Genomic DNA, 115,343 nt, shown 5'->3' with positions numbered 1-115,343 from the left:
TGGCGCACTGATTCTCGGGTCATACTCGGACCGCTATGGCCGCAAGCGCGGTCTTACGCTGAGCATAGCGTTGATGGCGGTCGGCACATTGCTGATTGCCGTCACGCCTTCATATGCGTCCATCGGCATCGCCGCGCCAATGATCGTCGTGGCCGGACGGCTGATTCAGGGTATCTCCGCGGGCGGCGAGTTCGGCGCCTCAACGAGCTTCCTGGTCGAACATTCGCCGCGTCACCAGCGCGGTTTTTATGCAAGCTTCCAAATGGCCGCACAAGGCGGTACGGCGGTGCTCGCATCGCTCTTCGGCACGCTGCTCTCGCACTACCTGTCGCCCGAGCAGATGCTGGATTGGGGATGGCGCGTGCCATTTTTCTTCGGCTTATTGATCATTCCGATCGCGTACGTGATCCGTCGTCATGTCGATGAAACGCCAGTCTTCTCGAAAGACGCCCGTGCGACCAGCCCGGTGCGCGTCACATTTCAGGACAACAAGGTCCGACTCGCGCTGGCAATCGGCATCTACGTGCTGGTGACGTCATCCTCGTATGTGATCGTGCTGTACATGCCGACTTTCGCAACGCGTGAGCTCGGCATCGATTCATCGCTCGCTTTCGCCGGCACGCTATTGATGGGCGCGCTGCAAATGGTCGCGTGTCCGATTGCCGGCGCGATCGCCGATCGAAAAGGACGCAAGACCACACTGCTCGTCGCGGCGGCGCTGATCGGTCTGGTGGCGGTGCCGCTTTTCGCCTGGCTGATTGCAAGCCCGACACCGTTCGCGTTCATCGTCATTTGTGCCGTGCTCGGCGTTGCGATCAGTGGCTATCAGGGTCCGATGCCCGCCGTGCTTAGTGAACTCTTCCCGAGCCGCGTGCGCACCACAGGACTCGCGCTCACGCACAACCTGGCGGTTGCGCTCTTCGGCGGCTTTGCCCCGCTGATCCTGACATGGGGTATTAGCGCGACCCATAGCCGATTGGTGCCAGCCGTGTATATCGCAGTCGCCGCGGTCATCAGCGTGATTTCCCTGCTGATTTGCCTCCGAAACTTCGGCGACCATCAACCTGCCGACTGAACCGTCGGCATCGAGTTACATCATGAGCACTTCACCGAATATTGTATTGATCGTCGCCGACAACCTGGGTTGGGGCGAACTGGGCTGCTACGGCGGCGGCGAAATGATGCGGGGCGCCGCAACGCCCCGCATCGACGCGCTCGCGGCAAGCGGCATGCGTCTTCTGAATTACAACGTCGAAAGCGACTGCGTACCGACCCGCAGCGCACTCATGACGGGCCGTCATCCGATTCGGACCGGCGCGTTCCAGTCGGTACCGCCGGGGCTGCCACAAGGACTCCAACGCAAGGAATGGACGCTCGCACAGATGGCTTCGGCTGCGGGCTACGCGACAGCGCATTACGGCAAGTGGCATCTCGGAGATATCGACGGCCGCTATCCGTCGGATCGCGGTTTCGACGAGTGGTATGGCATTCCCCGCACCACCGACGAGACACAGTTCACAAGCTCGATCGGCTTCGATCCAAGCGTTGCTGAACTGCCGTACATCATGGAAGGCAAAAAGGGGGAGCCGTCCCACAACGTCAAGATCTATGATCTGGAAACGCGCCGGACGATCGACGAGGAACTGGTCGAACGGTCTAAGGCGTTCATCGAGCGCAACGTGCGGGCAGCCAGGCCCTTTTTCCTCTATCTGCCGCTCGTACATCTGCATTTTCCGACGTTGCCTCACAAGGATTTCGAGGGCAAGACAGGCATGGGCGAATTCGCGGACTCGCTCGCAGAAATGGACTTCCGCGTGGGCCAGATCGTCGACCAGATGGATGCGCTCGGCATTGCCGACGACACGTTATTGATATTTTGCAGCGACAACGGCCCGGAGTTCCGCGCGCCCTATCGCGGCACGGCAGGCCCTTGGACGGGCACTTACCATACGGCAATGGAGGGCAGTCTGCGCGTGCCGTTCATCGCGCGCTGGCCGGGCAAGATTCCTGTGGACGTCAACAATCAAATCGTCCACGTGGTCGATCTGTTACCCACCTTCGCAGAATTGATCGGTGGCGGCATGCCCGACGACGGACGCCCCATTGACGGCGTGAGTCAGCTCGACTTTCTTCTGGGGAAGAAAATCGCTTCCAACCGGGAAGGTTTTCTCTTCTACATCAAAGACGAACTGCGTGCGGTGAAATGGCGCGACTGGAAGCTCCATTTCGTATGGGAGCCGTACGTGAACGCCGGCGCAAATAAACTCGAGTCGCCTTACCTATTCCATCTCATTCAGGATCCCAAGGAAGAGACCGATATTCTCGTGCGCAACACATGGGTGCTCGGTCCGATGCTCAAGATGGTGAGATCGTTCAAGGACAGCGTAGCGGCTTATCCGAATACCGCGCCCGGAGCCCCCGACTGATCCGTCGCCCTATCCTCCGATATTCCCCCATACGCCGACGCGTTCGCTTCCCAGTGTATTCAAGCAGTTTCGTGGAGCCCCTCGGCGACGGCGGAAATCCTTTGTACCTGAGCATCTCTCAGTTTTGTTGCGTTTTGTTGCTGAAACGCGCAATGCGGCTATGCGCTTTCAAAATCGGGCGTCGATCGATACCATGGGACCCAATTTCGATCACGACTGTCTTTTATCCGTGCCAGCAGTGTCTACTTGGGCTAAATTGCCCGTCGTTGTGTGGGTGCGACGTCAATTCGCACCGAACACCTTGCAAGTCACGTTGCTGCTTGCCGGCATCGTCGGTCTGCTGGGGGCGTTGGCTACCGTGGCGTTTCGGGAAGCCCTGTCGGGGCTGCAGTTTCTGCTCGCAGGTCACCGAAGCGGCATGGTCGAGCTGGCGCAGGACCTCAACTGGTGGCAGCGCCTGCTCCTGCCGACCGCAGGCGGCCTGATCGCCGGACTGATTCTGCAGTACGCCACGTTGTGGGTGCCCAAGAAGGGCTCCGACGACTACATGGAGGCCATTGCGATCGGCACCGGCGTGCTGAGCCTGCGCCAGACACTCGTCAAGAGCTTGTCGTCGCTTTGCTCGGTGGCCTCGGGCGCGTCGATCGGCCGGGAAGGGCCGATGGTGCAACTCGCCGCGATGTTCGCGTCGCTCGTCGGCCGCATGCTGGCGTTCCCGCCGGAGCGTCTGCGCCTGCTCGTCGCCTGCGGAGCGACCGCGGGTATCACGTCCGCCTACAACGCCCCGATCGCGGGCGCGCTGTTCATCTCCGAGATTGTCTACGGTTCGATTTCGACGGCAACGCTCGGCCCGCTGGTCGTCGCCTCCGTCATCGCGAACATCGTCATCCGGCAGTTCCTCGGCTACGCAGCGGTCTACCAGATGCCGCGCTTCGACTTCGTTTCCGGCTGGGAAGTCTTTTTCTACGTCGGCCTCGGCATTCTCGCCGGCGTGCTCGCGCCGCTCTTCCTGCGCCTGCTCGACACCGCGAAGCAGCGTTTCAGCGCGTTGCCCGTGCCGCTGTTCCTGCGTCTGACGCTCGGCGGGCTGGTGGTGGGCGTGCTGTCGCTCAAGGTGCCGCACGTCTGGGGGAACGGATACAGCGTCGTCAATTCGATCCTGCACACGCATTGGGCCTGGCAGGCGCTTGCGATGGTGCTGGTGTTCAAAGTGCTGGCGACCGCGTCGTCGGCAGGTTCCGGTGCCGTGGGCGGCGTGTTCACGCCGACGCTCTTCGTTGGCGCTGCGCTCGGCAGCCTCTACGGCATCGCGATGAACGCGCTCGCGCCCGCTGCCGCCTCGGTGGCGAGCAGCTACGCCGTGGTCGGCATGGGGGCGTTCCTTGCGGCAACGACGTATGCGCCGCTGATGTCGATTCTGATGATCTTCGAGATGACGCTGAGTTATCAGGTCGTCCTGCCGCTGATGCTGGCGTGCGTGACGGCTTATATCACGGCGCACACGTTGCGCGCGGACTCCGTGTACGCAAAGTCGCTGCGCCGCAATCAGGTCGCTGGCCGGTGGTTGTCGATGAGCGGCGAGGGCAGCGACATGCGTCTGTCGTCGCTGGCGGTGGACAACGACGCGGTGGTCAGCGTTGACGATACCCTGGAAGCGCTGGGCGAGCGCTTCATCGCAACGGGCTATCGCAACCTCGTGGTACGCGCAGACGACGGACATCTCATCGGCACGCTCGATGCCGCGAACTGGTGGCAGCGGCAGGCGACCGGCAAACCTGAACGGTGGACGGAGGCGATCACGCCGTGCAAGGCGCTCGATGGCGAGATGACGCTGGTCAGCGCACTGCGGGCGCTCGGCAAGATGCACGCCGACTGGATCCCGGTGACGGGCGCCGACGGGCAGTGGCTGGGCGTTGTGTCGCTGCCGGACCTCATCGAAATCGTGACCGAGGAACGAGGGGTCGAATGAGGCGTCGCCCAAGCGCCGCCCCCATCAAGCCGGCTGAACCGGCAACTTCGGCGGACGGCACGCCCTATTCGGCGGCGTTCGACGACGTCTATCACACTGCCGACGGTGCACTCGGTCAGGCGCGGCACGTCTTTCTGGCGGGCAACGATCTCCCCGACCGCTGGCGCAGCCGCGCGCTGTTCGTGATTATCGAGACCGGCTTCGGCCTCGGCTTGAATTTTCTCGCGACGTGGGCCGCATGGCGCGACGATCCGCAACGACCCGCGCGGTTGCACTTCGTGTCGGTGGAGAAATTTCCGTTCCGGGCAGCGGACCTTCGACGCATGCTCGAGTCCATGCTCGTGCTCCCTGGCATGACTGAACTCGCTCCGCTGGTGCAGCGCCTGTGCGATGCCTGGCCGACGCCGGTCGCGGGCTGGCACCGGCTGGAGCTGGCGCCGGGGGTGGTCCTGGATGTCGGGTTCGGCGACTTCTTCGACCTGATGCCCTCGCTGCGCGCGGGTGCGGACGCGTTCTTTCTCGATGGCTTCGCTCCCGCCAAGAACCCCGACATGTGGTCGCCCGCCGTGTTCAAGACGCTCGGTCGCCTGGCGCGCGACGGCGCAACGTTGGCCACCTATACCGCCGCCGGACAGGTCCGACGCGATCTCATTGCCGCCGGTTTCCAGACCGAGCGGCGTGCCGGATTCGGTCGCAAACGAGACATGCTCGCAAGCGTTTATGCGCCGCCCTATCGGATGCGGCGCTACGATCCACCCACCATTCCCGGACCGCGAGCGCGTGAGGCGATCGTCGTCGGTGCGGGGATGGCGGGTTCTGCGATGGTGCGCCGGCTCGTCGCGCGCGGCTGGCGCGTGCGCCTCTTCGAGCGCGCGCAGGCGCCTGGGACCGCCGCGTCGGGCAATCCGGCGGGTGTCTTCCATCCGCAACTCTCGGCAGACGACAACGTATTGTCGCGTCTGACGCGCGCCGGCTTTCTGTACGCACTCGCGCAATGGCGAACCCTGCCGGGCGGGCTGCCCGGGCGCGCCGACGGCTTGCTCCAGGTCGCCACGGACGACGCGCAAGCGCAAGCCATGCAGCAGCTCCTGACGGCCCACGAGTATCCGCAGACGTATGCGAAATGGGTCGACGCGACGCAGGCGTCGGCGCTCGCGGGCGAAACGCTGACGCACGGCGGCGTCTGGTACCCGGAAGGCGGCTGGCTGGCGCCTGCGATGCTGTGCCGCGCCGAACTGGTTGCCGCCGGGCCGTCGCTCGACGCCCGCTACGGCGTGAACGTCGAGCGGCTCGAATGTCGCGAAGGTCGCTGGGTAGCGGTCGACGAGGCGGGTCGAGTGCTGGCCGAGGCAGACGTTGCGATCGTGACGGCCGCCGACGCCTCGCAGCGGCTGCTCGCCCCCTACCTCGCGGCTGAGTTCGTGCCGGTCAAGCGGGTGCGCGGTCAATTGACCTTCCTGCCGCCCGGCACGTTGCCCAACCTGCGCGTGCCGGTCTGCGGCGATGGCTATGTGGCGCCGTCTCCGGTGGGAGGGGCCGGACCGATCACAGGTGCCACGTACGGCTTCGACGATCCTGCCGAGGAAGTGCGCGTTACCGACCATCAGGCCAATCTGCGACGTCTTGCCGTGCTACTGCCAGATCGCGCACAAGCGTTTGGCGATGCAGGACTGGCGAGTGCACATGCCGCCGCCGAGTTGGGCGGACGCACGGCGTTTCGCTCGCTGACACCCGATCGACTGCCGATGGCGGGACAATTGCCGGATCTGGCCGCGATTGATGTGAATCGGCAACGACTCTGCGGCGGACATCTGCGCGATCTGCCGCGCCTGAATGGCCTGCATGCCAGTTTCGCGTTCGGCTCCCGGGGGCTGGTCTTCGCGTCGCTGTGCGCAGAGTTGGTCGCCAGCCAGATCGAAGGCGAGCCGTGGCCGATCGGCAGCGACCTGGCGGACGCCCTCGACCCTGCCCGCTACCTGATGCAGGCATTGCGCAAGGGGAAACGGGACTGACGGCTTCCGCGTTGCCGTACCGACTCACGCCATCCGGCATACCGGGTTCGTCGCCCCCCAGTCCGTCTACGCCGTTACCCGCGCCCCCTGAACACCCGCGAAGCACGCTCGTACACCGCGCTTCTCCGAAAGCGCGGGCGAATTCAATAAATCGAATCTGACCCTATTTGGGTTGAAAGTCCCCCCGTGCGGGGGCGACGCACCTTCGGCGCTTGCCCCCGGACATTCCTGCCGAAGCCCGCCGACCCAGCGCCCTAACGCCCTAACGCCCCCCAGGCACCGCCGCGATCGTTCGGCAGGGTGTCACCACGACGATTGCGTCCGGCACCCGCCTGCAATGGGTCGACTGGCTTCGTGACGCCCGTTTGAAAGTGTCGGAAACCGAGTGTGGCAAAATGAGCCCAACCCTTCGGGTTCGTCGCGCATTTGTCTTTTATCTGCAACCCCGCGCGCGACTTTCTTTCCTTTTCACCACTTGATGCGCCGTCAAGCGGCGCAAAGCGAGCATTAATGACGTCGGAACTGTCCCTTTTTCCGGGCTGGCCGCCGGCGCCCGATCCCGTTTTCTTCGCCGGGCTGGCATTGGTTTTTGCCGGACTCGCCGGGGAGATTTGTTTCCGGAGACTGCGCCTGCCGCGCATCACCGGTTATGCGGTGGTCGGGCTGGTCGGTGGCACCCTGGGTCTTTCATCGATGCTGGACGCGCAGACGAGCGCGGCCATCCGGCTGCTGATCGACCTGGCGCTCGGCCTGCTGTTGTTCGAACTGGGCAGCCGCCTCAACCTGAAATGGATGCGGGCCAACCCCTGGATCATCGTCACCAGCGCACTGGAAGCGTTGCTCACCTTTGTGGCGGTCTATGCCGTGTTGCGAGTCTTCAGCGTGACGCCGCTGACTGCCGTACTGATCGCCTCGATCAGCATGGCGACCTCGCCGGCCGTGGTCATCCAGCTCAAGAACGAGTTGCGGGCCGAAGGTCAGGTAACGGAGCGTCTGCTGGCCCTCGCGGCGCTCAACAGCGTGTACGCGGTCGTGGCGGTGAAGCTTGTCTACGGCTGGATGCATCAGGCGTACCACTCCAGCTTCTGGGTCGTACTCTTTCACCCGTTGTACCTGCTCATCGGCTCGATCGTGCTGGCGGTCGTGCTGGCGAAGGCCTGCAACATTGTCTTCCGCAAGTTCGGCAGTCAGGATCAGCACGCGTTCGTGATCCTCATCGGCCTCATCATGCTGATGGTGGCCCTGGTGCACATGCTCAAGTTGCCCAACTCGCTCACGCTGCTCCTGGCGGGGATCATTTTCCGGAATCTGGATGAACGTCCACAGCTATGGCCTGCGTACTTCGGCACGGCCGGCTGGCTGCTCGCCGTGGTGCTCTTCGTGCTGACGTCGCTGACGTTCCAGTGGGAATACGTCCTGGTCGGCGGGCTGGCCGCTGCGGCGATCATCGTCGTGCGCGCGATCGCCAAGGTGGTGGGCACGGTGGCGGTCGCGCATCAGGCCGGTATCAGTTACAGGCAGGCGGTCGCGCTAGGGATGTCGTTGTGCCCGATGGCCAGTCTCGCGTTCGTACTCGTTGCCGACACGTACGACATCTACCCGCAGTTCGACCCGATGCTCAAGGCCGTGGTGATGTGCGCCATAGCGCTGCTGCAACTGGTTGCGCCGCTTGTGGTCTATTGGGCGTTGGCCCTTGTCGGTGAACGGAAGGATTAAGCCATGTCATTAGAAGAATTCATTCCCTCGAAGCCGTGCACGTTCGGGGTTGAGCTGGAGATGCAGATCGTCAATCGGCACGATTACGACCTGACAAAAGCGGCTGCGGACCTGATGCGGCTCGTTGCCAAGGAGACGCATCCGGGCGAGATCAAGCCGGAAATGACAGAGAGCATGATCGAGCTGTCCACGGATATCTGTCATCGCCACAGCGATGCCGTCGCGCAGCTAGGGCGGGTTCGCGACGTGTTGGTGGCCGCGAGCGAGCAGCTCAACGTCGGCCTGTGCGGCGGCGGCACACATGCCTTTCAGCGATGGAGCGAGCGCACGATCTACGACTCGCCGCGTTTTCACTTTCTCTCGGAACTGTACGGTTACCTCGCCAAGCAATTCACGGTGTTCGGTCAGCACGTTCACATCGGCTGCCCGGACCCGGACAGCGCGCTGTATCTGCTGCACGCCATGTCCCGTTATATCCCCCATTTCATTGCGCTCTCGGCCTCGTCGCCTTATGTGCAGGGGGTGGACACGGGCTTTCACTCGGCGCGCCTGAACTCGGTGTTCGCGTTCCCGCTCTCGGGCCGGGCCCCATTCGTTCTGAAGTGGGACGACTTCGAGACGTACTTCGACAAGATGGTGAAAACCGGCGTTGTCGAAAGCATGAAGGATTTCTACTGGGATATCCGTCCCAAACCCGGCTTTGGGACGATCGAGGTGCGAGTGATGGATACCCCCTTGTCGGTCAGTCGCGCGGCCGCTATCGCTTGTTATATCCAGTCTCTGGCCCGTTATCTGCTCGAGGAGCGTCCGTTTGTTCTGAGCGAGGACGATTATCTCGTCTATACGTTCAATCGCTTCGAAGCCTGCCGATTTGGCCTGGAAGGCGCTTACGTGAATCCTCAGACGGGGGAGCGCACGTCGCTCGGACAGCATGTGGCTCAAACGCTGGAGGTCATCAAGCCGCATGCCGCCGCGCTCGAGGCTGAAGTCGCGTGCGACGAGATCCGCCAGCTTGTCGCTTCGGGTAAGAACGACGCCGTCTGGTTGCGCGAGGTGCATGCCGACGCGAAGTCGCTCAATGAAATGGTTCGCCAGCAGTGCTTGCGATGGGCAGCATGACTTGAGGCCGCGTTACGCGGTCCGGTGTTGGAGTCGTTGGAATCGGCACCGCGTGCGTTTGGCAGCGCCTGTCGCGATGCGATCGGTGTGACGGAACCCCGCCTTGGCGGGGTTTTTTATTTCACGATGACTCCAACCCGACATTTCGCTGGACTGCGCTGTAGCCCGATACAGCAGGTTTATCAATAACTTACGCGCGTCCATCATATGCCGGTGCTTTCTGAAACCTGACCCGGCTTCCCCCCGCGCCGCTCCTATGTGGCTCTTGGAATCGGGTCGTTCCAAGGAGTCATCATGGCAAAGATCAAGCTCACCAAGACCGCCGTAGAGGCGGCACAACCCCAGGCCACGGCTATCGAACTGCGGGATACCGTGGTGCCCGGCTTCCTCTGTAAGATCACCCCGGCGGGCCGTCGGGTGTTCATGCTTCAGTACCGCACAAACGCTGGGGAACGCCGCAAGCCCGCCTTGGGCTTGTTCGGGGAACTGACGGTTGAACAGGCCCGCGTCATGGCGCAGGACTGGCTGGCCGAGGTTCGCCGGGGCGGCGACCCCGGCGGCGCCAAGGCCGAGGCGCGCAAAGCGCCCACGATGGCTGAGTTGTGCACGAAGTTCATGGAGGACTATTCCAAGAAGCGCAACAAGCCCAGCACGCAGGAAGGCTATCAGGGCGTCATCGACCGCTGCATCATCCCGCTGCTAGGCCGCAAGAAGGTACAGGACGTGAAGCGCCCCGACATTGCCGGGTTGATGGAAAAGCTCTCGTACAAGCCCACTGAGGCAAACAAGGCATTCGGCGTGCTGCGCAAGATGTTCAATCTGGCCGAAGTGTGGGGCTACCGCCCGGACGGCACCAACCCGTGCCGCCATGTCCCGATGTTTCCGCCGGGCAAGGAAACCCGGCTCATTGTGGACGGCGAACTGACGCTGATCTACCGCCATCTGGACAAGCTGGAGGCCGAAGGGCTGGAGAACTACGTCATCCCGCTGGCGATCCGGCTGCAATTCGAGTTTGCCGCCCGGCGCTCCGAAATCTGCCCACTCGAATGGGCTTGGCTGGACTTCGAGAACCGCCGTGTGGTCTGGCCCGACAGCAAGACCGGCGGCATGTCCAAACCCATGAGCGCGGAAGCCTATCGGCTGCTTTCGACGGCGCCGCGCCGGGAAGGCTGCCCGTATGTCCTGCCGTCGCCCAACGACCCGGACAAGCACCTGACCTTTGGCGAGCACTACGGCGGCTGGTGCCGGGCGCTCAAGGCCGCCGGCGTGCCGCACGTCGGCACGCATGGCATTCGCCACCGCTCGACCACCGACATTGCCAATTCGGGCGTGCCGACCAAGGTAGGCATGAAGCTGACGGGCCACAAGACCGTGGCGATGTTCATGCACTACGTCCACACCGAGGACAAGCCGGTGCGCGACGCGGCCGAGTTGGTGGCCAGCCGCCGCCAGGCCATTACCGGTGCGCGGCAACAGCAGCCCCAGGAGGCCACGGCATGAGCGCCCGGACACCCAAGGAAAAAGGCGCGGCCCTGCCTGCCGGCTACGCCGGCATCCACAGCGGCATTGTGGAGCTGCTTGGCGCTGCGCGCCAGGCGGCGGCACGCAGCGTCAATGCGCTGATGACGGCAAGCTATTGGGAGATTGGCCGCCGCATCGTGGAGGCCGAGCAACAGGGCAAGCGGCGCGCAGGGTACGGCGAACAGTTGATTGCCCGACTGTCCGCCGACCTCACCGCGCGCTTCGGGCGCGGGTTCAGCCCGGACAACCTGGAGAACATGCGGCGGTTCTTCGCCGCCTATCCCCGGCCGGTGATTTCCGAGGCATTGTCTCGGAAATCGGGGGACGGGCTGCCCGCCGAGAAATCCGAGACAGCGTCTCGGAAATTGGCCTTGGGCGAGCTGGCGCAGGTGTTCACGCTGCCGTGGTCGGCCTACGTGCGGCTGCTGTCGGTGAAGGATGAACACGCCCGCCGCTTCTACGAGGCCGAGGCGCTGCGCGGCGGCTGGAGCGTGCGCCAGCTTGACCGGCAGATTGGCAGCCAGTTCTACGAGCGCACGGCGCTGTCGAAGAACAAGGCGGCGATGCTGGTCAAGGGCGCGGTGCCCATGCCCGAGGATGTCGTCACCCCCAACGACACCATCAAAGACCCGTATGTGCTGGAGTTCCTCGACCTCAAGGACGAGTATTCGGAATCCGATCTTGAAACCGCCCTGATCCGGCGGCTGGAGGACTTCCTGCTGGAGCTGGGTGAAGGCTTCACCTTCATCGGTCGGCAGCGCCGGTTGCGCATCAACCAGACCTGGTATCGGGTCGATTTGCTGCTGTTCCATCGGCGCTTACGCTGCCTGGTCATCATCGACTTGAAACTGGGCAGCCTGACCCATGCGGACGTAGGCCAGATGCACATGTATTGCAACTATGCCAAGGAGCATTGGGCCTATCCCGATGAGAACCCGCCCGTGGGCCTGATCCTGTGCGCCGACAAGGGCCATGCACTGGCGCGGTATGCCTTGGAAGGTTTGGGCGTTGTTGCATAAATCCAGTTTGAGGCGAGTTACCCCCAACCCCAGCCGTGGCTATGCCACGGCTGCCGTCTGAGGACGGCCCAGCTCAGTGAATCGGTTCAGTATGGCTGCTCGAATATGCAGCTCGTTCACTTGTCGCTCAAAGGTTCGAGACATCACACGCTCGCCCAGTCGCTTGATGCAGTGCATCTTGGTTTCCACCAAACTTCGCCGGTGATAGCCAATCCAGCGCTTCCAGATACTACGCCCTAGCCGCCTGCATGCAGTAATGGCTGCATTGCGGTACTCAAAGACACTTCCCCTACGAATTCGAGCATTCTTGCGTGGAGGAATGATTGGGATAGCACCACGCCTGATGACAGCTTCGTAGGCTGGCTGTGTGTCGTATGCACCATCCCCCGTCAGACTCTCTAGCGTTTCATCCGCAGGCAACTGCTGTAGCAAATCAGGAATCACTGCAGCGTCACTGACGTTGTTCGAGGTCACACAGATGGCTCGAATCTGCAGTGTCTTGGCGTCAATGCCGATGTGCAGCTTGCGCCACTGACGGCGGCGCTCAGGGCCATGCTTTTTGCATTTCCATTCGCCTTCACCCAGGAATTTGATTCCTGTTGAATCGACTAGTAGGTGTAAGCCAACTTTACTGCGGGTATACGGAATCTGGACATTCAAATCGAGTTGCCGCCTGCACAGCGTACTGAAGTCCGGTACTGGCCAAGCAAGCCCATACAAGTGCAGTACCGACTCGACTAGCCCGGTGGTTTGCCTGAGTGCCAGGCAAAACAAGTTCTTGAGCGTTAAACAAAATTGAATAGCGGCATCAGAGAACTTCGGACTGCGTCCGCGTTTGCCGCTTGCAGCGGCAAACCAGCACATGCGCTTGTCCAGCCACACCGTCAAAGAGCCCCGAGCTTTAAGGGTTGCGCTGTACTGTTTCCAGTTGGTGGTTCGGTAGCGGGGCTTACGGGGCTGGCTCATGCAGCAAGCCTACAGCTTGCTGAGCAACGATTTGTGCAACAACGCCCCGGCAAAGCCGGGCCGCGCTGCTCCAGGTTCGCTGCCCGCTCATCCCTGCGGGACTGTCTATCGCCAGCCTTCCAAATCGCTGACGCCTCCGGCCCTTCTGGGCCTGCGCGCTGCGCTTGCCAGCATCGAATGTGTGCATTGGACGGGCCTGGCTGTTCCCTTCACCGTATCACGACGTTCTCGCCGTCAAGGGCGGCGCGCGCGGGTGCGCGCTTGCGTCCTGGTGGCCGTCTGCGACCCCTGACTGCTTGCGCTGCGCCGTGCTGGCGACGGTTCCGGGCAATTCCGCCCGAGCAACCGGAGCACGATCATGTCGCAACTGACCTTTTCCTCGTTCGACGCCTCGTTGATGGTGCGCGACGCGCAGGGCCACTACCTCTTGGCGACGGCCGAGCAGGTGCTGGAGGCCGCGCGCCAGGTCATCGAGCACAAGATGCAGCGCGGTGCCTCGTTCACTTCACCGGCGGCCGTCAAGGAGTACCTGTGTGCCAAGTTGGCGGGCTACGAGCACGAAGTCTTCGCGGTGCTGTTTCTGGATACGAAGCATCGCCTGATCGAATACGTCGAGATGTTCCACGGCACCATCGACAGTGCATCGGTGCATCCGCGCGAGGTGGTCAAGGAGGCGCTGCGGCTCAATGCGGCGGCGGTCATTGTTTCGCACAATCACCCGAGCGGAAATCCCGAACCGAGCGGCGCCGACAGGTCACTGACTCAGCGGCTCAAGGAGGCGCTGGCGCTGGTGGATGTTGTCACGCTGGATCATGTCGTCGCGGGCAACAGCGCCGCGTCATTTGCCGAACGTGGCCTGATTTGACCGAGGGGGCTTCGGCCCCCTTTTTGCTGCGTCTGGTGGCGCAACTCCGGCCCATGCGGGCCTGCGCGCTTCGCTTGCGGAAAACCGAGGAGCATGGAGGTGTGAGGGAGGCGGTCTTGCTGTTCCCTTCATCGTGCCACGGCGTGCTCGCCGTCAATGACTGCGCGCCGGAGGCGCTTGCGGCCTGGCGGCCGTCTTCGATCTTTGACTGCTTGCGCTGCGCCGTGCCCTGGAAGGGCTGGGCAATTCCGCCCGGCAACCTTTCAGGAGTTCACCATGAACAACGCACTCATCACTGACGAGCAGCGCATTGTGCTGCTGGCCAACGGCCGCGAATCCTTGGAGAACCCGGACTTCGATCCGGCACCCGTGGTCAAGCTGTTCACGCCGGACGCCGGCGCGACCTGGCTGCTGACCGAGATTGATCCTGATGACCACGACCACGCCTTCGGTCTTTGCGACCTGGGGCTGGGTGAGCCGGAAATCGGCTGGGTCAGCCTGGGTGAGCTGGCGACGGTGCGCGGCGGGTTGGGCCTGCCGATTGAGCGCGACCTGTCGTTTCGGGCCGAGAAGCGGTTGAGCGCCTATGCGCGCGATGCGCGGATGGCTGGGCGGATCGTTGTCTGATCCGGGCCTGGGGCGTCGAGGGACGCCCTTCGCATCGCGCCCATGCGGCGCGATGCCTGCGCACCTTCGGCTTGCCCTCCAGGGGAAAGCCCTGCGGGCTATCCCCGCCGCGCAGGCGTGGCGCCCCTGAACACCGCCGACCCGGCTGCGCCGGATCGGCCAGACCGCATTCGCAGCAGATTCACGATGCCTTGCGTGGACTCGTCCTGATCTTGCGTTGAAGGCTGGGCGTCCCCGGCCACCTGGGGGATGGCCGGTCGCGCTGTCGTGCTGCGCATCGAACCCCCTGCGGGGTTTCGCCCCTGTCGGGCTTCCATCGTTCCCTCGCTCCGCTCGGCTGACGCCTCGGCCCGGCTTCCAGCTTCGGGCCTGCGCGCTTCGCTTGCGTGCGGTTCAGCACACAGGGATGGCCGTTGCCTTGTCCAGCCGTCTCCCCTGACTTCATCACCTTGTCCGCGACTGTAGCCCGCGCCCGTGCGCCGTCAAGGCGCGCAGGGCCGTGTCCTCGGCTGCGCCTGCGGGCCGCACCAACCCTGCGCTTGTTTCCTTGACGGCGCCCGTTCGCGCGCTCCTGACCGTCGCGGGCGATGAACTCAGGAAAGACGGTGGCAACAGGGCCAACCGGGTTCCTCGTGCCGACCGCACCGAACAGCCGAAAGGCTGGGCTCCGAATCTAGGAATCCGGTTTGCGGTGTGAACAGCAAACCTCTTTTTGTCAGGAGAAAGACCATGCAACTCGCATCCCGTTTCGCTTCCCGTTCCCCTTCGCTGCGCAGCGACTACCCGCTGTCCGATGACCAGATTCGCAGCGTGGCCCCGTCCATCTTCGCGGACGCCCCGCATGAGAGCCGTTCCGAACGGTACAGCTACATCCCGACCGCTGCCGTCCTGACCGAGCTTCGCAAAGAAGGCTTCCAGCCTTTCATGGTGACGCAAACCCGCGTGCGCGATGAAGGCAAGCGCGAGCACACCAAACACATGCTGCGCCTGCGCCATGCCAACCAGATCAACGGCGCGGAGGCTAACGAAATCGTGCTGCTGAACTCGCATGACGGCACGAGCAGCTATCAAATGTTGGCGGGGATGTTCCGCTTCGTTTGCAGCAATGGCCTTGTCTGCGGCGACACCGTGGCGGACGTGCGCGTACCCCACAAAGGCGACGTGGCCGGTTCCGTCATCGAAGGCGCTTTCGAGGTATTGAGCGGCTTCGAGCGGGTGAAGGAATCCCGCGATGCCATGCGCGCGATCAAGCTGGACGAAGGCGAAGCCGAAGTGTTCGCCCGTTCCGCGCTGGCCCTCAAGTACGACCCCACCGACAACAAGCCCGCGCCCATCACCGAATCGCAAATCCTGATGCCGCGCCGGTTCGATGACCGCCGCCCCGACCTGTGGAGCGTGTTCAACCGCACGCAGGAGAACTTGACCAAGGGCGGATTGCATGGCCGCAGCGCCAACGGACGCCGCCAGCAGACCCGCCCGGTGCAGGGCATTGATTCCGATGTGCGCCTCAATCGCGCCCTCTGGATGCTGGCCGATGGCCTGCGCCAGTTGAAAGCCTGAACCGTCCCCCCGTCGGAGGGGCGGTTTCCCCTCCATTCCCTTGTTTCACTCGATTGGAGATACACCATGAACGCCGTTACCCAAACCGAAGCCCGCGCCGTCAATACCGCCGCAGCTATCCCGCTGGAAGCTGCCGACCCGACCAAGAACCTGATTTTGGTTCCACTGTCGCGGCTGGTGCTGCGCCCCACGGGCCGCAACGTGCGCAAGACCCCGCGCATGTCCATCCCTGAACTGGCCGCAAGCATCCAGCGCGTGGGCCTGCTGCAAAACCTCATCGTGATTGCATCTGCCGATGGCGAGCATTACGAAGTCGTGGCCGGTGGCCGTCGCCTCGCCGCGTTGAAGCTGCTGGCGAAGAAACACCGCATCGCCAAGGATTGGGAGGTGCCTTGCTTGCAGGTGGCCGATGGCACGGCCCGCACCGCCAGTCTGACCGAGAACGTGCAGCGCGAAGCCATGCACCCGGCAGACCAGTTCGAGGCTTTCGCCGCGCTGGTGGCCGAAGGCCGTCCCATCGAGGACATTGCAGCGGATTTCAGCGTCACGCCGCTGGTGGTGCAGCGCCGTTTGAAGCTCGCCAACGTGTCGCCGCGCTTGATGGCCGACTACCGAGCCGATGCCGTGAGCCTTGACCAGTTGATGGCACTTGCCATCACCGACGACCACGCCGCGCAGGAAAGCGCGTTCTACGATGCGCCGCAGTGGCAGCGCCATCCCTCGCACTTGCGCGAACGCCTCACCGAAAGGGAAATCGACGCCTACCGGCATCCGCTGGTGCGCTTCGTCGGACTGGACAGCTACGAAGCCGCAGGCGGCGGCATCCGCCGTGACCTGTTCGCGGAAGGCGATGCGGGCGTGTACCTCAACGACGCCGCGCTGCTGGAACGGCTGGCGCAAGACAAGCTGGCAGGCATTGCCGCCACTGTCCGCGCCGAGGGTTGGGCGTGGGTGGACGCCACGCCGGGCGTAACTTATGCCGACCTGCACGCCTTCCAGCGTGCGCCGAGGGAACGGCGCGAGCCAAACAAGCGCGAAGCGCAACGCATCGAAAAGCTGCAAGAGAAAATGCGGGCCATCGGTGAAGCCGTGGACGCCGCGATGGATGCCGACGACGAGGAAAAGGCCGACGCCTTGCAGGAGGAAGGTGAAGCCGTGGGCGAGCAGTTGCAGGCGCTGGAAGATGGCTTGCAGGACTACGGCGCGAATGTGAAGGCCGCAGCCGGTGCCATCGTCACCATCGACCGCAACGGCGAGGCCGTCATTCATCGCGGCCTGATGCGTGAGGCCGAGGCCAAGGCGCTGCGCACGCTTGAAAAGCTGCGCCAAGGTTTCAGCGACCCGGACGCCGAGAACGACGACGAAGGCGAGGACGACGAGCAACCCAAGAGCGTCGCCATGTCCGACCGGCTGGCGCAACGCTTGAGCGCTCACCGCACCGCCGCGCTGCAAATCGAAGTCGCACGTCATCCGCAAGCTGCGCTGGCTGCCGTGGTGCATGGCATGGTGCAGACCGTCTTGCAGGAAAGGCGCTACGGCCTCAACCGTGATTCTCTGCCGCTGGGCGTGGGCCTCAAACTGCAAGACCGGCTGGAAGGCATGGCCCCGGATTGGCCGGAATCGCCTGCCGCCGTGGCGCTGCGCAAACTGCAACAGGTGGCCGGGGAAGCCTTGCCGGAAGACAGCGCCGAACTGTTCGCCGTGCTGCTGACGAAGCCGCAAGACGAACTGGTGCGGTTGCTGGCCGTGTGCGTGGCTTCCACGGTGGACGTGGTGATGCCCCGCGCCACGGCGCAGCAACCCGGCGAGGAACTGGCGCAGGCCGTGGGCCTCGACATGGCCGCATGGTGGCAGCCGACCGCCGAGGGGTATTTCAAGCACGTTCCGAAAGCGGCAGTTCTGCAAGCCGTGGGCGAATACGCGCCCAATCAGGTTTCCCGGCTGGCGAAGTTGAAGAAGGCCGACATTGCCAGCGAGGCCGAGCGGCTGGCCGATGGCACGGGCTGGATGCCTGCCATCTTCAAGGCCGAAGGCCCGGAGCAGGACGCCCCGGAAGATGCCGAAGCAATGGCGGATGAAACCGCCGAGGCGCTGGCCGCTTGACCCGCGCCGAAGGCAAGCGCCCCGGCCTCGACCGGGGCGCTTCGCCGGAAGGAGAAGCCCCCATGACCCGCATCACCAGCAGCCGCCCGCGCATGGCGGCAAGCTACGCCCCCGGCACGGTGCGCGCTCGCCGCTGGCACGGCGATGGCGACGTGCGCGGCCACCTCCCGCCCTCGGGCTGGTCGGCCCGCGCCGACCTCACCGACATTCATCCCATCACGGGCCGCGCCTTGGCGCGCGCCGTGTGGTGGATCATCGAGACGAAGGAATAACCGTCGTCAGCACCGCGCCCAGGCCGTTCCGTCCTGGGCGCGGTGAACTTCAAAAATCCGGGCGCGGCGGTGGCCGCGCCCGGTGTTCAAGGCCAACAGCCCATCAGAACGTCGCCGCCTTCGCGCTGGCTCAGGCGGCGGCGTTGAAGGCATCGCTGTATTGCGCGACGCCTTCGGGCACTGGCCCGTGGAAGGCCAGTGCCACGAAATAGCCGGGCGGCCCGGCAGTTGCAGGCCCGGATGCGCTTGGAAGCCAAAGCGCGCGTAGTACGCGGGTTCGGCCAGCGCCTGTTGCATCAGACGCGAGCCGATGCCTTGTCCTTGCCTTGCAGGTATGACGGAGATCAGCCCCAGACCGTACCAATCTTTGACCTTGTGGCAGTGACTGTCGGTGATGATGACGGAGGATCCCTACTGTCTATCGCGGATCTGGTGGCCTATTGCAGAGGGCAGCAGGCTTAGACCATACGTCTTTGCGGACCACACAGATAGCCGGCCAGCATTTCGACGATGGCCTGCTCGACTTGCTGGGCGGGGCAAGGGGCGCCAGGCGGAGTGACCGCCGCATGGATCAGTGATTCCATGGTTCGCAGTACAACCCATGTCGCCAGTTCCAGGTCCTGCAGCACGACCTCGCTTTGGTGGTCTTCCAGCAACTGGCGAATGCGGTGCTGAATGCTTTGGTCAGCCGTGCTTTGCTCCGGCGGAGCATCGAAGAAAGGAAATTCCTTTTCCAGTACGCGATGCAACTCAGGGGCGACCTGGTGTGCCGCCAGCCACGCACGCACGATGGCCGCCAGTTTCCCTCTCAGGTCCAGTGGATGCGCGCTTGCCAGCACGGTCTCCATGGCTGCGTGCATTTCCACCGCATGCCGCTCATGGAGCGCCGTGATGAGCGAATCCTTGTTCGGGAAATACTGATAGACCGAACCCACGCTCACGCCAGCGCGCTCGGCCACCAGATTGGTGTTGGCTCCGGCATAGCCGCGCTCGGTCAAAACGCGAGCCGTTGCTTCAAGTATGGCGTCCACCAAGGCCCGAGAACGGCTCTGGCGGGGGACGCGGCGTGGCTGAGGCAAGGGTGGCATGGGGATCATCCGAACGCGAGTTTTCAACGTGAGCAATGACTCATATTATTCCATATGTCGAGCAAATGCTCATGTTTGGAGTTGTTGATGTCTTCTCGTTCTCACACGGGGGCGACCAAGGTGGCAAATCCGCCACCTGTCGCCAACGTCTTTCTCAAGTTGCTGCCGATCACACTGGCGGTGTTCGTCAGCTTTCTCACCATCGGCTTGCCGCTGCCGGTGCTTCCCCTGCATGTGTCCAGCACATTGGGCATGAGCACGCTGGTGGTGGGTGTGGTCATTGGCGCGCAGTTCGCCGCGGCCCTGCTCTCTCGCGCCTGGGCAGGCAACCTCTCCGACACGCGTGGGGCCAAACGGTCCGTGGTCACGGGCTTTCTGGTGGCGTCGGCGTCAGGTGTGGCCTACCTTGCGTCGCTGGCCTTCGTCTCGTCACCTGCCGCCTCGGTTGGGGTTCTGCTGTTGGGGCGGGTGCTGCTCGGCTGCGGCGAAAGCCTGATCGTCACCGGCTCCTTGAGTTGGGGGATCGGACTCGTGGGCCCGCAAAACGCAGGCAAGGTCATGGCATGGAATGGCATGGCGATGTACGGCGCCTACGCGGTGGGTGCGCCCATGGGTATCGCCATTCAAGGTGGATATGGCTTCGCCGGCATTTCAGTGGCTGCCGTCGTTCTTCCCCTGTTGGCATTGGCACTGATTGCCAACGTTCGGGCGACTGCCCCGACGGCTGTCCGCCGCACGCCTTTCTACAAGGTGCTGGGGATGGTGTGGCACCCGGGCTTGGGGCTGGCCTTGTGCAGCGTGGGCTTTGGGGTCATCACGGCGTTCATTGCCCTGTTGTTCGCTTCCCGAGACTGGGGCAACGCCTCACTGGCATTCACCGCCTTCGGCCTGGCGTTCATTGCCGCGCGCATCTTTTTCGGCCACTTGTCCGACAAGCTCGGCGGCGCCAGCGTGGCGCTGGTTTGTGTGCTGATCGAAGCCGTTGGGCAGTTGCTGATCTGGGGCGCCCAGAGCCCTACCGTTGCCTACGCCGGCGCTGCGCTGACGGGATTCGGTTACTCGCTGGCCTTTCCGGGATTTGGCGTGGAAGCCGTGCGCCGGGCGCCTCCACAAAGTCGGGGCTTGGCCATGGGGGCTTATGTGGCGTTTCTCGACATTGCCCTGGGCATCACCGGCCCGGTGCTGGGGGCCGTGGCAGGCGCATGGCACATTGAGGCCGTCTACCTTGCGGGCGCCGTTGCGGTCGCCCTGTCGGCTCTCGTTGCTTTGCAACTGCTGATTTCCGCACCCAAGGGAGGCCACCATGCCTGAAGTCATGCCAAGGCCTCGTACCGAAAGAGCAGTCGGAACCGTGCAGGCGGTTCGTTCGGTGACGCCCCATATGCAACGGATCACACTTGGAGGCTCTGAGGTTGCCGAATTTCTCAAAGTCGCGGGAGCCAACGAACCGGCAGCGTGGGTGAAAGTTTTTCTTCCCTCGGGTGACGGCCGGGCCTACACCATACAAAACATTGATTTCAATGCAGGAACACTGGATCTGGATTTCGTCCTGCACGGTGCAGGCGGCGACTCTGGCCCCGCAGTGGCGGCTTTCTGCTTCCCAGTGATGCGCGCTGGGTCATGTTCGCGGGGGATGCCACGGCGTTGCCTGGCATCCAGAGCATTGCACGCCGTTTGCCTTCTGGTATCAACGCCAAGGCGTATGTCGAGGTGCCGTCAGGGGATGACCGGCAGCCGATCGACAGCCCTGCCCGATTGCGGGTTCAGTGGATGAACGCCCAATCGGAACCCGGACTGACGCTATGTCAGTCGCTGTTGCACCGTCCTTTACCGACCGGTCCAGGCTACATCTGGATGGCAGGTGAATCCGCAGCCATAAAAAAGCTGAAACTTCACTACCTTCAAGACAGGGAGCTCCCGAGACACAGTGTTAGCGCCAAGGGATATTGGAAGGCTGGAGAGTCCGATCATCGTGATTCGTGAAGAATAAGGTGATACCGATAAAATTTCGCCACTTTCCCTGTTTCCCTGTCGTCGCAGAAGAGTTGTACTTCGCCCGTGCGACCGAAAGGTTGCACATCCAGCTTCAATCCCTCACGCCTGCGCGCCAGCGGCGCTGCGCTTACCTCTAGGGGATCGGCACAAGGCCCATCCCTGCCGCGCGAGCTTGGCACCCCTCGATACCGCCGGATCGGCCAGGCCAGCGCTCCGCTGCAATGGACAGGGCTGGCAAACACGCTGGTGCTTGCTGCGGCAGGTTGTGCGAATGCGTGCCGTCCTCAACGCTGGCGGTTCTCGCCCATCACGTCACGAAGGACGGTTCACGGACATCCCGCCCGGCATCGCTATGGAGCTTCCACGCCACGCCTCAAGACCGGCGCCGCAAGGTGCGGCCGGGGCGTTCTCGCTTGTCGTCGGATGGTTGACCTGGCCCGCGTCAGTGGGCGAGCCGGTGCAGCCTTCGTGCGGGGATGCCGAGCCAGCCCTGTCTCCTTTCGGAGCGGTTCGGCCCAATGCGTCCTTGTCTCGTTGTGAATCCTGGCGGGGGCGCGGCTGCGCCTCGGGCTTCATTGCTGCAACCGTCCAGCGAAAACAATTTCCCCTGCGCTGCGCGCATTCCTCGCGGGACAAATTCTTTTCGCCTCCCGGCTCTCCACTGCGTTGCGACCGCAAGCGGTGCAGCCAGCCCGTCCCCCGCCGGCCGGATCACAACAAGGACGCGATGGGCGCGAACCTTGTTCAACCGAACGGAGAAAACATCATGGCCAACATCGGCACCTTCACCGCAGACAAAGACGGCTTCGCCGGCACGCTTCGCACCCTGACGCTCAACGTCAAGGTCAAGTTGGTTCCCAACGACAAGGGGGACAACGAGAAGGCCCCGGACTTCCGCCTGCAGGCCGCCAGTCACGACATCGGCGCGGCGTGGAAGAAGACCAGCGAGGCCGGGCGGGAGTACATCTCCGTGACCCTCGACGATCCTTCGTTCCCGGCCACGGTCTACGCCCGCCTGATCGAAGGCGAGAACGGCACGCACGACCTGATCTGGTCGCGCAGCAAGCCCTAGGCGGCGTGACCGCCGCAGCGCCCCGCCCACGTGGCGGGGCGCAGTGCTGCTTGGATCGGCATACAGGAAGGCTTGGCTTTCCCAGCTTCGTGATGGTGGTGGCCGGGCAGCATCACAATGACCTCGGGTTGCCAAGGCGGATATAGGGCGATTCGGCGCACTGCGCCGACCGGGCTTTGCGGGCTGCGCCCCATGCCGACTTCGCCGTCATGGCCATTCGGCTTCAATCCCTATCGCAGCTTCGCGCCGGTGGCGCTGCGCGCTGCGCTTGCCTCCAGGGGAAAGCCCTGCGGCCTATCCCCGCCGCGCGATGCTCGGCGCCCCTGAAGTCCCCGAACCGGCTGCGCCGGATCGGTGGCCCAGCGCCTACGGCTGGGCCGCTGCTGCGAGCTGGCTCTCAGCCTCGCTCATCAGCACTGCCGTGCTGCATTCGAGCGCACTGGCGATCTTGAAGATGATCGCCAGCGTGGGCATGTGTTCGCCGCGCTCAACCTTACCCATGTGCGAACGCTCAATGCCGGCGAGGTTCGCCAGCGATTCCTGCGCGATGCCACGCTCCGTCCGCAGCGCACGCACCGCCGCGCCGAAGGCTTGCGCCAACTCGGCATCGTAGGTGGTGGTGCCGGCCGGTCGGCCGCGCTGGATGGATCGCTTCTGCATAGACAGAAGCGTCAATTCGCAGCACAATTAAAACCACGTTATCTTTAACTCATTCATGCTTTTGGCCCTTTTTCGTGCTTTTACGGAAATCCGCTTCTGCGGATTCCGGTGGAACCGGAAAACCGCCAACGTGCCTTTGCAGATTTCTACAATTGAGCTTTTGCGCTTTCGTGTTTCCACGGCTTTCGTGGAAACGCAAAACCGACATGCCATGTTGGAACAGGAGCACCCCGATGAAGGCTCCCCTCGTAACCGAGGAGCAGCGCGCCACGCTGCTGGAGAACGGGCAGCGGGTCGCCGCCGGTGAACCTCACGACCCGTTGCCGGTCGTGCGGCTATTCACTCCCGACGCCCACGCGATCTGGCTGCTGGCATCGCTCGATCCTGCCGACGGCGATACAGCTTGGGGCGTCATGGACGTGGGCATCGGTATGCCCGAGCTGGGTCACATCAAGCTGTCCGACCTGGCCTCCATCGTCGGCCCGAGCAAGCAGCCCGTAGCGCGGGATTTGTACTTCCAGGCGGCGCGCCCGCTGTCGGAATACCTGCGGCTGGCGCAGGAAAACGGCTCTATCGTCGATTGAGCTATTCGCGCTCAAGCCGGGCGCATTAAGGCTATTTCGGTCTTGCTCCAGACCCGCAAAGTCTGAATCCGCACTCTTGCACCGAAATAGTGCCCTCATGCGAAAAATAGCCACGATCCTTCGCGGGAGTTGCGGCACGGTATTCCGTGCCGCATGACATTTCTAAGTCGGGCGGCCGTCGCATTCGGACGGATTTCGCAACACGCCGGAGCCAATTAGCCTTGACACCAACAGATACAGCTTAACCGGATTTCTACCTTGATTTAAGGCTCCTGCATGTCTGACGCCGTGGCGACGTTCCTGCTATTCGACGGGAGCTTCGGTCATGGTCAATCCTCATCATGTCGCGCACTGGTATCCCACTGCGGCCTACCTCTACATCCTGTGGTTGGACGTGCTGGCACTGGCTTGGGAGTACCTGCGCCGCCATCCTGACTACCGGCTTGACTGGATGCGCCGTGCGCGCCGCCCCAATGCTGCGCATCGCTGGGGATTGCGCCTGCTGGAAGACCCAGCCTTGGATGCGCGTGATGCGCATGCGGCCTGGCTCCCCGGCCATGCTGCCGTGGTGCAGCTCCACCCTGATACCGATCCGCCACCTGACGCTGTGGCCTTCGACTTCTGGAACATCCCCGGCCACAAGCACCTGCTCCACGATGGCCAGCGACTGGCGCTGATCGCGCGCAGTGCCGGCCATTGCCAGCGCTATGCGCTGGCGCCCGGACTGGAAGACGGCATGGCTGTCGCCTACGCCCATCGCGGTGGCGCCGCCGCGCCTGCGCTCGGTCACGCGCCCAGCACCGCGCGAACCAGGCCCAGGCCGACGCCTGCTGCGCTGCTGGAACTGCACACCCTGCAGGCGCTCGACGCGACCCTGGCGGGCGCGTCCTTGCGCGACGTGGCCGAAGGCTTGTTCGGAGTGGACGCCGCGGCCGGTTGGTACAGCGACGGCGGCCTGCGCTCCAAGGTGCGCCGCCTGGTACGGCGCGGCGATGCGTTGATGCGCGGCGGCTATCGCCGCCTAGCACAACTACCGCTGCTTGAGAAGGGTCGTTTTGAAGAGAGCGCAAAACGACCCTGAGCAAGAGGGCTTCGTTTTCTGAGACTGCCTCCATCCGGTTGCGCTGTGCGGCCGGAGCTTTGAAAGCTATGGAGGCTCTCATCATGCGTCCCGCTCCCTTGCGGCCTGCCGCCGCTCCTGCCACTACCGCTGCGCAGCCGCAGCGTTACCTCACCAACGACGAAGCCGCCGACTACCTGCGTCTGTCGCCGCGCACGCTGGAGAAGCAGCGCGTGCTGGGTGGCGGCCCCAAGTTCCGCAAGTTCGGCCGACGCGTCATGTACGCCGTGGCCGACCTCGATGCCTGGGCTGCGGATCGCAGCTTCGAGAGCACGTCCGATCCCGAGTATGCCGAGCAGCACTCGGCGGACAGCCGTGCGCGCTGATCGCTTGCGCGCGGGTGGCCTTCGCCATGTCCAGCCCTGCGCTGCCGTCCCGGCAGCGGCTCGTGCCAGAGCGCGAACAGCTCGACCTGTTCCGCGCCCTGCCGGGCGACATGGCGCCGCGCGACAGTCAGGACTTGATGGCCTTTCCGTTCTTCTCGCTGGCGAAGTCGCGGCGCGTCGCGCCGATCGACTTCCGGGCCAGCGGCATCACGATCCGCGTGGAGGGCACGCAGGAGCACGGCATCGCCACGATTTGGGATGCGGACATCCTGATCTGGGCGGCCAGTCAGATCGTGGAAGCGCGCGATGCGGGCTTGCGCCCGTCGCGGCTGATGCAGGCCACGCCTTACGAGATCCTGCGCTTCATCGGGCGCGGTACGTCGCTGCGCGACTACCAGCGCCTCAAAGCGGCCTTGGATCGCCTGCAATCCACCACGGTGGCCACGTCCATCCGGGAAACCACGGGAAGACGGCTGCACCGCTTCTCGTGGATCAACGAATGGAAGGAACTGGCCGATGCCAAGGGCACGCCCTTGGGGCTGGAGCTGATCCTGCCGGACTGGTTTTACGCGGGCGTCATGGATGCCGCCCTGGTACTGACCATCGACCCGGCGTATTTCCGGCTCACGGGCGGGATCGAGCGATGGCTGTACCGGCTGGTGCGCAAGCACGGCGGGCGCCAACCGGGCGGCTGGCAATTCGATTTCCGGCACCTGTATCGGAAATCGGGCAGCGCCACGCGCTTCTCGGACTTCGCCTACGACCTGCGCACGCTGGTCGCGCGGCAGTCGATGCCCGGCTACGTCCTGGGCATCGAGCGAATGCCGGACAACGGCGCCGAGCTGCTGACCTTTCGGCCCGTGCCGTTCACGGCACGGGGATAAACGGTGCGCAGCTTGTGGACGGGCTCGTGCTATCAGGAGTACGGAGTATCGTGCTATCGGGAGTACGGCTATCGTGCTATCAGGAGTACGAATCGCCAGAAAACCCAATAACGGCGCGGGTCTACGGCCCCTCTAACTTCCCTAACTTAAATCATCTAACTGATAGTAGAAGCGCCGCACGCCGGTGGAAAACCGCCGAGCGGCACCACGCACAGCAGCAACAGCCGGGCTTTCCAACGTGGAGGGCCAGGCCATGATCGTCGCGCTGCTCAACCAGAAAGGCGGCGTGGGCAAGACCACGCTCGCCACCCACATCGCCGGTGAGCTGGCGATGCGCGGCCAGCACGTCGTGCTGCTGGACGCCGACCCGCAGGGTTCATCGCTGGACTGGACACAGCGCAGAAGCCAGCAAGGCTTGCCACGACTGTTCAGCGCCGTGGGCCTTGCACGCGAAACGCTGCACCAAGAAGCGCCAGAACTCGCCAGGCGGGCCGATCACGTTGTCATCGACGGCCCGCCGCGCATCGCCGCCTTGGCACGCTCCGCGCTGCTGGCGGCCGAGCGCGTGCTGATCCCCGTGCAACCCAGCCCCTATGACCTGTGGGCCAGCGCCGAGATGGTGGCACTGATCCGCGAGGCGCAGGTATTCCGGCCTGCGCTGCGCGCGGCCTTCGTCATCAACCGGCGCGTGAGCACCACTGTGATCGGACGCGAAGCGCGCCAGGCGCTCGCCGACCAGCCGCTTCCTGCGCTGCGCTCGGAAGTGCATCAACGCATCGTGTTCGCCGACAGCGTGGCCGCTGGCCGGCTCGCCCGCGAGACGGCGCCCGATAGCGCCGCCGCGCGCGAAATCACTGCGCTGGTGGATGAACTGCTGCGGTGGACGCCATGACCGCGAAGCCGCCACCGAACAGCAAGCGCACGGCAAAGCGCGTCGGCATCGGCGCGCGTCCGCCGGCGAATCCGCACGCCGAGGCGTGGATTCGCCAGGGCGATGCCGATGCGCTGGGTAAGGGCGACCTCTACACGGCCCGCCTGACCCTCGACATCACGCCCGCAATGCGGGCGCGCATCAAGGTGTCGGCCTTCACGCAGGGCGTGACCGTGGCCGAGCTGTTGCGCGGTCTGCTGGAGCGGGAATTTCCCGAGCACCGCAGGGAGAACGCACCATGACTGCATTTGCTTCGCCTGCCTCCGCGCCTGCCGCCATCGCGGCTACGGCTGCGCTCGCAGCGCCTTCCAGCCAGTCCGCCAGCACGCCGCTGACGCGCGTGGCGCTGGCCTACATCGAATCGCGCTTCAAGCTCTACCTGCGCTTCGGCGAACCCGCGCGCACACTCCAACTCGACCGCTGGCGGCGTAGCGCCGTGTTCCTACCGGGCACGATGTTCTGCCGCATCCGCTGGCACGCCAATGACTACGGCACCGTGCGCTGGCAGCTCATGGTGATGCAGGCCGCCACGCCGCTGGACGACGTGCAGCGCATCCCCGGCGTGCGGCCCGGCGCACGCCTGCTGCTGCACGCCGAAGGTGAGAACGCGGTGCGTGCCGTGCTGGAACGCATCGACAGCATCGACGCGCTGGGTATCGCGCCCGCTGCCGCTTCGCCCGCGTACTGGCGCACGCTTGCCAACCGGCTCGCTGCGCGCCTGCCGCTGCCCGAATACAGCGCCGAGCGGCACGCCGCCTGGCTGGCCGGGAGGGCGCTGCCATGACCGCCGTTTTCACTTCCGGCACCGGGCCGCGTCCTCGCTCGCCCCGCGCACATTTGCGCGCTCGCCTCGTACTGGCGGGCCTTTCCGCCTGCGGCCTCGCTGCGCTGGCCTGGGCGTCCTTCGTGCATCCGCTGCCGCGCCTGACCTACAACCCGTCCGATAGCGTGGCTGTCGGCTGGTATCGCGTCGATCCGCTCGACCATCGCGCCAGCTCACCGCCACGTCCGCTGTCCGTGGGCAGCATCGTGCTGGTGCCGCTGCCCGCCGAGGCTGCCGCCCTCGCTGCGCAGCGCGGCTACCTGCCGACGCGCATCCCGCTGCTCAAGCGCGTGGGCGCGGTCGCACCGCAGGAGGTTTGCATCATTGGGGGCAGCGTCCGCATCGACGGCGTGCCTTCGGCCGCCGTGCTATCTGCCGACCGCTGGGGCCGGCCGCTGCCATCCTGGCAGCAGTGCCGCCGCCTTCGGCCCGGCGAGCTGTTTCTGCTCAGTGTCACCAATCCGGCGTCGTTCGACAGCCGCTACTTCGGACCGGTCAGTGCAGCGGCCGTGATCGGCGTTGCGCATCCGGTCTGGCTGGAGTCGCGCCCATGATGGCCGCCGACTCGCTGCACGTTGCCTTGCATCTCGTCGTGCCATCGAGCATGTCGTGCTGCTGTCCGTCGCCGTGTCGTCGCGCGTGCAGTGCGAGCGCATCCGCGCCGCACTTCGCGCTGCCTTCGGCGCAGCAATCCAACGTGCAGGCGTCTTGCCTCGAACGCGCCCGGCCTGTGGCCGTGTTCGCGTTCGCCGGCGCGCTGGCTGCTCGTGCAGCAGCGCCACCGGGCCGCCGCTGCCCGGAGCGCCAGCGAGGGGCAAAGGCGGAAGGCAAGATTGAAGGGCGCGGCACCACGGCGCGCGCAAAGCCAGTCTGCACGTGGGTTGGGGGCGGCACTCGCCACAAGGTGGCTTCGTGCCGCCAGCAGCCCCAAGGCCTTGCGGGCATTGGGAATACCGTGTGCCGCATGCGCTCGGGCGCGATGGGCTTGGTGGGGACTGCATCATGAGCCAGCGCGGAAATCCCGGTGACGATGACCGTTTTCGCGTGCGGCCCAGCAAGCCCAGGCAGCGCGGCGACACCTTCATTGCCCAGGTGCTGCGCCAGACGAGCAAGGCCGCTGGCGTCTCTGGCCGGGGGCGCAAGACCACCGGCAAGCCCCCCGGTTCGCGCCTGGGGCGCGGTCATGTCGCAGCCCGCTTCACGGGCCAGTCGTTGACGGCGCTTTCTCGCCGGGCCACGGTCAAGGTGCGGCTGGTGTATTTGCAGCAGGCCAGCGGCCGCTCCACCGTGCAGCACCTGCGCTACATCGAGCGCGAAGGCGTGGACCGCCAGGGTGGACAGGGCCGTGCCTATGGCGCCATCACCGACGAGGCGGACACGGCCGCCTTCGAGGAGCGTGGCAAGGGCGACCGCCACCAGTTCCGCTTCATCGTCTCGCCCGAGGATGCGGAGCAGCTCGAAGACCTGCGCACCTACACCCGGCACCTGATGCAGCGCATGGAGGCCGACCTGGGCACCCGCCTGGATTGGGTGGCGGTCGATCACTGGAATACCGACAACCCGCACACCCATGTCGTGCTGTGCGGCAAGGACGACACTGGCAAGGATCTCATCATTTCGCAGGAGTACATCACCCGCGGCATGCGCGAGCGGGCGATGGAACTGGCCACCGAATGGCTGGGGCCGCGCACCGAGCTGGAGATCCAGCGCACCCTAGCCCGCGAAGTGGAACAGGAGCGGTGGACGAGCCTGGATCGCACCCTCCAGCGCGAGGCGGTGGACGGCCTGGTGAAGGTCGAGCGCTTCAACGAACCCAAACTGCAACGCCAGCGTCTGCTGCTGGTCGGGCGCTTGCAGCGGCTTCAACGCATGGGGCTTGCCACGCAGACCCAGCCCGGCACTTGGGCCGTGCATGCCGATGCCGAGAAAACCTTGCGGGCCATGGGAGAACGTGGCGACATCATCCGCACCATGCAGCGCGCGATGGGCGGCAAGCAGCGTGACCTGGCCGTGTTCCAACCGGGCGAGGATGGACACTCCATCATCGGCCGCGTGGCGGGCAAAGGACTGGCCGACGAACTGTACGACCGGGGCTATCTGGTGGTCGATGGCATCGACGGCAAGGCCCACTATGTGGCGCTGCCGCCCAGGACGGAACTGGAGCAGTACCCCATGAGCGCAGTGGTCGAGGTGAAAGGCTCCGCCGAGGTGCGCGCAGCGGACAAGACCATCACCGCGCTGGCGACCAATGGGCTGTACCGCACCGACCATCACTTGGCCATTGCACAAGGCCAGGCCAAGGATGGCCGCGACCCGCATGAAGTGGTTGCGGCCCATGTCCGCCGCCTTGAAGCCCTGCGCCGAGCGGGCATCGTGGAGCGCGTCGCTGAGGGACTATGGAAGGTGCCCGGTGACTTGCCTGAGCGTGGCCGCCAGTACGACGCGCAGCGCCTGGGCGGCGTGGCCGTGGAGCTGAAATCGCACCTGCCCATCGAGCGGCAGGCCCGCGTGATCGGTGCCACCTGGCTGGATCAGCAGTTGATCGGCGGCGGCTCCGGTCTGGGTGACCTGGGCTTTGGCGGCGAGGCCAAGCAGGCGCTACAGCAGCGCGCCGATTTCCTGGCCGAACAGGGACTGGCCGAGCGGCGCGGCCAGCGCGTGATCCTGGCGCGCAATCTGCTGGGCGCGTTGCGCAATCGGGAAGTGGCGCAGGCCGCGAAGGACATTGCCGCTGATACGGGCTTGGAGCATCGTCCGGTAGCTGAGGGGCAGCGCGTGGCGGGTATCTACCGCCGCAGCCTCATGCTGGCCAGCGGGCGCTACGCGATGCTGGATGACGGTATGGGGTTCAGCCTGGTGCCGTGGAAGCCGGTCATCGAACAACGACTCGGCATGCTGATTTCTGCACAGATACATGGTGGCACTGTATCCTGGCAAATCCGACGCCAGTTGGGTTTATCCATTACCTGACGCCAACGGCAATTGAACTCCACCAACTGGATGCGTCTACAACCGATCAGCGTCCGGTAAACTGAGGCACTCGCTTTGCGACGAACGCGTGGACCGCTTCCAGCGAATCCGTGGTTTTCGAGGCCCGATTCATTTCGGCCGCCTCTAACCTCAATGAGGTCACCAGACCGCTCTCGAAGGCAGCAAGTTGCAGGCGCTTGGCGCCCGCATAACCATGCGTAGGACCGGTCGAGAATTGCACCGTCATGCGCTGCGCTTCGTCCAGCAGGCTCTCGCCCGGAACTACTTTCTCGACCAATCCCCAGGCCAAGGCTTCATCCGAACCGACCACGCGGTTGGTCAGGATCATGTCGCGTGCGCGTCGTCCGCCCACTGCGCGCGGCAGGAGCCAGCTGATGCCGAAATCCCCCGCGTATCCAAGGCCGGTGTGGGCCGCCACGAATTTCGTCCCACTTGCGGCAATCAGGTAGTCAGAGGCCAATGCTAGTCCGAGGCCGCCTCCAGCGACCGCGCCTTGTACGGCGCAGACCACCGGGAATGGCAGGCTGGCGAATTGAGGAATCATGCGTTCGACCACCCTCAATTCGTCATCGACCAAGGTAGACAACGCTTCGCCTGCTGCCGCCATTTCGTCGATGTCGCCGCCGCAACTGAACATCCGGCCCTCGCCGCGCAGCAGCAAAGCGCGAATCGAGCCGTCACGTTCGACGTCTGCAATGACGCCAGCTAGCACGTTGACGACAGACGTGCTCAGCGCATTCTTTTTCTGAGGCGCATTGAGTGTGATGGTCGCAACAGCACCATGCTTTTCGAGAATGACAGAATTTTCGGACATGACGCTTCCTGATGGGCCAAGATTTCAGGCGTCAGCGCGGCGCCATGCGAATAGCGCCATCCACCCGAATGGACTCGGCGTTCATGTAGCCGCAGGTGACGAGAAACTCGACGGCCTGCGCGAATTCATCGGGATCGCCCAAACGCTTGGGAAAGGGCACGCTGGCCGCCAGCGCCTGCTTGACGTTGTCCGGCAGGCCCAGCAGCAATGGTGTTCCGAAGATCCCCGGCATGATGGTGTTGACCCGGATCCCTTCGTCCATCATGTCGCGCGCAATCGGCAAGGCCATGCCCACGATGGCAGCCTTACTGGCAGCATAGCTGGCCTGGCCAACCTGGCCATCCTGTGCGGCGGCCGACGCAGTGTTGACGATGGCGCCGCGGTCGCCATCGGCCAGCGGCGCGAGCGTCAACATGCCCGCGGCTGACTTGGCGATGCAGCGGAAGGTGCCCACTAGGTTGATCTGAATGATGCGATTGAAACGATCTGTTGGGCATGGGCGGATTTCGCCGGTTTTCTTGTCGCGGCTGACCGTCTTGACGGCATCGGCAGTACCGGCGCAGTTGACCAGAATGCGTTCCTGTCCAATGGCCGCGCGGGCCTTGGCGAAGGCGGCGTCCACTTGCTCCTCGGACGTCACGTCCACGTTGCAGTAAACACCGTCAAGTTCGCTGGCCAACGCCTGGCCGATGGCTTCGTTCATGTCAAAGATGGCGACTTTGACACCATGGCTGGCCAAGCGCCTGGCCGTGGCAGCTCCTAGGCCGGAAGCGCCCCCGGTGATGACGGCGGAGATGTCGGAATTGAGTTGCATGATTTTTGCTCGATGGATGAGAGACAGGCGCTATTGGCCCGTGAAGTGGGGGAGGCGCTTGCCGAGGAATGCGGCTTGCCCCTCCAGGTTGTCGGCCGAATGCAAAGCGACGAGGAAATTACGCTTCTCATGCTCCAGGCCTTGCGCGAGCGGAGTTTCAAAGCTGGCCAGTGCCGCATCTTTCGCCAGTGCCACGGCCAGCGGCGAATTGGATGCAATCCGGTTGGCCATCGCCAACGCCGTCGGCAGGGCCTGGCCGTCAGCCGTCACCTCGGCGACCATGCCCGCATCGCAGGCTTTGCGGGCGTCGATGAAATCGCCGGTCAGCAGCAGGGCCATAGCCTTGGACTTGCCGATGGCATGGATCAGACGCTGGGTGCCCCCGGCCCCGGGAATGGCGCCCAGCTTGACTTCAGGCACGCCGAACTTGGTGGACTCGCCAGCGATAGCAATGTCACAGGCCAACGCCAGTTCCGTGCCGCCGCCCAGCGCGAGCTTTTCCACGGCTGCGATGACGGGCTTAGGGAAGCGCTCCAGTTCCGCCCAGAAGTGGCCACCTGCCGCCGCACGGTCGCCCAGCAGCGGTTCGGCGCGCAGAGAGTCGAAGGCCGTGATGTCGGCCCCTGCACAAAACACGCCCTCGGCGCCGGTGATGATGACCGCGCGTACGGCATCGTCGTCGCGCAGTTGCACGAGCTGTGCACGCAGGCCATCGAATACTGCGCGGTTCAAGCTGTTCTTCGCGCGCGGGCGGTTGATGATCAAGGTGACGATGGCGCCTTCGCGGCTGACGAGCACTTCGCTGGCTTCGCTCATGGTGGCCTCGTTCATGCCAGGCGCTCGATGATGGTGGTGTTGGCCGTGCCCGAAGCCTCGCAGATGGTCTGCAAGCCATAGCGGCCGCCTCGGCGCTCCAGCTCGCACAGCAGGTCGGTGAGCATGCGCGCGCCAGTGGAGCCCAGCGGATGGCCGATGGCCACCGAGCCGCCATTGACGTTGAGGCGGTCGTCCGGAATGCCGAATTCCTGCTGGAACATCAGCGGCACGCCGCCGAATGCCTCATTGACTTCAAACAGGTCGATGTCGGCCGGGGTCAGCCCCGATTCCTTCAACGCCTTGCGGGTGGCATCGAGCACAGCAGTGAACTGGATGACAGGGTCGGCTGCCGCCACTGCGGTGCTGACGAAGCGCGCACGCGGCTTCAGGCCGTGCTGCTGGGCGTAGGCGCGGCTGGCGATCAGCAGCGCGGCGGCGCCGTCGCTGATCTGCGAGGAGTTAGCAGCCGTTGTAGCGCCGTCTGCGGCAAACACGGGCTTAAGCGTAGCCATCTTCTCGGGGTTGGGGTCGGCGCGCATGCCCTCGTCGGCGGTGACGAGCGGGCTGTCTGGGTCGGTCGGATCCTCATGCAGCCGCACGAGTTGGTCTTGGACACGACCAGCCCGCGAAGCCTCAATGGCGCGCCGATGGCTGCGCACGGCGAAGGCGTCCAGCGCCTCGCGCGTGAGGCCGAAGCGCTTGTTCATCAACTCCGACGAAGCGCCTTGCGGTATCAGCGGGTTGCCCTGGTAGCGCGCCAGCTCACGCGGGCTGTATTGCGCGCCGAGCGGCGCGCCGGGCTTGAATGACGGCGGCATGGGCGCCTGCGACATCGACTCTACCCCGGCGCCGATGGCCAGTTGGTAGGCGCCCGCTTGAATACCGTGCACGACAAAGCTCACCGCCTGCTGGCCGGAGCCGCATTGCCGGTCGACCGTCACCGCCGGGACGGATTCTGGCAGCCCCGCCGCCAGCACGGCATGCCGGCCCAGATTGCCGTGCTGCTGGTCCCACTGCAGCACGCAACCGACGATCACATCGTCCAGATCGGCGGGGTTGATGCCGGAGCGCTCGACCAGCTGACGCAGCGTCTCACCCAGCAGATCAACGGGGTGCCATTTCTGCAAGCGCCCGCCGCGCTTGCCCACGGGGGTGCGCAGCGCACCGACGATGACGGGTTCATGGTCATTCATGTTGTTTTCCTGTAGCAAAAGGTTGGCTCACTCGGCGTAGCGGTCCGCATGCTCAACGCGTATGCGCTTCTTGTCGAGCTTGCCGACGCTGGTCTTGGGGATGGCTTCGACGAACAGAACCTGGTCCGGCAACTGCCACTTGGCGAACGCGCTGCTCAGGTGTTCCTGCAGTTGTTCCTGGGTCGCCTGCTGACCGGGCTTCAGCACCACCAGGGCCAGCGGCCGTTCCTGCCACTTAGCATGCGGAATGCCGACCACTGCGGCGTCACGCACAGCCGGATGGCCCATGAGCAGGTTCTCCATGTCAATGGATGAGATCCATTCACCGCCGCTCTTGATCACGTCCTTGATGCGGTCGGTAACCTTGAGGTAGCCGTTCTCGTCCACCGTGCCGACATCGCCCGAGCGCCACCAGCCGCCCTCCAGGAAGCGGTCGCCTGAATCCGGCATGTCGTGATAGCTGGTCGTGATCCAGGGGCCGCGCAGGCAGATCTCGCCAGCCGACTGTCCGTCGTGCGGGAGGTCCTGGTCGTCTGCATCGAGAATGCGGATGTCCACCCCGGTAAGGATCAGGCCCTGCTTGCGCTTGAGGTTCCACTGCTCGTCCTGGGTCAGGCGCTTCTTGAGCGTGGACTTGAGGCGGTTGACCGCCACCAGCGTCGTGGCTTCGGTGGCGCCGTAGCCGTGCACCACCTCGGCACCCGTCAGTTCGTAAAAGCCGATCATCATCGACAGAGGTGGCTCGGTGGCGCCGGACAGCATGCGCATGCGGCTGAAGTCCGGCTTGACCGGCAACGTCTCGATGTACTGCAGCATAGGCTGGAAGATGGCCGGTGCGCCGTTGGTGATGGTCACGCCCTCGGCGATCATGGTGTCGACCAATGGCTTGGTGTCCTCGGCGGCGTAGCGGCCCGGCAGCACGATCTTGTCGCCCAGCAGCGTGGCCGCCTGCGGCAGGCCCCAGCACTGCCCGTGGAACATGGGCGTGATGAGCATGACGCAGTCGTCCAGCGTCATGCCCATGTTGGTGGCCATGCCCGTGGAATGCAGGTAGATTCCGCGGTGCGAGTAGTACACGCCCTTGGGCTTGCCCGTGGTGCCGGTGGTGTAGCAGGCGCTGTAAGCCGAGGTTTCGTCGATCTCGGGCCAGTCGATCTTGGCGTCGGCGGCGGCCAGCAGGTCTTCGTAGTGCAGCAGCGGCGCCAGCGTGGTCTTGACCTGGTCCAGCGGCTTTTCGGTCATAACGATCCAGCCCTTGATCTGGGGCGAGTTCGCTGCGACGGATTCGGCAATAGGCAGCAATGATTCGTCCACGCAAACGTAGGACACGTCGCTATGGCCGACAACGTAGCCCAGGTCCTCGGGGCCCAGGCGCAGGTTCATCTGCAGCATGACCGCGCCCAGGCCGGGGATGGACCAGTACAGCTCGAAGTGGCGCCGGCTGTTCCAGTCCAGGACGCCGACCCGGTCGCCCGGCTCGACGCCGAGCGCGCGCAGCGCATTGGCGCTGCGGCAGACGCGTGCGTAGCAGTCGGCATAGGTGTAGCGGTCCCAGCCGCCGCCGGGTGTGCGATACACGATCTCCTGATCCCCATGGGTGCGTGCAGCGTGGCGGATCAGCGTCGTGGTGTTCAGTTGGCGCTCGTTGCCCGTGGTGGACGGGCAGCCGCGGACAGGCTTGGTGGGCTGGACGGTTTCGGTCATGTGCTTGTCTCCTAGGTAGTTGTGTCGAGTGCCTGGAACCGTGGGGCCGGGGCCGCTTCGATGGCGCCGGAGGGGGTGATCTGGTAGATGCCCCGTGCCGCGTTATGCGGATGCTGCACCGACTCGGCGAGGCTGAGCACGGGTGCAAAGCAAGCGTCGCTGCCTTCGAGCAGCGCGCACCAGTGCGCTCGGGGCTGGCTGCGGATGAGGGCTGCGATGCGCTCTTTCAGCGCCGGCCACGTTGCCGTGTCGTACTGGTCGGCAGGCTCCACGTCCGCCAGGCCCAGCTTCGACAGCAGCAAGGCGTAGAAAGGCGGCTCGATCGCGCCGAGGCTGATGAAGCCGCCGTCGGCGCAGGCGTACACGTCATAAAACGGCGAATCGTGAAACGGACTCGGCTGCGCGCCATCGATCTGCCCATTGGCGCGAATCCAGTGCACCAGGGTGCCCAGCATTGCCACGATGTCAACGATGGCGGCGTCCACGACCCGGCCGCGGCCGGTGGCGCGCGCATCGACCAGCGCGCAGGCGACGCCGAAAGCCATGCCCAGCGCCCCGGCCGCGTCCCCGAGTACCGTGGGCGGAACGATGGGCGCTTGCCCTTTGTGTGCCGACAGCGACAGCAGGCCGGTCAGCGCGACGTAGTTCATGTCGTGTCCGGCGGCCTGGGCGAGCGGGCCGTCCTGGCCCCAGCCCGTCATGCGGCCGTAGACCAGCCTGGGGTTGCGCGCCGCACACTCGGCGGGGCCGAAGCCCAACCGTTCCATCACACCGGGGCGAAAGCCTTCGATCAAGGCGTCTGCCTGAGCGATCAGGTCCAGGGCACGCGCCTTGCCTTCGGGCGACTTCAGGTCGATGACCTCGACCGTCTTGCCGCGGCGCAGCGGGTTCTCCACCGCCCCGCCCAGCCGCCGCGCCGCAGCGGCCTGCTCGGCGCGTGTCAGCGTAATCACCTCGGCGCCCATGTCAGCTAGCATCCTGGCGGCCAGCGGGCCTGGCCCTATGCCCTCGAACTCCACCACGCGGACGCCGTGCAGCGGCATCTGCAGCGTATGCAACGTGTGCGACATGTTCACAGCTTCCTCGAAACCAGGTCTTTCAGGACCTCGTTGGCGCCGCCATAGATCTTCTGCACTCGCGAAGCGGCATACATCCGCGCGATCGGGTACTCGGCCATGTAGCCGTAGCCGCCGAACAATTGGAGGCATTCGTCCACCACGCGGCACTGCTGCTCGGTGCACCACCACTTGGCCATATAGGCGGCCTCGTTATCCAGCGTGCCGTCCAACAGGCGCTGGGTGCAGTCGTTGACGAAGCTGCGCACCACATGCGCGGTAGTGGCCACCTCAGCCAGTTTCTGGCGCGTGAGCTGCATATCGAAGAGGGGCGCACCGAAGGCCTTGCGCTGCTTCGTGTACTCCACCGTGACGGCCAGTGCCTGCTCGATAGTGGCGGCCGCCGGCACGGCAATGAGCATGCGCTCGTAGGGCAACGCGCCCATCAACTGCCCGAAGCCCTTGCCTTCGACCTCGCCCAGCAGTTGGTCGGCTGGCACGCGCACGCCGTCGAAGAACAACTCCGCCGTGTCCGATGCCTGCATGCCGATCTTCTCCAGTAGTCGGCCAACGCGAAAGCCGGGCAGATTCTCGGTTTCCAGCACAAACAGCGACACCCCCTTGCTGCCCGCGCCGCTGGTGCGCGCCGCGACGATCAGCAGGTTGCCAGTGAAGCCGTTGGTGATGAAGGTTTTGGCGCCGTCGATCACGTAGTGGTCTCCGTCACGGCGGGCCCGGGTGGAAATGGCCTTTAGATCCGAGCCGCAACCCGGCTCGGTCATCGCGATGGCGGCCAGCATCTCGCCGTTCGTCACCTTGGGCAGCCAGCGCTGCTTTTGCGCTTCCGTGCCGAAGTCCAGGATGTAGTGCGAAGCGATGGTGTGCACCGCGATATTGACTGGCATCTCGGCCTTGGCTAGCTCGTCCTGCACCACCAACTGGTAGGCAAGGCTGGCGCCGGCGCCTCCATAGGTCTCGGGCATCTCGGGCAGCAGAAAGCTCATCTCGCCGAATGGACGCCAGACCTCGCGCGGGATGTAGCCCTGACGGCGCCATTCATCGAGCCGGGGCGTGAATTCGGCGGCAACGTAGCGGCGCACCTGCTCGCGAAATGCGTCGATCTCGCCGTCCATCCAGGCGTGGCGATAAAGCTGTGGCAACATGAGAGCGTCTCCTTATATGTTGGCTTCTGTCCCCGCATCGGACGTTCCGCGCAGTGCCACTGCCGAAATGTTTTGGGGATGACACAATCGTAGTAATTGGCCCCTGCAAGGGCGATGGCGGATTACCTCAATCAACTGACAATTAACTTCTTTCGGCCTATGCGACCGGCGTTGGCCCCTTAGAATCACACGCCATGCTGGAACCCGTCTTAACCGCTCCCATCTTTGCCGTGCATGGCCTGCTGGACGGTGCGCGCGGCAAGGGGCTGGCCACGCCAGAATGGCTGGTAGGTGTGCTGGGGCGCGCGGGCATCAGTGAATCGCTGCTGGAGTTGGAGGAGTCGCGCGTGACCGTGGAGCAGTTCAACGCGCTGTTCATCGCCGTCAAGGACAGCCTGAACGACGAGTGCCTGGGCTACCTGCATGGGCGGCCGATGCGCCCGGGCAGCTTCGCACTGATGGTGCGCAGTGCGTTCACTGCCCACTCATTGTCGTTCGCCCTGCGCCGCCTGGGTGAATCCTTTGCTTTGCTGCAGGACGATGTGGCGCTAGTCCCCGTGACTGAGGGCAGGCTGACGGGTGTCGCGCTCGATATGCGTGGCGGCCCGGGCGCGCATGCCGACTTCCTGCACGCACATCTGCTGCGCGTGTTCTGGCGACTGCTGGTATGGCTGCACGGCGGCCGACTGGTGCCGCAGCGCTTCGACTTCAACTTTGCGCCGCCACCTCACGCGCAGAACTACCAACGCATCTTTTCCGGCACGTTGTGCTTTGGGCAGCCGCGCACGGCCGCCTGGTTCGACGCCGATGCCTTCAAACAGCCGGTGCGGCGCGATCGGGACGCGCTGCAGTCCTTCCTGCGCGCCACGCCAGGCAACGTGGTGGGGCCGTACCTGAACGAGCGCAGCGCCAGCGCGCGGGTCCGCATGGTGCTGCAGCGGGCCAGTCCCGAATGGCCTGATCTGGCCATCACTGCGCAGCGCCTGCACATGTCGGTGAGTGCGTTGCAGAGGCACTTGGCCTCCGAGGGCACTTCTTTCCAGGCGCTAAAGGACCAACTGCGGCGCGACATGGCGATCGTACGCCTGACCAGCAGCGAAGCCTCGCTCGCCGCCATCGCCGCTGACCTGGGCTTCACCGACAGCACCGCCTTCCAACGCGCCTTCAAGGTCTGGACCGGCAGCGCGCCGGGAGCCTACCGTGCCCGCTCGCGCACCAAGCAGTACCTTACATAGAGGTATCCGACCAATTTCAGCTTGGCCGCCGAGGAGATCGGCGCCTTCATGGCTACCGGGGCCGTGGCCTGCTTCGGGCGAGGCTCTTGTGCGCTCAAGAGACTGTTGACCGCCGTTGGGGGTTGCACCGACGGCAGCGCAGTGACTGGCTGCGCCAGGACGCAGACGTTTTCCGTCAGCCTATCGAGGTCATTCGTCATTGTCACTTGTCAGTGCTGACCTTAAGCTAAAAATGAACTCGCACAGCATAAGAGTGATGGCTGTGCACCATTGAAGCGGCATTGCCAGAATGTAAACCAAGCATCATGACCGACGCAGCCCCGGCACTCTCGTATCCGTTCTCTCATCTCCCGCTGCCTGGTCAAGCCATTGAAATCAAGCCAGGTGTGCTGTGGCTACGCATGCCGCTGCCGTTTTCCCTGGATCACATCAACCTCTGGGTATTGAGCGATGGTTCTGGTTGGGCGGTCGTGGACACCGGAATTCGTAGCGTGGACGTAATGAACGCATGGTTCGCCTTGTTCGCTCCTCAGGGGCCGCTAGCAGGCCGTCCTGTCTCCCGTGTAATGGCGACGCACATGCACCCGGATCACGTGGGCATGGCGGGATGGTTGACACGTCGCTTCGAATGCGCGCTGTGGATGACACGAGACGAGTATTTAAGCTGTCGGGTGATGCTTGCCGATTCAGGGCGGGAAGCGCCAGTCGATGGTGTTCGCTTCTACCGGAGAGCCGGATGGAGCGACACCGAGGTCGATGAGTATCGCACTCGGTTTGGTGACTTCGGCAAAATGATTCATCCTTTGCCTGACAGCTTTGTACGGCTCACGGATGGTCAGATGTTGCGGATCGGGAATCAGGAATGGGAGGTCATTGTTGGCACAGGACATTCTCCCGAGCACGCGTGCTTTTACTCGCGCGAACTGGATTTGCTGATATCGGGAGATCAGGTTCTTCCCAGGATCAGTTCCAATACCTCCGTGTACGCCACCGAGCCGCATGCTAATCCTTTGCAGGGCTGGCTCGACTCCATCGACCGATTGCTGCAACGCGTACCTGGGAGCGTCTTGGTTCTGCCTGCCCACAACGAACCTTTCTATGGCCTGCACCTACGGTTGGAGCAACTACGTGCGAGCGCCGTGAAAGGCACAGACCGTGTCAGGCAACAACTTGCGCAGCCTTTAAGGGTCATCGACCTAGTTCGCGTCTTGTACCGTTCGTCCACTGTTGCGGAGCAAATGCACCTCAACCTCGCGACCGGAGAGACACTCGCCCACCTGAACTATCTCGACCAGCGTGGGGAAATCGTGTCTGCAGAGGATGAAGACGGCGCCATGCGCTATCGGCTCGCCTGATGCGCTAATTTGCCCTCAAGGATGTAGAAGCAACCCAATCAAGCCCAGTCATTGACTGGGTTCTTTGTGGGGGGGTGTTTCGAGAGCAATGGGTATTTGCACCAGCGCGCCGTGTATGGCCTTCGGTCCTTTGAACACCTTGTTTGCGAACTGAATCGCACCGGGTTTGGTGGAGGCTAGTTTGTTGAAGTGCAGGCGTTAGCCTGCACGGTATTGGCAACTTGCCTCCAGTAGTTTGCCTCAGCTTCCGCTGGCGGTATATGTCCTATAGATTCCAGCAGCCTGTCATGGTTGAACCAGTGCACCCATTGCAGCGTTGCCAGCTCCAGTGATTCCTTTGTTTTCCACGGCCCTCGTTTGTAGATAACTTCCGTTTTGTACAAACCGTTGATGGTTTCGGCCAAGGCGTTGTCGTAGGAGTCGCCAGTGCTGCCCACTGAAGGCATCAGTCCAGCTTCTTCCAAGCGTTCGGTGTAGCGAATGGACACATACTGACTCCCCCTGTCGGAGTGGTGAATCAGTTTGGTGTCGCTGGACGGCTGCCGTGCATACAGAGCCTGCTCCAAAGCATCCACCACAAAGTCCGTACGCATATGGCTGCTGACCCGCCAGCCCACTATGCGGCGTGCATACACATCAATCACAAAGGCCACAAACATCTGCCCTTGCCATGTAGATACATAGGTGAAGTCTGCAACCCAAAGCTGGTCAGGGCGCTGAGCTGTGAACTGGCGGTTGACCAGGTCTAGCGGGCTTGGCCGTGCCACATCTGGGCGTGTCGTACGCACCTTCTTGCCTCGTCTAGCGCCTTCAAGGCCCAGCTTGCGCATCAGGCGTTGCACTGTGCAGCGGGCAATGGTCAAGCCCTCTCGGTGCATCTGCTTCCAAACTTTGACGGCACCATACACCTGCCAATTGGCGTGCCACACCCGTTGAATATGACTGCAACGTTCTTCATCTGATTGGCTGCGCTTGCAGCGCAGCCAATAGCAGTTTCTTTGTTGAACTCTGCGCCTGTAGCCCGATGGGGCAATTTGCAGCAACCTGCAAATTGGCTCGACCCCATAGGCATCACGATACTGGTCTACAAAGTCAATTAACTCTTGATGCGACGGTCCAGCTCCGCCTGCGCAAAAAAAGCGCTCGCAGCCTTGAGGATGTCATTGGCTCGGCGCAGTTCCTTGTTCTCTCGCTCCAGTTGCTTGAGCCGCTCACGTTCATCCGTGGTCAATCCTGGGCGTTGGCCTGCATCTATTTCTTTGCGCTGCACCCATCCATGCAAGGTGCTGACAGAGCAGCCAATCTTGGGGGCTATCGATTCACATGCGCCCCACAGCGATGCGTAATCCGCTTGGCATTCCTGCACCAAACGTACGGCACGTTCACGTACCTCAGGGCTAAAACGAGCAGCTTTAGTGTTCATGACTCAATCCTCTCAGGAGTTGAGCCTCCACGGAAGCCGGTGTGATTCAAACTGGTCTTGAAGTGGCACCTTTCACAGATGCTCGACAGGGTTCATCTCAATTTTGCTTGACGCTTGACCTCTTGGCGCACTTGACGGGGCCCTCAGAAAGGGGCCGTTTGTCATTCGATCGGGGCGCTTCGTCATCGCGGATTGCTGCACCGGCACCTACGATTCCTTGCGTGCGCTGGACGATATGTAGCGGTGCGGCGATGACCGCCGTCCCCACGATCCGGAGCCAAGTTCAAAGGAGACAAACACGTGTGCCAAATCGACATGCAGAAGCTCGCCGACGACGCTCGCTTCAACCGCTTTCATGCCAAGGTGCTTCTATGGTGCCTGTTGATTCTCATCATTGACGGCTATGACATCGCCGTGGTGGGCATCGCCCTGCCGTCCATCATGCAGCAGATGGGCGTGAACGCATCGACTGCCGGTTTCATGGCCAGTTCGGCGCTGTTTGGCATGATGTTCGGTGCTATGGTTCTGGGCACGCTGTCCGACCGGATTGGTCGTCGCTGGGCCCTCTCCATTGGTGTCATGCTGTTCAGTGTGTTCACTGCGGCCGCCGGATTCACCAAGGACCCCATCAGCTTCAGCGTGGTGCGCTTCATTGCTGGCTTGGGGATTGGTGGCGTGCTCCCGGTCATCGTGGCACAGATGGTCGAGTATTCGCCCAAGAAGATCCGCAGCCTGATGACGGCACTGATGACTTCGGGCTACGCACTGGGCGGCATCCTGGCTGCGGTGCTGGGCAAGCAACTGATCGGCGAGTATGGCTGGCAGGCCGTGTTCATCGCGGCGGGGGTGCCCGTGCTGCTAGTTCCGTTCATCCTGAAGTTGGTGCCGGAGTCCATGACCTACCTGATCGCTCAGCGTCGCAATGGTGAGCTAGCCGAAGTGGCACGCCATCTCCAGCCGGGCGGCAAGCACCCGGCGGACGCCCAGTTCTTCGTGCCGGCAGCTGACCGCATGGCAGGTGCACCGGTTACCCGCCTTTTCCAGGACGGGCGGGGCCTGAGCACGGCGCTGTTCTGGGTCGCCTTCTTCTCGGGTCTGTTCATGGTCTATGCGCTCAGTAGCTGGCTGACCAAGCTGATGGCGATGGCTGGCTACAGCCTGGGGTCTGCCCTCAGCTTCGTGATCGCGCTGAATGTTGGCGCGATCATCGGTGCCGTGTGCGGCGGGTGGCTCGCCGACAAGTTCAACATCAAGTGGGTGCTGGTGGCGATGTATGCGCTGGGCGGCGTGCTGCTGTACCTGATGACGTTCCAGACCTTGACCGAGGTGCGCTATCTGATCATTGGCGCGGTCGGCGCCTGCACCACTGGTGCGCAACTGGTGGCCTATGCCTTCTGCGGGCAGTTCTACCCGATGTCCATCCGCTCGACCGGTATCGGCATGGCCTCCGGCGTAGGGCGCCTGGGTGCTATTGCGGCGCCTCTGCTGATCGGCCAGATCGTCGCACTGGAACTACCGCTGGAACAGAACTTCCTGGTGATCGGCGGTTTCGGAGTCCTCGGCGCAATCGCCCTGGCGTTTATCAAGTACGGCGGCCCGACGTCGGCGACTCCGCAAGAGGCCGTGCCAGAACTGCGCCCGTTGCAGCCGACACCGCAAAACGCTTGATCGCTACCATCAAAGGAGTCCGCCATGTCTGTCTATACCGCGCCCTTGCGCGACATGCTGTTCACGATGAAGGAAGTCGGAGGCCTGGAAGCGATCTGCGCCCAGCCCGGCCATGAAGAGACCACACCCGACCTGGTCGAGGCCATCCTGCAGGAGGCAGCCCACTATGCCGCCGGCGTGCTGGATTCACTCAACCGTACGGGCGATGTGCAGGGCGCGCGCTGGCACGATGGCGAGGTCACGCCCGCCGATGGCTTTCGCGAGGCCTGGTCCAGCTTCTGCGAGAACGGCTGGATTGGAATGCCGGCCTCCACAGAGTGGGGCGGTCAAGGACTGCCCACGCTGGTGTCCACCGCCGTGCTGGAGATGTGGAAATCGTCCAACCTGGCCTTCAGCCTGTGCCAGATGCTCACGCTCGGTGCCGTGGAGGCGATTGCCCACCACGGCAGCGAGGCGCTCAAGCAGCGCTTTCTGGAGCCCATGGTCGCCGGCCGCTGGACCGGCACCATGAATCTCACCGAGCCGCAGGCCGGATCCGATCTGGCCGCGCTGCGCAGCCGCGCCGTGCCCGAGGGGGATCACTACCGCATCAGCGGCAACAAGATCTTCATCACCTGGGGCGAGCACGACATGACCGAGAACATCGTGCACTTGGTGCTTGCCCGGCTGCCCGATGCGCCGCCGGGCGTGAAAGGCATCTCGCTGTTTCTGTGCCCGAAGTTCCTGGTCAATGACGACGGCTCCCTGGGCGAACGCAACGACCTGGCCTGCACCTCGATCGAGCACAAGCTGGGCATCCACGGCAGCCCCACGGCCTCTATGACTTTCGGCGACAACGGGGGCGCGATCGGTTATCTCGTCGGCGAGCCGCACCAGGGGCTGGCGTGCATGTTCACCATGATGAACCACGCACGGCTGAACGTCGGGCTGGAGGGCGTGGGCGTTTCCGAGCGTGCCTACCAGCATGCCCGGGCCTATGCGCTCGAGCGCGTGCAGGGCAAGCCGGCGCTGGCCGGCAGCAGCACCATCGCTGGCCACCCCGACGTGCGGCGCATGCTGATGGACATGAAGGCGCGCACCGAGGCCATGCGCGCGCTGGCCTATTTCTGTGCCGGCCAGATGGACCGCGTCGCCGGACACCCCGATGCGCAGGAGCGCGCGCAGGCACAGGCCCTGGTTGGCCTGCTGACGCCTGTGGTCAAAGGCTGGTGCACCGACAGCGCACAGGGCATCACCTCCGATGGCCTGCAGATTCATGGCGGCATGGGCTATATCGAGGAAACCGGGGCCGCGCAGTACTTCCGCGATGCCCGCATCACGACGATCTATGAAGGTACCACCGGCATCCAGGCCAACGACCTGATCGGCCGCAAGCTGGCACGCGAGGGGGGACGCACGCTGAAGGGCTTGTTGACACGTATCGACAGCGATGCGCGCCAGTTGATGGATGCGCGCGACCCGGAGCTCTCGTCCATCGGCGACGCGTTGATGAGAGCAGTTCGGGCTCTGGAGGACGGGGCTGACTGGCAGCTGGCCCACAGTGACGCGCAGCCGCAGGACTGCGCCGCGGGGGCGGTGCCTTTCCTGCGATTGGCGGGCACCGTGATCGGTGGCTGGCTGTCGGCGCGCATGGCCGAAGCCGCCACGGCGCAGTTGGCGGCGGATTCCAGCGATGCGGGCTTTCTGCGGGCCAAGCGCATCACGGCCAGCCACTATGCGACGCACATCCTGGTGGAGGCCTCCGCGCTGCGCGACATCGTGGTCCATGGCGCGGCCAGCACGTTGGCATTGTCGGACGACCAGCTCTGAGAGATATAGACGATGAACGACCTGAATGGCTACGACGTCGAGGATCTGCAGCCGGGCATGAACGCCTGCTTCTCGAAGACCATTACCGAAGCGGACATCGTGATGTTTGCTGGCGTCTCCGGCGATACCAATGCGGTACATCTCAACGAAGAGTTCGCGGCCACGACGCGATTTGGCGCACGCATCGCGCACGGCTTTCTGACGGCCAGCGTGATTTCTGCAGCGGTCGCAAACCGGCTGCCGGGGCCAGGTACGGTCTATCTGGGGCAGCAATTGCGCTTCAAGGTGCCTGTCAAACCGGGCGACACCGTTCATGCCGCGGTCACCGTACTGTCGGTGGAGGTGGCCAAGGCACGGGCAGTGCTGTCCACGGTCTGCCGAGTCAAGGACACCGTAGTCATCGAGGGCGAGGCAACGGTGATGATCACTTCGCGTGCGCAGCGCGCAGCAAGCGAGCTCCAGGCCATGCCCTCGGTGGCCTGAACCTCAATAGGAAATCCTCTCATGAAAATTCTCGTATCCGTAAAACGCGTGGTGGACTACAACGTCAAGGTGCGTGTGAAGTCCGACGGCAGCGGCGTGGACATCGCCAACGTCAAGATGAGCATGAACCCCTTCGACGAGATTGCTGTTGAGGAAGCCGTGCGCCTGAAAGAAAAAGGCGTGGTCACCGAAGTGATCGCCGTCTCCTGCGGCGTGGCCCAGTGCCAGGAAACGCTGCGCACTGCCATGGCCATCGGCGCCGACCGCGGCATCCTGGTCGAGACCAATGAAGAACTGCAGCCGCTGGCCGTGGCCAAGCTGCTCAAGGCTCTGATCGAAAAGGAACAGCCCGGCCTCGTGATCCTGGGCAAGCAGGCCATCGACGACGACTGCAACCAGACGGGTCAGATGCTGGCGGCGCTGGCCGACCTGCCGCAAGCCACCTTCGCCTCCAAGGTCGAGATCGCTGGCGACAAGGTGAACGTGACCCGCGAAGTGGACGGCGGCCTCGAAACCCTGGCGCTGAACATACCTGCGGTCATCACCACCGACCTGCGCCTGAACGAGCCGCGCTACGTCACGCTGCCCAACATCATGAAGGCCAAGAAGAAACAGCTGGACACCTTCAAGCCCGAGGAACTGGGCGTGGACGTGGCACCCCGCATCAAGACGCTGAAGGTCAGCGAGCCGCCCAAGCGCGGCGCCGGAGTCAAGGTGCCCGACGCGGCCACCCTCATTGACAAGCTCAAGAACGAAGCCAAGGTCATCTAAGGCTCATCACAACAACATCGAAAGGACACCAGCCATGACCGCACTCGTTATTGCAGATCACGACAACGCAAGCATCAAGAGCGCCACCCTCAACACCGTCACGGCCGCCAAGGCCTGCGTCGGTGACGTGCACGTGCTCGTCGCCGGCGAGAACGCCGCCGCCGCCGCTGCCGCCGCCGCCCAGATCGCTGGCGTCGCCAAGGTCATCCACGCCGACGGCGCGAGCCTGAAGCACGGCCTGGCCGAGAACATCGCCGCCCAGGTGCTGGCCATCGCGGGCAACTACAGCCACATCCTGTTCCCAGCCACCGCCGGCGGCAAGAACGTGGCCCCCCGCGTGGCCGCCAAGCTCGACGTGGCGCAGATCAGCGACATCACCAAGGTCGACGGCCCCGACACCTTCGAGCGCCCCATCTACGCCGGCAACGCCATCGCCACCGTGCAATCGGGCGACGCCACCAAGGTCATCACCGTGCGCGGCACTGGCTTCGACGCCGCGTCCGCCACCGGTGGCGCAGCAGCGGTCGAGACCGTCGCCGCCGTCGCCGACTCCGGCAAGAGCAGTTTCGTGGGTTCCGAGATCGTCAAGAGCGACCGTCCCGAGCTGACGGCCGCCAAGATCATCGTCTCGGGTGGCCGGGCGCTGGGCAGCGAAGAGAAGTTCAAGGAAGTCATCACCCCGCTGGCCGACAAGCTGGGCGCCGCCATCGGTGCCAGCCGCGCCGCGGTGGACGCGGGCTACGCCCCCAACGACCTGCAGGTCGGCCAGACCGGCAAGATCGTGGCGCCGCAGCTGTACATCGCCTGCGGCATCTCGGGCGCCATCCAGCACCTGGCGGGCATGAAGGACTCCAAGGTGATCGTGGCGATCAACAAGGACCCGGAGGCACCGATCTTCTCGGTGGCCGACTACGGGCTGGAGGCGGACCTGTTTGCCGCCGTGCCGGAGATGACAGCAATTATCTAAATAGGAGCATGACTATGGCCTTGCTGCGCCAGTATTTGTTCGAACTGCGAGCGGCCCTTGAGGCAGGCGCGGCAAGTTGCGATAGCCAAGAAGTGCCGAGTATATTGAATCCCTGTTTTACCGAAATTGCTGCTATCGATCCATCAACCATGGCGGAATCAAATGTGCTATTCAGACCATCTTCGATTGTCAACAAGGTACCACTAGTTCAATGAAGCGGGTCTTGTAGTAATCGCACTCAGTCGCTAACTCGCCGACAACGACTTACAGGCTCGATATATTGGTACATCGGCATTACGACCGGTATTCTCCGCCTTCAAAGTCCCAAGAATCCGGGGGGGGCTTGCGTGTCGCAGGAATGGAAAATTTTCCAATGGAGCTTAGACATTTACGCTACTTTCTCACGGTCGCCGAGGAGCTTCACTTTGCTCGGGCTGCAGAAAAACTGCATATGGATCAGTCACCTCTATCCCGTGCCATCAAAGATCTGGAAGACGAACTAGGAGCAAAGCTATTCACCCGTACCACACGCAACATTCGACTGACTCATGCCGGCAAAGTATTTCTGGAGCGGGTTCCACGTATCTTTGAGGCACTGGAACAAGCGCGCGATGGTGCGAAATCGGCCGCCAGTGGGTTTCATGGCCAGTTGCGCATTGCCCTGTCCGACGGTATCACGCCATCGCGGCTGCCTGCCTTGCTGGCCCGTAGCCGCGAGGAAGAGCCCGAAGTAGAAATCCGCCTGTTCGAGGTACCACTGGATCAGCAGATCAGAGGCTTGCAAGAAGACCTGTACGACGCGGGCTTGTCTATGGCGGACGAGGTAGGCGACGGCATCGTGACGACTCCCGCGTGGGATGACGAATTGATGGTGGCGCTGTCTTTGCGCCACCCCTTGCTGGAGCACCGGCGCATTCCGCTGGAGATGGTGTTGCAGCAACGGTTGGTGCTCGGCGACCCGGCCGCATGCCAGGGGCATACTCGCCAGATAGACCGCATCCTGCAGAAGCGGGACGAGGAGTTGCAGATCCTCCAGCGCGTTGCCACCTTCGACGTGATGATGGCCCTGGTATCCGCAGGACTGGCGGTTGGTCTGGCAGGTGCAGCGCATATCGCATCCAGTAAAGAGCCTGGAGTCAAGGCCCGTCAGTTGGCGGGAACGCCACCCATGCTGACAACTTATCTGCTGCGTCGAGATACTGAACCGTCACCGATGCTGACCCGGTTCATTCAACGTGTCGTCACCATGGATTCGGCTGGTGCCGATAACGTGACCGATTCGTGAATCCGAAATCCAAAGGACGCTCGCCATGAACAAAATCGTGATGTCCGTGATTGCCGTTGTGATGACGGCCTGTGGTCCTGCCAATCCTACAGAGACAGTGGATGAGCTGGTGGCGAACCCCGCACGCATCAAGGAAATCCAGCGCCAATGCAAGGAAGATCGCGCGAAGATCGGCGATGAACTTTGCATGCGCGCAGCCGCAGCCGCCGAACGGCGCTTCTTCGGCGACAGGCCGGAGCAGAAGAAAGCCCCGTAGCCCACGCAAGGCGCACCGGCGTCGCGCTTCTGCGACAGCTTGCGCACTGTTACCTCGATACGCCGCAGCGCCTTTGTGCCTGCGGCATTTTTATTGTCTTCGCCACAGCAAGAACTATGGCTTTTTAAGCCTTAATCCCGGCGATTTCAGTCTTTGACCGGTACTCCCTATGGCATTGATCCTGATAGGGGCGGCACGTTGTTGTGCCGTTCTCGGAGGCAGGATCATGCAAGGGACGAACGTGCTGTTCGGTCAGATTGCCGTCGTATTCGGCATCGTGATCGCCGGAGTGTGGAGCGCCACGCAATGGACGGCAGCGGCTCTGGGGTACCAGCTACGCCTGGGATCGCCGTGGTTCGATTTCCTCGGCACGCCGGTCTATCACCCGTGGCGCCTGTTCGAGTGGTGGTTCTTCTTCGATGCCTACGCGCCGCATGTCTTCGACGTGGGCGGGGTCATTGCAGCGGGCAGTGGCCTGTTCGCGGTGCTGGTCGCCATCGGCATGTCGATCTGGCGCTCGCGCCAGTCCAAGCTGGTCACGACCTATGGCTCTGCGCGCTGGGCCAACGCGGAGGACATTCACAAAGCGGGCCTTGACCAGTCCGCGGGCGTGTTCCTCGGCCTGCATCGCCAGCAGTACCTGCGCCATGAAGGCCCGGAACACGTCCTGACCTTCGCGCCCACCCGCTCGGGCAAGGGTGTGGGCCTAGTGGTGCCGACCCTGCTGTCGTGGCCCGCATCCGCCGTCATCCACGACATCAAGGGCGAGAACTGGAGCATTACCGCAGGTTGGCGTTCGCGCTTCTCGCACTGCCTGCTGTTCAACCCGACGGATAGCCAGTCGGCGGCCTACAACCCGCTGCTCGAAGTGCGGCGCGGCGGGCATGAGGTGCGCGACGTGCAGAACATCGCGGACATCCTGGTCGATCCAGAAGGCGCACTGGAGCGGCGCAACCACTGGGAGAAGACTTCGCATGCGCTGCTGGTTGGAGCCATCCTGCATGTGCTCTACGCGGGCGAAGACAAGACGCTGCGCGGCGTGGCGAACTTCCTTTCCGATCCTGCCTGCCCATTCGATCTGACCTTGCACCGCATGATGACCACGCCCCACCTCGTGAATGAGGAGGGTGGTGGCCCGCATCCGGTGGTGGCTTCAGCGGCGCGCGAAGTGCTCAACAAGAGCGACAACGAGCGCTCGGGCGTGCTGTCCACGGCCATGTCGTTCTTGGGCCTCTACCGCGACCCTACGGTGGCCGAAGTCACGTCGCGCTGCGACTGGCGCATCGCTGACCTGATCGCGGCCGAGCATCCGGTGTCGCTGTACTTGGTGGTGCCGCCTTCGGACATTTCGCGGACGAAGCCGCTGATCCGCCTGATCCTCAACCAGATCGGGCGACGCCTCACCGAATCGCTTGACGGCTCCGATGGCATCGAGCGCCGCCACAAGCTGCTGCTGATGCTCGATGAATTCCCCGCGCTCGGGCGGCTGGATTTCTTCGAGACGGCGCTGGCCTTCATGGCGGGCTACGGCATCCGCAGCTTCCTGATCGCGCAGAGCCTGAACCAGATCGATAAGGCCTACGGCCAGAACCATTCGATCCTGGACAACTGCCATGTGCGCGTGACCTTCGCCACCAACGATGAGCGCACCGCCAAGCGGATATCCGAGACACTGGGAACCGCCACCGAACTGCGCGCGCAGCGCAACTATGCCGGCCATCGGCTCGCGCCCTGGCTGGGGCACCTCATGGTGTCACGGCAGGAGACAGCCCGCCCGCTGCTGACGGCCGGCGAAGTCATGCAGCTACCGCCCGACGAGGCGGTGGTGATGGTCTCCAGCGTGGCGCCGATCAAGGCCAGGAAGCTGCGCTACTACGCGGACGCCAACTTCAAGCGACGGGTGCTGCCGCCGCCGGTGCTCGCCGCGGGGCGCTATGCCGACGTGCCGCCGGCCCGTGCGGATGACTGGAGTGGGCTGGCGATTCCCGCCGTGCCCGTCGCACCGGCCGCGGCATCGGCCGATGGCCTGGAGCACCTGGGTTCGACCGATGACGGCGGCCCGCGCCGTCAGCCCGAACTCTCCGAGACCGTCGCCTACGACCCCGACCTGGTTGCGCCCGCAGCCGACCTCGGGCTGCTCGATGACGACGACATGCCTTTGCCTCTTTCGGTCTCCCTCCCGCGCCAGCTCGACCCGGCCCTGCAGCGCACGGCCCGGCTGGCATCCCTCGACCCTGACGACGGAATCGCGCTATGAGTCAGCACCGCTTGAATCTCTTCATCCAGCCCGAGCACGCCAGGCGGCTCGACGAACTGGCCGCCGCCAAGGGCGTGTCCAAGTCCAGCATCGTCGCGGCAGCGCTTGCATCGTGGCTGTCGCCCGACGCTGGCGACCAGCGCGAAGCCGCCATCGCCAAGCGACTGGATCGCCTGTCGCGCCACGCCGAGCGCCTGGAGCGCGACCAGAACATTGCCATCGAAACGCTGGCGCTGTTCATCCGCTACTTCCTGACCGTCAGCACACCTGTTCCCGAGGCCCATCAGGACGCCGCCCGCGCCCAGGGTAAGGCCCGCTTCGAGCAGTTTGTCGAACAGCTTGGCCGCCACCTGCTGCGTGGGCGCAGTCTGGTGCGCGACGTGGTGGACGAACTGAATCCCGATCCGATGCGGATGGCGGACACGGCCGAAGCACAGGAGCGAGCCTCATGAGCGCCGTTCCTTCCTCCTTCACGGCCACATCGCTGGATCGCCGCATCCAGATGCTGCGCACGGCAATGGGGCCGCTGATCGCTGCCGCGCTCGAAGACCCGGACGTGGTGGAAATCATGCTCAATCCCGACCGGACGCTCTGGGTGGATCGCCTGTCCACGGGCCGCGCGCCGATGGGCGTGGAGCTGTCCGAGGCCGATGGCGAACGCATCATCCGCCTCGTGGCTGCCCACGTCGGCGCCGAAGTGCATCGGGGTCAGCCACTGCTGACAGCCGAGCTGCCGGAAACCGGCGAACGCTTCGAGGGCATCCTGCCGCCCGCTGCACCGGGGCCAGCCTTCGCGCTGCGCAAGCGCGCCTTCGGCGTGATCCCGTTGTCGCGCTACATCGAGGACGGGATGATGACCGCCGCACAGGCGGGCCTGCTGGTGCGCGCTGTGCGCGAGCGCCAGAACATCCTGATCGCCGGTGGGACGAGTACCGGCAAGACCACCCTGGCCAATGCGTTGCTGGCCGAGATCGCCGCCACCGGCGACCGCGTGCTGGTGCTCGAAGACACGGTGGAGCTGCAATGCGCAGCCCGCGACCACGTACCGCTGCGCACACGCCAGGGCGTGGTGTCCATGACCGAGCTGGTGCGGTCTTCGATGCGCCTGCGCCCGGATCGTGTCGTCGTCGGCGAGGTGCGCGGCGCCGAGGCGCTGGATCTCATCAAGGTCTGGGGCACCGGCCATCCAGGCGGCGTCGCCACCATCCACGCCGGCTCCGCGCTGGGCGCATTGCTGCGCCTGGAGCAACTGATTCTCGAAGTGGCGGTGAACCCGCCCCGTGCGCTGATCGCGGAAGCGGTCAATGTGGTCATCCACATCGCCGGGCGCGGGCGCAAGCGCCGCATCGAGAGCATCGCCCGCGTCGTCGGCTTCGATGGCGTGGGCTACCAACTGGCGGATGCACTGGAGGCTCCATTCCCGGAGCTGCTGCCGCAGTCCGACCTTTCCTCCCCGTCCCCTGACCACTCTGGAGAACTGCCATGACGCAGATGATCGTTCCTGCTTTCCGTACTTCCGCAAATCCTCTTCGCCGGCCCGCGCGGCTGGATAACCTGGCTCGCCCGGCCATGCAAGGCTTGATGCTCGCGGCGCTGATGCTGCTGCTTGCGGGCACCGCCCAGGCCGCGGGTTCCTCGATGCCCTGGGAAGGGCCGCTGCAATCCATCCTCGAATCCATCCAGGGGCCGGTGGCCCGGATCATCGCGGTCATCATCATCATCGCCACGGGCCTGGCGCTGGCCTTCGGCGATACCTCGGGCGGGTTCCGCAAGCTGATCCAGATCGTCTTCGGTCTGTCGATCGCGTTTGCCGCGTCCTCGTTCTTCCTGTCGTTCTTCAGCTTCTCGGGCGGGGCCGTCGTATGAACGCGGCCCACGATGGCGTGCAGGGCTTCGCTCCCGGCTTTGAGGTGCCGCTGCATCGCTCGCTGACCGAGCCGATTTTGATGGGCGGCGCTCCGCGCACCGTGGCCATCACCAACGGCACCTTGGCCGCTGCCGTGGGCCTGGGCTTGCAGATGTGGATTCCCGGCGTGGTGCTCTGGATCGTCGGTCATGCGCTGGCGGTTTGGGGCGCGCGCGTCGATCCGCAGTTCATGCAGGTCTTCGCCCGCCACATCAAGCACCGGCCGCTGCTGGACGTGTGAGGGGAATGCCATGCTGAACCTTGCCGAATACCGCCAGCGGCCCGCATTGCTGGCCGACTGGCTGCCCTGGGCCGGGCTGGTTGCGCCGGGCGTCGTGCTGAACAAGGATGGCTCGTTCCAGCGCACGGCGCGCTTTCGTGGCCCCGACCTCGACAGTGCCACGCAGGGCGAGCTGATCTCTACGTCAGCACGATTGAACAACGCGTTGCGCAGGCTGGGTTCGGGCTGGGCCTTGTTCATCGAAGCCGAGCGCCGGCCCGCCGCCAACTACCCGCACTCGGAGTTTCCCGAGCCGCTGTCGTGGCTGGTAGACGAGGAACGCCGCGCCGCCTTCCAGGACTCGGGCAACCACTTCGAGAGCGGCTACCACCTGACGCTGATGTATCTGCCGCCCGAGGAGGCACGCGCCCGCGCGGCGGGCCTGCTCTACGAGAACCGTCCGACCGAAGGCGTGGACTGGCGCGAGCGCCTGACGGCCTTCGTCGCGGAAACGGATCGCATCTTTGACCTGCTCGATGGCGTGATGCCGGAGATCGCGTGGCTCGATGACAGCCAGACGCTGACCTACCTGCACTCGACCATCTCCACGCGGTGCTATCGCGTCGGTGTGCCGGAAGTGCCATTCCATCTCGATGCGCTGCTGGCCGATTCCGCGCTCATTGGCGGGCTGGCGCCCATGCTGGGCGATCAGCACCTGCGCGTGGCGACGGTGCGCGGCTTCCCGACCTCGACCTGGCCGGGGATTCTGGATGACCTCAACCGCCTCGGCTTTGCGTATCGCTGGTCAACCCGGTTCCTGTGCCTCGACAAAGCCGATGCGGAAAAGGAGCTTTCCCGCCTGCGCCGCCAATGGTTCGCCAAGCGCAAGAACGTCATCGCATTGCTGCGCGAAACCATCTTCCAGCAGGAAACCCCGCTGGTCGATACCGACGCGAGCAAAAAATCGGCGGATGCCGATGCGGCGTTGCAGGAGCTGGGCAGCGACCAAGTGGCCTTCGGCTATGTCACCACCACGGTGACGGTGCTCGATGCCGACCCGGCGAAGGCCGATGAGAAGCTGCGCATGGTGGAACGCGTCATCCAGGGGCGCGGCTTTGTGACGATCCCCGAAACGCTCAATGCCGTGGATGCCTGGCTATCGTCGATTCCGGGGCACGCCTACGCGAACGTGCGCCAGCCCATCATCTCGACGCTGAATCTGGCACATCTGATGCCGGTGTCCGCCGTATGGGCCGGGCCGGAGAAGAACGACCACCTCGACGGCCCGCCGCTGATCGTCACGCGCACCGAGGGGGCAACGCCGTTCCGGCTGGTGACGCACATTGGCGACGTGGGCCATACCTTGGTGGCCGGCCCCACGGGCATGGGCAAGTCGGTCTTGCTCGCCACCTTGGCGATGCAGTTCCGTCGTTATCGCGGCTCGCGCATCTTCGCCTTCGACATGGGGCGCTCGATGCGCGCCACCATCCTGGGCCTGGGCGGCGAGCACTACGACCTGGGCACGGATGGAGAAATTGCCTTCCAGCCGCTCGCCCGCATCGACCGCGAGGGCTATCGCACCTGGGCGGCCGAATGGCTCGAAGGCCGCTTGCGGCATGAGGGTGTCGCGGTCGGCCCCGACGAGAAGGTGGCCATCTGGTCGGCACTCGGCAGTCTCGCCGGTGCTCCGCTGGAGCAGCGCACGATGACCGGGCTTTCCGTCTTGCTGCAATCGAACGCACTGCGGCAAGCGCTGGCGCCCTATGTGCTAGGTGGCGCACACGGCAAGTTGCTGGATGCGGATTCGGATCGCCTGGGCGCTGGTTCCGTGCAGTGCTTCGAGATGGAGGAACTGATGCACAGCAAGGCCGCTGTCATGGCCGTGCTGCATTACCTCTTTGCGCGCTTCGATGAACGCTTTGACGGTGCGCCGACGCTGCTGATCCTCGACGAAGCGTGGCTGTTTCTCGATGACCCGGTGTTTGCGGCGCACATCCGCCAGTGGCTCAAGACGCTCAGGAAGAAGAACGTCAGCGTCATCTTTGCCACGCAGAGCCTGGCGGACATCAAGGATTCGAGCATCGCGCCGGCCATCATCGAGAGCTGCGCGAGCCGCATCTTCCTGCCCAACCCGCAGGCGACCGAGCCGCAGATTCGCACGATCTACGAAGGCTTCGGGCTCAACAGCCGCCAGATCGAGATCGTGGCGACTGCACAGCCCAAGCGGGACTACTACTACCAGTCGCGTCTCGGCAATCGCCTGTTCGACCTCGACCTGGGCGCCGCGACCTTGGCCTTCGCGGGTGCGTCCACGCCGCAAGACCAGCGCGACATCGACGCGGTGCTCGCTGCCGCCACCACCTCCACATCTTCCGCTTCCACCCCGTTCGCGGCCACCTGGCTGCGCCATCGCGGCCTGCATTGGGCCGCCGAACTGCTGTCCTCGTTTCCTTCCCACCCGCAGGAGAACTCACCATGAAAACCCGCATCCTTCCCGCCGCAATCGCCGCCGTCCTGACCGGCTCCCTGATGTTCGCCCAGCCCGCGGCGGCCCTCATCGTGTTCGATCCGTCCAACTTCGTGCAGAACATGCTGACGGCCATCCAGACGCTGCAGCAGCTCTACAACCAGATCAAGCAGTTGCAGAACGAGGCCAAGATGTTGGAGAACCAGGCGCGCAACCTGGCGAGCTTGCCATCCAGCGTGGTCGGTCAGTTGCGCGCCAACCTGGCGTTGACCCAGCGGCTGATCGACCAGGCCAAGGGCCTGGCCTACGACGTGACGAACATGGACAAGGAGTTCAAGCGCCTGTATCCCGAGCAGTACGCTGCCACCGTGAGCGGCGACCAGATGTACCGGGACACGCAGGAACGCTGGAAGAACACGCTCACCAGCCTGCAGACCGCGATGCAGATGCAGGCCCAGGCCTCGCAGAACCTCAAGGATGACGAGGCCGTGCTGGCTGACCTCGTGGGTAAGAGCCAATCGGCCGTGGGCGCGCTGCAAGCGATGCAGGCCATGAACCAGTTGCTGGCCCTGCAGGCCAAGCAGTCGATCCAGACGCAACGCTTGCAGCTCACGCAGGATCGCGCCGTATCGCTGGAGCAGGCGCGGCAGGCCGCGGCCACGGAGCGCGGGCGCGAAATCACGCGGCGCTTTCTGGGCTCTGGAACGCCATACACGCCGCACCCCGTCGATTTCTACAACCGCTGACGGGGCCGGGCCATGAACGACGTATCGGTCATCGACCGCTTTCTCGATGTTTTCTCGCGCTACATCGACTCGGGCTTTGGGCTGCTGCAGGGCGAGGTGGCGTTTCTGACAGCCACGCTGATCGTCATCGACATGACGCTCGCCGGACTGTTCTGGGCGATGGGCCATGCCAGCGGCCAGGGCGAGGACGTGATCGCCAAGCTGATCCGCAAGGTGCTCTATGTGGGCGCCTTCGCCTACATCATCGGCAACTTCAACATGCTCGCGGGCGTGGTGTTTCGCTCTTTCGCGGGGCTGGGCCTGACGGCCAGCGGTTCCAGCGTGAGCATGGGCAACTTCCTGCAGCCGGGGCGGCTGGCCAAGACCGGCATCGACGCGGCGGCCCCCATCCTGGAGCAGATCAAGCAGATGGCGGGCTTCCCGGAGGTGTTCGTCAACATCACCTCCATCGTGGTGCTGTTCCTCGCGTGGGGCATCGTCCTCCTGTGCTTCTTCGTGCTGGCGGTGCAGCTCTTCGTGACGCTGATCGAGTTCAAGCTGACCACGCTCGCGGGCTTCGTGTTGGTGCCGTTCGCCCTCTGGAACAAGACGGCGTTCCTGGCCGAGAAGGTGCTGGGCAATGTGGTGTCTTCGGGCATCAAGGTGCTGGTGCTCGCGGTCATCGTGGGGATCGGCACCGGGCTGTTTGCCGAGTTCAGGATTCCCGCAGGTGCCGAGCCCTCCATCGACCAGGCGCTGGTCATCATGCTGGCTTCGCTGTCCATGCTGGCCCTGGGCATCTTCGGGCCGGGCATTGCCACCGGGCTGGTGTCCGGCGGGCCACAGCTTGGAGCCGGTGCGATGGCCGGAGCAACGCTGGGGGCCGCAGGCGCTGCCATTGGCGTCGGGGCTGCGGCTGCTGGCGTCGGCAGCGCCGTGGCTGCAGGGGCGCGGATGGCACCTGGTGCAGCCCGCCTTGCGGCCGGCGGCGCGCGCGGCGCCAAGGCGGCTTTCGATGCTGGCTCTACGGCCGCAGGCAGTGGCATCCAAGGCGCTGCCGCTGGCGCGGGCAACGTGGCCAAGACCGCCGGGCAAAAGGTAGCCGACGGCGCACGCTCGATGAAGGAGCGCGTGGCAGCGGCCTTCCGGCCGGATGAGGCGCCGGCATCTGGCGCTGATGCCGCAGATGCGCCTCCATCCAACGAACAGCCTGCCTGGGCCAAGCGCCTGCACCGCAGGCAGCAGCTCACCCATGCCGCGACCACGGCCGCCCACACGCTGCGCGGCGGCGACGGCGGAAGCTCCAGCCAGGGGCCAAGCCTTCGTGATTCCGATTCATAAGGAGAACTCCCATGCGATTCAAACGACCGCAGGTGCGCTACGCCGATACGCCGCAGCCTGCCACCCCGTACCAATCCGCCGCCCAGGTCTGGGACGACCGCATCGGCTCGGCCCGCGTGCAGGCGAAGAACTGGCGGCTTATGGCCTTCGGCTGCCTCACGCTGGCGGTGCTGATGGCCGGCGGCCTGGTCTGGCGCTCGGCGCAGTCCATCGTCACGCCCTACGTGATCGAGGTGGACAACGCGGGCCAGGTGCGCGCTGTCGGCGAAGCCGCCACGCCGTACCAGCCCAGCGATGCGCAGATTGCTTACCACCTGGGCCGCTTCATCGGCCTGGTGCGCTCGCTGTCCATCGACCCCATCGTGGTGCGGCAGAACTGGCTCGATGCCTATGACTACACCACGGACAAGGGCGCCGTGGTGCTCAATGAGTACGCGCGGGTGGCTGATCCGTTCTCGCGCATCGGCAAGGAGTCGGTGACGGTGCAGGTGTCCAGCGTGACCCGCGCCAGCGACCAGTCCTTCAACGTGCGCTGGACCGAGACGCGCTTCGTCAACGGCGCGCTGGATCGCACCGAGCGCTGGAACGCGGTGATCTCCACGGTGCTGCAGACCCCGCGCACGGAGCAGCGCGTGCGCAAGAACCCGCTGGGTATCTACGTCAACGGGCTGGCGTGGAGCCGCGAGCTGGAAGGAAACGAAGGAGCAAAACCATGAATGGACATTTCCGTAAACCCGCCTTGCCTGTGATCCTACTGGCATCCACCGTTTTGTTCTCGGGCTGCGCCACGCAGGGGACTCCGCCGCCATCCATCTCGTTGGATGGGCCGGTGCAGGCCCAGCCGCTGCCCGAGGCGCCGAAGCCCGTGGAGGTCGTGACCGTGCCCGAGGTGCTGGCACTGCCTGGACAGATGAAGCCGCTGGCCGGTGATGCCAAGGCCACACTGGAATCGCCCGACGAGAAGGTGCGCGTGACCCGTGCGAACACGGAGGCCCGTGTTGCGCCCACACGCGAGGGCTATGTGAACGCCATCCAGGTCTGGCCGTTCACTGATGGCGCGCTGTACCAGGTCTATGCGGCCGTGGGTCGCGTGACCGTGATCGCGCTCCAGCCGGGCGAGGAACTGGTGACGGTGGCTGCCGGTGACACGGTGCGCTGGATCGTGGGCGACACATCGAGCGGCAGCGGCGATGCGCTGCGCGTCAATGTGATGGTCAAGCCCATCCGCTCGGGCCTCAAGACCAATTTGGTCATCACGACCAGTCGGCGCACCTACCTGCTAGAACTGACTTCGACCGAGAAGACATGGATGGCTTCGGTGTCCTGGGAATACCCCAAGGACAGGATGCTGGCCCTGCAGCGCCAGGCACAAGCGGCCAGCGCCGCCGCGCCGGTCGATGCCGGGCTGTCGCTGGAGAAGATCCGTTTCCGCTACGCGGTCAGCGGCAGCAATCCGCCGTGGAAGCCGTTGCGGGCCTTTGACGATGGCGAGAAGGTCTATATCCAGTTTCCGGCGGGCATCGCTCAAGGCGAGCTACCGCCAATGTTCGTGATCGGCGCGCAAGGCGACGGACAACTGGTGAACTACCGCTTCCGCTCGCCGTACTACATCGTGGATCGGCTGTTTGGTGCGGCCGAGCTGCGCCTGGGTGGCGATAAGGGCGCCGTGGTGCGAATTGAGCGCACCGATGGCGTGGCACGGAGGAATTGAGCATGAGCCAAGACAACACCCCCGACCATGCCACTTCTCAGGGGGGCAAGGCGGCGCCCGAAGCGATGGCGTTGCGCGCCCAGCCGCGCCCGGTCACGCGCCTGAACCGGCGCACGCTGGCCATGCTCACCGGCGGCCTGTCGGTCGCCGTGCTCGGGGCCACGATCTGGGCCCTGCAGCCGCACCGGCGCGGCGCAGGCTGGCAGAACGAGCTGTACAACGTGGATCGGGTCTCAAAGTCCGAAGGGCTGGATGGGTTGCCGTCCGATTACTCGAAACTGCCGAAGGCGCCCGAGCTGGGGCCGCCGCTGCCGGGCGACCTGGGGCCGGCCATCGTGGCGGCGCAGCAGCCCACCTACATGCCGCCGGGACATGATCCCAACGACGCCTTGCGCAAGGAGGCCGAAGCGGCGGCGGCTTCGGCGGTGTTCTTCCGCTCGGGAAAGCCGGGCCAAGCCGCTGGCGCTGTCGCGCAGGCGGCGCCCGGAGCACCCGGCATGGCCAACGCCTTGGCAGGGTTCGATCCGCTGGCGGCCGGTCCGGCCTCGACGGCGGCCCAGCCCAGTGATCCCACCACCGTGCAGAACCGGCAAGACCAGAAAGAGGCGTTCCTGAAAGGCGGCTCCAAGGAGACTCGCAATTCCGGCAATCTCCAAATGCCAGCCTCGCCGTACCAGGTGATGGCCGGGACGGTGATCGCAGCGGCGCTGGTCACAGGCATCAAGTCCGACCTGCCGGGCGATGTGATCGCCACGGTGACGGAGCCGGTCTATGACACGGCTACGGGCAGGTTCCTGCTGATTCCGCAGGGCTCGCGCATTTTGGGCAAATACAACAGCCAGGTGAGCTTCGGGCAGAGCCGGGTGCAGATGGTGTGGAACCGGATCATCTTGCCAGACACATCCTCGCTGACGCTCGACAACCTTGTCGGCACCGATCCTGCGGGCTACGCAGGGTTGGAGGATGAAGTGGATCAGCATTGGGGCCGCATCTTTGCCGGGGCGGCGCTGACCACGCTGCTGGGTATCGGCGCCGAGTTGGCCGCGCCGGAGAATCGGCAGAACGGCAACCGCATCGTCATTGCCGGGCGCGATGGTCTGCAGGACAGTGTGAACCAAGTGGGGCAGGAGATGACCCGGCGCAACATGAACATCCAGCCGACGCTGACAGCGCGGCCGGGGTTGCCGGTGCGGATCATCGTGGCAAGGGATTTACAGGTTCGACCTTACCAGCCGCTCTTTCTTCAGCGTGGAGGTGCCCGATGAACATGGCCAGAAAACTCCGGCTTGGGCCGCTGCCATCGACCAGCAGCACCAAGCTGACATTCGCTTGTCCAGCCAGCCTGAAAATGGATCTAGACCGGTACGCCGCTCTTCATGCGCAGACCTATGGCGAAGCGGTCGATGCGGCCACGCTGATCCCGCACATGCTCGAAGCCTTCATGGCGGGGGATCGGGGATTCAAGCGGGGTGGCAAGGCCAAGGCCGTCGCCACCCCGAAGTCAGGATGACGATGCTCCGACATAGATTTAATGAAGAACGCGCGGCTCCAGGCCGTGCGTTCTTCGTTTGGGAAGCCGGTAATATGGGAGTTCAGGTCGGTTGCCGACGCTGCACTCCGTGTCCGATGTAGCGCGATCCGGCTTTCTCTCCCAACGCTCTCATGTGGCACCTAGCCCACACCGCCGAGGTGCCATCGGGTGGCACGATACAGAGCTAACTTGCTGTCTCGTATAAGGTTTCAGGCCAAATGGGATGCCTTGAAAATACTTGACACCGAACATTTTTTATTGCCCGCTCGGTTTGGCACGTACGTGTACCGCCGATCCCCCGCAATTGCCCGCCGTAGTCGTAATCGACAGAGGCCGCTCGGCATTTTCCACGGTTCAACCGACACGGGTTTCGCGGTTTTCGCGTCGTTCGTAGCAAGGTTTTAAGGTTTTAATAGGTTTACTGTATGTATACATAGTAGTAGTTAACAAAGGCAGTCCAATCCTGTGGATAACCACAGTTAACGCCTTGTAAACAGGAAGTTGCCCGAATGAGAACTGGATGGAAAGACAGCGGGTATCCCGAGAACAACTCGGAACAGTTTTCACCCCCTGTGGAAAGATTCGCGAGTTATCCCGATCCCATGCACATCCAGTCCGATAGGTTATCCAGAAAGTTATCCACAGGCGCCTAAATATTGTGCAACGGACCCCTGAAAACACGGTTTTGTGGATAATTTTGACGTTCTTACGTAGCGCAGCCGGTTCGCGGCTACAATCTCGCCACTCTTATTTGTGACCTACTGTGCGTGGTGTAAGAAGTGAATGACGTTGGTTTTGCTGGCGGTAACGAGCGAAATCGCCGGTACTGTCAAATCCTCCATTTCGCGTATCCCAAAGCTGTTGCCTGCGGATACGCCGATCCGTTCTTCCCCCACTTTTTTGAGGCACTTCGCCCCCGTCGTTTGGCGACCGTTGGTCGTGTTTCAAATAATTTGCGTCGTGTCCGAAATGCGGGACGAGCGGGGGGAGGCGTGCGCAACGCACCAGACTGAGTATGGAATGTCTCGAAAATCGAGATGTTTGATCACCCGTCACAGCGCTGACCCGAGACCGGCTAGCGGAATCGCTACGGTCTGCGAGCCATGACAGGTGCGGCTTTGGGGCGATGCGTGGCGATGATGCGGGGTGCGACGAGCTTGAAAAATCGGCCGAGCGTGACACCTGTTCAGCGGACGGTGTAATTCGCATGGGATGCGAAATATTTTTCCCGATACGACGCTTTGCATCGGGGGTGCGCAGGACACCAATATTTTGTAAACATCGTGAGTAGGATTTGGGAGATCAGTACAAGAACTGATACGCCAAAATGAAACTCAGAACACACAATGCAATGGTGGTGGGGCGGCATGTTCAACAGCGACTTGCCGTCGCGTATCGACACGGAAGTGGCTTAGGGTTTCCCCCGGGCGGGGCGCCAACATGGATGAAAGGCAATGATGAGACGTGTGATGCACCGCCTGTGAGTTTATTTGACAAGCTGTTTTACTGACGTATAGTTTTTAGAAATCCTAACGAAAATCATGGCTACTCCGACCCCACTAGATGAAGCGCTCTCCAAGCGCGTGACAGCAGGTTTGTTGCGCATGGGAACCGCGTTACGGAGCCACGCCTGGGAAGGCGCGGCAATGGCTGGATTGACGCCGACGCAGGGCGAGATTCTGACGCTCCTGCTCACGCGCGGCGTGCCGATGCGATTGGGCGAGATTGCGGAGGATGCCGCACTCACATCGGCCACGGTCAGCGAGGCCGTGAGCACCCTGGAGAACAAGGGCCTTGTCGAGAAGCGGCGCGACGCCAACGACGGCCGGGCGCTTGCCCTGCGGTTGACCGCGCGTGGCAAGACGGCGGCCAAAAAGGCGTCGCAATGGCCGAACTTCCTGAGCACGGCCTCCGAATCGCTCGGCGAGAAGGAATGCGCCCAACTTTACCGAACGCTGGTCAAGCTGATCTTCACGATGCAGGAGCGCGGCGACGTACCGCCGCAGCGCATGTGCCTGACGTGCAGTCACTTCGACGTTTCCGCACGAGGCAAAGGGCAATATCACTGCGATTACTTCAATGTGACGTATGACGACTCTCGTCTGCCCCTCGACTGCAACGCGCACGAGGACGCCGATATCGCCACGCAACGCAAGGTCTGGAAGCTATACAGCAAAGCCTGAGCAGTCGAGCGGCATTCGTCACGCACGGCCCGCACGAGCGAGGGGAGAACGTCATCCGGTAGCGGGTGACGTTTTTTTTCGTCACGGCTTGTCACGCACATGAGCGTCACGTGCCTGTACACTGCGCTTTTTTGCATCCACGAAACCTCGTCGCATAGAGATGGCAGCCAAGCGCAGAATCGAAGTCAGGAAGTCCGGCGTTCACGGTAAGGGGGTGTACGCGCTCAAGCGTCTCAAGAAGGGAGATCGCGTGATCGAGTACAAGGGCGAGATCATTTCGTGGCGCGAGGCTTTGCGCCGCCATCCCCACGATCCGGCACACCCGACGCACACCTTTTATTTCAGTCTGGAAGACGGCCGGTGCATCGATGGCAAGGTCGACGGCAACAACGCCCGCTGGATCAATCACGCATGCTCGCCCAACTGCGAAGCGCGAGAAGAGGGCGAGCAGGTCTATATCTACGCCATGCGCGACATCGAGCCCGGCGAAGAGCTTTTCTATGACTACGGGCTGGTGATCGACGCCCGCTACACTGCAAAACTCAAACGCGAGTACGCCTGCCACTGCGGCACCAAGGCGTGCCGAGGCACGCTGCTCGCGCCGAAGCGCTGAACGCGTCAGGCATCGGGCGTAACACTCGTGGCAGGCGTGTAGCGAAGGTGGGTGGGAGTTTGAGGAAGTTTGAGGAACGTGGGGCGGCATCGGTGCGGATCGGGCCGCCGCGCGTTCTGGCCGCGATACCGTCCGATGCACAGAGAAAAGGCTTGAATTCGGCTGCCTGGGCAGCGCGGCTGCGGGCCGGTCAGCTCGAGGCGCGATCGCCCGCGAACTGATCGATGGCCAGCGCCAGATCGACGTCGCGCTGGGTCAATCCGTCAGCGTCGTGTGTCGAGAGGGTGACGTCCACACGGTTGTAGACGTTGAACCACTCCGGATGATGGTTCATCTTCTCGGCTTTGAGCGCAACCTGCGCCATGAAGCCGAAGGCCTCGTTGAAATCGTGAAATATGAAGCTGCGTTGGATGGCGTCGCGTCCGACCACCTGGTGCCACTCGGGTAGCACTTCGGTCAGGCTCGCGCGTGCCTCGGATGAGAGTCGTGTTGTCATGACATTCCTTTCAAAGCGTTCAGTGCCAATCGGGCCGATGCGCGTCCACCGGCGCCAGCACGGCGTCAGTGATTGCTGCGTGCGGACTCAGGAGGGTTCTCGGCCAGGCCGAACGCAGCGCCCATGAAGCGGCAGGGTTGCCGATTCATTCAGCCTATTGTTTCACAGGCCGGCGTGACGTGTGTGTAAGCGCTGTCCCATAGCGCGAAGAGTGAATAGCGAATGCCAGTCGTCGATATGGGCAAGGGGCAGGGGGACTGGGGACAGGCCGCCGGCAATGGCAATCTTCCGGGGAAAACGACGCGACCCGGAGAGGCACCGGGCCGCAGGCTCACGCGGGCAACAGGATTTGCGTGTCTTCGGGGTGACGAACGTCGGCCTCGAATGCCTGCTGTTCGGCAAATGTCCTGAACAGCGCCGGCAGATCGGCGCGCATGGCGTCGAACAATTGGGCGAAGTCGTCGATCACGAAGTAGGTCTGCTGGAAAGTGTCGATGCGGTATTGCGTGCGCAGTACCCGTTCGAGCGAAAACCCCAGCCGATTCGGCTCGCGCGAGGTCAGGGAGAATTCTGTTTCGCCGCGGCTCGAGACGATCCCCGCGCCGTAGATGCGCAGGCCGTCGCCATCGCGCATCAGACCAAATTCGACCGTGTACCAGTACAGACGTGCAAGCAAGGGCAGCGCGCCGAGCGATTGCGCCACCTTGCCGGCTTCGCCGTAGGCCTGCATGAAGTCGGCGAACACCGGGTTCGCGAGCAGCGGCACGTGACCGAATACGTCGTGAAAGCAGTCGGGCTCCTGCAGGTAGTCGAGCTGATCGGGGCGGCGCATCCACCACGTGGCCGGGAAGCGGCGGTTGGCCAGATGGTCGAAGAACACGTCGTCCGGCACCAGTCCGGGCACGGCGACGACTTGCCAGCCGGTCGCCGCCATGAGCTTCTCGTTCAGATGCTCGAACTCGGGCACGCGACGCGCGTCCATGTCGAGGGCCCGAATGCCATCCATGAAGGCATCGCAGACGCGGCCCGGCAGCATCGCCGTCTGACGTTCATAGAGCTGCTGCCAGACCGCATGATCGACGGCGCCGTATTGGTCGACGGGCTGCTCGATCGTGAAGTCGGGCCGGGTCGTGAGACCGGCGGCGAATTGCTCCTGGAGCATGGCAGTAATGGACATGATACGAACGTCTCAATCAAGCGGTGACAATGATTGAAAGTGTAGTGCGCATGGCATGCGAAATGGGCGCATAATGCGCCTGTGGTGAAAGTCGTTTGCATAAATTTCGCATGGAAGTGCGATTTATTGCGGAGAATCTTCATGCTTGATCTGAACAGCTTCGATTTGGCCCTTCTGGACGCGTTGCAGCGGAACGGGCGTGAAACACATCACCAACTGGCCGAACACATTGCGCTCTCACCGTCGCAGATAGGCCGTCGCCTGCAACGGCTCGAAGCCGGAGGCGTTATCGAGGGGTATCGCGTGGTGCTGCGGCCCGAAGCATTGGGCCTGGCGGTGACGGCGTTCACGACATTGCGTCTGAAGCATCACGGCGATCATGTCATCGAGAAATTTCAGGCGGAAATCGATCTGCTGCCCGAAGTGCTCGAGTGCCATGCCGTCGTTGGTGAGGCCGATTACCTGCTGCGCATCGTCGTGCCGGATCTGAACGCGTTGTCGGCTTTCGTCATGAAGCGCTTGATGCAAGTGCCGGGCGTGGAGAATGTGCGCTCGAACATCGTGCTGAGCGCGTTCAAGCGCAGCAATGCGCTGCCGCTGCACTATCTGGCGAACCGGCAGTCTCCGCGCTGAACACGCGACGGCGTCACGTCGCCCGATTTCCCCAGATTTCCCCCACATCCTGCGAAGTGCCGGACGTGCTGGACTTGGCGGCACTTCACTGCGCGGGTGTGGTTCGGTTTGAACGATCGGTGGATTGGACTGCAATCCGGTCGCGCCGTCGTCATTCCGATGCCCACGCTCACGTCGACTCAGTCGGCGGGCATCAGCCAGGGCTTCACGTAACGTCCATAGATGAGCGACTGAATCAGTGCGACGGTAGAGCCGATCAACACTTCAATCACGCGCAGCATGGCGAGGCTGAGCTCTTCATGCAGGCCTTGTCCCTGTCCGCTCAATGCTGCCGACATCAGAATCACGACCGTGGCCGGACCCAGACGCCAGTTCGCAGGATAGTTCTGCACCAGCATGGCAGCCAGTGTGGCGAGGGTGATGCCCACGAGCATCGCTGCCAGACCCGGCCCCATGATCAATAAGACGATACAGGCCACGACCGCCCCCGTAATCGTGTTGATCGAGCGCGCCTTGAAGTTGCTGCGCGCCTGCAGCGGGTCGGGTTCGGTCACGATGATGAGCGAAATCATCGCCCAGTAAGGCTCTGGAAAACCCGCAGCGCGCAGGCCGAACCAGACAATCAGCGAGCCGCTGAGAATCTTGACCAGATACACCAGCGCGTTCTTCTTGGGATGGAGAAAGGCGAGGGACATGAAACGCTCACGTTGCCAACACGGTAAGTTGTCAGTGTGACATAGGCGGCTTCGCGGACCTAACATAGACGATTCCAACCTGGCGGGGCGGGCAATCCGAAATATTGACCCTCTTCGTGCGTCTCGTAGGAAATGGTTCGAAATGCCAAGGACTGCGGGTTAGAATCGCCTCACTGGAACCCGGGAGGAGTCAGGCATGCAAAGCCGAGCGCAACGTGTCTGGCCGGCCGCGCCGTTGGCGTGGGTGGCACTGTTTCTTGGCGTGGTCGTGGCAACGCCTGCGCAAGCATCGCGCGTCGTCAGTGTCAGCCCGCAGGGTGAAGTCGCGAGCGTGGATCAGGTGGTCGTCAAGTTTGACGAAGCCATGGTGCCGGCGGGCGATCCGCGGGCGCCGGCACCCGCCACCGTGAGATGCGCCGACGCGTCGCTCACTGGCGACGGTCACTGGCTTGAACCGAAGATCTGGGTGTACGACTTCAAGGCATCGTTGCCACCGGGCGCGAAGTGTTCGGTCGAGATGCGGAGCGGGTTGTCTGCCGTTTCGGGCACAGTCTTGTCGGGCATTTCACGTTACGCATTCAACACGGGCGGCCCGGCCGTCTCGACCATCCGTCCGTCGTACGGTCTCATCGACGAAAACCAGATATTTATTCTGACGCTCAATGGCGCGGCGCTTCCGGCGACGGTGCGTGAGAATGCCTGGTGCGAGACGGAAAGTGTGGGCGAGCGCATTGGTGTGAAGTGGATCGACGGCGACACGCGCGCGGCGTTGCTCAAGCGCTTCAACCTCGACAAGCAGGCGGCGCGTGTCGTGATGCTGCAATGCAACCGCACGCTCGCCGCCGGTGCCAAGATGCATCTCGTGTGGGGGGCCGGCATTACTACGCCGTCGGGGGTGCCGACGAAGCAGGCGCGGCGCTTTGAATATGAAGTGCGCGAGGCGTTTACCGCCAGCTTCAGTTGCGAGCGTGAGAATGCGAACGCGCCCTGCACGCCACTGCGACCGCTGCGGCTGACGTTCAACTCACCGGTCGCCCGCGACGTGGCGGCCCGAATTCGCGTGCAAGGTGCGGGGGCCGAACGCTCGCCGAAGTTCAGCGATTCGGATCGCACCTCCAGTGTGAGCGACGTCACCTTCGACGCGCCATTCCCGGAGCGGGCCGAGTTGACCATTTCGCTCCCGAAGGGATTTACGGACGATAGCGGTCGGTCGCTCGACAATGCCAGTGAATTTCCTCTGAAGACGAAGACGGCAACGATGCCGCCGCTGGCCAAGTTCGCGGCGGCGCCGTTCGGTATCGTGGAGCGCTTTGCCGAGCCCGGTATGCCGCCAATGCTGCCGGTCACGCTGCGCAAGGTCGAGCCGGCGCTGCAGATCAACGGGCTGGGTGTGGCGGGCGAAGCCGCCAAGGGGGGCGAGAATGGCCGCACCTTGCAGTTGCGCGTGGATGACGATGCCGAGGTCATGACCTGGCTGTCGCGTGTTCGTCGTTTTGACGAAACGACGATGACCCGAAAGGAGATCGCACAGGAAATGCCGTCGATTCTGACGTCGCCTGCGGCGCAAGCGGCGTTTGGGCCGAATGCGGCAGTGATCGTCGAGAACAAGGTCGCGCGTTATGACACGCGCAGCCTGTCGTTGCTATCCGGGTTGCAAGGTGTTCAGGCGTTGACCCTGCCCGTGCCCAAGGGGAACGATCCGCGCCCGTTTGAAGTGGTCGGCATTCCGTTCCAGAAGCCCGGCTTCTATGTCGTGGAGCTGGCGTCGCCGTCGCTCGGCGCGGCGTTGCTTGGCAAGTCGTTGCCAATGTATGTGCGTACCACCGTGCTCGTCACCAATCTTGGTGTGCATTTCAAGATGGGCCGCGAGAATGCCGTGGCGTGGGTGACAACGCTCGACAAAGGGCAACCGGTACCCAATGCAAAGGTGCGGGTGCTCGATTGCGACGGCAGTGAAGTGGCGAGCGCGGTGACGGACAAGACGGGCGTGGCGAAGATCGATAAGTCGCTTGAGCAGGACCGCTATTGCGAGCGCACGATGCGTTCGGGGTATTTTGTAGTCGCCAGGACACAGGGAAGCGATCCCGATATGGCGTTTGTGTCGTCCGACTGGGATCGCGGCATCGAGCCGTGGCGTTTCCATGTGCCGACCGATGGCGGCAACAGTCCGACCGTGCGCGCGCAGACGGTTTTCGACCGCGTGCTGTTCCGTGTCGGCGAGACGGTATCGATGAAGCACTTCATCCGCCAGGAAACGATGCAGGGGCTGGCGCTGCCCGCGAGTCTGCCGTCGCAACTCACGATCACGCATGAAGGGTCCGGACAGACCTACACACAGCCCATTGCGTGGCGTAACGGACGGCTTGCCGAGAGCACGTTCCAGATTCCGCAGGGCGCGAAGCTGGGCGAGTACGCGGTGACACTCGATTACACGGATGCCGATTCGCGTCCGAAGTCCTATCCAGCGTCGCTCGACGCGGGCCATTTCCGGGTGGATGCCTTCCGTCTGCCAGTCCTGGCCGGATCGATTGGCGTGCGCGATGCGGTGAAGTCGCCGCTCATCAACAAGACGGAAGCCCCGGTCAACGTCCAGGTGAACTATGTGGCGGGTGGTCCAGCGGGCAATCTGGCGGTGCGTGTCTCTGCGTTGTTGCGCGTGCGCGATCTGACATTCGACGGATATGACGATTTCAGCTTCACGCCGTACCGTCCGCCGTCGGCGCAGTCGGGGGCTGATGACAATGATCAGGAAAATGACGAGGGTTCGGCATCGAGCGATCAGAAGTTGGTGGCCGACAAGCAACGTCTCGTGCTTGATCGAAACGGCGCTGGAAGTCTGACGCTCAAGGACCTTCCGAAGGTCGAGCGGCCGAGCGACCTGGTGCTCGAAGCGAGTTTTTCGGACCCGAACGGCGAGATTCAGACGCTTCGCGGCAATGCGACGCTGTGGCCCGCCAATTTGATCACCGGCGTGCGCAGCGAAAGCTGGGTGTCGATCACGAACAAGTTGCCCGTGAAGGCGCTTGCGCTCGATCTGCAGGGCAAGCCGAAGGCCGGGGTGGCGATGGCGGTGCGCGCAGAAGCACGAATCACGACCAGCAGCCGTAAGCGCATGGTGGGTGGCTTTTACGCCTACGACAACCGCACCGAGGTCAAGGACCTGGGAACGGTGTGCAGTGGCAAGACGGACGCGCGTGGTCTGTTGTCATGCGACGTGTCGCTCTCGCAACCGGGCGAAATAACGCTCGTTGCACAGGCGAAAGACGACACGGGCAATCTGAGCACGTCGACGACGAGTGTTTGGGTGACGGGACGCGGCGAGGTCTGGTTTGGCGGCGACAATACCGACCGCATGGACGTACTGCCGGAGCGCCGCGCCTATGAGCCGGGCGAGACGGCCAAGCTGCAGGTGCGCATGCCTTTTCGCGAGGCGACGGCACTCGTGGCGATTGAGCGCGAAGGCGTGATGGAGACGCGCACGATGGAGATCTCCGGCAAGGACCCGAGCATTTCGCTGAAGGTCGATCCGTCGTGGGGGCCCAATGTCTACGTGTCGGTGCTCGCCGTGCGTGGGCGAATCCATGAAGTGCCCTGGTACTCATTCTTCCAATGGGGTTGGAAGCAGCCGCTGGAATGGTTCAGGGCCTTTTGGTACGAGGGGCGGGAGTACCAGGCCCCGACCGGATTGGTGGACCTGGGCAAGCCGGCCTATCGCTTCGGCTTGGCCGAACTGCGTGTGGGCACCGCAGGGCAGCGACTGGGCGTAACGGTGAAGCCGGATGCGCCGACCTACCCGGTGCGAGGCCATGCCAAAGTGCATATCAAGGTCACGCAGCCCGACGGCAAACCCGTTGCCGCCGGATCGGAGGTCGCTGTCGCGGCGGTGGACGAGGCACTGCTCGAGCTGGCACCTAACACCAGTTGGAATCTGCTCGATGCCATGTGGCAACGTCGCAGCTATAGCGTGACGACCGCCACGGCGCAGATGGAGATCATCGGGCGCCGGCATTACGGTCGCAAGGCGGTACCCGCGGGCGGTGGCGGCGGCAAGAGCCCGACGCGCGAGCTGTTCGACACGCTCTTGCTCTGGCAGCCGCGCGTCGTGCTCGACGCCAAGGGCGAGGCGAGTGTGGACGTGCCGCTCAACGACTCGTTGTCCAGTTTCCGCATTGTGGCGATTGCCGATGACGGCAAGCCAGGCGCGCAGGCGCTTGGCTGGTTCGGCACCGGGACCGCGACGATTCGCACCACGCAGGATCTGCAATTGATCTCCGGATTGCCGCCACTGGTCCGCGAAGGCGACAACTATCGTGCCCAGTTCACCGTTCGCAACACAACGCAACATGCCATGCAGGTGCAATTGACCGCACGCGCGACCCAATTGACCCTGGCGCCGCAACGCATTGACGTGCCGGCCGGCGAATCGCGCGAAGTGGCGTGGAACGTGAGCGCGCCTGCCGGACTGGCGGATACGCGTGTGCAACGTGTGCTGTGGGAGGTCAGTGCGCAGGCCCCGGCGACCGGAGGTGCGCCAGCGGCAAGCGACACGATCAAGGTGGGACAGGATATCCGGCCATCGCTGCCCGCGAGCGTTCAGCAGTCGGTGCTCATGCAAGTCGAAGGCAGTCTCACGCTGCCTATGGCGCCGCCCGCAGGCGCCGTGTCCGATAGCACCGGAAAGTTGCGGGGTGAGGTTCGCGTTAGCCTGCAACCGCGTCTGTCACAGGGGCTGCCGGGCGTGAAGCGCTGGTTCGAGCTGTATCCATACGCGTGTCTGGAGCAGCAGGCGTCGAAGGCGCTTGGCCTGAGAGACGTCGCGCAATGGAAGCGGGTGACCGGTATGCTGCCGTCGTATCTCGATGAAGATGGGCTGGCCAGCTATTTTCCGCCGCAAGAAGGCTTCGCCAATCAAGGCAGCGATACCCTCACCGCCTATCTGCTGGCCGTGAGTAGCGAAGCGAAAGCGCTCGACCCGGCCTATGGCCTGCCCGACGACGCGCTGGCTCGCATGGAAGACGGTTTGACGGCATTCGTCGACGGGCGTTTGACGCGCCGCTTCTGGGCACCGCGTGATGACCTGACGCTGCGCAAGCTCGCCGCGATCGAGGCGTTGTCTCGGTATGGCCGGGCAAACGCGCGTATGTTGAGCGCACTCACCATCGCACCGAACGACTGGCCAACGTCGGCAGTCATCGACTGGTACGCGATTCTGCAACGACTGCCCGACATCCCACAGCGCGTCGAGCGGATGGCGCAGGCCGACCAGATCCTGCGGGCACGTCTGTCGTATCAGGGCACACGCGTGGGCTTCTCGACGCAGGCAAGCGACGGGCTTTGGTGGCTGATGGTCGGGCCGGAGACCAACGCAGCGCGGCTGGCATTGCTGATGAACGCGAACCCGGCGTGGAAAGACGAGATGCCGCGTCTCGTGATCGGGCTGCTGGGGCTGCAATCGCGCGGGGCCTGGTCGACGACCACGGCGAACGTCTGGGGCGGCTTGGCCGTGGATCGATTCTCGGCACGCTTCGAGCGCGACACACCGTCGGGACAAACCGCCATTCAGTGGCAGCGCGACAACCAGACGAGCGGCGGTGTGCAAATCGTCGACTGGGACAAGCTCAAGGCAGGCACCGTACCGCCAGCGGTCTCGCTGCCGTGGCTGAGCAATGCGATCGCCGGAACGGACAGCGCGCGCGATGTGTTGCGTCTTGAGCAGACGGGGGCGGGCAAGCCGTGGGCGACGATCCAGAGCCTGGCCGCCGTACCACTCAAGGCCCCGTTCTCGGCCGGCTATCGTGTGACGCGCAGCGTTCAGGTGCAGGACGCCGCAGATCGCTCGGGTGACAGCTTCGTGCGCGGTGCGGTGTTGCGTGTGCGTCTCGACATCGACGCGCAGGCGGACATGCGCTGGGTCGTGGTGAGCGATCCGCTGCCGGGCGGTGCGACGGTGCTTGGGGGCGGGCTTGGTCGCGACTCCGTCATTGCCACACAGGGCGAAAAGCGCGAAGGTGCCATGCCAGCGTTCGAGGAAAGGGCGCAAGACGCTTACCGTGCCTATTACGACTATCTGCCCAAGGGGCAGCATCGCATTGAATATACGGTGCGTCTGAACAACGTCGGCAAGTTCGCGACGCCGCCAACGCGCGTCGAAGCGATGTACGAACCTGCGATGTACGGTGAGACGCCGAACGCGCCGGTGCAAGTGGTGCCGGCAAAGCAATGACGAACGGAGGACGAGCCGTCATGACGTCGAACTTCTTTGCGCCGGCGGCGGCGCTGCCCCCGGAGGTGCGCCGCTTCTGGTGGCTGGCCGCCGTTGCGAGCGCAGCCTATGCACTGGCGTTGCGCGGCGCGCCCTATGCCGATCAGCCCGTCGCGAAAGCCTTGATGTGTGCATTGCTGCTGTTCGCGGCCTTGTATCACCGGGTGCCTCGTGAGCGGGTGTGGTTGTGCGCCGCGCTGATCTTTTCGGGGGTGGGCGATGTTCTGCTCGCCTCGCCGACGGTGGCGCAAGGCTTCGTGCTGGGACTGGGGGCATTCCTGCTGGCCCATCTCGCCTATTTCATGCTGTTCTGGCGCTTGCGGCGTCGATGGGCGCAAGTGCCCGGCTGGCATCGCGTTGCGATCGTGCTGGTGTGGGTGGCGGGCGCGCTCGCCTATGCGATGTACTGGCCTGGAATGGGCGAACTCAAGGCGCCAGTGGCGTGTTACGTGATTGTGCTGGCCATGATGGCCTCGGCGGCGCTGCTGGCCGATCTGCCCGGCGAATGGGCCCCGGTCGGCGCGCTGCTCTTCACCGTTTCCGACGCCCTCATCGGTACTACGCGTTTCGTTGGTGCCATTCCGGCGCAAGAGTACGCCATCTGGATTTTCTACGCGCTCGCACAATTGCTGCTCGCGGCCGGCATCATGGCGATGCGCACGCCGCCTATCGCACAAGCGGCTGAGGAGCATGCGCGTCGTGTCTGAACATCGTTGTTGGGCCGCCGTCCGTCACGTGGGGCTGAGCGTTACGCTCATGCTCGGATTGCTTCAGGCACCTGCGCCTGCGTACGCGGTGCCATCGTTTGACGAAGTGCGTCAGGACTGGCGCGCGTCGGACTGGATTCTGCTGGATCGCCATGGCGAGCCCCTGCAGCGCCTGCGGGCCGACATGAACGCGCAACGCGGCGACTGGGTAACGCTCGCCGACGTCTCGCCCGCCTTTCGTGAGGCGCTGATCGTTTCCGAAGACAAGCGCTTCTACGAGCACAGCGGTGTGGACTGGCGTGGCGTGGCCGCCGCCGCATGGGGCAATCTTTGGCACACGCGCACACGCGGTGCGTCCACGCTGACAATGCAGTTGGCAGGTCTGCTCGACGACGCCCTGCGCCCGAGCGCCCGCAATCGCTCCGTGGCGCAGAAGATCGGTCAGGCGGCCACGGCATTGTGGCTGGAGCAGCGTTGGCGCAAGGACCAGATTCTCGAGGCGTATCTGAACCTCGTGCCGTTTCGCGGCGAACTCGTTGGCCTCTCGGCCGTGTCGCAGACGCTTTTCGGCAAGTTGCCCATCGGACTCGACGCCCGCGAGTCGGCGCTGGCCGTCGCGTTGCTGCGCGCACCGAACGCGCCCGCCGCGCGTGTCGCACAGCGCGCTTGCCGCATCCTGCGCGACCTGGGGCAGGCGGCTGACTGCAACGGCCTCGACGGCTACGCACAACTCGTGTTTCTGCGACCCGCAAGTGTGATGACGACGCGCGACGCCGTCAATCTGGCGCCCCACTTCGCGCGGCGCGTCTTCAGCGAGAGTCGTCCGCCAGCGGGCACGCGAATTACCAGCACGCTGGATGCGAATCTCCAGCGCATGGCCGTCACCACGCTGCAGCAGACGCTGCGCGAACTGGGCACGCCTGGACGTTCACGCAACGTGCAGGACGGGGCCGTCGTCGTCATCGACAACGCGAGCGGAGACATTCTTGCGTGGGTCGGTTCGTCGGGTGCGTTGTCGTCCGCGGCGCAGGTCGATGGCGTCACGTCATTGCGACAGGCGGGCTCCACACTCAAGCCGTTCCTCTATGCACAGGCGATCGCCGAGCGGCGGGTGACCGCTGCGTCGCTGCTTGACGATTCACCCATCGATTTGCCCACGGGCGGAGGTCTCTACATTCCGCAGAATTACGATCATCATTTCAAGGGATGGGTCAGTGCGCGCACGGCGCTGGGCTCGTCGCTCAACGTGCCGGCCGTGCGCACGCTCGTGATGGTCACGCCGCGCCGGTTCGCTCAAACGCTCGTCTCGCTCGGCCTGCCGCTCACCCAAAGCGGCGACTTCTACGGCTACAGCCTCGCCCTCGGCAGCGCCGATGTCACATTGCTCTCGCTGACGAATGCCTATCGCGCGCTGGCCAATGGGGGGATCGCCAGCGGCGTGAACGAGCGCATGCCTGACACGGCACGCACGCGTGGGGCCGACAAACCGCGCGGGAATGCACGTGAGGTTACGCACACGACGGTCTTCTCGCCACAGGTGAGTTTCATCGTGTCGGACATGATCGCCGACCGGCAGGCGCGCACGCGCACCTTCGGCCTCGACAGCCCGCTCGCCACACGTTACTGGACCGCCGTGAAGACCGGTACCAGCAAGGACATGCGCGACAACTGGGCCGTGGGGTATTCGCGCCGCTATACGGTCGGCGTCTGGGTGGGCAACGCCGACGGTGCGCCAATGTGGGACGTCTCGGGCGTGTCGGGCGCCGCGCCGATCTGGCATCGGCTCATGGACTATCTGCATCGTCGCACGGCGAGCCTGCCGCCCGCTGCACCGCCGGGACTTGAGCATGTTGCGGTGCGGTATGCCGAGCACGTTGAACCTGCGCGTGACGAGTGGTTTCTTCCTGGAACGTCGCAACCCACGATTGCACTGTCAGCGCTCGCAACCAAAGCGCCTGGCGGACCGCTCTGGCGGATTGCGGGGCCGACCGACGGCACCATCGTTGCGCTCGACCCGGACATTCCGCCCGCAAACCAGCGGCTCTGGTTCCAGGTGGGTGCAGCGTGGCCCAAAGGTGCAGCGTGGCGACTCGACGGCAAGCCGCTTGCGGGCCGTGGGCGCGTGGGGTGGCTGCCGTGGCCAGGGCGCCATACGCTTGAACTCGTCGACGCCGCTGGCGCCGTGCGTGACAGTGTTCGCTTCGAGGTGCGCGGTGCCACACTCACCGACGACAAACGCATGCGCAGTGCGCGTCGCTGAGCGCATGTGCGCAACGTTGTCGCGCATTGCCACGATTAATTTTTGACGAGGGGGACGCGTTCACGCGATGCGCGCTACACTGAAATCAGACTTGGCAAAGCGTGACGCGATGTGACGGCGGCGAGTGCGACCCCTGCCGGCAACGACGCACGCCCCCGAAGCGGAGACCTATCGATGATCACGCTGGACGCGCGCCAAACCGCGCAATTGTTGCCGTATCCCCAGTTGGCCGACGGGATTGAGGCCATGCTCATGGAAATGCGCTCGGGTACTGCGCGCGCGCCCGAGCGTCTGCATTTCGCGCTGACCGAGCCAGAGCGCGGTCGCCGTGGCGGCGTGCTGCTGGTGATGCCGGCGGCCAATCGCGATGTCGCGATGACCAAGCACATCACGGTTCATCCCGAGAATTGCCGTGTGGGAAAACCGTCCATCATCGGCGAGGTGATGGTATTCGATCCGCATACGGGCGAGCGACTGATGTTGCTCGACGGGCCCACCGTGACCGGTCGACGCACGGCAGCCGTGACGCTGTTCGCTGCCCGAAAATTTGCACCGCGCCCGAAGGGACCCGTACTGATCGTCGGCGCAGGGGTGCAGGCGAGGGCGCATCTCGAGGCCTTTGCTGCAGGAATGGGCACGCGTCATTTCATGATCTTCTCGCGCAGCGCCGAACGTGCGCACGCGCTCGCGGATCACGCGGCGACACTCGGTGTGGAAGCGACCGTGGTCGATGCCGTTGAACCGATGCTCAATACCGTGAGCATCGTGATTGCGGCGACGACCAGCAACGAGCCTGTGCTGCCCGATAGCGACGTGCTGCGCTGGCGCGATGACATCTTCGTGGCAGGTGTTGGCGCGTTCCGACCGGATATGCGCGAGCTGCCACCACAGTTGTGCCGCGACGCCGCCGTGCGAGGCACGCTGGTCGTCGACACGTGGGAGGTCAAACACGAAGCCGGCGACCTGCTGCACGCAGGTATCGACTGGGGGCGTGCTGCACCGTTGCTCGACGCGATCATCACCCCCGATCGCTTCCGTTCGAGCGGCCCGGTGCTGTTCAAGAGCGTGGGCTACGCGCTATGGGATCTCGCCGCCGTGCTGTGCGCGCGCGCCAATCTCGCAAGGGACGGTGTGCCCGCCGAGTGAGATGTCGACCGGTGCGATAACCAGACACGGCGAGACATTGCGAACCGCTGCGAAACATTGCGGAACATTGCGAAGCATTGCGGAACACGGATCGCGTCGAGACATGGCCGGTATCGCGGGATCAGGCGGGCAGCGCAAACGGCACGCCCGCCGATGTCCCCTTGCGTCCTGCGGCATCGGTCGACGTGTCCGGCGTAATCACATGCACCGGCAAGCCGAGCGTCGTTTCGATGAGGTCGGCGCGCATCACGTCGCGGGGTGTGCCGGTCGCGAGAATGCGGCCGTTCGCGAGCAGCGCCATGCGGTCCGCGTGACGCGCCGCCAGGTTGACATCGTGCACGATGGCCATCGCGCCGAAGCCCCACGACTTGGCGAGCGCACGCGTGAGCGAGAGCAGGTGATGCTGATGGGCGAGGTCGAGCGCTGCGGTCGGTTCGTCGAGCAGCAGATAGCGCGGCACCGATGGCACGGGTGCGCCGTCGTCGGGCCATAGCTGCGCGAGTACGCGTGCAAACTGCACGCGCGCCCATTCGCCGCCTGACAGGGTCATCACGTCTCGATGCAGCAATGGCAGCGCGCCGGCGCGTTCCAGCGCAAGGGCCGCGATCTCCGTATCGCGGGGGGGCGTTTTGCCGGCGTTGCCAAGTCGGCGTGGTCTCGGGAACGGCAAGCGACCCATCGTCACGATTTCCAATGCGCTGAACGGGAACGACAACTGCGCGGTTTGCGGCAGTACGGCGCGCAGGCGGGCCAGTGCCGCCGCGGTGTAGTGCGAGAGCGGCGTGCCGTTGAGCGTGAGTGCGCCGCTCATGTGCGTGCGCGGCGGCAGTGGCTCGCCGGCCAGCGCCTTGAGCAAGGTGCTCTTGCCCGCACCGTTTCGGCCGAGCAGTACGAGCAGCTCGCCGGGGCGGATGTCGAGCGACAATCCGCGGAGCACCGGCGAATCGGTGTGAGCAATCGTGAGGTCGTGTGCACTGAGCATGGCAATATCCTGTGTCGTCGGTTCGGATGTGTCATTCGTCATAGGCCGAACTGACCGCGACGCCGCCACAGCAGCGCGAGGAAGAACGGCGCGCCGAGCAGTGCCGTGAGAATGCCGAGCGGCAGTTCTGCAGGCGCCACCGAAGTGCGGGCGACGAGGTCGGCAAGCAACGTCAGGATCGCACCGAAGAGGGCCGCCGCCGGCAGCACGGCACGCGGGTCCGGGCCGACCAACAGCCGCACGATATGGGGCGCAATCAGGCCGATGAAGCCGATCATGCCGCTCGACGCGACAAGCGCGCCAACGCAAAGCGCGCAAGCGATCATCACGCGACGCTTGACCGACTGCACGGCAACACCGAGATGCAACGCCTCCGCCTCCCCCAGCAGCAACGCGCTCAGTGAGCGGCACTGCGTGGCGAGTGCGACGATACCCAGTGCCACGGGCCACACGATGACGGCGAGCATCGGCCATTGGGCGCCGCCGAGACTGCCGAGCGTCCAGAACGTGAGCGTGCGCAATTGCGTATCGTTGGCGAGGTACGTCAGCAAGCCGATGGCCGCACCCGAGACGGCATTGATCGCAATGCCGGCGAGCAGCAGCAAGGGCAGGGCGAGACGCCCGCGTCCCGCCGCCAGCCGGTAGACGAGCGTCGTGACGCCGAGCGCACCGGCGAACGCCGCCACGGGCAGCAGCCACAGGCCGAGCGACGCCGGCAATACGACGCCGCCCAACACGATGACACCGGCCGCGCCCAGCGCAGCCCCGCTGGACACGCCGATCAGACCGGGGTCGGCGAGCGGATTGCGAAAGAGCGCCTGCAATGCGGCGCCTGCCGCACCGAAGCCCGCACCGACCAGTACGCCGAGCACGATGCGCGGCAGGCGGATTTGCAACATGACGTTGCGCGTCTGGTCCTGAGCGAAGTCGCCCGTGGCGCCGCGGAACAGCACCGCAATGGCCTCGCCGGGCGCAATGCGATAGGCCCCCCCGCATAGTGCCGCGAGCACGGCGACGGCGAGCAGTCCCGCGAGGCCCGTCATGACGAGCCACTGCGGCGGGCGTCGTCGCGTTGCACCGGTGTGACCGAATGCAGCGGTCGTGGCCGAGGCGCCTGCCGCCTCCGACGGGCGGGACGGCAACGACTTCGGAATCGGGGGAGCGGCTGATAGGTCTTGGTTCATTGACTGATGACGAATGTCAGAATGGCCCGGGCGGTTGCAACGTCGAGCAGCGCCGCGTAATGCGTTCGCGCGCGTTCACACGCGTTCACACGCGTTCAAGCGGCGTGCACGCGCTGTGCGAGATCGGCCACCGCTTGGGGCAGACGCGGACCGAAGCCGAGTAGATACAAGGCGTCGAAGCTCACGACGCGTTTGGCGCGCCCGGCGGGCGTGTTGGCGAGCCCCGGTTGGGCGAGAAGGGTGAGCGCAGGATCGGCGGGCGACGGACCGGTGGTGGTCGTAAGCAGCACGTCGGGCTGGGCGGCGACCGCCGCTTCGGCCGTGAGCGGGCGGTAGCCGGTGAAGCCGCGCAGCGCGTTCGTTGCCCCGGCGTAGGCGAGCACGGCGTCGGCCGCCGTGTCTTGCCCTGCGACCATCACCTGATTGCCCGTATGGCCGAGGATGAACAGCACGCGCGGCCGACGTTGAAGGCCATACCGTTGTTCGATCTGGTCGCGAACGCGCTGCCAGTCCGACATGAAGCGGCCCGCCACGCGGGCGCCGTCGTCATCGACGCGCAGGGCGGCCGCGACTTCGTGAATATGCTCGCGCACCCGCTCGACTGTGTAGCCATGGGTGAAGCGCTTGACGGGAACGCCGGCTGCCGCGATTTGCGAGAGCACTGTGGGCGGACCCGCTTCCGCGCCGGCCAGCAGCAGGTCGGGGTGCAGCGAGAGCACGCCTTCGGCAGACAGGGTGCGCAAATAGCCGATCTTGGGCAACTGTGTGGCTGCGGCCGGATACAGGCTGGTCAGATCGTTGGCGATCATGCGACGCTGCGCCCCGAGAGCGTAGACGATTTCGGTGAGCGCGCCGCCGGCGACCACCACGCGCACCGGCCCGTCCTTGCCCAGTGTGGCGGGCAGATCGGACGATGCCGTGCTCGCCAGCGACGTCGGCACCCGCGTGCCGAGCCAGATCCCGGCCGACAGCGCCACGCCCTTGCTCAGCAGCGCGCGACGCGAGACGCCGCGCGCGTCGAATGGCGCGTTCACGCCGAGGCCTCCGTGACCCCCTGGGCGCCGGTCGCATGCGCCACGCGCACGAGCGCCTCGCGCCAATCTTCACGCTCGGGCTGGCCCGGCTTGCGCTCGCCGAAGCACATGGCGATCACCATGCCCGAGGCATCGAGCAACTCCAGCGACGAGACGATGCCGTCGGACGTCGGCTTGCGCACGATCCACGCCGTGTCGACGAGGTCTTCGCGCAGATGAAGATTGAAGCCCGGATCGAGCACGTTGACCCATGGACCCATCACGCGAATGTTTTTCACCGGGCCGGTGTGGATCTGAATCATGCCCGCGTTGCCGACGAACACCATGATCGGCAGATCGGTGCTGGCGGCATCTTCGAGCAGCGTACGGACCGACGCCGCAGACACCTGTTGTGCATGGCCGTCGGGTGCGAGGCGCAAGGCCTGGGCGCGCGACACACCGTGACGCTTGAGCATGTCGAAGAACTGGTGAGTGTCGGACATGGCCAGCCAGTCGCGCTGGAAGGCGGCCGCGTCGATGCCGGCATCGGGCGTTTCGGCCTTCGGGGCGTCAGCGGCGGCCACATGCTGGCCGGGCGTCTGATCGTCGGCGCGGAAGCGGGCGACAAGGGTCTCATACGCGGCCAGATCGCTGTGCGTGCGCAGGAACATCTTGTGCACGGCTGTGCCGGCCTTGTCGAAGAATTGGAGCGAACGGCGCGGGCCGTTTTCCGCAGGGGTTTCGACGGCGTATCCGTACGCCCATTGGTGATAGAAGATGCGCAGGTCGAGATCCTTGCCGAGCCCGAGGCCAATCGTGCCGGAATGCGAGAGCGTCTCGTACTGGCCGTCCTTCTCGTGAACGGCAGCGTTGTTGCGCGTGAGCGCCATCACGCGTCCCAGCGCGGGCAGCGCTTCGACGATCTCGATGAACTCGGGGCGCAGACGCACGACGTGTTTGCCAACGAAGGCCGCGACCGTCTCGCCCTCGGAGACGCCCAGTGCGGCGGCGGCGTCGCGATCACGCAGGTTCTGTTCGGTCTTCACCCGGTGGAATTCACTGCGCAAGCGAGCGACGTCGGCAGGCGCCGGAAATGCCGGGCGGGCGGCGGGGGTAGCGGTTTTGGCGTTCATCATGCGATTTCCTTTGTAGCGTTTTGATTGGCGATGGCTGGCAGGCTGGCATGTGCCGGTGGGCGTCGGGCACGCCCAGGGTTGGCGCACCCGTGCAGGTCTGACAATCGATCCGGGGGATCAGTACTGAAGCTTCAGGCTCACGGCCACGCTGCGGCCGGGCGCCGAATACGCGTCCTTGATCGTCGAGTTTTCGGCGAGGTTGCGCACGTCCGACCAGTTCCAGTACTTGCGGTCGAACACGTTGTAGATTCCGGCGTAGACGGTCGCGGACTTATTGATGCGGTAGCCGCCCGACAGATCGAGCACGACCGACGACGGCGGCGCCCAGCAGTTCTGGTTCTGCTGCGTGCCGGCGGTGCAGGTCTTCGCAATCTGGCTCCGCGATTTGGCGGCCTGGAACAAAAGGTCGGCTTGCGCAAACCAGGTGCTGTTCGGCTCGTAGCGCACCCCCAGCACCATCGAGAACGGGTTGACGGTATTGAGCGGCTGGCTGGCGGCACCGTTGTCTTCGGTGGTGCCATGTGTGTACGCCATGGCGGTTCGCAGCGTCAGCCCGCCCTTGAGGGCCCACGTGGCGCGGCCTTCCCAGCCCTGAATACGGGCCTGGCTGAAGTTCACGAACTGATAGATGAGCGGATCGTTCGGACGGCCTGAGCCGCTGATGTTGCGCTGCGAGATGAAGTTGCGATAGTTGCCCGCGAAGACCGCCGTGCTGTAGGTGAGCGGGCCGAGGGTCGTGGTCAGACGGCCGCGCAAACCTAGCTCGAACGTGTCGCTCGTTTCGGGTTTGAGGTTCGGGTTCGCGATCGACATGTAGCCGAAGATCGGATTCGAGAAGCCGTTGTTTACCTGGTCGGGCGTCGGCGTGCGGAAGCCGCGCGCGTATTGCACGTACGGAATCAGCGACGGCGCAATCTCATACATGATTGCCAGACGCGGCGAGAACGCGGAATCGTTCGACGACGTCGGTTGAACACGTGTTCCCGAGGAGGTTTGCGAGACGTAGAGGGGGTCGTTCCGCTTCGGCGAGAGCCAGTAGGCGTCGTAGCGAATGCCCGGCGTCACGGTGAGCGCGCCGTAGCGAATCTCGTCCTGTAGATACGCGCCGAAGAGCGTGTAATCGGTGTCCGGGAACGCTTTGTTCGGGAACGACTCGCCTACGCCCGGCACCGTGCCGTTGCGGTAGCTGGTGACGTACGCGAGGCTCGCGTCGGTGCCATACACGAGCTTGTGCGTGAGCGGGCCGGTGGCGAAGTGGCTTTGCGCTTGCAGCGAGCCGCCGACGGTGCGCTCCTTGTACGTGTTGTCGCGCGTACGATCCCCTGCCGTGCGTTGTTCGTAGGCGTATTGGCTGTTCTTCGCGTCCTGGAAGTACAGCAATGCGTGAATATTCTGGACGTATGCCCGCGAGGCGTCGTTGAAGTCGTAATCGAGACTGAGGCGATTGCGCTCAAGACGGTCGCTCGTGTTCAGGCCCAGTGTCGTCGGCGGATTGACGGCCGACAGCACGCGCGAGTCCACGCGGCGGCGTACGCTCTCGCCGGTCAGCTTGAACGTCGAGCTGGGCGTGGCGTTGAAGACCAGCTTGCCGAGGACGGAGTCGCCGTTGCTGTCCTGCGGGTTGGCCGTGGTGCGCGACGTGCTGGCCGAGTCGTTGCCGCCCCGGCCGTCAAGCGCGTGGCCCTTGTTGCCGTCGACAATCACCATGCCCTGCCATTGCTCTCCACCCCACGCGGCCTGCGCAGTCGTGCCGAAGCTGCGGTCCATCGAGTTGTAGTACGGACGCAGCGAGAAATAGGTCGACTTGCCGAACACGTCGAGCAGGTCCTGCGGATCTTTGGTGAGGAAGTTGACGACGCCGGTGAGGCCGTCGCTGCCATACAACGACGACGCCGGGCCGCGCAGGATTTCGATGCGGCGTAGTACGTCCATGCTCATGTAGTCGCCGCGACCGGCTTCGAGCGGGCCGAACGAGTAGGACGAGGGCATGCGGATGCCGTCCTCGAAAAGGGCCACGCGATTGCCTTCGAGGCCGCGGATATTGATGCTCGAATTGCCGTCACGACCGCCGCCGGCAGCGGCCGAGGCCGGGCGATAGGGGGCGCGGCGCACGGTGACGCCGGGCTCGTACCGCAACGCTTCCTTGATGTCCTGCGCCTGTTGCTCTTCGAGATCCTGGTCGGTGATGACGGAGATGGACGCCGGTGTGCGTTCCGCGTCGGTCGGGGTGCGTGTCGCCGTGACGTTCACCTCCCGCAGATTGGCTTGCGCCGGTTGCAGCGGCGCGCGTTGGCTCGTCTGCGCGGGTTTGGCCGGCTGTGCCGAATCGTCAGTTGTGGCCGGTTGGGCGACGGCCGCGGGCAACCAGAAAGCGGCGAGCACGGCCGCCGCGAGCGGCGGCAAATGCCGACGCGGCTCGAACCCACGATGGCGTGGCGAGGCTTCGGTTCGGATCACAGCGCCACGGCGGGTACGAATCGAACCGTTGGCGACGTATCGCCGGTCATCCCGGCGCATTGACATGAGGAAAGCGCGGCCCCCGCCGCTCGACAACTGCTTCACTGCTGGCTCCCAGTGCAAGAAAACCCCGTTGCTGGCTGGCAAGCGCTCGTGGCAATCGGCGTGTCAGCGGCGTTGTGATCGACGCTGAGAAGCACGCAGGCAGGCGCGGCTGGCGAAACATCTCGTGCCACCCGGCCGCGAAGATTCGGCCGTGGGACGAAGAATTTAAATAAGAATCATTTGCATTTATAGCGATGAACGGCCGATGCGTCAAGTCAATCCGAGACGCAAGTCAATAAATGGGAAGGGGACGAAAGGGGCGCGTCAGATCGGCAGGCTCGTATCGAATTTGATTTCGCGCAGGACGACGCTCGTCTTCACGTTGGCCACGGCGGGCAGCCGGAAGATGTGTTCATGCAGGAACGCGTCGTAGGCTTTGATGTCCGGGGCCACGATCTTGAGGATGTAGTCGGCCTCGCCCGTGGTGCTGTAGCACTCGGTGACTTCCGCACACGTGCGGATTTCGCGCTCGAACTGTTCCGTGCCGCCCTCGGTGTGGCGCGTGAGTTGCACGTGGGCAAGGGCGCATACATGCAGGCCGAGCTTTTCGCGGTCGAGCAGCACGGTGTAGCGCTGGATCACGCCGCTTTGCTCCATGTCCTTGATCCGGCGCCAGCACGGCGTGGCCGACAGGCCCACGTTGTCGGACAGTTCCTGCGCGGAGCGGCGCGAGTCGATCTGCAACAGACGCAGGATCTGACGCGCAAAATTATCGAGTAATTCCATTTCTCAAAATAGCCTTTTACGAAATGAACGTTTCTAATTGTGCGCCAAAACGAGTGAAATAGTAAAAATCTTTCTCCTGCCTCCCCCTACACTGCTTGCATGCCGACGCGTGCCCGCGCTATGCGCAAAGCGCGTCGAGACGAACAGAACACATGCCCCCGAAGCAAGGCCGACACCTCGGTCATCTCAGTCCGCCACAGGCTGCGGGGTTCAGGAGAGACACGATGAATGCCCCCATGCGCGCCGCGCCAGCGACGCCGACGGCCAACCCCCTGGCCCATCCCGATTACCAGCTCTCCGACGCGCTCACGGCGCATCGCGGCCAGATCTTCCTGACCGGCACACAGGCACTTGTGCGCATTCTGTTGATGCAGCATCAGCTTGACGCCGCGCGCGGCCTGAACACCGCCGGCTTCATCAGCGGATATCGTGGCTCGCCGCTCGGTGGTGTGGACCAGCAGTTGTGGAAGGCGAAAAAGCTGCTCGATGCGGCCAACGTCAAGTTCCTGCCGGCGATCAACGAAGAACTGGGCGGCACGGCCGTCATGGGCACGCAACGCGTGGAAGCCGACCCCGAGCGCACCGTCGAAGGCGTGTTCGGCATGTGGTACGGCAAAGGGCCGGGGGTGGATCGCGCGGGCGATGCGCTCAAGCACGGCAACGCTTACGGCGCGTCGCGCCACGGCGGGGTGCTCGTGGTGGCGGGTGACGATCACGGTTGCGTATCGTCGTCGATGCCGCATCAAAGCGACTTCACGATGATGGCGTGGAGCATGCCGGTACTCAACCCGGCCGACATTGGCGAACTGGTCGAATTCGGTCTCTATGGTTATGCGCTGTCGCGTTTCTCGGGTGCGTGGGCGGGCCTGAAGGCCATCTCCGAGACGGTCGAGTCGCGCGGTACGGTCGATCTGGACAAGCTCCGCACGGACTGGGCCGAACCGCTCGATTACGTGGCCCCGGAAGGGGGCTTGCACAACCGCTGGCCCGATCTGCCGAGCCTCGCCCTGGAGGCGCGTCTGGCGGCCAAGCTCGACGCCGTGCGCGCTTTCTCACGCGTGAACAGCATCGACAAATGGATCGCCCCGGCCCCCGAGGCCGACATCGGCATCGTGACATGCGGCAAGGCGCATCTCGATCTGATGGAGTCGCTGCGGCGTCTGGATATCACCGTCGACGATCTCGCGACGGCAGGCGTGCGCATCTATAAGGTGGGTCTGTCGTTTCCGCTCGAGACGTCGCGTTTGGACACGTTCGTCGCCGGCCTGAAGGAAATTCTCGTGATCGAGGAGAAGGGCCCGGTCGTCGAGCAACAGATCAAGCAATTCCTCTACAACCGCACGACCGGCACGCGGCCGATCGTGCTCGGCAAGACCGACGCCGAGGGCCGCGCCCTGCTTTCGGCCTTGGGCGAGTTGCGTCCGTCGCGTGTGTTGCCGGTGTTCGCCGAGTGGCTGGCAAAGCATCGCCCGGCGCTGGACCGTCGCGAGCGGGTCGTCGATCTCGTCGCGCACGACATTCTGTCGAATGCGGCCGACGGTGTGCGCCGCGTGCCGTACTTCTGTTCGGGTTGTCCGCACAATACGTCGACGAAGGTACCCGAAGGCTCCATCGCGCAAGCCGGGATCGGCTGCCACTTCATGGCGTCGTGGATGGATCGAGACACGACGGGCCTGATTCAGATGGGCGGCGAGGGGGTGGACTGGGCGGCGCATTCGCACTTCACCAAACGCCCGCACGTCTTCCAGAATCTGGGCGACGGCACGTACTTCCATTCGGGCTTGCTCGCGATCCGTCAGGCGGTGGCTTCGAAGGCGAACATCACGTACAAGATTCTCTACAACGATGCCGTGGCGATGACGGGCGGGCAGCCGGTCGACGGCTCGATTTCGGTGCCGCAGATCGCGCGGCAGGTCGAAGCCGAAGGGATCGCGAAGCTCGTCGTGGTGAGCGACGAGCCCGAGAAGTACCTCGGTCACGAGGGCCAGTTTCCGAAGGGCACGACGTTCCATCACCGCAGCGAACTCGATGCCGTTCAGCGCGAACTGCGCGAGATTCCCGGCGCGACCGTGCTTATCTACGATCAGACCTGTGCGGCGGAGAAGCGTCGCCGTCGCAAGAAGAACGAGTTCCCCAATCCGGACCGCCGTCTGTTCATCAACGAGGCCGTTTGCGAAGGCTGCGGCGATTGCGGCGTGGCATCGAACTGTCTGTCGGTCGAACCGGTGGAGACGGCGCTGGGACGCAAGCGTCGCATCGATCAATCGTCGTGCAACAAAGACTTCTCCTGCGTCAACGGTTTCTGTCCGAGTTTCGTGTCGGTCAAGGGCGCGCAGTTGAAGAAGGCGCTTGCCGCCGCTTTCGATCAGGCGGCCTTCGAAGGGCGTCTGAACGCGCTGCCGCAGCCGGCTGCGCTCGCGGGCGATGCGCCGTTCGACATCATGGTCACGGGCGTGGGCGGCACCGGCGTGGTGACGATCGGTGCGCTCATCACGATGGCGGCGCACCTCGAAGGCAAGAGCGCGTCGGTGCTCGACTTCATGGGCTTCGCGCAGAAGGGCGGCGCCGTGCTGTCGTTCGTGCGCTTCGCGAACACGCCGCAAGCGCTCAATCAGGTGCGTATCGACACGCAGCAGGCCGACGTGCTGCTCGCCTGCGACATGGTCGTGGGCGCCAGCGCCGACGCGCTGCAAACCGTGCGGCGCGACCGCACGCGTGTGATCGTCAACACGCATGCGATTCCGAACGCGACGTTCGTGCAGAACCCCGACGCGAATCTTCATGCCGACGCGTTGCTCGCGAAGATGCGTCATGCGGCCGGCAACGCCAAGCTCGATGCCTGCGACGCGCAGGCGCTGGCGCAGCGTTTTCTCGGCGACACGATGGGCGCGAACATCATCATGCTGGGCTTCGCGTGGCAACTGGGACTGGTGCCGGTGTCGCTGCATGCGCTGCAACGTGCCATCGAGCTGAACAACGTGGCCGTGCCGATGAACCAGCTTGCGCTGGCGATCGGCCGGCTGGCTGCCGGCGATCCGGCGGCGTTGACGGAGACGACGGCCAAGGCGGCGCATGCGCCGGTACACGCCCCGGTCGCGGACGACATGACGTTCGATGCGCTCGTCGCCCATCGCATGGAACTGCTCACGCAGTACCAGAGCGCGGCCTATGCGGCCCAGTTCGCCGACTTCGTGAAGCGCGTGGCCGACGCGGAAACGCGTGTGGCTGGGGCGCCGGGCCGTCTGTCGCGCGCGGTCGCACAGCAGCTCTCGCGTTTGATGGCCTACAAGGACGAGTACGAAGTGGCGCGGTTGTACGCGCAAACGGCGTTCACCGACGCGCTGGGTGAGACCTTCGAAGGCAAGCCGGGGCGCGACTTCCGCCTCGAGTTTCATATGGCTCCGCCGCTGATTGCGCGCGGCAAGGGCGGGGCGCAGCCGAAGAAGGTGAGCATCGGGCCGTGGTTGTGGCCGGTGCTGCGTGGCATGGCGAAGCTGCGCGGATTGCGCGGCGGCGCGCTCGACGTCTTCGGCTACACGCTGGAGCGCCGCATGGAGCGTCAGTTGATCGCGGACTATCGCACGACGATGGAGCGCGCGTTGGCCGGACTCTCGGCCGATACGCTGGCCGATGTGATCGCGCTGGCCGAGGCCCCGGCGAAGCTTCGCGGCTACGGTCATGTGAAGCTCGCGAACCTGGCGATGGTCAAACGCGTCGAGGCGACGATTGCCGGGCGACTGGGCGTGACGCCTGCCACGGGGACAGCCGTCGAACAGGCGCTGGCGCACGTGCGCAACAGCGGCAAGTCGCTCAAGGGGATTCCCGTGGTGACGGCGCGTTGAGTGTTGGGTGCCGGTGGCCAACTGGCCATCAGGCGCGCTGCGGGGGATGCGGGGGCTGCGGCCCCCGTTTTTTATGTGCGCATCGCATGCCGTCGCCGTTCGCGGCAGAAGCGTTTGCGTGCCGTCATCGCGCCGACGCGCTACCATTCGGGAGTTATGGTTGACGCAGTCGGGTGAACCGGAAGCCGCAGCGGGTGCGACGATGGGAAGCCGTCGATGGCGCGCGAGGCGCCTGGGTTCGCCATAAGCGCTTGATTACGGAGAGGAAAATGAGTGTTTCGAAGGCACCTGCGGATCGCAAGGTGATCCTCACGGGTGACCGCCCGACGGGGCCGCTGCATCTGGGTCACTATGTCGGCAGTCTGAAGAACCGCGTGGCATACCAGCACGAGTACAAGCAGTTCATTCTGGTCGCTGACGCGCAAGCGTTGACCGACAACACGGACGATCGCGGCAAGGTACACCGCAACGTCTCGGAAGTGGCGCTCGACTATCTGGCGGTCGGCATCGACCCCGACGTGACGACGATCTGTGTGCAGACGTGGCTGCCCGAGCTGACCGAACTGACGTTCTACTATTTGAATCTCGTGACCGTGGCGCGTCTGGAGCGTAATCCGACCGTCAAGCAGGAGATTGGACTGCGCAACTTCGAGCGCGATATTCCGGCCGGCTTCCTCACGTATCCGGTGAGTCAGGCGGCCGATATCACGGCATTTCGCGCCACGCTCGTGCCGGTCGGCGAAGACCAGTTGCCGATGATCGAGCAGACGAACGAAATCGTGCGCCGTCTGAACCGTTTGGCGGATCGCGAGATTCTGGTCGAAGCGAAGGCGCTGGTGCCGCCGATCGGGCGTCTGCCGGGCATCGACGGCAAGGCCAAGATGAGCAAGTCGCTGGGCAACGTGATCAATATCTCGTCGACACCGGACGAGATCCGCGCGGCGGTGAAGAAGTGCTACACGGACCCGCTGCATTTGAAGGTGGAAGATCCGGGGCATCTGGAAGGCAACGTCGCGTTTGCGTATCTCGACGCCTTCGACGAAGACAAGGAAGGCTTGCAGGCGCTCAAGGACCACTACGTGCGCGGCGGTTTGGCCGACTCGAAGGTCAAGGCGCGTCTGGAGGAGCGGTTGCAGGAGATGCTGCGCCCGATGCGCGAGCGTCGCGAGCAATTCGCGAAGCAACCGGACTACGTGTGGGACATGCTGCGCGCCGGTACGGAACGCGCGCGCGAGACGGTCTCGCTGACGCTCGAGGATGTGCGCTCGGTGTTCGTCACGCCCGGATGGAAGAAGTAAGGTCGCGCCGACGGTCGCATCGACGCAATCCTCACAGCAAAGCAGCCCGGCCGGGCTGCTTTTTTTATGATCGCGGCGGGCGACCCGGGGGCGTGGAGAGCGGTGTCCGGCCGGCCGGTCGGGACGCTGCGGCGGTAGTGACCTGACTCACGCTACTTGCGCCACTCACGCTACTCACGCCACTTACGTTATTGATGTTACTGACGTTGGCGCACGATTCGCATCGCGTCATGTCGTTCTTGAACGACTCGGCACGGCTGCCGTGTGGTGCGTCGTTCGCGGATGCGGTGTGCGTGTCGGCGCGTGCGCCCGACTGGGCGATGAGGTGGTCGATGCGTGATAGCGCCATGTTCTGCAGCTTCAGAAGCTCCGCAATTTCGGATTCCACGTCGGTAAGCGCGTCCTTGATGCGCTCTCCGGCGGCGTGCGCCCGATAGCGCTGACCCAGATCCGTCGTCGGTGGGGCATATACGGTCTTGATTGGAAGCATGATGGATTTGTCTCCTCGTTAGTGAATGAACCATCGCCGAACCGATGGTTTGCCGTCAAAGGCGGGTGTTCCCGAAGGTGCGGTCAAAATTTTCGAGATTCTCGTTGAGTGTGCGTTGATTGCGTGTGGCATGCGCAATGCCGTAATTGATCTTGCCGAGGCGCGCTTGTATCTCGGCGGTCGCGCCGGATTGATGGATGCCATGCCTCGCCTCGAGCCCGTGATTGACGGCGTCGTTAAGATTCTTGATCGCCGTGATTTCGTTCGATAGATTGCCCCAGCCGCGATTGCGCGCGTAACCGAAGACATTGAAGATGCCGTTGGCAGCCGTCATCACGCCGGTCGCCGTCGAGGCCAGCTTCAGCCCCAACGCAAGCCCGGCAAGCGCAGGCAGCAAGCCGGGAAGCAGGGCCGAGGCGACGCCCAGCGAGACCGTAAGGACCAGAAACGAGACCAGGATCAGAATTCTCGTTTTCCAGCGCCGCTTCTCTGACGGAATGGCGGCCTGCGCCTGGGTCAGATAGTGATTGATCAATGGCTCGGTCTTGCTCAGGAGGTCGCCCGTCAGCTCGAACGCGGTATGCAGCTCCGCTTTGGCCTGTCTGAGCGCGGCCGGCGTCATGGCGGCATGGCTCAGCGCTTGCTGTTTGTCCGCCAGTAGCCGCCGCGCCGACGAGGCGCACGCCATCGTGTCGAGCGCGGCTTTCAAATGCGTGAGTGCCTCGAACGCCGCCTTCGCCTTCGGCGTGAGTTGCTCCGGGTCCGAGATCGAGCGCTGTGAACCAACGCTCTTGAGCGACGTCAACGATAGGTCGCGCGCACGGCAAATTCGCTCGACGGCGGTCTCGAATTGATCGACCAGCGCTTCGACACCGAGCAGATCGGACGCCTTGTGCGTCGAGACGGCCTCGGAGAGTTTGACGATGGCGTCGTACTCGCCGGACAACTTTCCGCGAATCGCGCCGGGGGCAACCGTTTGTGTCGCTGCCGTCCAGTCGCGCTTGATGTTGGCGAAGTTCTCGACGATGGCCGCGCGCAGTGTTTCGATGGTCGGTAATGTATCCGCAGCCGGCGAACTCGATCCGGGGTCAATCGCATGTTGTCGAACGACGACCTGCTTCCAATCGGATTGCGCGGTAAGACGCCCATCGCTGGCGACGGGGTCCAGAAGGGCTGCATCGAAGGCGCCCAGTGATTTGTAGGTTTGCGGAATGAGCTTCATGGGTAGACACCTTCTGCGCGACATTTCCTGGAGTCTATGCAGCGTCGCCTGCGCGCGCTTTTCATTCGTGCGCGGGATTATCGGAATTGCAGCCTCGCGCAACGTCGGCAACGTCGCCAATGACGGTAATGACGGTAACGACGGTATCAGGCGCAGAAGAAAAAAAGCGCCGCGATGTACGAGACATCGCGGCGCTTCTTCGTCGATTCCTGCGCACGGGCTCGCGCGCGCATCGGTTGGGCCTATTGCGGCTGCTTCGCGACCTTGCCGTCCTTGAACACCCAATGGATGCCGTCGCCCTGACCGGTGAGCACCTCGATCGATTCGAGCGGATTCCCATCGACGACCAGCACGTCGGCCAGCGCGCCCGGTGCAATGACACCCAACTCGCCCACGCGATTCAGAATCTCCGCACCGATGACCGTCGCCGAGCGCAGCGTGTCGGCGGCACCCAGCACTTCGGCGCGGATCGTCAGTTCGTCGGACTGATATTTGTGCATGTCGCCGAGCAGATCGGAGCCGAAGCCCATCTTCACGCCGGCGTCGCGATAGATCGTCAGCGACTCGCGACCGGCGCGCTGCACGCGCTCGACCTTTGTCACGGACTCCGGCGGCAGGCCCAGCGAAGCGCCGTCTTTTGCCAACGCGTCGTAGGTGACCAGCGTCGGCACGACGTACGCGCCTTTCTCGGCCATGAGCTGCGCCGTCTCTGCGTCGCACAAGTTGCCGTGTTCGATCGTGCGCACACCGCAGCGCACGGCGCGCGCAATCGCCCGGGGGGTGTATGCGTGAGCCATCACATAGGTCTGTGCGGCTTCGGCTTCGGCGACCGCCGCGCGGATTTCGTCTTCCGAGTATTGCGTGTTGGCGATCGGATCGACCGGCGATGCCACCCCCCCGGACGCCATCAGCTTGATCTGCGTGGCGCCTTTCTGGATCTCCTCTCGCACGGCAAGGCGGATCGGATCGACGCCATCGACGACGCGTCCGATCGCGCCCGCGCGAAAGGCGCACGAGCACGGCTCGAGCGTGTCGCTGCGCGGGCGGAAGTCGCCGTGCCCGCCCGTCTGCGAGAGCGCTTTACCCGACGGGAAAATGCGTGGCCCCGGAATCACGCCCTGCTCGATGGCCTGTTGCAGCGCCCAGTCGGCACCGCCCGCGTCGCGCACGGTCGTGAACCCGCGAGTCAACATGCCCTGCATGATCGGCAGCGACTTGAGCACGGTGAGTACGTTTGGCTGACTGGCGTTCGTGCCGAGGTTGGCGTGCGAGGCGAGCACGTGCACATGGCAGTCGATCATGCCGGGCATGACGGTCTTGCCGGTGACGTCGATCACCGTCGCGCCGTCGATGTCGAGCGGAGTGGCGCTGAGCGCGGTGATGCGATTGCCTTCGATCGCGACGTCGTGGCGCTCGAGCAGGCGGCCGGCGGCTGCATCGAGCACATTGCCGCCGCGAAGCAGGGTAACGGACATGGGGGAATTCCTTGAAAATGGCAAAAGGCGCGCCAGACAGGGCGCGCCTCGACGACAGGTGAGTCAGGCCTTGGGCAGTGGCTTAACGAAGCGCGTGCCGATCAGGCTGATGGCCGCCGCAACGATCACGTAGATCGCCGGCGCCATGTTGCTGCCCGTGCGGGCAATCAGCCACGTGATGATAAGCGCGGCGAATCCGCCGAAGATCGTCACCGCGAAGTTGTAGGCCACCGACAGACCCGTCGAGAGCACTTTCGCCGGGAACAGCTCGGAGAACGCGGCGAGAATCGGGCCGGTATAGCAAGCGATGAGCAGGCCGAACACGATCTGGAACGTGAGCAGCGAGTGCAGGCCCGGTGCGACGTTCAGGTACGTGAACATCGGCCATGCGAGCAGCAGAATGAGCAACGCCGAGCCCGACAGGAACGGACGGCGGCCAAAGCGATCGGCCAGACGTCCCACCACCGGTGCGAACACGAGAATCATCGCGCCGCCGACCATCCCCGAAGTGAAGCCGTCGGAGGCGGGCAGCTTGAGCACGCGCTGGGCATACGTCGGCATGTAGAACAGCAGCACGTAGGTGCAGATCGTCCACAGGATGACCATGGAGAAGCTGGCGAGCGTCTCACGCGGATACTGCGAGATCACGTCGCGCAACGGCGTGTCGGACTTCTCGGCGTGCTGGAACGTCGGCGTTTCGTCGATCTTGTTACGGATGTAGAAACCGACCGGCCCGATCAACATGCCGACGATGAACGGCAGACGCCAGCCCCACGACTCAAGCGATGCGCGGTCCAGCTCGGTCGTTACGAACGTGCCCACGGCTGCACCGAGCAGCACGGCAAAGCCGATGCTCGACTGAATCCATGCCGAATAGTAGGCCCGCTGGTTGGCGGGCGCGTACTCGGTCAGGAAAGCCGTTGCACCGCCCATTTCGCCGCCGGCCGAGAACCCTTGCAGCAAGCGCGCCAACACGATGATGAGGGGCGCTGCCAGTCCGATCTGATCGTAGGTCGGGGCCAGGCCGATCATGGCGGTGCCGGCGGCCATGAGCAGAATGGTGAGCGAGAGCGCTGCCTTGCGGCCCACGCGGTCGGAATAGATGCCGAGCACGATGCCGCCGACGGGGCGCATGAAGAACCCCACGCCGAACGTGGCCACAGCGAGCAGGAACGACGACAGATCGTCGCCGGTGGGGAAGAACTGCTTCGCGATGATCGCCGCGAAGAAGCTGTAGACGGTGAAGTCGAACCACTCGAGACCGTTGCCGATCACCGTCGCCACGATCGCGTGACGACGCTGGCGGGCCAGGGTCTGTTGAGGCATTGCGAAGCTCGCTTGCATCTGAGTCTCCCGGAGGATGGGGGCGTCCGTCGCGTGCTTCGAGATTCACGTCATGCCGGTAATACGCCTGCTTTTCTGTCGGATCACGTTCACCGGCGCTGTGTAAGCGTCAGTCGCTTCTCTCTGCCCCTGAGAACGTGCGCGGATGGGCACAAAGTAGTTCAGACAAAATGACAGGCCAAACGATAATTCTGCATGTTGCCATGCGCTGCACGCATGGCAACATGCAGAACGTCACGTAACCCCTATGATGGGAAACGCGTTTCCGCGTAAATCCAGTGACGGAAAATTCGGGCGGCTGCATGCTCGTGGCGCTCGGCAGGCCACACGAGATAGTAGCCGCCGCCGAGACTGGCGCTGGCGTCGCAGGCGGGCACGAGCAGTCCGGCGTCGAGGCAGGAATCGATCATATGCCGCCACCCCATGACCAGGCCACCGCCTTCGATGGCCATCTGCACGAGTAGCGGATAGTAATTGGCGCTCACCATGCGTGGAAACTTCGGGGCGGTGACCCCTTGGCATTCGAACCAGTCGGGCCACGACATCCACTTGCGCTGGCCGTCTTCGATGAAGAGCAGTGTCTCGCCGACGAGATCGGCCGGGGTGAGCTTGCGTGCGTTGAGATAGGCGGGCGAGCAGACGGGGAAGACCTCCTCGTCGAAGAGTCGGCGACCGGCGAAGTCCGGGGGCAGGTCGTTTCTCACGTAATACACGCCGAGGTCAAATTCCGAGGCGGAGAGCGACGCAATGCCGTCTTTCACGATCACGCGAATCTTGATATCCGGATGGGCGGCGCGAAATCGCATCAGTTGCGGTGTCATCCACAACACGGCCACGCCCGACGAGCAGGCCACGGTGAGCTCGAGATCGCCGCGCCGCTTCATCAGATCGGCGGTGGCTTCGGCGCACTCGCCGAGCAGGCGTTGAATCTGCTCGGCGTAGCGTTGCCCGGCCACCGTCAAGCGCAGCGTGCGATGCTCTCTCGTGAAAAGCGCGCGCCCGAGGAATTCCTCGAGCTGCGCGATTTGCCGGCTCACGGCGCTTTGCGTGAGGTTGAGTTCGACGCCCGCCCGGGTGAAGCTCGCGTGGCGCACGGCGGCGTCGAAAGCAATCAGGCAATGCAGCGGCGGTAACGGCGAGATGGCCATGCGCGGTGACGAGAGAGTGGGGGGGCGCCTTGCGCGAAATCAGCGCTTGCCGACCATCTGCTCGGGGCGAACCCAGGCGTCGAACTGCTCATCGGTGACGTGGCCCAGCGCAAGTGCGGCCGCCTTGAGCGTGGTGCCCTCCTTGTGGGCCTTCTTGGCGATCTGCGCGGCCTTGTCGTAACCGATGTGCGGGTTGAGCGCGGTCACGAGCATGAGCGATTCTTCGAGCAGCGAGGCGATGCGGGCGCGGTTCGGCTCGATGCCGATGGCGCAGTTGTCGTTGAAGCTCACGGCGCCGTCTGCGAGCACGCGTACGCTTTGCAGGAAGTTGTGAATGAGCAATGGCTTGAACACGTTCAGCTCGAAGTTGCCCATCGAGCCGCCCACGTTGATGGCCACGTCGTTGCCAAACACCTGAGCGCACAGCATCGTCATCGCTTCGCACTGGGTCGGGTTGACTTTGCCCGGCATGATCGAGCTGCCCGGTTCGTTTTCCGGAATCATCAACTCGCCAATGCCGCAACGGGGCCCGCTGGCCAGCCAGCGCACATCGTTGGCGATTTTCATCAGGCTGGCGGCGAGCGTCTTGAGCGTGCCGTGCGCGTTGACGATGGCGTCGTTCGCAGCGAGTGCTTCGAACTTGTTCGGTGCGGTGACGAAGGGCAGGCCCGTATCGCGCGCGAGCGTGTCGGCCACTTGCTTCGCGAATTCCGGATGGGCGTTCAGGCCCGTGCCCACGGCCGTGCCGCCGAGCGCGAGTTCCGCCACGTGGGGCAGGGCGTCGTCGACATGCCTCAGGCCGTGGTCGATCTGCGCGACCCAGCCCGAGATCTCCTGGCCGAGCGTGAGCGGCGTGGCGTCCTGGAGGTGGGTGCGGCCGATCTTGACGATATCGTCGTAGGCGCGGGCTTTGGCGGCCAGGGTGTCGCGCAGTTGGCCCACGCTGGGTTTGAGGTGGTTGACGAGGGCGTCGAGGGCGGCCACGCTCATGGCCGTCGGGAATACGTCGTTCGACGACTGGCCTTTGTTCACGTCGTCGTTGGGGTGTACGAGACGCGCTTCGCCACGCTCGCCGCCGAGCAGTTCGCTGGCGCGGTTCGCGAGTACTTCGTTCATGTTCATGTTCGACTGCGTGCCCGAGCCGGTCTGCCACACGGCCAACGGGAATTCGTCGTCATGCTGACCGGCGATGACTTCGTCGGCGGCTTTCACGATGGCGTCGGCTTTCTTCGCGTCGAGCATGCCCAGGCCTTTGTTGACCTCGGCGGCGGCGCGCTTCACCCGGGCGAGTGCGCGCACGAGCTCGCGCGGCATCTTCTCGGTAGAAATCTTGAAATTCTGCAGCGAGCGCTGCGTTTGGGCGCCCCAGAGACGATCGGCGGGCACCGCAATTTCGCCGAAGGTATCGCGTTCCATTCTCACAGGCATGATCGACTCCTCGAAGAGAGACTTGAATTCTAGAGCTTTAGCGACGATCCGGCACGCCAGCACACGCAGCGACGTGCCACGACGTGGGAATGATGGGGAATCATGGGGAATGATGTGGGGCGAAGCGGGCCTGGTCGGACGCAGTGAATTCGACGGTCCACGGCCTGGCGTATGCGCCGGAACGCTTGTGTCGCGGGACGTCGAACGACGGCGTGTGGTGGCCGTCGCTCGCGCGCTCAGGCCCATACGGCCGCCACCAACTGCAACGCGGCGGCGATGGCGGGTTCGTCGCGGCGCGAGGCCAGCGTGACGAAGGTGAGTTCGGTCGGCACGCTCACGCCGTCGGCGATGACCAGGCCGTGAGCGCGGGCCTCGCGCAATGCAATCGAGTCGCGCACGAGCGACAGCCCGATGCCGGACTTCACCAGATCGAGCATCGACGGCTCCTGATCGACTTCCGCGACCTTCACGGGCGACACCCCGAGTGCGCCGAAGCGCTCCGATAGCAGGCGGTTGTGCGCCGATTCGGGTGGCGTCCAGATCCATGGCAGCGCGGCGAGTTCGCGCCATCCGCGCCGGGTCACGCGCTCACGCCAGCCGGCGGGCGCGAGCACTTGGTACGAAAACGGCGTGAGGGTGAGGGTGTGAAAGCGTTCGGGGTCGGGCCGCCCGAGATAGAAGCCGACATCGAGTTCGCCGCGCCCGACTTGTTGCAGCACGGAGCCGGACATGCCCTGATGCAGTGCCGTCTCGATCTGCGGATACGACTCGACCAGACGCTTGAGAAACGCGCCGAGTCGCGTGAATTCGGGATCGAGAATCGTGCCGATGCGCAGCCTTCCGCGCACCGTTTCTCGAAGCGCACCGGCAGCCTGCTGAAGATCGCCGAGTGCGGTGAGAATGCGCTCGGCCAGCGGCAGCAACGCCTGCGCATCGCGCGTGAGCGTCAGCCCCTGCGCCGTGCGGGTGAACAACGTCAGACGCAGCGCCTCCTGAAGCGCCTTGACCTGCAGGCTGACCGCTGGCTGCGTCAGATGCAGGCGTTGGGCGGCGCGGGTGAGGTTGCCCTCGTGGGCGATGGCGACGAAGGCGCGAAGGTGGGCAAGTTCCATGGGAGGACCGTTAGGAGACACCGCCCGAAGCACGCGTGGCCGGGCAACATAAGTGAATCTTATATTGCATTTGATAATTTCTCATTGGATGGCGCGAAGACGCGGCAGTACGCTTGGGGCTTATCGTAGCGCGCGTCGTTGGACGGGCGTCTGACAAACAGGGTGGCGTCCGTGCCACTGGCCGAGGCGGATTTGGGGAAGATGAACATGAGCAACGCTGATATTCCGACGATACATCACTTCATTGCTGGCAGAGAGGTGGCGGGCGACACTGCGCGCTTCGCCGACGTTTTCGATCCCGCGCAAGGCGCCGTCAGCGCGCGCGTGGCGCTGGCCAGCGAGCATGACGTGAACGCCGCCGTGGCGGCGGCCAAGGCCGCGCTGCCGTCGTGGTCGGAGACCGCGCCGCTCAAGCGTGCTCGCATCCTCTTCAAGTTCAAGGCGCTGCTCGACGAACATCAGGACGCGCTGGCCCGCATCATCACGCGGGAGCACGGCAAGGTGTTCTCCGATGCGCGCGGCGAAGTCACGCGCGGCATCGAGGTCGTGGAGTACGCCTGCGGCGCGCCGAATCTGCTCATGGGCAAGCACAGCGACAACATTGGCGGGGGTATCGACAACTGGCATTTGCGTGCGCCGGTTGGCGTATGCGCGGGCATTACGCCGTTCAACTTCCCCGTGATGGTGCCGATGTGGATGTTCCCGATGGCCCTCGCATGCGGCAATACGTTCGTGCTCAAGCCGTCGGAGCGCGATCCGTCGGCGAGCTTGCTGATTGCCGAGTTGCTGCGCGAAGCGGGACTGCCCGACGGTGTATTCAACGTGGTGCAGGGCGACAAGGTCGCGGTCGACGCGCTGTTGGCACACCCCGACGTCGACGCGCTGTCGTTCGTCGGTTCGACGCCGATTGCCGAGTACATCTATACCGAAGGCACGCGTCGCGGCAAGCGGGTGCAGGCGCTTGGCGGTGCGAAGAATCATCTCGTGGTCATGCCCGACGCAGATCTCGACCAGGCGGTCGACGCGTTGATCGGCGCCGCTTACGGCTCGGCTGGCGAGCGTTGCATGGCGATCTCGGTGGCGGTGGCCGTGGGCCAGGTGGCAGATCGTCTCGTCGATGCGCTGGTGCCGCGCGTGAAGGCGTTGCGCGTGGGGCCGGGCGTGGACGACACCTCGGAAATGGGGCCGGTCGTCACGGGCGCGCACAAGGCCAAGATCGAGGGCTATATTGCCGATGGCGTAGCTGCGGGCGCAACGCTGTTGGTCGACGGGCGCGGATTGCAGGTGCCGGGCCACGCCCAGGGGTTCTTCCTCGGCGGAACGTTGTTCGATCATGTCACGCCCGAGATGACCATCTATCGCGAAGAGATCTTCGGACCGGTGCTCGCCGTGGTGCGTGTGCCGGATCTCGCCGCGGCGATCGAGCTGGTCAACGCGCATGAGTACGGCAACGGTGTATCGTGTTTCACGAGCGACGGCGGCGTGGCCCGCGCGTTCTCGCGTCAGGTGAAGATCGGTATGGTGGGCATCAACGTGCCGATTCCGGTGCCGATGGCGTGGCAGTCGTTTGGCGGCTGGAAGCGTTCGCTGTTCGGCGACCATCATGCCTATGGCGAAGAGGGCGTTCGGTTCTACACGCGCTTCAAGAGCGTGATGCAGCGCTGGCCGGACAGCATTGCGAAGGGCGCAGAGTTCACCATGCCAGTCGCGAAGTGAACCCGTGAACGACGCTTCGGCGCGCCTGACGGGCTGCGCCGGGCGTCCGACCCGACCAGAAAAATGAACCCGATGCAGGGGGCGTCAGTCCACCTCACTCGGGTGCCGCGCCAGAGTCGGCACCGCACCATGGCGTGTGCCGCGCCATCGACGGAGACATGCGCGAATGAGCAAGCAGGCTGCGAAGCAGGACAGCTTCGATTACATCATCGTGGGGGCCGGCTCGGCCGGGTGCGTGCTGGCCAACCGCCTCACGCAAGACCCCGACGTCAACGTGCTGCTGCTCGAGGCAGGCGGCAAGGACGACTACCACTGGATTCATATCCCCGTGGGTTATCTGTATTGCATCGGCAACCCGCGCACCGACTGGTTGTATCGCACGCAGGCCGAAGCGGGTCTGAACGGCCGCTCGCTCGCGTATCCGCGCGGACGCGTGCTGGGCGGCAGCTCGTCGATCAACGGCATGATCTACATGCGAGGCCAGCGCGAAGATTACGACGCGTGGGCCGACGCAACCGGCGACGACGGCTGGCGTTGGGACCGGGTGCTGCCGCTCTTCAAGCGCAGCGAGGATCACTATAAGGGCGGCACGGAGTTTCACGGCGGCGGGGGCGAGTGGCGGGTCGAGAAGCAGCGCTTGTCGTGGCGCGTACTCGATTCGTTTGCCGATGCGGCGGAACAGATCGGCATTCCCAGAACGGACGATTTCAACCGCGGCGACAACTTCGGCATCGGCTATTTCGAGGTGAACCAGCGGCGCGGCGTGCGCTGGAGTGCGGCGAAAGGCTTCCTGCGTCCGGCATCGCTGCGGCCGAACCTGACGATCATCACCGGCGCGAACGTGAGTCGTCTCACGTTCGACGGCACGCGTTGCACGGGCGTGGCGTATCACGGCGGCAATGAAGCGTTCACGGCACATGCGCGTGTCGAGGTGATTCTCGCGGCGGGAGCGGTGAATTCGCCGCATCTGCTGGAGGTTTCGGGCATCGGCGACGCGGAGCGGCTGCGCGGCTTCGGGATCGACGTCGTCTCGGATCTGCCGGGGGTGGGCGAGAACCTTCAAGACCATCTGCAATTGCGCACGGTGTACAAGCTGCGCGGTGTCACAACACTGAACCTCACGGCCAACAGCCTGCTCGGCAAGCTGAAGATCGGTCTGCAATACGCGCTTGCCCAGCGCGGGCCGATGAGCATGGCGCCGTCGCAACTGGGGGCGTTCGCACGCAGTCGTGAAGACGTGGCGCGCCCGGATCTCGAATACCACGTGCAGCCGTTGTCGCTGGAGCGGTTCGGCGAGCCGTTGCACAAGTTCAACGCGTTCACGGCGTCGGTGTGCAACCTGCGGCCGACCTCGCGTGGTCAGGTGCATCTGACGTCGCCGGACGCACGCGTCCCACCCAGCATCGCACCGCGTTATCTGTCGACGGAAGCAGACTTGCAGGTCGCGGCAGACGCCATCAAATTGACGCGTCGCATTGTCGGGGCGCCCGCGTTTGCACGCTATGAACCGCGCGAGTATCTGCCGGGGCCGTCGTTCCAGAGCGACGAAGCGCTCAAGCGCGCGGCGGGCGATATCGGCACGACCATCTTCCATCCGGTGGGTACCTGCCGCATGGGACGCGCAGACGATCGCGACGCCGTCGTCGATGCGCAGTTGCGTGTGCGTGGTGTGCAGAATCTGCGCGTGGTCGATGCGTCTGTCATGCCGGTGATCACCTCGGGCAACACGAATTCACCGACGATCATGATTGCCGAACGGGCGAGCGACATGATTCGCGCGGCGCGAAAAGCCGGGCGGTGAGCGGGCACGCAGTCGGCCAACGCGGGAGCACGTCGCGTTTGGCCGCGCGACAAATGTAACGACGTGCGTGTTCCGGCACGCGTGACACGAGTGACTGCCATCGCGCGTGCGACGGGCCTTGCACGTTTTCCGGAATTCCGGAGAGTGACGCTGGAACTTACGTAGTAATACCTAATGTCGTTTGCGCGAACGGCGGCAGCGCGTCGTTCGAAGCGCTCGGGGGCGCATTTGCGGGTGCGGCAAAAGCCTTATGCCGTAAGGGCTTCGAGCAGGTATGCGCGATGTACCGAACGGTCTGCAACACGTGTGCGCACGCGCATTTCAGGGGGTGCGAAGCTAAGTGCAAATCCCAATGATCGCGTTGCAGCAAACCACCCACAATAACGGTTCCTTATGTGCGAGCGGACCAAGAATCCGGCGTCACACACGGGACGCGGGGCATCTCGCTGACGACGCAACCCACAGCGTCCTCTGCCGGCCTTGCGGTTGTCACAGACGATGGTGTCGCAGCGCTCATTCGCTTCGCACCGCCAACCAGGAATGTGGCAGGAGACATGGCGAACAACGATTACATTCTCGAAACCCGCGGACTCACGAAAGAGTTCCGCGGCTTCACTGCCGTGAACGGGGTCGACTTGCGCGTCGCGCGCGGCACCATTCACGCACTTATCGGGCCGAACGGCGCGGGCAAGACCACCTGCTTCAACCTGCTCACGAAGTTTCTCGTGCCCAGCGCCGGGGCCATTACCTTCAACGGTGACGACATCACCCGCGAGGCACCCGCGCAAATCGCGCGACGCGGCATCATCCGGTCGTTCCAGATTTCCGCCGTATTCCCGCATCTCACCGTGCTCGAGAACGTGCGCATCGGTCTGCAGCGCAACCTCGGCACTGCATTCCACTTCTGGCGCAGCAGCCGTTCGCTGCAACGGCTCGACGACCGCGCGATGGAATTGCTCGCCGAAGTCGGTCTTACCGAGTTCGCCGATTCGCTGACGGTGGAACTGCCATACGGCCGCAAGCGCGCCCTCGAAATTGCGACCACGCTTGCGATGGAACCCGAGCTGATGCTGCTCGACGAGCCGACGCAAGGCATGGGTCATGAAGACGTCGATCGCGTCACCGCACTCATCAAGAAGGTGTCGGCCGGTCGCACCATTCTGATGGTCGAGCACAACATGAACGTGGTCGCCGGCATTTGCGACACCATCACCGTGCTTCAGCGCGGCGAGGTGCTCGCCGAAGGGCCGTATCAGGAAGTCTCGAAGAATCCGCACGTGATGGAAGCCTATATGGGCACGGCGGACAGCGAATTGCAGGGAGCGCACGGGTGAATACGGCTATGCATGGGAACGGCGGCGGTAACGGCGGCGGTAATGGCGGCGGCGGTAATGGGGGCGGCCAAGGTGGGGCGAATGTGCCCGCACTGGAAGTCGAAGGTCTGCAGGCCTGGTATGGCGAATCGCACATCCTGCATGGCGTCGATCTGACGGTGGGCCGTGGCGAGGTCGTCACGCTGCTCGGACGCAACGGCGCCGGGCGCACCACGACGCTGCGCGCCATCATGGGCCTGACCGGGCAACGTCAGGGATCGATCCGCATCGGCGGTACGGAAACCATTCATTTGCCGACGTACAAAGTCGCGCACCACGGCGTGGGCTATTGCCCCGAAGAGCGGGGGATTTTTGCGAGCCTGTCGTGCGAGGAAAACCTGTTGCTCCCGCCGTACATCGGCATGAGCGGCAATCGTCGCGACGACGGCGGGCGCGGCATGTCGCTCGACGAGATCTACGAGATGTTCCCGAATCTGAAGGAGCGGCGTCACAGTCAGGGCACGCGTCTGTCGGGCGGCGAACAGCAGATGCTGGCCGTGGCGCGCATTCTGCGCACGGGCGCCAATCTGCTGCTGCTCGACGAGATCTCCGAAGGACTCGCGCCGGTGATCGTGCAGACGTTGGCACGCATGATCACCACGCTCAAGGCGAGGGGCTACACCATTGTGATGGTGGAACAGAATTTCCGTTTTGCGGCTCCGCTGGCCGATCGCTTCTATGTCATGGAGCACGGCAAGATCGTGGAGCGCTTCGGCGCTCCGGAGCTGGAGACGAAGATGCCGGTGCTGCATGAGTTGTTGGGTGTATGAGGGGCGTTATCCGGCGCGCATGCGTGCCGGACGATGAACCCGGACGATCAAATTCACGAAGGAGACAAAAATGACGATTCGGATGAAGGCGTTGGCCGTTGCGGCTGCGTTCGGTTTTGCGGCGATGGCCTCGCAGGCCCATGCCGACAGCAATGCGGTGAAGATCGGTTTCATTACCGATATGTCGGGCCTTTACACCGATATCGACGGGCCGGGCGGGGCGGAAGCCATCAAGATGGCCATCGCCGACTTCGGCGGCAAGGTGCTCGGCAAGCCGATCGAACTGGTCACGGCCGATCACCAGAACAAGGCTGACGTCGCGGCGTCGAAGGCGCGCGAATGGTTCGACCGCGATGGCGTGGATATGCTCATCGGCGGCACGAACTCTGCCACGGGCCTGGCGATGAACAAGGTCTCGGCCGAGAAGAAGAAGGTCTACATCAACGTGGGTGCCGGCTCGGACGCCCTCACCAACGACCAGTGCCAGCCGTACGGCGTGCACTACGCCTATGACACGGTTGCGCTCGCGCGCGGCACGGGCTCGGCCGTCGTCAAGGCGGGCGGCAAGTCGTGGTTCTTCCTGACGGCCGACTACGCGTTCGGTCACGCGCTCGAGAAGGCCACGGCCGACGTGGTCAAGGCCAACGGCGGCACGGTGAAGGGCGAGGTACGCCACCCGCTGTCGGCGTCTGACTTCTCGTCGTATCTGCTCCAGGCGCAGGCGTCGGGCGCACAGGTGTTGGGTCTGGCGAACGCCGGTGGCGACACGGTCAACGCGATCAAGGCGGCGAAGGAATTCGGCATCAAGGGCAAGATGCAGATCGCCGGTCTGCTCGTGTTCATCAACGACATTCACTCGCTGGGTCTGGATAACACCGGCGGCATGTACTTGACCGATAGCTGGTACTGGGACAAGAACGACAAGACCCGTGCGTTCTCCAAGCGCTACTTCGACAAGATGAAGAAGATGCCGTCGAGCCTGCAGGCCGGCGACTATTCGGCCACGATGACCTATCTGAAGGCGGTGCAGGCCGCTGGCTCCACCGACGCCGACAAGGTGATGGACGAGCTGCACAAGATCAAGATCGACGACATGTTCAGCAAGGGTTACATCCGCAAGGACGGCACCATGATCCACGACATGTACTTGATGCAGGTCAAGACGAAGCAGGAATCGAAGGCACCGTGGGACTACTACAAGATCGTCGCCACGATTCCGGGTGAGAAGGCGTTCACCACGCCGCAAGAGTCGACTTGCCCGCTCATGAAGAAGTAAGCGCAGTCTTCGCACGATGCACCGAAAGCGACGGGACGCGTGTCCCGTCGCGACCTTTCTCCCAGAGAATCGATTTCGATGGAATTACTAGGCATCCCCCTGCCGGCGCTGTTGAGCCAACTGCTGCTGGGACTGGTGAACGGCTCGTTTTACGCCATGCTGAGCCTCGGCCTGGCGGTGATTTTCGGTCTGCTCAATGTGATCAACTTCGCGCACGGCGCGTTGTTCATGCTGGGTGCCATGCTTGCCTGGATGGGCGCGAACTATCTCGGCCTCAATTACTGGGTCATGCTGATTCTCGCCCCCGTCGTGGTGGGCATCGTCGGCATTGTCATCGAGCGCACCATGCTGCGCTGGATCTATAAGCTCGATCACCTGTACGGCCTGCTGCTGACCTTCGGCATCACGCTTGTGCTGGAAGGTGTTTTCCGTTCGATCTACGGCGTGTCGGGTCAGCCCTTCGATGCCCCCGACATCCTTTCCGGCGCGACCAATCTCGGCTTCATGTTCATGCCGAACTATCGCGCGTGGGTGGTGGTGGCGTCGCTCATCGTGTGCTTCTCGACGTGGTTCGTGATCGAGAAGACGAAGCTCGGCGCGTACCTGCGTGCAGGGACGGAGAACCCGAAGCTCGTTGAAGCGTTCGGTGTGAACGTGCCGCTCATGATTACGCTGACGTACGGCTTCGGGGTTGCCCTGGCCGCATTCGCCGGTGTGCTCGCCGCGCCCGTCATCCAGATCTCGCCGCTCATGGGGCAGTCGATGATCATCACGGTGTTCGCGGTGGTCGTGATCGGTGGCATGGGCTCCATCATGGGCTCGATTCTCACCGGCCTGATGCTTGGCGTGGTCGAAGGCTTTACCAAGGTGTTCTACCCGCAAGGGTCTGCGACCGTGGTGTTCGTCATCATGGTGATCGTGTTGCTGCTGCGCCCGGCAGGGCTGTTCGGCAAACAAAAGTAAGGGGCGGGACAATGCAACAAGAGACGCAACAACGGGTGCTCTATTTCCTTCTGCTGCTTGCGCTGGCTGCGGCGCCGTTTGCCGGCGCTTATCCCGTGTTCATCATGAAGGTGCTGTGCTTCGCACTGTTCGCCTGCGCGTTCAATCTGCTGCTGGGCTTCACGGGGCTGCTGTCGTTCGGTCATGCGGCATTCTTCGGCAGCGCGGGCTATGTCACGGGCTACGCGATCCGTAATCTTGGCTTTTCGCCGGAAGTCGGCATCGCTGCGGGCGTCGTGGCCGGGGCGGTGTTGGGGCTGGTCATCGGATTGCTCGCGATCCGGCGTCAGGGCATTTACTTCGCCATGATTACGCTGGCGTTGGCGCAGATGCTGTACTTCTTCTGTCTGCAAGCACCCTTCACGGGCGGTGAGGACGGCCTGCAAGGCGTGCCGCGAGGCAATCTCTTCGGCGTGCTGTCGCTCGATTCGGACCTCACGCTGTATTACGTGGTCCTGGCGATTTGCGCGCTGGGCTTCCTGATCATCATGCGTATCGTGAATTCGCCGTTCGGTCAGGTGCTCAAGGCCATCAAGGAGAATGAACCGCGTGCGATCTCGCTCGGCTACGACGTCGATCGCTTCAAGCTGCTGGCATTCGTGCTCTCGGCCACGCTCGCCGCACTGGCGGGTTCGACCAAGACGGTGGTGCTCGGCTTCGAGACGTTGACCGACGTGCACTGGACGATGTCGGGCATGGTGATCCTGATGACGCTCGTGGGCGGTCTGGGCACGATGTTCGGGCCCGTCGTCGGCGCCGTGATCATCGTTGTGCTGGAGAACAAGCTCGGCGACATCGGCGACTGGCTCGCGACGGCCACGGGCGTGACCTGGTTCCAGACGCTCGGCGAATCGGTGACCATCGTCATCGGCATGATTTTCATCGTCTGTGTGCTGGCATTCCGTCGCGGTCTGGTGGGCGAGTTCGTGGCGCGCTTCCGGTTTTTCCGGACGGCCCGCACGACGGTGCAACAGCCGTGACGGCGGGCGGGCGCACCGAGGTGGGGCGTCCGCTCTTCAGCCTGGCGCACTTATGTCGGAAAAAACCTAATCGGTAGGGGTAAATGCTGACTTGTGGTGCATCGGGTGCTCCTTTATTCTCTCTCTCAGTTCGCGTCACGGCAGGATATAGGGGCGAGGGACGAGGAGACAATAAGCGCGAAAACGCGCACCGCCAAAAAGAGAAAGCGCTGTTGGAGAAAACTCCAACAGCGCTTTTTATATTGCGCTTCGTTGCTTGCGGACAGACCTTTCGTGCCGAGACGTCCCTATTCGGATCTTTTCAATCCGTTCCATTCCTTTTTCGCCGCTGTGCGCCTCGGCGCGTCCCTATGCAAGTCCGGTGCGCCGGTTTCTCCAGCGCGGGATTGCGACGGCAATCCGGGCTTCAATACAATGGCCGTTATCCGGCCCACGACCTTGTGAGACACGCCGCAGTGGCAACCAGTGGCAACCCCTCACGGTCATCGCGTCGCGCGGCGCCATGGGCTTCTACGATGGCTTCTTCATCCCACGCACGTCTTCTCATTCGTCAGGCGCTGCCGGCCGGGCGTCATCAATGCGTCTGTAACGCCATTTCGCGAGACGGCGCATGGGAATGACGCGGTGATAAATAACGGGCGTGTGCCGGGCAAACGGGCAAGGGTGTTGGGGTCGAAGCCACAGGTGGGGAAACCGCACTTTACGAGAGGGCGCCGGTGCCCGTAAGATGGGCGACAATTTGCCGACTGCTCGGTCGGTTAATGTCAAAACAACGAATTCGAATTTTTTGTGAGGAGACCCAAATGAAACTGAAGTTGCTTTGCATGGCATCGGCAATGATGCTGGTCGCAGGCGTCGCCAGCGCCCAGGTGAAGATTGGCGTGTCGCTGTCGGCGACCGGTCCGGCGGCTTCGCTGGGCATTCCGGAGAAGAATACCGTTGCGCTCTTGCCGAAGACGATCGGCGGGCAGTCGGTGCAGTACATCGTTCTCGACGATGCGACGGATACGACGACCGCTGTCAAGAACATGCGCAAGTTGATCAGCGAAGACCACGTCGACGCCGTGCTCGGCTCGACCGTCACGCCGAACTCGCTGGCGATGGTCGATGTGGCCGCCGAGACGCAGACCCCGATGATTTCGATGGCTGCCGGCGCTGCGATCGTCGAGCCGGTCGACGCCAAGCGCGCCTGGTCGTTCAAGACGCCGCAGAACGACATTCTGATGGCCACCGCCATCGCCAAGCACATGGCCGACAACGGCGTGAAGACGGTTGCGTTCATCGGCTTCTCGGACGCGTACGGCGAAGGTTGGTACAAGGAATTCCAGAAGGCGGCCGATCTGAACAAGATCAAGATCGTGGCCAACGAGCGTTTCAACCGCGCCGACACGTCGGTGACCGGACAGGCGCTCAAGATCATGGGGGCGAACCCGGACGCCGTGCTGATCGCCGGTTCGGGCACGCCGGCAGCGCTGCCGCAGCGCACGCTCAAGGAGCGCGGCTACAAGGGCAAGATGTATCAGACCCACGGCGTGGCCAACAACGACTTCCTGCGCGTTTGCGGCAAGGATTGCGAAGGCACCTATCTGCCGGCCGGCCCGCTGCTGGTGGTTGACCAACTGCCTGCCGACAATCCGGTCAAGAAGTCGGCCGCCGCATACAAGGCGATTTACGAAAAGGCGTATGGCGCGGGTTCGATCTCGACTTTCGGCGGTCATGCCTGGGACGCTGGCCTGCTGCTGCAGACGGCCATTCCGGTCGCGCTGAAGAAGGCCAAGCCGGGCACGGCCGAATTCCGCGCTGCGCTGCGTGAGGCGCTGGAGAACGTGAAGAACATGCCGGGCACCGCCGGTATCTTCAATATGAGCGCGAAGGACCATAACGGCTTGGATCAACGCTCGCGCGTGATGGTGCAAATCGTTGGCGGCAAGTGGAAGTTGGCGAACTGATGCGTGTCGGGGCTGCCTATAACACGCAGGCATGCCCCGCTGTCACATCTGAAGATCTGCGGTTCCGCGCCCGGTTGGACCGACCGGGCCGGTAGAACGGGCGTTCGCGCCCGTTTTTTTTGAGCGTGGTAGTTTCGCGCTTCGCAAAGAGACGGCAGGGCATGTGATGCGAGCGGCACATGAGAGGCCGCATTGTCCCAACCTGATCGCCTCAGCCGGGGGGCTGAGCGGACGATCCTTTCGAGCGTAAATTCATGACGGGTGATTTCGAACACCGCAATCTATCTCTGGTATTGCTGCAGACGCGTGAAGCGGCGATGGGGCTATTCCGTCCCTTGCTCAATTGCTACGACATCACGGAACAACAGTGGCGTGTCATACGCGCGGTCAACGATAGCGAATCCGGGGAAATGGAGATCGGGCAGGTGGCGCGGGAGTGCTGCATTCTCAGTCCGAGCCTCTCGGGCATGCTCGAGCGTATGGAGGCGTCAGGCCTTATCGTGCGCCGCCGGGTGGCCGCCGATCAGCGTCGTGTGATGGTGTCGCTCACTTCATCGAGCCGCGCACTGTGCAAGAAGCTCGGTCCGCTGGTCGAGGAGCGTTATCGCTACCTGGAAGACAAGGTCGGACGCGACACGCTCGCCGAAATCTACCGCCTGCTCGACGTGGTACGTGAGGCGCTACCCGCGGACGTGCTGGCCGAAGCGCCGTCGTTGCCCGCCAAGCCGCGCCGCCGCCGCAAGCCGGCAGCCTGACGCAATACGATGCAATACGACGCACCTCAGCCCCGCAGAGGCCAGCGGGTGAGGGCAGGAGGGCGCACTAGACCCTCACCGGAGGCGCCACAAATGGCGGTGCAGCCGGTGCAGGCAGTGATGTTGGAGGAGACAAGATTTCGCCGTGTCAGTAGTCGCCCGAGTTTTACCAATGCATAATCATTTATACAATTCATAATTCGCTGCGCTGCTACACGGGGAACGTGGGGGGTGTATCGATGTGAAGGGGAACGGGGCGGTGCGCCGCGCCGTGCATCACACCGGCTGTCTCGCCAGCCGGCTCAAGAAGTACTCAAACGATGTGAGAGGAGCATGGATCTTTCGATTGCAGCCATCCTGGCGCAGGACGGCATCACCACGGGTGCGATTTATGCCTTGCTGGCATTGGCGCTCGTGTTGGTGTTCTCCGTCACCCGCGTCATCTTCATTCCGCAGGGCGAGTTCGTGTCGTATGGCGCGCTCACGCTGGCGGCACTGCAAACCCAGAAGTTTCCGCTCACGAGCTGGCTGCTCGTGGCGATGGGCATCTGCACGTTCGTCGTGGAGACGGCCGGCGTGATGCGGCATAGCGAGCGTCGCAAGTTGGCCGGGCGCATTGTGCCGGTGCTTGCGGGCAAGTATCTGGTGTTTCCGATTGCCGTGTTCTTCGTTGTCAAGGCGCTGGCGCCGATGACCTTGCCGATGCTCGTGCAGATTGCGATCACGCTGCTGCTGGTCGTGCCGATCGGGCCGATGCTCTATCGCCTCGCGTACCAGCCGCTCGCGGAGGCGAGCACGCTGCTGCTGCTGATCGTCTCGGTGGGCGTGCACTTTGCCCTGACGGGCCTGGGCCTGGTGATGTTCGGGGCGGAAGGTTCGCGCACGCAAGCCTTCTCCGACGCGAACTACACCATTGGCTCGGTGATGGTGTCCGGCCAGAGTCTCTGGGTGTTGGGCGTCTCGGTGGTGATGATCCTGGGGCTGTACTTCTACTTCGACCGCTCGCTCTCGGGCAAGGCCTTGCGTGCGACGGCCGTGAACCGGCTGGGCGCGCGGCTCGTAGGCATCGGCACGGTGCAGGCGGGGCGTCTGGCGTTCACGCTGGCGGCGGTGCTCGGTGTGCTGTGCGGCATTCTGATCGCGCCGATCACGACCATCTATTACGAATCGGGCTTCCTGATTGGCCTGAAGGGCTTCGTGGGCGCAATCATCGGCGGTCTGGTGAGTTATCCCGTCGCGGCGCTTGGCGCCATTCTGGTGGGCCTGCTGGAGTCGTACTCGTCGTTCTGGGCGAGTGCATACAAAGAGGTCATCGTCTTCACGCTGATTCTTCCTGTGCTGCTGTGGCTGTCGCTCACGAGCAAGCATGTGGAAGAAGACGAGGAATAAGCCGGGGCGGACCACAGAATGAAAAACAAATACTTCCTGATTTTCCTGGTAGTGCTGGCCGTGTTGCCGGTACTGCCTGCACCCGTGCGCTTGCCTGAGTACTGGGTGACGCTGCTCAACTATATCGGTCTGTACAGCATTGTGGCCATTGGTCTCGTGCTGCTCACGGGCGTGGCGGGCATGACATCGTTCGGACAGGCGGCATTCGTGGGGCTGGGCGCGTATGCCACGGCCTATCTGACGACGGCGTATGGCGCGTCGCCCTGGCTGGGGCTGATCGTCGGTATCGTGATTACGGCGGCGGCAGCGCTCGTCATCGGCGCGATCACGATGCGTTTGTCCGGTCACTTTCTCCCGTTGGGCACGATTGCATGGGGGTTGTCGCTGTATTACCTGTTCGGCAACCTTGAGTTCCTGGGCAAGTACGACGGCCTGAACGATATTCCGACCATCGGTCTGTTCGGCATGGAGTTGGAGAGCGGGCGTCAGATGTTCTATCTGATCTGGATCGTGGTCGTACTGGCGGTGGTATCGGTCAAGAACCTGCTCGATTCGCGCCAGGGTCGCGCCATTCGGGCCCTCAAGGGGGGCGGCGTCATGGCCGAGGCGATGGGCGTGAACACGGCGTGGATGAAGGTTGTGGTGTTCGTGTACGCCGCCGTCCTCGCGGCGATTTCGGGTTGGTTGTACGCGCATCTGCAGCGCGCGGTCAACCCCACGCCGTTCAACCTGAACCATGGCATCGAGTATCTGTTCATGGCCGTGGTGGGCGGGGTCTCGCACGTGTGGGGCGCGGTACTCGGCGCGGCGATCCTGACCGTGCTCAAGGACTATCTGCAGAACATCTTGCCGATGCTGCTGGGGGCGAACGGAAACTTCGAGACCATCGTCTTCGGCGTGTTGCTGGTCTTGCTGCTCCAATACGCGCGTGACGGTGTGTGGCCGTTCCTGGGCAAGCTTTTCCCGGCACGGCGCATCGCGAAGGCGCCAGAGCATGCTGAGCCGTTGGGGCACCGAGCGAAGCCGGCGGTTGGCGAAGTGGTGCTCAAACTCGAAAAGGCGCGCAAGGAGTTTGGTGGACTCGTGGCGGTCAACGATGTGTCGTTCCAGGTGAAGGCTGGCGAGATCGTGGGCCTGATCGGCCCGAACGGCGCGGGCAAGTCGACGACATTCAACCTCGTGACCGGCGTACTGCAGGCCACTCGCGGCGAGATTTCGTTCCTTGGCGAGCGGATCGACCGTCTGCCGTCGCGCGAGATCGTCAAGCGCGGTATTGGCCGGACATTCCAGCATGTGCGTTTGATGCCGCACATGAGTGTGCTCGAGAACGTGGCGATTGGCGCCTATCTGCGCGACAAGAACGGGCTGCGCCGCCGTCCGCAGGGTGGCGTGTGGTCGAGCGTGCTGCGTCTGGATCGTCGTGAAGAGGCGATGCTGCTGCACGAAGCCAAGAAGCAGATCGAGCGGGTGGGCCTTGGGGCGCACATGTACGACGAGGCGGGGAGTCTCGCGCTGGGCCAGCAACGTATTCTTGAGATCGCGCGCGCGTTGGCGTGCGACCCGACGTTGCTGCTGCTCGACGAGCCTGCGGCCGGTCTGCGTTACAAGGAGAAGCAGGCGCTGGCCGAGCTGCTCAGGCGGCTCAAGGACGAGGGCATGAGCGTGCTGCTGGTCGAGCATGACATGGACTTCGTGATGAATCTGACCGATCACCTGGTGGTCATGGAGTTCGGTACCAAGATTGCCGAGGGCCTGCCGGAAGACGTGCAGAAGAACCCGGCGGTACTCGAGGCGTACCTTGGAGGAGTGGAGTAATGGCAGACGCGATTCTTGAGGTCAAGGACCTCGCCGTCGCATACGGCAAAGTCGAGGCGGTGCATGGCGCGCATCTGCGAGTCGAAGCGGGCCAGATCGTCACGGTGATCGGCCCGAACGGTGCGGGTAAGTCGTCGATGCTCAATGCCATCATGGGGGCGTTGCCACACAATGGTTCGAGCCGTGGGAGCGTGGCGTATCTCGGTCAGGAGATGTCGGCGCTGACGATCGAAAACCGCGTCGCGCGCGGGATGTGCCTGGTGCCGGAAAAGCGCGAGCTGTTTGCGACGATGACCGTGGAGGACAATCTTCTGCTTGGCGCATACCGTCGCAAGCGGGCCGGGGAGCGAAACTTCCTGGACCAGATGGAAGTGGTCTTCGCACTCTTCCCGCGCCTCAAGGAGCGCCGTGGGCAGCAGGCCGGGACGCTCTCGGGTGGCGAGCGTCAGATGTTGGCGGTCGGCAGGGCGTTGATGGGCAAGCCGCAGTTGCTCATGCTCGATGAGCCGAGTCTTGGACTGGCGCCGCTGATTGTGAAGGAGATATTCCACATCATCAGCGATTTGCGCAAGACCGGCGTGGCGACGCTGTTGATCGAACAGAATGCCCGTGCGGCATTGCAGGTGGCCGATTACGGCTATGTGATCGAGACCGGTGAGCTGGCGCTCGAAGGCCCGGCTCAGGAGCTGGCCAGCAATCCCAAGGTCATCGAGACGTATCTGGGGTTGGCGAAGAAGGCGGCCTGAGGCACGTCGTTTGTCTGATTGCCGTCATGAGAAGACCCGCCAGTTTGGCGGGTCTTTTTTTTTGGAGGACGGCGTCCGGGTGAGTCGATGGCCCATCGATATCCGGCCCCATTTATTTCGGGTGACGATAGCGCATTGTCGGTGAGACGGGAGAACTCACTTATTCACAGTTGCTTGTGGATAGTTGTGGGCAACGAAAATCTATGGCGCGCCGCCGCAATAAGGGGTTTCGCGTGATATTCGAAATTCTTGCCGAAATAGCGTTTGAGGTTATCCACAGAAAAGCAAATTCCCGAAACGCGTGGGCGTCGCTTGGGATCGGGTGTGGATAAGCGGGGTGGTTGGGTGACGTCGTGGTCTGTTTGGGGTTCTGGATGTTGACCGTTGCTTCGCCATTTTTTTTCGACGCGGAGGTGTAGTGCATCGCCGCGAGGAAGACGAGGCCGTAGGCAATGTCGAGCGTGCTTGGCGCTGGGATTGAATGCATTGCTCGAACGTTCCACGTGAAACATGAGCGAAATGGGCCGCGGGTTGGAGTTAGCGAGTTCGCTTGGGAGATCGTTAGAGATTTCCGATAGCGCTATGCAGAGACCGTTGGTTGACGGCGCAGTTCGAATATTGACCCTCTTCATTGTCTGGAAACGGGTGAAGGGGGGGCGAGGTTCGAGTCAATGGTTGGCTACAAAACGTAGGTGATGCGGGTGCCGCGAACGCAGACCCGCGACCTTTGGGAACGTTTCACGTGAAACACGGTGGGATTCCCCCGAAGATTGTGTTCGGCCAACCTTCTTTGCTTGAGCGGGTGGAGTATGAGAAGAGGGGGAGCAAAGGACAAAGGGCAGAGGGCAGAGGGCACAGGGCACAGGGCACAGGGCAGAGGGCAGAGGGCAGAGGGCAGAGGGCAGAGGGCAGAGGGCAGAGGGCAGAGGCAGAGGCAGAGGCAGAGGCAGAGGCAGAGGCAGAGGCAGAGGCAGAGGCAGAGGCAGAGGCAGAGGCAGAGGCAGAGGCAGAGGCAGAGG

97 protein-coding genes, 1 pseudogene and 1 other annotated feature (1 of these 99 running past the window's edge) are annotated in these 115,343 nt (G+C 63.9%); of the genes and pseudogenes, 70 read left to right on the top strand and 28 right to left on the bottom strand.

What is annotated here, in order from left to right; all coding sequences use genetic code 11:
- From ACE3UG_RS13175 to ACE3UG_RS13140, 8 genes are all read left to right on the top strand, one after another.
- Positions 1 to 1,075 carry the 3' portion of an MFS transporter gene (locus ACE3UG_RS13175; protein ID WP_374624511.1) on the top strand. 245 nt of this gene lie to the left of the window's left edge, so 1,075 of the gene's 1,320 nt are visible here — the last part of the coding sequence; its start codon lies beyond the left edge, outside the window; its stop codon occupies positions 1,073 to 1,075.
- A gap of 22 nt (positions 1,076 to 1,097) precedes the next feature.
- A complete protein-coding gene (locus ACE3UG_RS13170) occupies positions 1,098 to 2,426 on the top strand; it encodes an arylsulfatase (RefSeq protein ID WP_374624509.1) in 1,329 nt (442 codons plus the stop codon).
- A gap of 193 nt (positions 2,427 to 2,619) precedes the next feature.
- A complete protein-coding gene (locus ACE3UG_RS13165) occupies positions 2,620 to 4,395 on the top strand; it encodes a ClcB-like voltage-gated chloride channel protein (RefSeq protein WP_374624507.1) in 1,776 nt (591 codons plus the stop codon).
- Positions 4,392 to 6,407 carry a bifunctional tRNA (5-methylaminomethyl-2-thiouridine)(34)-methyltransferase MnmD/FAD-dependent 5-carboxymethylaminomethyl-2-thiouridine(34) oxidoreductase MnmC gene (gene mnmC, locus ACE3UG_RS13160; RefSeq protein WP_374624505.1) on the top strand — a complete coding sequence of 672 codons (2,016 nt, stop codon included), beginning with the start codon at positions 4,392 to 4,394 and terminating at the stop codon, positions 6,405 to 6,407. Before ACE3UG_RS13165 ends, mnmC begins: the two co-directional genes overlap by 4 nt.
- Positions 6,408 to 6,917: 510 nt before the next feature.
- On the top strand, positions 6,918 to 8,123 hold the full coding sequence (locus tag ACE3UG_RS13155) for a cation:proton antiporter (protein WP_374624503.1): 1,206 nt from the start codon (positions 6,918 to 6,920) through the stop codon (positions 8,121 to 8,123).
- 3 nt (positions 8,124 to 8,126) lie between these two features.
- On the top strand, positions 8,127 to 9,242 hold the full coding sequence (locus ACE3UG_RS13150) for a YbdK family carboxylate-amine ligase (RefSeq protein WP_374624501.1): 1,116 nt from the start codon (positions 8,127 to 8,129) through the stop codon (positions 9,240 to 9,242).
- Positions 9,243 to 9,536: 294 nt separating this feature from the next.
- A complete protein-coding gene (locus ACE3UG_RS13145) occupies positions 9,537 to 10,742 on the top strand; it encodes a site-specific integrase (RefSeq protein WP_034201287.1) in 1,206 nt (401 codons plus the stop codon).
- A complete protein-coding gene (locus ACE3UG_RS13140; protein ID WP_046196821.1) occupies positions 10,739 to 11,782 on the top strand; it encodes a YhcG family protein in 1,044 nt (347 codons plus the stop codon). The genes ACE3UG_RS13145 and ACE3UG_RS13140 overlap by 4 nt, the downstream gene beginning before the upstream one ends.
- 39 nt (positions 11,783 to 11,821) lie before the next feature.
- Here the strand turns inward: ACE3UG_RS13140 and ACE3UG_RS13135 are convergent, their stop codons facing one another.
- Positions 11,822 to 12,748 carry an IS5 family transposase gene (locus tag ACE3UG_RS13135; RefSeq protein ID WP_080747387.1) on the bottom strand — a complete coding sequence of 309 codons (927 nt, stop codon included), beginning with the start codon at positions 12,746 to 12,748 and terminating at the stop codon, positions 11,822 to 11,824.
- A gap of 358 nt (positions 12,749 to 13,106) precedes the next feature.
- On the opposite strand from ACE3UG_RS13135, the gene radC reads away from it, so the two are divergent.
- The 5 genes from radC (at position 13,107) to ACE3UG_RS13110 (ending at position 18,175) form a co-directional block, all read left to right on the top strand.
- On the top strand, positions 13,107 to 13,613 hold the full coding sequence (gene radC, locus ACE3UG_RS13130) for a DNA repair protein RadC (protein ID WP_034201286.1): 507 nt from the start codon (positions 13,107 to 13,109) through the stop codon (positions 13,611 to 13,613).
- Positions 13,614 to 13,889: 276 nt separating this feature from the next.
- The gene (locus ACE3UG_RS13125; RefSeq protein ID WP_034201285.1) at positions 13,890 to 14,240 is read left to right on the top strand and encodes a DUF2958 domain-containing protein; all 351 of its coding nucleotides are present in this window, start codon (positions 13,890 to 13,892) and stop codon (positions 14,238 to 14,240) included.
- Between the two features lie 729 nt (positions 14,241 to 14,969).
- Entirely contained in the window at positions 14,970 to 15,800 is an 831-nt protein-coding gene (locus ACE3UG_RS13120) for a DUF932 domain-containing protein (RefSeq protein WP_034201284.1), read from the top strand.
- Positions 15,801 to 15,866: 66 nt separating this feature from the next.
- Complete coding sequence (locus ACE3UG_RS13115; protein ID WP_034201283.1) at positions 15,867 to 17,903, top strand: ParB/RepB/Spo0J family partition protein; 2,037 nt, start codon at positions 15,867 to 15,869, stop codon at positions 17,901 to 17,903.
- Positions 17,904 to 17,965: 62 nt separating this feature from the next.
- Entirely contained in the window at positions 17,966 to 18,175 is a 210-nt protein-coding gene (locus ACE3UG_RS13110; protein WP_034201282.1) for a hypothetical protein, read from the top strand.
- A gap of 130 nt (positions 18,176 to 18,305) precedes the next feature.
- Here the strand turns inward: ACE3UG_RS13110 and ACE3UG_RS13105 are convergent.
- Both ACE3UG_RS13105 and ACE3UG_RS13100 read right to left on the bottom strand, forming a co-directional pair.
- A pseudogene (locus ACE3UG_RS13105) lies at positions 18,306 to 18,583 on the bottom strand (GNAT family N-acetyltransferase); the annotation flags it as partial.
- 50 nt (positions 18,584 to 18,633) lie between these two features.
- Positions 18,634 to 19,173, bottom strand: a complete 540-nt coding sequence (locus ACE3UG_RS13100; RefSeq protein ID WP_374624576.1) for a TetR/AcrR family transcriptional regulator — start codon at positions 19,171 to 19,173, stop codon at positions 18,634 to 18,636.
- Between the two features lie 177 nt (positions 19,174 to 19,350).
- On the opposite strand from ACE3UG_RS13100, the gene ACE3UG_RS13095 reads away from it, so the two are divergent.
- The 4 genes from ACE3UG_RS13095 (at position 19,351) to ACE3UG_RS13080 (ending at position 22,330) form a co-directional block, all read left to right on the top strand.
- A complete protein-coding gene (locus ACE3UG_RS13095) occupies positions 19,351 to 20,574 on the top strand; it encodes an arabinose transporter (RefSeq protein WP_034201897.1) in 1,224 nt (407 codons plus the stop codon).
- Positions 20,567 to 21,037, top strand: a complete 471-nt coding sequence (locus ACE3UG_RS13090) for a siderophore-interacting protein (RefSeq protein WP_319001737.1) — start codon at positions 20,567 to 20,569, stop codon at positions 21,035 to 21,037. Before ACE3UG_RS13095 ends, ACE3UG_RS13090 begins: the two co-directional genes overlap by 8 nt.
- Positions 20,926 to 21,246, top strand: a complete 321-nt coding sequence (locus ACE3UG_RS13085) for a siderophore-interacting protein (protein WP_226145693.1) — start codon at positions 20,926 to 20,928, stop codon at positions 21,244 to 21,246. Before ACE3UG_RS13090 ends, ACE3UG_RS13085 begins: the two co-directional genes overlap by 112 nt.
- Before the next feature lie 778 nt (positions 21,247 to 22,024).
- Entirely contained in the window at positions 22,025 to 22,330 is a 306-nt protein-coding gene (locus tag ACE3UG_RS13080) for a DUF736 domain-containing protein (protein WP_034201280.1), read from the top strand.
- A gap of 366 nt (positions 22,331 to 22,696) precedes the next feature.
- Here the strand turns inward: ACE3UG_RS13080 and ACE3UG_RS13075 are convergent, their stop codons facing one another.
- Positions 22,697 to 22,990 (bottom strand): helix-turn-helix domain-containing protein, encoded by a 294-nt coding sequence (locus ACE3UG_RS13075; RefSeq protein WP_034201896.1) that lies wholly within the window; start codon positions 22,988 to 22,990, stop codon positions 22,697 to 22,699.
- Between the two features lie 233 nt (positions 22,991 to 23,223).
- Between ACE3UG_RS13075 and ACE3UG_RS13070 the strand changes: the two genes are divergently transcribed.
- The 9 genes from ACE3UG_RS13070 to ACE3UG_RS13030 all read left to right on the top strand — a co-directional run bounded on the left by ACE3UG_RS13070 (position 23,224) and on the right by ACE3UG_RS13030 (position 30,628).
- Positions 23,224 to 23,574 (top strand): DUF2958 domain-containing protein, encoded by a 351-nt coding sequence (locus tag ACE3UG_RS13070; RefSeq protein ID WP_034201279.1) that lies wholly within the window; start codon positions 23,224 to 23,226, stop codon positions 23,572 to 23,574.
- A gap of 325 nt (positions 23,575 to 23,899) precedes the next feature.
- Positions 23,900 to 24,655 (top strand): DUF2285 domain-containing protein, encoded by a 756-nt coding sequence (locus ACE3UG_RS13065; protein WP_034201278.1) that lies wholly within the window; start codon positions 23,900 to 23,902, stop codon positions 24,653 to 24,655.
- A gap of 83 nt (positions 24,656 to 24,738) precedes the next feature.
- On the top strand, positions 24,739 to 25,020 hold the full coding sequence (locus tag ACE3UG_RS13060; RefSeq protein WP_034201895.1) for an AlpA family transcriptional regulator: 282 nt from the start codon (positions 24,739 to 24,741) through the stop codon (positions 25,018 to 25,020).
- Positions 25,021 to 25,046: 26 nt separating this feature from the next.
- Entirely contained in the window at positions 25,047 to 25,904 is an 858-nt protein-coding gene (locus tag ACE3UG_RS13055) for a replication initiator protein A (protein WP_034201277.1), read from the top strand.
- A gap of 253 nt (positions 25,905 to 26,157) precedes the next feature.
- Entirely contained in the window at positions 26,158 to 26,796 is a 639-nt protein-coding gene (parA, locus tag ACE3UG_RS13050; protein WP_034201276.1) for a ParA family partition ATPase, read from the top strand.
- The gene (locus ACE3UG_RS13045; protein ID WP_034201275.1) at positions 26,793 to 27,077 is read left to right on the top strand and encodes a hypothetical protein; all 285 of its coding nucleotides are present in this window, start codon (positions 26,793 to 26,795) and stop codon (positions 27,075 to 27,077) included. The genes parA and ACE3UG_RS13045 overlap by 4 nt, the downstream gene beginning before the upstream one ends.
- Positions 27,074 to 27,619, top strand: coding sequence for a DUF2840 domain-containing protein (locus ACE3UG_RS13040; RefSeq protein WP_034201274.1), 546 nt, complete (start codon positions 27,074 to 27,076; stop codon positions 27,617 to 27,619). Before ACE3UG_RS13045 ends, ACE3UG_RS13040 begins: the two co-directional genes overlap by 4 nt.
- Entirely contained in the window at positions 27,616 to 28,212 is a 597-nt protein-coding gene (locus ACE3UG_RS13035; RefSeq protein ID WP_034201273.1) for a S26 family signal peptidase, read from the top strand. Before ACE3UG_RS13040 ends, ACE3UG_RS13035 begins: the two co-directional genes overlap by 4 nt.
- A 448-nt stretch (positions 28,213 to 28,660) precedes the next feature.
- The gene (locus ACE3UG_RS13030) at positions 28,661 to 30,628 is read left to right on the top strand and encodes a relaxase/mobilization nuclease and DUF3363 domain-containing protein (RefSeq protein ID WP_008642578.1); all 1,968 of its coding nucleotides are present in this window, start codon (positions 28,661 to 28,663) and stop codon (positions 30,626 to 30,628) included.
- A gap of 46 nt (positions 30,629 to 30,674) precedes the next feature.
- Here the strand turns inward: ACE3UG_RS13030 and ACE3UG_RS13025 are convergent, their stop codons facing one another.
- Genes ACE3UG_RS13025 through ACE3UG_RS12995 form a run of 7 tightly spaced genes read right to left on the bottom strand, consistent with a single transcriptional unit; the run spans position 30,675 to position 38,208 of the window.
- Positions 30,675 to 31,463 (bottom strand): enoyl-CoA hydratase/isomerase family protein, encoded by a 789-nt coding sequence (locus ACE3UG_RS13025; RefSeq protein ID WP_008642579.1) that lies wholly within the window; start codon positions 31,461 to 31,463, stop codon positions 30,675 to 30,677.
- 31 nt (positions 31,464 to 31,494) lie between these two features.
- Positions 31,495 to 32,277: an SDR family oxidoreductase gene (locus tag ACE3UG_RS13020; RefSeq protein WP_008642580.1), complete on the bottom strand. Its 783-nt coding sequence runs from the start codon at positions 32,275 to 32,277 to the stop codon at positions 31,495 to 31,497.
- Positions 32,278 to 32,307: 30 nt separating this feature from the next.
- On the bottom strand, positions 32,308 to 33,108 hold the full coding sequence (locus tag ACE3UG_RS13015; RefSeq protein WP_008642581.1) for an enoyl-CoA hydratase/isomerase family protein: 801 nt from the start codon (positions 33,106 to 33,108) through the stop codon (positions 32,308 to 32,310).
- Complete coding sequence (locus ACE3UG_RS13010; protein WP_008642583.1) at positions 33,105 to 34,286, bottom strand: thiolase family protein; 1,182 nt, start codon at positions 34,284 to 34,286, stop codon at positions 33,105 to 33,107. Before ACE3UG_RS13010 ends, ACE3UG_RS13015 begins: the two co-directional genes overlap by 4 nt.
- Positions 34,287 to 34,313: 27 nt before the next feature.
- Positions 34,314 to 35,990, bottom strand: coding sequence for a long-chain-fatty-acid--CoA ligase (locus ACE3UG_RS13005; protein WP_008642585.1), 1,677 nt, complete (start codon positions 35,988 to 35,990; stop codon positions 34,314 to 34,316).
- Between the two features lie 11 nt (positions 35,991 to 36,001).
- On the bottom strand, positions 36,002 to 37,060 hold the full coding sequence (locus tag ACE3UG_RS13000) for a CaiB/BaiF CoA-transferase family protein (RefSeq protein WP_008642587.1): 1,059 nt from the start codon (positions 37,058 to 37,060) through the stop codon (positions 36,002 to 36,004).
- A 2-nt stretch (positions 37,061 to 37,062) separates the two neighbouring features.
- Positions 37,063 to 38,208 (bottom strand): acyl-CoA dehydrogenase family protein, encoded by a 1,146-nt coding sequence (locus ACE3UG_RS12995; RefSeq protein ID WP_008642589.1) that lies wholly within the window; start codon positions 38,206 to 38,208, stop codon positions 37,063 to 37,065.
- Between the two features lie 194 nt (positions 38,209 to 38,402).
- On the opposite strand from ACE3UG_RS12995, the gene ACE3UG_RS12990 reads away from it, so the two are divergent.
- Positions 38,403 to 39,443, top strand: a complete 1,041-nt coding sequence (locus ACE3UG_RS12990) for an AraC family transcriptional regulator (RefSeq protein WP_034201272.1) — start codon at positions 38,403 to 38,405, stop codon at positions 39,441 to 39,443.
- 305 nt (positions 39,444 to 39,748) lie between these two features.
- The gene (locus tag ACE3UG_RS12985; RefSeq protein WP_021025934.1) at positions 39,749 to 40,798 is read left to right on the top strand and encodes an MBL fold metallo-hydrolase; all 1,050 of its coding nucleotides are present in this window, start codon (positions 39,749 to 39,751) and stop codon (positions 40,796 to 40,798) included.
- A gap of 176 nt (positions 40,799 to 40,974) precedes the next feature.
- Here the strand turns inward: ACE3UG_RS12985 and ACE3UG_RS12980 are convergent.
- Positions 40,975 to 42,221, bottom strand: a protein-coding gene (locus ACE3UG_RS12980; protein WP_226145690.1) for an IS3 family transposase whose coding sequence is annotated in 2 segments (ribosomal slippage) — positions 40,975 to 41,930 and positions 41,930 to 42,221 — 1,248 coding nt in all. Because the reading frame shifts where the segments join, the coding sequence is not laid out codon by codon here.
- Positions 41,824 to 41,940: a sequence feature (AL1L pseudoknot), on the bottom strand. (Overlaps the previous gene by 117 nt.)
- Positions 42,222 to 42,521: 300 nt before the next feature.
- On the opposite strand from ACE3UG_RS12980, the gene ACE3UG_RS12975 reads away from it, so the two are divergent.
- From ACE3UG_RS12975 to ACE3UG_RS12870, 22 genes are all read left to right on the top strand, one after another.
- Positions 42,522 to 43,889, top strand: a complete 1,368-nt coding sequence (locus tag ACE3UG_RS12975; protein ID WP_017234568.1) for an MFS transporter — start codon at positions 42,522 to 42,524, stop codon at positions 43,887 to 43,889.
- Between the two features lie 24 nt (positions 43,890 to 43,913).
- Positions 43,914 to 45,698, top strand: coding sequence for an acyl-CoA dehydrogenase (locus tag ACE3UG_RS12970; RefSeq protein ID WP_034201270.1), 1,785 nt, complete (start codon positions 43,914 to 43,916; stop codon positions 45,696 to 45,698).
- Between the two features lie 12 nt (positions 45,699 to 45,710).
- Positions 45,711 to 46,181, top strand: coding sequence for a MaoC family dehydratase (locus ACE3UG_RS12965; protein WP_008642609.1), 471 nt, complete (start codon positions 45,711 to 45,713; stop codon positions 46,179 to 46,181).
- Between the two features lie 21 nt (positions 46,182 to 46,202).
- A complete protein-coding gene (locus ACE3UG_RS12960; RefSeq protein ID WP_008642611.1) occupies positions 46,203 to 46,952 on the top strand; it encodes an electron transfer flavoprotein subunit beta/FixA family protein in 750 nt (249 codons plus the stop codon).
- Between the two features lie 34 nt (positions 46,953 to 46,986).
- Positions 46,987 to 47,919, top strand: a complete 933-nt coding sequence (locus ACE3UG_RS12955) for an electron transfer flavoprotein subunit alpha/FixB family protein (protein WP_008642612.1) — start codon at positions 46,987 to 46,989, stop codon at positions 47,917 to 47,919.
- Positions 47,920 to 47,933: 14 nt separating this feature from the next.
- Positions 47,934 to 48,134 carry a hypothetical protein gene (locus ACE3UG_RS12950; RefSeq protein WP_124988613.1) on the top strand — a complete coding sequence of 67 codons (201 nt, stop codon included), beginning with the start codon at positions 47,934 to 47,936 and terminating at the stop codon, positions 48,132 to 48,134.
- 158 nt (positions 48,135 to 48,292) lie between these two features.
- On the top strand, positions 48,293 to 49,204 hold the full coding sequence (locus tag ACE3UG_RS12945) for a LysR family transcriptional regulator (RefSeq protein ID WP_008642614.1): 912 nt from the start codon (positions 48,293 to 48,295) through the stop codon (positions 49,202 to 49,204).
- 25 nt (positions 49,205 to 49,229) lie between these two features.
- On the top strand, positions 49,230 to 49,460 hold the full coding sequence (locus ACE3UG_RS12940; RefSeq protein ID WP_008642615.1) for an EexN family lipoprotein: 231 nt from the start codon (positions 49,230 to 49,232) through the stop codon (positions 49,458 to 49,460).
- A 226-nt stretch (positions 49,461 to 49,686) separates the two neighbouring features.
- The gene (locus ACE3UG_RS12935; protein ID WP_008642616.1) at positions 49,687 to 51,717 is read left to right on the top strand and encodes a conjugal transfer protein TraG; all 2,031 of its coding nucleotides are present in this window, start codon (positions 49,687 to 49,689) and stop codon (positions 51,715 to 51,717) included.
- A complete protein-coding gene (locus ACE3UG_RS12930; RefSeq protein WP_008642617.1) occupies positions 51,714 to 52,169 on the top strand; it encodes a ribbon-helix-helix protein, CopG family in 456 nt (151 codons plus the stop codon). Before ACE3UG_RS12935 ends, ACE3UG_RS12930 begins: the two co-directional genes overlap by 4 nt.
- A complete protein-coding gene (gene trbB / locus ACE3UG_RS12925) occupies positions 52,166 to 53,203 on the top strand; it encodes a P-type conjugative transfer ATPase TrbB (RefSeq protein ID WP_008642618.1) in 1,038 nt (345 codons plus the stop codon). The genes ACE3UG_RS12930 and trbB overlap by 4 nt, the downstream gene beginning before the upstream one ends.
- Complete coding sequence (locus ACE3UG_RS12920; RefSeq protein ID WP_008642619.1) at positions 53,200 to 53,583, top strand: TrbC/VirB2 family protein; 384 nt, start codon at positions 53,200 to 53,202, stop codon at positions 53,581 to 53,583. Before trbB ends, ACE3UG_RS12920 begins: the two co-directional genes overlap by 4 nt.
- Positions 53,580 to 53,864 (top strand): VirB3 family type IV secretion system protein, encoded by a 285-nt coding sequence (locus tag ACE3UG_RS12915; RefSeq protein WP_008642620.1) that lies wholly within the window; start codon positions 53,580 to 53,582, stop codon positions 53,862 to 53,864. Before ACE3UG_RS12920 ends, ACE3UG_RS12915 begins: the two co-directional genes overlap by 4 nt.
- A gap of 10 nt (positions 53,865 to 53,874) precedes the next feature.
- The gene (trbE, locus tag ACE3UG_RS12910; protein WP_008642621.1) at positions 53,875 to 56,322 is read left to right on the top strand and encodes a conjugal transfer protein TrbE; all 2,448 of its coding nucleotides are present in this window, start codon (positions 53,875 to 53,877) and stop codon (positions 56,320 to 56,322) included.
- Positions 56,319 to 57,056 (top strand): P-type conjugative transfer protein TrbJ, encoded by a 738-nt coding sequence (trbJ, locus tag ACE3UG_RS12905; protein ID WP_008642622.1) that lies wholly within the window; start codon positions 56,319 to 56,321, stop codon positions 57,054 to 57,056. The genes trbE and trbJ overlap by 4 nt, the downstream gene beginning before the upstream one ends.
- A gap of 12 nt (positions 57,057 to 57,068) precedes the next feature.
- Positions 57,069 to 58,376: a P-type conjugative transfer protein TrbL gene (gene trbL / locus ACE3UG_RS12900; RefSeq protein ID WP_034201269.1), complete on the top strand. Its 1,308-nt coding sequence runs from the start codon at positions 57,069 to 57,071 to the stop codon at positions 58,374 to 58,376.
- Positions 58,377 to 58,387: 11 nt separating this feature from the next.
- Positions 58,388 to 59,092 (top strand): conjugal transfer protein TrbF, encoded by a 705-nt coding sequence (gene trbF / locus ACE3UG_RS12895; protein ID WP_008640769.1) that lies wholly within the window; start codon positions 58,388 to 58,390, stop codon positions 59,090 to 59,092.
- Positions 59,089 to 60,087, top strand: coding sequence for a P-type conjugative transfer protein TrbG (trbG, locus tag ACE3UG_RS12890; protein ID WP_008640770.1), 999 nt, complete (start codon positions 59,089 to 59,091; stop codon positions 60,085 to 60,087). The genes trbF and trbG overlap by 4 nt, the downstream gene beginning before the upstream one ends.
- Positions 60,088 to 60,089: 2 nt before the next feature.
- On the top strand, positions 60,090 to 61,352 hold the full coding sequence (locus tag ACE3UG_RS12885) for a TrbI/VirB10 family protein (RefSeq protein WP_034201268.1): 1,263 nt from the start codon (positions 60,090 to 60,092) through the stop codon (positions 61,350 to 61,352).
- The gene (locus tag ACE3UG_RS12880; RefSeq protein ID WP_008642645.1) at positions 61,349 to 61,597 is read left to right on the top strand and encodes a DUF2274 domain-containing protein; all 249 of its coding nucleotides are present in this window, start codon (positions 61,349 to 61,351) and stop codon (positions 61,595 to 61,597) included. Before ACE3UG_RS12885 ends, ACE3UG_RS12880 begins: the two co-directional genes overlap by 4 nt.
- Before the next feature lie 1,562 nt (positions 61,598 to 63,159).
- A complete protein-coding gene (locus ACE3UG_RS12875) occupies positions 63,160 to 63,801 on the top strand; it encodes a MarR family winged helix-turn-helix transcriptional regulator (RefSeq protein ID WP_374624478.1) in 642 nt (213 codons plus the stop codon).
- A 160-nt stretch (positions 63,802 to 63,961) separates the two neighbouring features.
- Positions 63,962 to 64,414 (top strand): SET domain-containing protein, encoded by a 453-nt coding sequence (locus ACE3UG_RS12870; RefSeq protein WP_374624476.1) that lies wholly within the window; start codon positions 63,962 to 63,964, stop codon positions 64,412 to 64,414.
- Positions 64,415 to 64,604: 190 nt separating this feature from the next.
- Here ACE3UG_RS12870 and ACE3UG_RS12865 read toward each other — a convergent pair whose 3' ends face one another.
- On the bottom strand, positions 64,605 to 64,910 hold the full coding sequence (locus ACE3UG_RS12865; RefSeq protein ID WP_374624474.1) for a 4a-hydroxytetrahydrobiopterin dehydratase: 306 nt from the start codon (positions 64,908 to 64,910) through the stop codon (positions 64,605 to 64,607).
- 331 nt (positions 64,911 to 65,241) lie between these two features.
- Positions 65,242 to 66,087 carry a phenylalanine 4-monooxygenase gene (gene phhA / locus ACE3UG_RS12860; RefSeq protein WP_374624471.1) on the bottom strand — a complete coding sequence of 282 codons (846 nt, stop codon included), beginning with the start codon at positions 66,085 to 66,087 and terminating at the stop codon, positions 65,242 to 65,244.
- 141 nt (positions 66,088 to 66,228) lie between these two features.
- On the opposite strand from phhA, the gene ACE3UG_RS12855 reads away from it, so the two are divergent.
- On the top strand, positions 66,229 to 66,720 hold the full coding sequence (locus tag ACE3UG_RS12855) for an Lrp/AsnC family transcriptional regulator (RefSeq protein ID WP_374624469.1): 492 nt from the start codon (positions 66,229 to 66,231) through the stop codon (positions 66,718 to 66,720).
- Positions 66,721 to 66,899: 179 nt separating this feature from the next.
- Here ACE3UG_RS12855 and ACE3UG_RS12850 read toward each other — a convergent pair whose 3' ends face one another.
- Positions 66,900 to 67,415 (bottom strand): FUSC family protein, encoded by a 516-nt coding sequence (locus ACE3UG_RS12850; protein WP_374624467.1) that lies wholly within the window; start codon positions 67,413 to 67,415, stop codon positions 66,900 to 66,902.
- A gap of 196 nt (positions 67,416 to 67,611) precedes the next feature.
- On the opposite strand from ACE3UG_RS12850, the gene ACE3UG_RS12845 reads away from it, so the two are divergent.
- The 4 genes from ACE3UG_RS12845 to ACE3UG_RS12830 all read left to right on the top strand — a co-directional run bounded on the left by ACE3UG_RS12845 (position 67,612) and on the right by ACE3UG_RS12830 (position 77,790).
- The gene (locus ACE3UG_RS12845) at positions 67,612 to 73,638 is read left to right on the top strand and encodes an alpha-2-macroglobulin (protein WP_374624465.1); all 6,027 of its coding nucleotides are present in this window, start codon (positions 67,612 to 67,614) and stop codon (positions 73,636 to 73,638) included.
- A gap of 20 nt (positions 73,639 to 73,658) precedes the next feature.
- Entirely contained in the window at positions 73,659 to 74,384 is a 726-nt protein-coding gene (locus ACE3UG_RS12840) for a lysoplasmalogenase (protein WP_374624463.1), read from the top strand.
- Positions 74,385 to 74,433: 49 nt separating this feature from the next.
- Positions 74,434 to 76,644 carry a penicillin-binding protein 1C gene (pbpC, locus tag ACE3UG_RS12835; RefSeq protein WP_374624573.1) on the top strand — a complete coding sequence of 737 codons (2,211 nt, stop codon included), beginning with the start codon at positions 74,434 to 74,436 and terminating at the stop codon, positions 76,642 to 76,644.
- A gap of 174 nt (positions 76,645 to 76,818) precedes the next feature.
- On the top strand, positions 76,819 to 77,790 hold the full coding sequence (locus tag ACE3UG_RS12830) for a delta(1)-pyrroline-2-carboxylate reductase family protein (RefSeq protein ID WP_374624461.1): 972 nt from the start codon (positions 76,819 to 76,821) through the stop codon (positions 77,788 to 77,790).
- 121 nt (positions 77,791 to 77,911) lie between these two features.
- On the opposite strand, the gene ACE3UG_RS12825 is transcribed toward ACE3UG_RS12830, so the two are convergent.
- The 6 genes from ACE3UG_RS12825 to ACE3UG_RS12800 form a co-directional block, all read right to left on the bottom strand.
- The gene (locus ACE3UG_RS12825) at positions 77,912 to 78,772 is read right to left on the bottom strand and encodes an ATP-binding cassette domain-containing protein (RefSeq protein WP_374624459.1); all 861 of its coding nucleotides are present in this window, start codon (positions 78,770 to 78,772) and stop codon (positions 77,912 to 77,914) included.
- Positions 78,773 to 78,810: 38 nt separating this feature from the next.
- Positions 78,811 to 79,956, bottom strand: a complete 1,146-nt coding sequence (locus ACE3UG_RS12820; protein ID WP_374624457.1) for a FecCD family ABC transporter permease — start codon at positions 79,954 to 79,956, stop codon at positions 78,811 to 78,813.
- A gap of 95 nt (positions 79,957 to 80,051) precedes the next feature.
- A complete protein-coding gene (locus ACE3UG_RS12815; RefSeq protein WP_374624455.1) occupies positions 80,052 to 80,990 on the bottom strand; it encodes a hemin ABC transporter substrate-binding protein in 939 nt (312 codons plus the stop codon).
- Positions 80,987 to 82,105, bottom strand: a complete 1,119-nt coding sequence (locus ACE3UG_RS12810; RefSeq protein ID WP_374624453.1) for a hemin-degrading factor — start codon at positions 82,103 to 82,105, stop codon at positions 80,987 to 80,989. The genes ACE3UG_RS12815 and ACE3UG_RS12810 overlap by 4 nt, the downstream gene beginning before the upstream one ends.
- Positions 82,106 to 82,222: 117 nt before the next feature.
- A complete protein-coding gene (locus ACE3UG_RS12805; protein ID WP_374624571.1) occupies positions 82,223 to 84,628 on the bottom strand; it encodes a TonB-dependent hemoglobin/transferrin/lactoferrin family receptor in 2,406 nt (801 codons plus the stop codon).
- 303 nt (positions 84,629 to 84,931) lie between these two features.
- The gene (locus ACE3UG_RS12800) at positions 84,932 to 85,393 is read right to left on the bottom strand and encodes an Lrp/AsnC family transcriptional regulator (protein WP_374624451.1); all 462 of its coding nucleotides are present in this window, start codon (positions 85,391 to 85,393) and stop codon (positions 84,932 to 84,934) included.
- Positions 85,394 to 85,617: 224 nt separating this feature from the next.
- On the opposite strand from ACE3UG_RS12800, the gene ACE3UG_RS12795 reads away from it, so the two are divergent.
- Positions 85,618 to 89,235, top strand: a complete 3,618-nt coding sequence (locus ACE3UG_RS12795) for an indolepyruvate ferredoxin oxidoreductase family protein (protein ID WP_374624449.1) — start codon at positions 85,618 to 85,620, stop codon at positions 89,233 to 89,235.
- 269 nt (positions 89,236 to 89,504) lie between these two features.
- Positions 89,505 to 90,533, top strand: a complete 1,029-nt coding sequence (gene trpS, locus ACE3UG_RS12790) for a tryptophan--tRNA ligase (RefSeq protein WP_374624447.1) — start codon at positions 89,505 to 89,507, stop codon at positions 90,531 to 90,533.
- A gap of 64 nt (positions 90,534 to 90,597) precedes the next feature.
- On the opposite strand, the gene ACE3UG_RS12785 is transcribed toward trpS, so the two are convergent.
- From ACE3UG_RS12785 to ACE3UG_RS12755, 7 genes are all read right to left on the bottom strand, one after another.
- On the bottom strand, positions 90,598 to 91,023 hold the full coding sequence (locus tag ACE3UG_RS12785; RefSeq protein ID WP_374624445.1) for a hypothetical protein: 426 nt from the start codon (positions 91,021 to 91,023) through the stop codon (positions 90,598 to 90,600).
- Between the two features lie 55 nt (positions 91,024 to 91,078).
- Positions 91,079 to 92,245: a hypothetical protein gene (locus ACE3UG_RS12780; protein ID WP_374624443.1), complete on the bottom strand. Its 1,167-nt coding sequence runs from the start codon at positions 92,243 to 92,245 to the stop codon at positions 91,079 to 91,081.
- A 242-nt stretch (positions 92,246 to 92,487) separates the two neighbouring features.
- Positions 92,488 to 93,720, bottom strand: coding sequence for an amidohydrolase family protein (locus ACE3UG_RS12775; RefSeq protein WP_374624441.1), 1,233 nt, complete (start codon positions 93,718 to 93,720; stop codon positions 92,488 to 92,490).
- Positions 93,721 to 93,783: 63 nt separating this feature from the next.
- On the bottom strand, positions 93,784 to 95,046 hold the full coding sequence (locus ACE3UG_RS12770; RefSeq protein ID WP_374624439.1) for an MFS transporter: 1,263 nt from the start codon (positions 95,044 to 95,046) through the stop codon (positions 93,784 to 93,786).
- Between the two features lie 263 nt (positions 95,047 to 95,309).
- Positions 95,310 to 96,212 carry a LysR substrate-binding domain-containing protein gene (locus ACE3UG_RS12765; protein WP_374624437.1) on the bottom strand — a complete coding sequence of 301 codons (903 nt, stop codon included), beginning with the start codon at positions 96,210 to 96,212 and terminating at the stop codon, positions 95,310 to 95,312.
- Between the two features lie 39 nt (positions 96,213 to 96,251).
- Positions 96,252 to 97,628, bottom strand: a complete 1,377-nt coding sequence (gene fumC, locus ACE3UG_RS12760) for a class II fumarate hydratase (protein WP_374624569.1) — start codon at positions 97,626 to 97,628, stop codon at positions 96,252 to 96,254.
- 248 nt (positions 97,629 to 97,876) lie between these two features.
- On the bottom strand, positions 97,877 to 98,752 hold the full coding sequence (locus ACE3UG_RS12755; protein ID WP_374624435.1) for a LysR family transcriptional regulator: 876 nt from the start codon (positions 98,750 to 98,752) through the stop codon (positions 97,877 to 97,879).
- A gap of 207 nt (positions 98,753 to 98,959) precedes the next feature.
- Between ACE3UG_RS12755 and ACE3UG_RS12750 the strand changes: the two genes are divergently transcribed.
- From ACE3UG_RS12750 to ACE3UG_RS12690, 13 genes are all read left to right on the top strand, one after another.
- Complete coding sequence (locus ACE3UG_RS12750; RefSeq protein WP_374624433.1) at positions 98,960 to 100,468, top strand: CoA-acylating methylmalonate-semialdehyde dehydrogenase; 1,509 nt, start codon at positions 98,960 to 98,962, stop codon at positions 100,466 to 100,468.
- 166 nt (positions 100,469 to 100,634) lie between these two features.
- The gene (locus tag ACE3UG_RS12745) at positions 100,635 to 102,269 is read left to right on the top strand and encodes a GMC family oxidoreductase (protein WP_374624431.1); all 1,635 of its coding nucleotides are present in this window, start codon (positions 100,635 to 100,637) and stop codon (positions 102,267 to 102,269) included.
- Positions 102,270 to 102,823: 554 nt separating this feature from the next.
- Positions 102,824 to 103,603, top strand: coding sequence for an ABC transporter ATP-binding protein (locus ACE3UG_RS12740; protein WP_374624429.1), 780 nt, complete (start codon positions 102,824 to 102,826; stop codon positions 103,601 to 103,603).
- Positions 103,604 to 103,611: 8 nt separating this feature from the next.
- Positions 103,612 to 104,412, top strand: a complete 801-nt coding sequence (locus ACE3UG_RS12735; protein ID WP_374624427.1) for an ABC transporter ATP-binding protein — start codon at positions 103,612 to 103,614, stop codon at positions 104,410 to 104,412.
- Positions 104,413 to 104,488: 76 nt separating this feature from the next.
- Complete coding sequence (locus ACE3UG_RS12730; RefSeq protein WP_374624567.1) at positions 104,489 to 105,688, top strand: ABC transporter substrate-binding protein; 1,200 nt, start codon at positions 104,489 to 104,491, stop codon at positions 105,686 to 105,688.
- A gap of 78 nt (positions 105,689 to 105,766) precedes the next feature.
- A complete protein-coding gene (locus ACE3UG_RS12725; protein ID WP_374624425.1) occupies positions 105,767 to 106,651 on the top strand; it encodes a branched-chain amino acid ABC transporter permease in 885 nt (294 codons plus the stop codon).
- 11 nt (positions 106,652 to 106,662) lie between these two features.
- A complete protein-coding gene (locus tag ACE3UG_RS12720) occupies positions 106,663 to 107,670 on the top strand; it encodes a branched-chain amino acid ABC transporter permease (RefSeq protein ID WP_374624423.1) in 1,008 nt (335 codons plus the stop codon).
- Positions 107,671 to 108,473: 803 nt separating this feature from the next.
- Positions 108,474 to 109,619, top strand: coding sequence for an ABC transporter substrate-binding protein (locus tag ACE3UG_RS12715; RefSeq protein WP_374624421.1), 1,146 nt, complete (start codon positions 108,474 to 108,476; stop codon positions 109,617 to 109,619).
- Between the two features lie 254 nt (positions 109,620 to 109,873).
- Positions 109,874 to 110,374 (top strand): homoprotocatechuate degradation operon regulator HpaR, encoded by a 501-nt coding sequence (gene hpaR / locus ACE3UG_RS12710; protein WP_374624419.1) that lies wholly within the window; start codon positions 109,874 to 109,876, stop codon positions 110,372 to 110,374.
- 333 nt (positions 110,375 to 110,707) lie between these two features.
- Positions 110,708 to 111,763 carry a branched-chain amino acid ABC transporter permease gene (locus ACE3UG_RS12705; RefSeq protein ID WP_374624417.1) on the top strand — a complete coding sequence of 352 codons (1,056 nt, stop codon included), beginning with the start codon at positions 110,708 to 110,710 and terminating at the stop codon, positions 111,761 to 111,763.
- A gap of 18 nt (positions 111,764 to 111,781) precedes the next feature.
- A complete protein-coding gene (locus tag ACE3UG_RS12700; protein WP_374624415.1) occupies positions 111,782 to 113,578 on the top strand; it encodes an ATP-binding cassette domain-containing protein in 1,797 nt (598 codons plus the stop codon).
- Positions 113,578 to 114,324 carry an ABC transporter ATP-binding protein gene (locus ACE3UG_RS12695; protein WP_374624413.1) on the top strand — a complete coding sequence of 249 codons (747 nt, stop codon included), beginning with the start codon at positions 113,578 to 113,580 and terminating at the stop codon, positions 114,322 to 114,324. Before ACE3UG_RS12700 ends, ACE3UG_RS12695 begins: the two co-directional genes overlap by 1 nt.
- Positions 114,325 to 115,051: 727 nt before the next feature.
- Positions 115,052 to 115,343 (top strand): hypothetical protein (locus ACE3UG_RS12690; protein WP_374624411.1); only part of this gene is annotated, 292 nt, incomplete at its 3' end.

Origin of the sequence: Pandoraea sp. (assembly GCF_041919235.1) — a bacterium.
In the GTDB taxonomy this organism is placed as follows: Bacteria; Pseudomonadota; Gammaproteobacteria; order Burkholderiales; family Burkholderiaceae; genus Pandoraea.
Note: the sequence above shows the minus strand (reverse complement) of the source record. Positions and strands in the feature narration are given on the sequence as shown.

Excerpts from the sequence above, each read along its gene's own strand:
- ACE3UG_RS13170 (WP_374624509.1), top strand. The coding sequence starts at position 1,098 with ATGAGCACTTCACCGAATATTGTATTGATCGTCGCCGACAACCTGGGT.
- ACE3UG_RS13165 (WP_374624507.1), top strand. The coding sequence starts at position 2,620 with ATGGGACCCAATTTCGATCACGACTGTCTTTTATCCGTGCCAGCAGTG.
- mnmC (WP_374624505.1), top strand. The coding sequence starts at position 4,392 with ATGAGGCGTCGCCCAAGCGCCGCCCCCATCAAGCCGGCTGAACCGGCA.
- ACE3UG_RS13155 (WP_374624503.1), top strand. The coding sequence starts at position 6,918 with ATGACGTCGGAACTGTCCCTTTTTCCGGGCTGGCCGCCGGCGCCCGAT.
- ACE3UG_RS13150 (WP_374624501.1), top strand. The coding sequence starts at position 8,127 with ATGTCATTAGAAGAATTCATTCCCTCGAAGCCGTGCACGTTCGGGGTT.
- ACE3UG_RS13145 (WP_034201287.1), top strand. The coding sequence starts at position 9,537 with ATGGCAAAGATCAAGCTCACCAAGACCGCCGTAGAGGCGGCACAACCC.
- ACE3UG_RS13140 (WP_046196821.1), top strand. The coding sequence starts at position 10,739 with ATGAGCGCCCGGACACCCAAGGAAAAAGGCGCGGCCCTGCCTGCCGGC.
- ACE3UG_RS13135 (WP_080747387.1), bottom strand. The coding sequence starts at position 12,748 with ATGAGCCAGCCCCGTAAGCCCCGCTACCGAACCACCAACTGGAAACAG.
- radC (WP_034201286.1), top strand. The coding sequence starts at position 13,107 with ATGTCGCAACTGACCTTTTCCTCGTTCGACGCCTCGTTGATGGTGCGC.
- ACE3UG_RS13125 (WP_034201285.1), top strand. The coding sequence starts at position 13,890 with ATGAACAACGCACTCATCACTGACGAGCAGCGCATTGTGCTGCTGGCC.
- ACE3UG_RS13120 (WP_034201284.1), top strand. The coding sequence starts at position 14,970 with ATGCAACTCGCATCCCGTTTCGCTTCCCGTTCCCCTTCGCTGCGCAGC.
- ACE3UG_RS13115 (WP_034201283.1), top strand. The coding sequence starts at position 15,867 with ATGAACGCCGTTACCCAAACCGAAGCCCGCGCCGTCAATACCGCCGCA.
- ACE3UG_RS13110 (WP_034201282.1), top strand. The coding sequence starts at position 17,966 with ATGACCCGCATCACCAGCAGCCGCCCGCGCATGGCGGCAAGCTACGCC.
- ACE3UG_RS13095 (WP_034201897.1), top strand. The coding sequence starts at position 19,351 with ATGTCTTCTCGTTCTCACACGGGGGCGACCAAGGTGGCAAATCCGCCA.
- ACE3UG_RS13090 (WP_319001737.1), top strand. The coding sequence starts at position 20,567 with ATGCCTGAAGTCATGCCAAGGCCTCGTACCGAAAGAGCAGTCGGAACC.
- ACE3UG_RS13080 (WP_034201280.1), top strand. The coding sequence starts at position 22,025 with ATGGCCAACATCGGCACCTTCACCGCAGACAAAGACGGCTTCGCCGGC.
- ACE3UG_RS13075 (WP_034201896.1), bottom strand. The coding sequence starts at position 22,990 with ATGCAGAAGCGATCCATCCAGCGCGGCCGACCGGCCGGCACCACCACC.
- ACE3UG_RS13070 (WP_034201279.1), top strand. The coding sequence starts at position 23,224 with ATGAAGGCTCCCCTCGTAACCGAGGAGCAGCGCGCCACGCTGCTGGAG.
- ACE3UG_RS13065 (WP_034201278.1), top strand. The coding sequence starts at position 23,900 with ATGGTCAATCCTCATCATGTCGCGCACTGGTATCCCACTGCGGCCTAC.
- ACE3UG_RS13060 (WP_034201895.1), top strand. The coding sequence starts at position 24,739 with ATGCGTCCCGCTCCCTTGCGGCCTGCCGCCGCTCCTGCCACTACCGCT.
- ACE3UG_RS13055 (WP_034201277.1), top strand. The coding sequence starts at position 25,047 with ATGTCCAGCCCTGCGCTGCCGTCCCGGCAGCGGCTCGTGCCAGAGCGC.
- parA (WP_034201276.1), top strand. The coding sequence starts at position 26,158 with ATGATCGTCGCGCTGCTCAACCAGAAAGGCGGCGTGGGCAAGACCACG.
- ACE3UG_RS13045 (WP_034201275.1), top strand. The coding sequence starts at position 26,793 with ATGACCGCGAAGCCGCCACCGAACAGCAAGCGCACGGCAAAGCGCGTC.
- ACE3UG_RS13040 (WP_034201274.1), top strand. The coding sequence starts at position 27,074 with ATGACTGCATTTGCTTCGCCTGCCTCCGCGCCTGCCGCCATCGCGGCT.
- ACE3UG_RS13035 (WP_034201273.1), top strand. The coding sequence starts at position 27,616 with ATGACCGCCGTTTTCACTTCCGGCACCGGGCCGCGTCCTCGCTCGCCC.
- ACE3UG_RS13030 (WP_008642578.1), top strand. The coding sequence starts at position 28,661 with ATGAGCCAGCGCGGAAATCCCGGTGACGATGACCGTTTTCGCGTGCGG.
- ACE3UG_RS13025 (WP_008642579.1), bottom strand. The coding sequence starts at position 31,463 with ATGTCCGAAAATTCTGTCATTCTCGAAAAGCATGGTGCTGTTGCGACC.
- ACE3UG_RS13020 (WP_008642580.1), bottom strand. The coding sequence starts at position 32,277 with ATGCAACTCAATTCCGACATCTCCGCCGTCATCACCGGGGGCGCTTCC.
- ACE3UG_RS13015 (WP_008642581.1), bottom strand. The coding sequence starts at position 33,108 with ATGAACGAGGCCACCATGAGCGAAGCCAGCGAAGTGCTCGTCAGCCGC.
- ACE3UG_RS13010 (WP_008642583.1), bottom strand. The coding sequence starts at position 34,286 with ATGAATGACCATGAACCCGTCATCGTCGGTGCGCTGCGCACCCCCGTG.
- ACE3UG_RS13005 (WP_008642585.1), bottom strand. The coding sequence starts at position 35,990 with ATGACCGAAACCGTCCAGCCCACCAAGCCTGTCCGCGGCTGCCCGTCC.
- ACE3UG_RS13000 (WP_008642587.1), bottom strand. The coding sequence starts at position 37,060 with ATGTCGCACACGTTGCATACGCTGCAGATGCCGCTGCACGGCGTCCGC.
- ACE3UG_RS12995 (WP_008642589.1), bottom strand. The coding sequence starts at position 38,208 with ATGTTGCCACAGCTTTATCGCCACGCCTGGATGGACGGCGAGATCGAC.
- ACE3UG_RS12990 (WP_034201272.1), top strand. The coding sequence starts at position 38,403 with ATGCTGGAACCCGTCTTAACCGCTCCCATCTTTGCCGTGCATGGCCTG.
- ACE3UG_RS12985 (WP_021025934.1), top strand. The coding sequence starts at position 39,749 with ATGACCGACGCAGCCCCGGCACTCTCGTATCCGTTCTCTCATCTCCCG.
- ACE3UG_RS12970 (WP_034201270.1), top strand. The coding sequence starts at position 43,914 with ATGTCTGTCTATACCGCGCCCTTGCGCGACATGCTGTTCACGATGAAG.
- ACE3UG_RS12965 (WP_008642609.1), top strand. The coding sequence starts at position 45,711 with ATGAACGACCTGAATGGCTACGACGTCGAGGATCTGCAGCCGGGCATG.
- ACE3UG_RS12960 (WP_008642611.1), top strand. The coding sequence starts at position 46,203 with ATGAAAATTCTCGTATCCGTAAAACGCGTGGTGGACTACAACGTCAAG.
- ACE3UG_RS12955 (WP_008642612.1), top strand. The coding sequence starts at position 46,987 with ATGACCGCACTCGTTATTGCAGATCACGACAACGCAAGCATCAAGAGC.
- ACE3UG_RS12950 (WP_124988613.1), top strand. The coding sequence starts at position 47,934 with ATGGCCTTGCTGCGCCAGTATTTGTTCGAACTGCGAGCGGCCCTTGAG.
- ACE3UG_RS12945 (WP_008642614.1), top strand. The coding sequence starts at position 48,293 with ATGGAGCTTAGACATTTACGCTACTTTCTCACGGTCGCCGAGGAGCTT.
- ACE3UG_RS12940 (WP_008642615.1), top strand. The coding sequence starts at position 49,230 with ATGAACAAAATCGTGATGTCCGTGATTGCCGTTGTGATGACGGCCTGT.
- ACE3UG_RS12935 (WP_008642616.1), top strand. The coding sequence starts at position 49,687 with ATGCAAGGGACGAACGTGCTGTTCGGTCAGATTGCCGTCGTATTCGGC.
- ACE3UG_RS12930 (WP_008642617.1), top strand. The coding sequence starts at position 51,714 with ATGAGTCAGCACCGCTTGAATCTCTTCATCCAGCCCGAGCACGCCAGG.
- trbB (WP_008642618.1), top strand. The coding sequence starts at position 52,166 with ATGAGCGCCGTTCCTTCCTCCTTCACGGCCACATCGCTGGATCGCCGC.
- ACE3UG_RS12920 (WP_008642619.1), top strand. The coding sequence starts at position 53,200 with ATGACGCAGATGATCGTTCCTGCTTTCCGTACTTCCGCAAATCCTCTT.
- ACE3UG_RS12915 (WP_008642620.1), top strand. The coding sequence starts at position 53,580 with ATGAACGCGGCCCACGATGGCGTGCAGGGCTTCGCTCCCGGCTTTGAG.
- trbE (WP_008642621.1), top strand. The coding sequence starts at position 53,875 with ATGCTGAACCTTGCCGAATACCGCCAGCGGCCCGCATTGCTGGCCGAC.
- trbJ (WP_008642622.1), top strand. The coding sequence starts at position 56,319 with ATGAAAACCCGCATCCTTCCCGCCGCAATCGCCGCCGTCCTGACCGGC.
- trbL (WP_034201269.1), top strand. The coding sequence starts at position 57,069 with ATGAACGACGTATCGGTCATCGACCGCTTTCTCGATGTTTTCTCGCGC.
- trbF (WP_008640769.1), top strand. The coding sequence starts at position 58,388 with ATGCGATTCAAACGACCGCAGGTGCGCTACGCCGATACGCCGCAGCCT.
- trbG (WP_008640770.1), top strand. The coding sequence starts at position 59,089 with ATGAATGGACATTTCCGTAAACCCGCCTTGCCTGTGATCCTACTGGCA.
- ACE3UG_RS12885 (WP_034201268.1), top strand. The coding sequence starts at position 60,090 with ATGAGCCAAGACAACACCCCCGACCATGCCACTTCTCAGGGGGGCAAG.
- ACE3UG_RS12880 (WP_008642645.1), top strand. The coding sequence starts at position 61,349 with ATGAACATGGCCAGAAAACTCCGGCTTGGGCCGCTGCCATCGACCAGC.
- ACE3UG_RS12875 (WP_374624478.1), top strand. The coding sequence starts at position 63,160 with ATGGCTACTCCGACCCCACTAGATGAAGCGCTCTCCAAGCGCGTGACA.
- ACE3UG_RS12870 (WP_374624476.1), top strand. The coding sequence starts at position 63,962 with ATGGCAGCCAAGCGCAGAATCGAAGTCAGGAAGTCCGGCGTTCACGGT.
- ACE3UG_RS12865 (WP_374624474.1), bottom strand. The coding sequence starts at position 64,910 with ATGACAACACGACTCTCATCCGAGGCACGCGCGAGCCTGACCGAAGTG.
- phhA (WP_374624471.1), bottom strand. The coding sequence starts at position 66,087 with ATGTCCATTACTGCCATGCTCCAGGAGCAATTCGCCGCCGGTCTCACG.
- ACE3UG_RS12855 (WP_374624469.1), top strand. The coding sequence starts at position 66,229 with ATGCTTGATCTGAACAGCTTCGATTTGGCCCTTCTGGACGCGTTGCAG.
- ACE3UG_RS12850 (WP_374624467.1), bottom strand. The coding sequence starts at position 67,415 with ATGTCCCTCGCCTTTCTCCATCCCAAGAAGAACGCGCTGGTGTATCTG.
- ACE3UG_RS12845 (WP_374624465.1), top strand. The coding sequence starts at position 67,612 with ATGCAAAGCCGAGCGCAACGTGTCTGGCCGGCCGCGCCGTTGGCGTGG.
- ACE3UG_RS12840 (WP_374624463.1), top strand. The coding sequence starts at position 73,659 with ATGACGTCGAACTTCTTTGCGCCGGCGGCGGCGCTGCCCCCGGAGGTG.
- pbpC (WP_374624573.1), top strand. The coding sequence starts at position 74,434 with ATGCTCGGATTGCTTCAGGCACCTGCGCCTGCGTACGCGGTGCCATCG.
- ACE3UG_RS12830 (WP_374624461.1), top strand. The coding sequence starts at position 76,819 with ATGATCACGCTGGACGCGCGCCAAACCGCGCAATTGTTGCCGTATCCC.
- ACE3UG_RS12825 (WP_374624459.1), bottom strand. The coding sequence starts at position 78,772 with ATGCTCAGTGCACACGACCTCACGATTGCTCACACCGATTCGCCGGTG.
- ACE3UG_RS12820 (WP_374624457.1), bottom strand. The coding sequence starts at position 79,956 with ATGAACCAAGACCTATCAGCCGCTCCCCCGATTCCGAAGTCGTTGCCG.
- ACE3UG_RS12810 (WP_374624453.1), bottom strand. The coding sequence starts at position 82,105 with ATGATGAACGCCAAAACCGCTACCCCCGCCGCCCGCCCGGCATTTCCG.
- ACE3UG_RS12805 (WP_374624571.1), bottom strand. The coding sequence starts at position 84,628 with ATGTCAATGCGCCGGGATGACCGGCGATACGTCGCCAACGGTTCGATT.
- ACE3UG_RS12800 (WP_374624451.1), bottom strand. The coding sequence starts at position 85,393 with ATGGAATTACTCGATAATTTTGCGCGTCAGATCCTGCGTCTGTTGCAG.
- ACE3UG_RS12795 (WP_374624449.1), top strand. The coding sequence starts at position 85,618 with ATGAATGCCCCCATGCGCGCCGCGCCAGCGACGCCGACGGCCAACCCC.
- trpS (WP_374624447.1), top strand. The coding sequence starts at position 89,505 with ATGAGTGTTTCGAAGGCACCTGCGGATCGCAAGGTGATCCTCACGGGT.
- ACE3UG_RS12785 (WP_374624445.1), bottom strand. The coding sequence starts at position 91,023 with ATGCTTCCAATCAAGACCGTATATGCCCCACCGACGACGGATCTGGGT.
- ACE3UG_RS12780 (WP_374624443.1), bottom strand. The coding sequence starts at position 92,245 with ATGAAGCTCATTCCGCAAACCTACAAATCACTGGGCGCCTTCGATGCA.
- ACE3UG_RS12775 (WP_374624441.1), bottom strand. The coding sequence starts at position 93,720 with ATGTCCGTTACCCTGCTTCGCGGCGGCAATGTGCTCGATGCAGCCGCC.
- ACE3UG_RS12770 (WP_374624439.1), bottom strand. The coding sequence starts at position 95,046 with ATGCCTCAACAGACCCTGGCCCGCCAGCGTCGTCACGCGATCGTGGCG.
- ACE3UG_RS12765 (WP_374624437.1), bottom strand. The coding sequence starts at position 96,212 with ATGGCCATCTCGCCGTTACCGCCGCTGCATTGCCTGATTGCTTTCGAC.
- fumC (WP_374624569.1), bottom strand. The coding sequence starts at position 97,628 with ATGGAACGCGATACCTTCGGCGAAATTGCGGTGCCCGCCGATCGTCTC.
- ACE3UG_RS12755 (WP_374624435.1), bottom strand. The coding sequence starts at position 98,752 with ATGGAACTTGCCCACCTTCGCGCCTTCGTCGCCATCGCCCACGAGGGC.
- ACE3UG_RS12750 (WP_374624433.1), top strand. The coding sequence starts at position 98,960 with ATGAGCAACGCTGATATTCCGACGATACATCACTTCATTGCTGGCAGA.
- ACE3UG_RS12745 (WP_374624431.1), top strand. The coding sequence starts at position 100,635 with ATGAGCAAGCAGGCTGCGAAGCAGGACAGCTTCGATTACATCATCGTG.
- ACE3UG_RS12740 (WP_374624429.1), top strand. The coding sequence starts at position 102,824 with ATGGCGAACAACGATTACATTCTCGAAACCCGCGGACTCACGAAAGAG.
- ACE3UG_RS12735 (WP_374624427.1), top strand. The coding sequence starts at position 103,612 with ATGCATGGGAACGGCGGCGGTAACGGCGGCGGTAATGGCGGCGGCGGT.
- ACE3UG_RS12725 (WP_374624425.1), top strand. The coding sequence starts at position 105,767 with ATGGAATTACTAGGCATCCCCCTGCCGGCGCTGTTGAGCCAACTGCTG.
- ACE3UG_RS12720 (WP_374624423.1), top strand. The coding sequence starts at position 106,663 with ATGCAACAAGAGACGCAACAACGGGTGCTCTATTTCCTTCTGCTGCTT.
- ACE3UG_RS12715 (WP_374624421.1), top strand. The coding sequence starts at position 108,474 with ATGAAACTGAAGTTGCTTTGCATGGCATCGGCAATGATGCTGGTCGCA.
- hpaR (WP_374624419.1), top strand. The coding sequence starts at position 109,874 with ATGACGGGTGATTTCGAACACCGCAATCTATCTCTGGTATTGCTGCAG.
- ACE3UG_RS12705 (WP_374624417.1), top strand. The coding sequence starts at position 110,708 with ATGGATCTTTCGATTGCAGCCATCCTGGCGCAGGACGGCATCACCACG.
- ACE3UG_RS12700 (WP_374624415.1), top strand. The coding sequence starts at position 111,782 with ATGAAAAACAAATACTTCCTGATTTTCCTGGTAGTGCTGGCCGTGTTG.
- ACE3UG_RS12695 (WP_374624413.1), top strand. The coding sequence starts at position 113,578 with ATGGCAGACGCGATTCTTGAGGTCAAGGACCTCGCCGTCGCATACGGC.